This is a genomic window from Veillonella sp. S13054-11, from assembly GCF_002959795.1.
Taxonomy (GTDB): Bacteria; Bacillota; Negativicutes; order Veillonellales; family Veillonellaceae; genus Veillonella; species Veillonella parvula_E.
In genome coordinates this window covers 115,344-227,507 of record NZ_PPCY01000009.1, presented here as the reverse complement: position 1 = coordinate 227,507, position 112,164 = coordinate 115,344, and the positions used below count along the sequence as shown (strand labels likewise).

Genomic DNA, 112,164 nt, shown 5'->3' with positions numbered 1-112,164 from the left:
ATCCGCCTGCGCGCGCTTTACGCCCAATAATTCCGGACAACGCTTGCCACCTACGTATTACCGCGGCTGCTGGCACGTAGTTAGCCGTGGCTTTCTATTCCGGTACCGTCAATCCTTCTCACTATTCGCAAGAAGGCCTTTCGTCCCGATTAACAGAGCTTTACAACCCGAAGGCCGTCATCACTCACGCGGCGTTGCTCCGTCAGACTTTCGTCCATTGCGGAAGATTCCCCACTGCTGCCTCCCGTAGGAGTCTGGGCCGTGTCTCAGTCCCAATGTGGCCGTTCATCCTCTCAGACCGGCTACTGATCATCGCCTTGGTGGGCCGTTACCCCTCCAACTAGCTAATCAGACGCAATCCCCTCCTTCAGTGATAGCTTATACATAGAGGCCACCTTTCATCTTTCCTCGATGCCGAGGTTAGATCGTATGCGGTATTAGCAGTCGTTTCCAACTGTTGTCCCCCTCTGAAGGGCAGGTTGATTACGCGTTACTCACCCGTTCGCCACTAAGATTGATAGAAGCAAGCTTCCATCGCTCTTCGTTCGACTTGCATGTGTTAAGCACGCCGCCAGCGTTCGTCCTGAGCCAGGATCAAACTCTCCAAGATATCTTGAAGCTATTTGAATAGCTCATTATTTGTTGTCGTTACTTTTAAGTAACTTTGAATTATGGTTGGTTTTGACTATGTCAAAACCCGCACTCTGGCATATGTTCAATCATTTCGATTGATTACCTATCATTGTTCAGTTTTCAAAGATCTGTGCCCCTTCATATGGGGTACTTGAATATAATAACATTTCCATATACTGATGTCAACAAAATTTGGGCAAATTTTACTATAAATTTCAGAAAATTTTTGCCATTATTTTTACACACTTTCACAGCCTAATTTTACAAATTTAAAACTTGAGTTATATCACGTTTCCACACATATCATATAAGGAGAATTTAAAATAAAAAGAAGCCGCAACAAGAATACATATTGCATTCTGTTGCGGCTTCTTGCCTATATAACAGTGTATTTATAGAATCCCTTATTTGCGTCTCAACACTGCATATTAAAAACTTTTATATATAAGGTATTGCATCTGCATACTCTATACAACAAAAGTTATACATATAAAGATTTAATTATATATGTATTAGATAATTAGTTATCTGTTTGAATCGCTTCACGAAGGTTGATTTCGTGCATATCGCCAACAGAAGGTTCTTCTGCAGACATATTTTTTACAGTTTGTTTTGTAGCAAACCAAACTGCTTCGTTCATGTAATAACGCAATTCTTCATTAGATACATGTTCTTGATCTTGAGCCATGATATCAAGCATAGCATCTTCCAATGCTTGTGCTTCTTCATCAGTCAAAGGACCGCCAACGGCCTTTTGTTTTTGAAGCAATTCATTCATGCGATCAACCATGCTGCGCAATACATTGTAACCATAGCTATTTGTGTAACCTTGGTCCTTATCATATTTAGGGAATGTGTAATAGCTATACTCGTTTTTATTACGGTTTTCACCATTCCAGTTCAATGCAGTTTCTTGGCCATGTACATAACCTAAAGAATGTTTACGGAAATAATCAGCATAGTTATGCTTATCTTTAGAATGTAACCATTTAGCTTCTTCTTTAGTTAACGCTTGATGATTATTCTTTTTGCTTTCAGCTAAAGCAATGTGTTTTTCCGCATTTTCCCATGCTTTCACAAATTCATGGATACTTTGCACTGCCTGAGGGCTAGCCACAGGAACCAATACAACAGAACCTGTTGTAGGCGCTTTAGCCGGATTTGGTAAAAGCAATGGATCATCAAATGTAGCAGATGCCGCATTAACATGGAATACGCCACTGCCGAATAATACTGCCGCTGTGAAAGCAAGCAAAGTGGATTTTTTCATTATATATTCCTCTTTTCTATCAACGAATTAAATCGGGTGAGAGGACCCCCAAAAGGGAATCCTCAACCCGTAATGTTCAGCATGAACGTATTATAAACCTAGTCTTGCCATCATTGCAGCAATATTAGCTTTCATTTGTTCATTTTCAGCTTTCAAATCAGCTACTTCACCTTTTAATCCTTGATTTTCAGCTTTCATTGCAGCAAGTTCACGTTGCATTGCATATGTAGAACTGATAGGTCCTTTACGATAACGATCTGCAGTTTCTGCTTCACCGTCTCTGTTGCCTACTTTCCAAGTTACACCAGCATTTGCCATCATATGGCTATTGCTACCCGCCCAAGCTACGCCAGCATGTAACATCATGGATTCATTTTTGTAATGAGCCACGCCTAATGCCAATGCGGAGTCACCACGGTAGTTACCATAACCTGCCATGATTTGAGTAGGTTCGTAAGGATCATAAGCCATAGGTTTCAATGCAGACAACGCGGAGGATAAAGCACCAACTTGACGAACTTCTTTTACAACATTATTCATGCTGTTTGCAACACGATTAAGTTGGGAACCATTAACAGCATCAGTAGAAGTGGAGCTAATTTCACCTGGTGCTACGTTAGTAATCTTATTACCACCGTTATTCAAACCAGAGCTTGTTAAGGATACGCTGCCACCACCATTATTTTTGATTGTGATACCATTACCGTTTGTTACAGTTGTATGACCGGAGTTATCCATAGTTGTAATGGAGTTGATACCAGTAATATCTTTTGCCAAACGAACATTCAAGCTGCCGTTGTTATCGGAAATAACACCGATATTGTTTGCAGAGGAAAGTTTGCTTTCATCAGTAACGCCACCTTTAACGGTTACTTTTTCACCTAAGTTACGATGGAATTCACCTTTGTCACCTGCAAAGTCTAAGCCAGCTTTCTTAAGGCCATCGATACCTTTTTTCAAGTCGCCGATGTTAGCACCATTTGTTAAGCTGCTGCTATTATCAGCAATATTGTTGATATCTTCGCCTTCGCCATAACCACTTGCCATGTTAACAACTTTATTGCCACCATTGTTCAAGCCGTCCTTAGTCAATGTTACTGCACCAGTACCATCTTTAGGGGACCCTTGACCTGCTGGAGGAGTAGTAATTGCAACACCGTTGCTGCTAACAGTAGTAGTTACTTTAGTACTACCCATGCCAGATGTAACAACCACACCATCTGCAGTTGTGCTTGTTCTCTTAGTCTTTTTGTCAGTAGTTACAACACCGTCAACAGTCAACTCAGTGGCCTTAGTTGGATTATCTACAAGTACACCTTTAGCTGTTGTTTGAGTTGTATTATTTTGACTATCAGATACTTTCACATTATCTGCAGTAAGAGTAGTCTTATTACCAAATGTATCAGTGCTTGTAACACCTCTACCGTTTGTTAAAGTGGAGTGTTGTTGATCGTCTGTAGTTGTAGTTACACTACGTAAGTTCAAGTCTTTTTTGATATCTACAGTGTATGTTTTGGACTTATCCGCATTTGTTGTAGATGTTACAGTTGTATTGCCGCTATCGCCAGCTTTCACTGTTGTAGTTGCTGCCGCCATGCTGCTCTTCAACTGTTGAACGTTAACTGCATCTGTATCATTTACACCAGCTGCCACGTTAGTAATCTTTTGATTATTTGCGTTTAAGCCTTCGTTAGAAATGTATGTTTTACCGCCTACGGACACGCCTTTATTATCAAGAACAACTTGTTTGCTTGGATCGGAACCAACAGTTACGGAATCAAGACCTTTAAGATTCTTAGCGAGTTTAACGTTCAAGTTGCCGTTTTCATTAACTACGCCAATGTTACCATTTGAAAGTTTAGAAGCATCAGCTTCGCCACCTTTAAGTTCCAATGTTTGACCAAGGTCTTTATGGATAGCTTCACCGGAGTCGCCTTTGAAGTTCAAGCCTTTCTTAGTCAAGTCTTCAGTATTTTTATCAATTTTGTTGTCTACAACTTTCAATTGATCTTCTGTTGCAGCTTGACCATTAGTGATCTTATTAGGATCCCAAGTTCTGTTAGTCAAATCGTTAACAGTACCAGAACCACCATTGATAGTTACCTTACCGGAGTTGATTGTACCGTTTGTACCATTGATATTTACAGCATTAGAACCTTCGCCAGCTCTAATGATACCTGTTGTACCATCGAAATGAACTGATGTATTGCCAGAGCCCAATGTCACTGTGTCTTTCAAGTTTACAGTGTATGTTTTAGCTTTTGTAAGATCGTTGATTTCTTCTTCAACATGAATGTTCTTGCTACCTTTTACCTTAGTATCGGACGCAGCTTTTACTTCATTCAATTGTTTAAGGTTAACAGCATCGCTATCTTCTGTACCAGCTTTAACGTTTTTGATTTGTGTATTGTTTGCATTGAAGCCGTTGTTTGTAACAAATGTATTACCGCCAATTGTCAAACCATTATTGTTAATAGTTGTTTGACCAGTTGTTACGCTATTCAAGCCTGTTAAATCTTTTGCAAGTTTAACATTCAACTTACCGTTTTCGGATACAACACCGATATTGTTGTCAGACAATTTAGCTTTATCAGTAATGCCACCTACAACATCCAATGTTTGACCAAGATCTTTATGGATTACTTCGCCAGAATCAGCTTGGAAGTTCAAGCCCTTCTTAGTCAAGTCTTCAGTGTTCTTATCGATTTTGCTATCTACAACTTTCAATTGATCTTCTGTTGCAGCTTGACCACTTGTGATGTGTGCAGGATCCCAAGAAATGTTAGTCAAGTTGTTTACAGTACCGTTTGCACCGTTAACAAGAACTTTACCAGCATTGATGTTACCTGTTACGCCATCGATTGCTACTTTACCAGCGTTGATTGTGCTGTTTACACCATTGATAGTTACTGCGTTCGCACCGTTACCAGCTTTCACGATACCAGTTGTACCGTCGATGTTAACAGCTGTGTTACCGGAACCCAATGTTACAGTGTCTTTCAATGCAACTGTGTAAGTTTTAGCTTTTGTAGTTGGATCTACAGCTTCATCAACGTCGATGTTTTTGCTACCTTTTACTTTTGTATTAGATGCAGCTTTTACATCGTTCAATTGTTTAACATTTACAGCATCGTTATCTTCTACGCCAGCTGTTACGTTTTTGATTTGCGTATTGTTAGCGTTGAAGCCATTAGCTGTAACGAATTGTTTGTTGTTGATTGTCAAACCATCGTTGTTGATAGTTGTTTGACCAGTTGTTACGCTGTTCAAGCCTGTTAAATCTTTTGCAAGTTTAACATTCAACTTACCGTTTTCGGATACAACACCGATATTGCCGTCAGACAATTTAGCTTTATCAGAAATACCACCTACAACATCCAATGTTTGACCAAGGTCTTTATGAATTAATTCACCAGAGTCAGCTTGGAAGTTCAAGCCTTTCTTACTGTTGTCTGTAACTTTTTGATCTACAGATTGCAATTGATCTTCTGTTGCAGCTTGACCGTTAGTGATGTTATTAGGATCCCAAGTTCTGTTAGTCAAGTTGTTTACAGTACCATTTGCACCGTTAACTAGAACTTTGCCAGCATTGATGTTACCTGTTACACCATCGATCGCTACTTTACCAGCATTGATTGTGCTGTTTACGCCATTGATAGTCACTGCGTTAGCGCCTTCACCAGCTTTTACGATACCTTTTGTACCGTCGATGTTGACTGCATTATTACCGGAACCTAATGTTACAGTATCTTTCAATGCAACTGTGTAAGTTTTAGCTTTTGTTACATTATCTACAGTTTCATCAACATTGATGTTTTTGCTACCTTCTACTTTTGTATTAGATGCAGCTTTTACATCGTTCAATTGTTTAACATTTACAGCATCGTTATCTTCCACGCCAGCAGTTACGTTTTTGATTTGTGTATTGTTAGCATTGAAGCCATTATCTGTAACGAATTGTTTGTTATTGATTGTCAAGCCATCGTTGTTGATAGTTGTTTGACCTGTTGTTACACTGTTCAAGCCTGTTAAGTCTTTTGCAAGTTTAACATTCAACTTACCGTTTTCGGATACCACACCGATGTTGTTGTCAGACAATTTAGATTTTTCAGTAATGCCACCTACAACATCCAATGTTTGACCAAGATCTTTATGAATTAATTCGCCAGAATCAGCTTGGAAGTTCAAGCCTTTCTTAGTCAAGTCAGTGCTGTTGTCAGTGATTTTCTTATCAACAGATTTCAATTGATCTTCTGTTGCAGCTTGACCGCTTGTGAAGTTTTTGCCATCCCAAGTAATGTTTGTCAAGTTGTTTACAGTACCAGCAGTACCGTTAACAGTCACTTTACCAGAGTTGATAGTGCCATTTGTACCATTGATAGTCACAGCATTAGCACCGTCACCAGCTTTCACGATACCTGTAGTACCATTGATGTTGATTGCATTATTGCCAGAACCTAAAGTTACATTGTCTTTCAATGCTACTTTATAAGTTTTAGCGTGTGTATTAGGGTCTACTGTGGAATCAACATTGATGTTTTCGCTACCTTCTACTGTAGTGTTAGACGCATTTTTAACTTCGTTCAATTGATTCAAGTTAACTGCATCATTACCTTCAGTACCAGCTTTTACGTTTTTGATTTGTGTATTGTTAGCATCAAAGCCGTTAGCTGTAACGAATTTCTTACCACCAATTGTTAAACCTTCGTTATTAATTGTTGTAGCACCAGTTGTTACACTTGTTAAACCAGTCAACTCTTTAGCAAGTTTAACATTCAACTTACCGTTTTCAGATACCACGCCGATGTTATTGTCAGACAATTTAGCTTTATCGGAAGTACCACCTACAACATCTAATGTTTCGCCAAGATCTTTATGAATGCTTGTAGCGTCATCGCCTTTGAAGTTCAAGCCCTTCTTAGTCAAGTTACTACCATTGTCAGTAATTTTCTTATCAACAACTTTCAATTGATCTTCTGTTGCAGCTTGACCGCTTGTGATATGGTCAACATCCCAAGTGATATTTGTTAAGTTGTTTACAGTACCTTTAGCACCATTAACAAGAACTTTACCGGAATTGATATTGCCTGTTGCACCGTTAATCGCTACGTTACCAGCATTAATTGTGCTGTTTGTACCGTTGATAGTCACAGCATTGTTGCCTTCGCCAGCTTTCACAATACCTTTTGTGCCGTCGATATTAACAGCAGTATTGCCAGAACCCAATGTTACTGTGTCTTGTAAACCAACTGTGTAAGTTTTAGCTTTAGTAAGTGGATCTTCAGAATCAGTTACATTGATGTTTTTGCCAGCTTTTACAACAGTTTTAGCTGCAGCTGCGTTGTTAGATACTTCTTTCAACTGTTTAAGGTTAACTGCGTGGTTATCCTCTGTACCAGCTTTCACGTTTGTAATTTGAGTATCGTTAGCATTGAAGCCGTTTTCTGTAACGAATTGTTTGTTGTTGATTTTCAAACCATCGTTATTGATAACAGTATTACCAGTTGTTACGCTGTTCAAGCCTGTCAAATCTTTAGCAAGTTTAACATTCAATACCCCGTTGTTATTAACTACGCCGATGTTATTTTCTGAAAGTTTGGATGCGTCAGCTTGACCGCCAGAGATTTTCAATGTTTGACCAAGGTCTTTATGAATTGCAGTACCTGCATCGCCTTGGAAATTCAAGCCTTTTTCTACGATTTCAGTTTTTGTAGTATCAATTTTATTGTCTACTACTTTTAATTGATCTTCTGTCGCAGCTTGACCATTAGTAATAGCATTAGGATTCCAAGTTCTGTTAGTCAATTCATTAACAGTACCTGTAGTACCATTAATAGTCACTTTACCGGAGTTGATAGTACCATTTGTTCCATTGATAGTCACAGCATTATCGCCAGTGCCGGCTTTCACGATACCTGTTGTACCGTTGATATTGATAGCTGTATTACCTGCGCCTAATGTTACTTCATCTTTCAAGCCTACAGTATATGTTTTAGCTTTAGTTACATTGTCGATGCTTTCATCAACTTTAATGTTTTTACCTTCAGCTACCTTTGTATTTGCTGCAGATGCACTGTTGGATACTTCTTTCAATTGTGCCAAGTTTACTGCATCGCTGTCGATTGTACCACGAGCAACGTTAGTAATCTTGTTACCACCATTATCCAAGCCTGTTTTAGTAAGGGATACAGATGCATTGTTTGTAGCGCCGTTGCTGATAGTTACACCGTTGGAAGTAACTTTTGTATCACCTACAGTTACGCTGTTCAAACCTTTAAGGTCTTTAGCCAAACGAACTTTCAAGTCGTTAGAGCCATCGGATACAACACCGATATTGTCTTCAGCAGTCAATTTGGATGCTTCTGTGATGCCACCTTTAACGTTTACTTGTTCACCAAGTTTTTTATTGATTACGTTACCGGAGTCAGCACCGAATTTCATGCCTTTATTGATCAATTCTTCTTTAGTCTTGAACAATTGGCTACCATTAATAGCATCTGTAGATGTAGCTGTTACAGCACCGTCTTTTACATTTGTAATAGTAGTGCCATTAGCGCCTTCCAATGTTACCTTAGTTTTATCAACAACACCGTTATTGATGTCATATTTAACAGCACGATCTGTCAATTTATCTACAGAAGTCTTGGATGCAATGTTATTGATTGTAACTTGCTCTTTAACGCCTGCATGGTTTTTATCCTCTACAGTCAAGGATACTTCACCATTGTCGTTTACCTTGTAGGAACCATCAGCACTGGAGTTTCTTACAAGACGATAGTCAGTTGCACTGCTACCTTGTTGAGTAATTTGCTCGCTAACTTTTTTCAACTGATCTTCAGTCGCTGCACGACCGGATACGATAGATGTGGAATCCCAGTTCTTATTGTCCAAGTTAGTTACATAATTACCAGTTTCGCTTGCATGTTTCGTATTTTGAACAGTTTGAGCGCCCATTACAACGCCACTAGCAGTTACTCTACCTGCTGTACCATCAAGAACTACTTGATTGTTACCGCTACCCAATGTCACTTTGTTGTTCAAACGAAGATCATATTTAGCACCTTCAGTGCTTGTAGCAGGAGTAGTTGTCAATTTGAGGTTATCATCGGAAACAGTAACTTTAGAATGTTTACCTGCTTCGATTTTCACATCATGTAATTGGCTACCGTTTACAGCATCTGTAGAAGTAGAAGATACTTCACCAGCTTTCAAGTTAGTAATTGTTGTACCGCCTTGGCCTTCCAAAGTAACCTTGTTTTTATTAACAGTAGTACCGTTAAGATCATATTTAACAGCGCGTTCTGTCAATTTATCCAATTCAGTTTTGGATGCGATGTTGTTGATTGTTACTGTATTAGCAGGGCTGTTAGGATGAGCTTCATCTTTAACTTTTAAATCAACCTTGTTGTTTTCTACAGAGTAAGAACCGTCTGCAGAGTTTGCATTGTTGATCAAACGGTAATCTGTTTTAGCCGCATTAGTAGTCTTAATTTCATCAGACACTTTTTTCAACTGATCTTCAGTTGCTGCACGACCAGATGTAATGGTAGGGTTTTGAACATTCCATTCTTTATTGTCCAAACCAGTTACATAGTTTTTATTGTCGCTATGTTTACCTACGCGAACAGAACCTGCAGTTACGCTGTTCAAACCTGTTAGGTCTTTTGCCAACTTAACATTTAGATTGCCGTCTTTAGCTACAACACCGATGTTGTTGTCAGACAAAGCACCTGTAGCGCCACCTGTAATACCTAAAGTATCGCCAAGTTGTTTGTTGATTTTAACATTGTTATCGCCTTGGAAGCTTAAGCCTTTAGCAATCTTGTTAGTGTTATTTGTGATATTAGTAGTATTGATATCTTGTTGCTCTTTAGAAGCAAGGTTCGTCAACTTAACTTGTCTAGGGTTGGAACCATCAGCATCAGCAACAGTCAATGTCATGCTACCATCAGCAGCTACTTTATATTCGCCATTGCTACCTGCTGCAGGGTTTGCAATCAAACGGTAGTCAGTTTTGGAAAGACCATTAGAGATTTTAGAGATATCAACATCGAATGTTTGATTGTCATTACGTGTCAATGTCAATCTCTTACCGTCATTGGATACTGTACCAGATGTAACATACGTGTTTTTCAAACCTGTTACTTCAGCAGTCAAGCCATTTGTACCGGTCATGTTAATCTTGCCATTACCGTTTGCTTCATACGTTGCAGAACCACGTTGCAAGTATTTATCGTATTTTGCAGCAATACGAGAAATATCACCGATATTAGCCGCATTTGTTAATGTATCACCGCCAGATTGTACATTGGTAATTTGATAACCACCAGCATTGATACCGGTTTTGCTCATAGATACGCTACCAGTTGTAACGGAGTTGAAGTTTGCATTATCAACTGTTGCAACCGTAACATTGTCTCCAGAGCCTTCTAATTTAATATTTTTACCAGCGTTAAAGTTCACTGTACGGTTTGGAGCTTTTACATCTTTAACCTTTTGGCCATTAACTTGAAGTTCCCAACCAGAATTTGCGGATTTGATAGCTTCATGAATAGTGTTTTTACCTGTATCACCAATATTAGTCATGGTGATAGAGCCGTTTTGGTCAACCTGAGCATTGCCGCCTAAGATATTCTTAGTGCTGTTAGCTACATTACCTACTGCATTAGCAACGCCATATAATTGGCTACCATTAATAGCATCTGTAGATTGTGCACTTACACGACCAGCAGCAACGTTTGTAATTGTACGTTTTGTAGAAGTATTACCTACGCTAACTGTGGAATCAGCAGTACCACCTGCATAGTTGTATTTTAAACCATTAATAGTTTCACTAGCTGTGCTTACAGGGGCAGCTGTTGCAGAATTAGCACCTAATGCAACGCCACGAACATTATTTACTGTTGCTTTGCTACCGAGAGCTAAGCCTTCGTTTTCTTGTACACTTGCTTCGCTACCGATTGCTACTGCATCAGTTACTTCTTTTTGAGCTTTAAGTTTAGTGATTAATTCAGGATTATCTTTGTAAACGCTACGATCACGTACACGTTCTAATGTACCAGCTTGAGCGCTTACGCCCAATGCGATGGAACGGGAGCCAGTTGCTTGTGCATCATCACCGATAGCCACAACATTTTTCTTGTCTCCATCTTGAGTACTCAAAGCACTCGCTTCACGACCCATAGCAATAGAGCCGTAACCTTCAGAATGAGCATTGTTACCGATAGCTGTGGAACGTTCACCTAATGCCCATGCCGCATTACCTGCAGCCACAGAAGATCCGCCCAATGCATATGTATCATTACCAAGAGCAACGCCGGAACCACCATGAGCACGTGCAGAGTTACCTACAGCAACGGAATTATTTACTTTGTATTGAGGATCATTTTGAATGCCGGATTCAGCATTATTACCGATAGCGATGCCGTCTTTGGCACGAGTTTGCGCATTGTTACCAAGAGCAACCGCATTATCACGATAATGTGCTGCACCGTTACCAATAGCTACACCTTGTATTCCCTGAGAAAGAGCATTACTGCCGATAGCTATGCCGTGAGTATAATTCTCGCCTTTATAATTTGTGCCTGCTACTACATTAGCACCTGTACCCATAGCTATGCTATCTACGGTATTTGATTTAGCACCTTGACCGATAGCAATAGAACGAGCTGCATTAGCTTGAGTATTAGTAGTTCCGTCATATGCTGTATACGGTGTACCTTTATCATCCTTCATTGGTGTTGGATTTGCAGAGCCAATAGCAATAGATTGATCACCTGTTGCTAATGCGGAGTGACCCATAGCCAAGCTCGCTTTACCTTGTGCAGATGCTGCCGTACCAATAGCTGCCGCATATTGTTCACCTGCATAGGCTTGACGCATCATCGCCAAAGAGTTAAAGCCTTTTGCCTTCGCAGCAGAGCCAACAGCAATAGCACCGATTTGTTCAGATTGAGCATAGTGGCCTAAACCGATACCCAACGCACGAGATTGGGAATAGTCACCGATAGAAATACCAGACACAGAACCATCATTAGCACGGGCATTCGCATTGTTACCGATTTGGATGCCAAACACCTTATTATTTGTATATAAATATCCTTGTCCTGGATTCCCCGGTGTTTTGTAATCATACATTTGAATATAAGGAGAATTTTGGCTAGGATATAAATATGTAAACCCACCATCATTAGGACCTTCACCAGGAGCCAAAGAAAGGCCTCTGTTAGGCGCTGCATCAACACCCGAAATCAACCCACTACCGCAGGTTAAAACCATAGCCGCCAAGCCAACTTTTACCGAAGCTTTAGCGGAATTACTAACAAAGCTTTTGGAGCCACGAGTATGGCTTTTTGCGATTTCAGATACAACGACATATGCGCCCCGTACCTGACTCCAAATTACCCTATAAATACGATTCATTTAGTAGTACCTACCTTTCACACAGTTTTATAAGGGATTCTAAAACCAACACTAAAACACTAAAAATAATAAAATTTTCATCAAAAATTTAATTACTATACATATAAAATATCAGATTAGTTTATGAATGTAAATATATTTTTTTTCACATTTCGCTCATTTATTTTCAGAACTTTAAATTTCTTTTAAAAATTGATTTTCTTATTCATTTAAATATATTTTCAATCATAAAAACCCTTGCTACAATGGGCCAAACAACACTTATAATCTAAAACTAATGATTTTATAGTAAATTAATCATATTCATAATTTTCGATTAAAATTATATGTTCTGTATTATACACTATTATGAAAGGTTTGTGAAGCCAAATACAAAAAAAGAACGAAAGTCTTTTCACAGTAGACTTTCGTTCTTTCATTTTATATACCATATAGGGTTAAAATCATCTAATCTTCATGGGTATTTTCTGGTACATCAACAAATTTTTATCACATGAATATAAAATGAAATCTATATGATTTACATACCTAAACGACTCATAATAAGAGCTAATTGTCGTTTAGTTTCTTCGTTATCTTTCTGTAGACGAAGGTTGTCTTCTTTCAATGCCGCATAGTCTGCAGTTAATTTTTCATCCTGCGCTTTCATGCGTGCATTTTCAGCTTTCAAAGCAGTCATTTCATCCTGCATTACGTACATAGAGCTGATAGGACCGCCCTTGTAGCGCTCAGGAATAGCCTTCTTCTCATCAGAAGAACCGAATTTACGAGTTACACCGGCATTCACCATATTATGACGACTACCAACAGATACGCCTGCATGGAACATAGTATCTTCCGATGTGTAGTGAGCAACACCTAACGCCGCTGCGGTTTCACCTCTGTAATTGCCGATACCAGCCATCACTTGAGTTGGTTCTAACGGATCATATTGAATCGGTTTCAACGCAGACATAGCTGCCGCATGAGCACCTACACGTTGCGTTTCGCCCGCTACGGAATTAATAGCATTAGCCATTCCCTCCGTAACTCCCTTCAATTGATTTACGTTAACCGCATCCGTGCCGTTTACACCAGGGCCTACATTACTAATTGTTTTACCACCGTTATTCAATCCATCTTTAGTAAGGCTTACGGTGTTACCACTAGCAGGAGTAATGGTTATGCCACTGCCGTTTACAACCGTAGAGTTACCTCCAGCATCCTTAGTAGTTACAGATGTAAGACCTTTCAAATCTTTCGCCATACGAACTTTAAGATTAGTGCCGTCAGATACGACGCCTACATTATCTTCTGTAGTCAACTTGTTAGCATCAGTAATGCCACCGACTACGTTTATCTGTTCGTTAAGCTTTTTGTTAATCACATTACCGGAATCGCCACCGTATTTCATACCATCGTCTTTGGTTGCCACTTGATGTGTCTTGCCCTGTTCATCTTGGTACTTAATACGAGTAATAGCATTGCCTCCGAGATCAGAATCACCCTTATCAGCAGTTATATCCGCATTGCGACCATCTTTGCCAGTTAAACCGATGTGACCAACGCCGTCTTTGCCCGACATAGATACAGCATCTTTACCGTCTTTACCTGTAACAGCTACTTTGCCGTCTGTACCATTCGCAGCGTCTGGACCTGTAATGGAAACGCCATCTTGACCATTTTTGCCGACTTTCACCTTATCAGTATTGACCGTATCAGCAGTAACTGTTTTGGTAGTAATACTGTCGGTCTTAAGATTCTTAGCCATTTTAATAGTAACATTACCATTTTCGGCTACTGTTTTGATATTTTCGCCGGAATAATCGCTATCGGCCCCTTGTCCTTCACCTTTGATGGTAACCTTTTGACCTAAATCACGGTGGAAATCACCTGTATTACCGGCAAAATCCATGCCTTTCTTCGTAATGTCATCACCTAAATTATTAATCTTATTATCCAAGGCTTTATGGGACTTCTGCAATTGATCTTCTGTAGCAGCACGACCACTTGTGATGTTGTTAGGATCCCAATCTTTGTTTTCCAAACCTGTCACATGACCGTCCTTGCCATCAACAGAGACCTTACCTGCTGCAATCTTACCATCTTTACCATCAATAGTTACCTTGTCGCCAGCCTTAATTGTACCGTTTGTACCGTCAATCGCCACATTACCAGCCTTGATTGTGCCCTTATCACCATCGATTTCAACTTTATCACCGGCGTTAATGGTGCCTTTATTGCCGTCGATTGTAACCTTGTCACCGGCTTTGATCGTACCTGTTGTACCATCCATCGCAATTTGTTTCGTAGCATCAGTTCCCATTGTTATTTGGTCTTTGAGGCCTACTTTGTAATTTGTAGAGCCATCACCATTAGTGATCTTATCAACTTTGATATTATTACCTTCTGTTACGATTGCCGTAGCAGCGGCAGCGGCTTTATCCAATTGAGATTTATTAACCGCATCCTTAGGATTTGTACCGTCGGCTACATTCGTAATCTTCTTATTAGACGCATCGATACCATCCTTCGTCATGGATGGACCGTTGGTAATCTTTACGCCGTCTTTTGTAACAGCAGTCAACGGATTGCCATCCTTATCTTGAATGGTCATACCTTCACCATTTACAACGGTTTTACCGTTTGCACCATTAGTACCATTGTTGAAAGTTATGGAATCTAGACCTTTCAGATTTTTTGCCAAACGAACATTAAGGATATTATTTTTACTAATAACACCAATATTATTTTCGGTCAACTCATCTTCATTGGTGACACCGCCCTTAATGTCCAATTGTTCATTAAGTTTCTTCTTGATGGTAGTGCCGGAGTCGCCACCGTATGCCATGCCATCATCTTTGGTTGCCACTTCATGGGTTGCACCATTTTCATCTTTGTATTTAATGCGCGTGATTTCATTTCCATTGAGATTAGCAGCACCTTTTTCAGCAGTAATATCCGCACTTTTACCGTCTTTACCGCTTAATCCGATGTGACCAACACCGTCTTTACCCGACATGGACACTACATCCTTGCCGTTTTTATCTGTAACAGCTACTTTACCGTTGATGCCATTCGCCGCATCCGGACCTGTAAGAGATACGCCGTCCTTACCGTCTTTGCCGACTTTCACAGATTCAGCCTTAAGGTTTTTGTTCATTTTTACATCAATTGTTGTATTACCTGTTGCAGCATCTTGTTTGATGAAAGTCTTAATATTATCACCACTATAGTCGGCATCAGCAGCTTTGCCTTCACCTTGAACAGTGATAGTAGAGCCTAATTTATTAGTTTGTACACCGCCTACATTGGCATTGAATTTAAGACCTGTATCAGTTTGACCTGCCAAGGCTTGTTTCAATTGGTCCTCTGTTGCAGCACGACCAGATACGACATTACCTGCATCCCAAGTCTTATTATCAAGACCTGTTATATAGTTGCCCGTATTAGCAGGATTCGCACCATCGGACTGTTTACCCATTGTCACATCGCCGGCTTTCACAGTTTCCGTAGCCGTAACAGATGTAACATTAAGATCTTTCTTCAACTTAAGACCGATTTTCGTATCTTCACCGGTTTGCGTGATTTCTGTCGTAATATTGTCGTCGCCGTTTACTGTTACCTTAGAGCCTAGCTTGTTCGTTTTTTCATCGTTATTATCAGCATTAAAACGAAGGCCTTTATTGGTAAGTTCAGTCTTAGCGTCATTAATATTATTGTTGAGTTCAGTTTTGGTATCACTAATATTTTTATTCAACTCGGTCTTAGTATCGCTAATATTTTTATTTAATTCAGCCTTGGTATCACCAATATTTTTATTCAACTCGGTCTTAGCATCACTAATGTTTTTATTTAACTCAGATTTAGCGTCATGCAATTGACCGCCGTTAACCGCATCTTTAGAATTAGCAGCAATATTACCATCAGCAACATTGGTAATCTTTTGGTCGTTTGCATTGATGCCATTTGGAGATACATAAGTCTTATTGCCTACTGTTAAACCACCACTATTAATGGTTGTACCACCAGCTGTTACGCTGTCCAAACCAGTCAATGTTTTAGCTAACTTCACATTTAGTGTGCCTGTGCCATCAGATACAACGCCAATATTATTATCCGTTAAATCTGTAGCCGTAGCTCCGCCTTTGATGGCAACAGTACCACCTAACTTCTTGTTAATAGTCGTACCAGAGTCACCGTCAAAGTTCAAGCCTTTATCCACTTCGGATTTAGATGCCACATCTTTAATCGTTACGGTTTTTGTTTGAGCAGCCGGATGGTTCTTATCTTGGACTGTCAATGCTACGTCACCATTAGCATCTACAGTGTAGTCACCATTGGAACCTGCCGTAGGATTTGCAACGAGACTGAAGTCCGTTGCACTAGCACCTTGTTTCTTAACTTCGTCACTAACTGTTTTCAATTGGTCTTCCGTTGCTGCACGGCCGGATGCAATTGTAGGGTTATCAATACTCCAAGCCTTATTATCAAGACCAGTTACATAGTTGCCCGTATTACCAGGGGTTGCACCATCGGACTGTTTACCCATGGTTACAGTGCCGGCTTTCACAGTTTCCGCTGCAGTAACAGAAGTAACATTAAGATCTTTCTTCAATTTGAGGCCGATCTTCGTGTCGTCACCAGTTTGACTAATTTCCGTCGTAATATTGTCGTCGCCATTTACTGTTACCTTGGAGCCTAGCTTATTCGTTTTTTCGTCATTATTATCCGCATTAAAACGAAGGCCTTTATTGGTAAGCTCAGTCTTAGCATCATTAATATTATTATTAAGTTCGGTTTTAGTGTCACCAATTTTTTTGTTGAGCTCAATTTTAGTGTCATGTAATTGACCGCCGTTAACCGCATCTTTGGAATTAGCAGCAATATTACCATCAGCAACATTGGTAATCTTTTGGTCGTTCGCATTGATGCCGTTTGGAGATACATAGGTCTTATTACCTACTGTTAAACCACCAGCATTAATAGTTGTACCACTCGCTGTTACACTGTCCAAACCGGTTAATGTTTTTGCTAACTTCACGTTTAGTGTACCTGTGCCGTCAGATACAACACCAATATTATTATCTGTTAAATCTGCAGCTGCAGCTCCGCCTTTAATGGCAACAGTACCACCTAGCTTCTTGTTGATAGTTGTGCCAGAGTCACCGTCAAAGTTCAAGCCTTTATCCACTTCGGATTTAGATGCCACATCTTTAATCGTTACGGTTTTTGTTTGAGCCGGATGGTTCTTATCTTGGACTGTCAATGATACATCACCGTTGGCATCTACAGTATAGTCACCATTGGATCCCGCCGTAGGATTTGCAACGAGACTGAAGTCCGTTGCACTAGCACCTTGAGTTTTGATAGCTTCAGTAACTGTCTTCAATTGATCTTCTGTTGCAGCACGGCCGGATGCAATTGTAGGGTTATCAATACTCCAAGCCTTATTATCAAGACCAGTTATGTAGTTGCCCATATTAGCAGGGGTTACACCATCGGATTGTTTACCCATAGTTACAGTGCCGGCTTTCACAGTTTCCGTAGCAGCAACAGATGTAACATTAAGATTTTTCTTCAATTTAAGACCAATCTTCGTATCGTCACCGGTTTGACTAATTTCCGTCGTAATATTATCGTCGCCGTTTACGGTTACCTTAGAGCCTAGCTTATTCGTTTTTTCGTCGTCATTATCCGCATTGAAACGAAGGCCTTTGTTGGTAAGTTCAGTTTTAGCGTCACCAATATTTTTATTCAACTCAGTCTTAGCATCGCTAATATTTTTATTTAACTCAGTTTTAGTGTCATGCAATTGACTGCCGTTCACCGCATCTTTGGAGTTAGCCGCCACATCGCCATTAGCAACATTGGTAATCTTTTGATCATTCGCATTGATGCCATTTGAAGATACATAATTCTTACCGCCTACGGTCAAACCACCACTATTGATGATTGTGCCACCAGCTGTTACGCTGTCCAAACCAGTTAATGTTTTAGCTAACTTCACGTTTAACGTACTGCCATCAGATACGACACCAATATTATTGTCCGTCAAGTTAGCAGCCGCTGCACCGCCCTTGATGCTAAGCTTATCACCCAACTGTTTGTTAATTACAGCGCCGCTATCTCCATCAAAATTAAGACCTTTAGCAATAGTCGTATTGATGGCAGAAATAGCATTTCTATTAGTCGTAATATCTTGCGTATTTTGAGCAATATTTTGTTTATTTTGTGCAATATCAGTCTTATTTTTGCCAATATCAGTCGCATTTTGAGCAATGTCAGTTGTGTTTTGAGCTATTTTATCCTTGTTTGTATTAACTTGCGTATTAACAGATTTCAACTGATCTTCCGTTGCAGCACGACCAGTTACGGCTTGTGGATTATCTACATCCCAAGCAGTATTGGTAAGACCAGTTACCGTGCCTGCAGTACCATCCACAGATACAGGATTAGCAGTTCCTAAGGTGATTTTGTCGCCTAGTCCGATTGTAAATTCCTTACCACCGGCTGCATTTGTTCCTTCTTCTACAGTGATATTGCTGTTTTTAGCTTTCACAGTACTTGCCTTAGCGGTTCCACCAATAGCATCCTGCAACTGACTGAAGTTAACCGCATCAGTAGGGTCCGTGCCTTTTGCAAGGCCAGTAATCTTTTGATTATTTGCATTGATACCGCTCGGCGTTACATAGGTCTTGCCACCTACGGTCAAACCACTGCTATTGATTGTTGTTCCGCCAGCTGTTACGCTATCCAAACCGGTTAATGTTTTAGCTAATTTCACATTTAATGTGCTGCCATCAGACACGACACCGATATTATTGTCCGTAAGATCCGCCGTAGCACCACCTTTAATGGTAACAGTGTCGCCCAATTTTTTATTAATCGCAGCACCGCTATCGCCGTTAAAGTTTAACCCTTTATTGATATTGGTTACATTTGTATTGACCTTATCATTAACGGATTTCAACTGATCTTCTGTTGCAGCACGACCACTTACAGCTTGAGGATTATCCGCGTTCCAAGACTTATTATCGAGCCCTGTCACAAAGTTACCGTTCGCACCGCCAGCACCACCAGCTTGTTTGCCCATAGTCACAGTGCCAGCTTTCACAGTATCAGCGGCAGTAATAGTAGTAACATTGAGATCTTTCTTTAATTTAAGACCGATCTTAGTATCGTCACCAGTTTGACTGATTTCTGTTGTGATATTATCATCACCATTTACCGTTACCTTAGAACCTAGTTTATTTGTCTTAGTTCCGCCTGTGTCCGCATCAAACTTGAGTCCTGTATTAATCACATCATTCTTCGCGGTCGATATATTATTGTTTAGCTCTGTTTTAGCATTATCTATATTGCCGTTCAGTTCAGTTTTAGCGTCATTAATATTTTTATTGAGTTCAGTTTTAGCGTCATTAATATTTTTATTGAGTTCAGTTTTGGCATCACCGATATTCTTGTTTAATTCAGTTTTAGCATCATTAATACTGTTATTTAATTCGGTTTTAGCCGCATGAAGTTGACCGCCGTTAACCGCCTCTTTGGAGTTAGCCGCTACGTCACCATCAGCAACATTAGTTATTTTCTTGTCATTCGCATTGATGCCGTTCGGTGTTACATAGGTCTTGCCGCCTACGGTTAAGCCCCCATTATTGATAGTTGTACCACCAGCTGTCACACTGTCCAAACCGGTTAATGTTTTAGCTAGTTTTACATTTAATGTGCTGCCATCAGATACGACACCGATATTATTGTCCGTCAAGTTCGCAGCCGCAGCACCACCTTTGATGCTAAGTTTATCGCCCAATTGTTTGTTAATTACAGCACCACTATCTCCATCAAAGTTAAGGCCTTTAGCGATAGTTGTATTGATGGTAGAGATAGCATTCTTATTAGTTGTAATATCTTGTGTATTTTGAGCGATATTTTGTTTATTTTTTGCAATATCAGTCGTGTTCTTACCAATATCGGTTGTATTTTTAGCTATATCTGTAGTGTTTTTAGCTATATCTTGCTTATTCTTACCAATATCAGTGGTATTTTGAGCAATGTCAGTTGTGTTTTGCTCTATTTTATCCTTATTTGTGTTAACTTGCGTATTAACAGTTTTCAACTGATCTTCCGTTGCAGCACGACCGGTTACGGCTTGTGGATTATTTACATTCCAAGCTGTATTAGTAAGACCTGTTACAGTTCCAGCAGTTCCATCCACATTTACAGGATGTGCTGTACCTACCGAAAGTTTATTACCTAATCCAACAGTGAATTCCTTACCACCATTCGCATTGGTACCTTCTGTTACGGTTACGTTCGCGTCTTTCCCTTTTACCGTAGTGGCCTTAGCAGTACCACCGATAGCATTTTGCAATTGACTGAAATTAACTGCATCATCAGGCGCTGTACCATTAGCTACACCTGTAATCTTTTGATTATTAGCATTGATGCCATTTGGTGTTATATAGGTTCTAGCACCTACACTTAAGCCATTTTTACTAATCGTAGTGTTTCCTGCATTAACGCTATCCAAGCCTGTTAAATATTTTGCCAATTTTACATTCAATCTGCCGGTACCATCGGATACAACACCAATATTATTATCGGATAATGCCCCTGTAGCACCGCCTTTAACGACTAGAGTATCGCCTAATTTTCTCTTAATCGTAGCCCCTGTATCGCCGTTGAAATTGAGTCCTTTTTCAAGAGTATTATTAATAGTATTAATATCATTCTTATTAGTAGTGATATCACCTGTATTTTTTGTGATATCTCGTGCATTATTACCGATACGGCTTGAGTTATCTGAAATGCTCTGCGCATTTCGATTAATAAAATACTGATTAGAATTAACTTTCTCATTAACCCGCTTTAACTGATCTTCCGTAGCAGCACGACCAGATACAGGTGTAGGGTTATTTAAATCCCAATTTTTATTTGTAAGACCGGTTATATGTCCATTAGAACCATCTACTGTTACCGGATGTGATGCATTTCGACCTACAACGATTGTACTATTTAACCCGACGGTATATTCCTTACCGCCATATGCATTAGTACCTTCTAATATTCTTATGTTCGGATCTTGTTCTTTCACCGTAGTCAATTTAGGAATACGATTAGCCACATCTTGTAATTGACTATAGTTAACTGCATCACTGCCGCCATTCCCAGGTGCAACACCGGAAATTTTTTGATTATTAGCATAAATACCGCTTGAGGACACATAGAGTTTATTGCCTACAGACAACCCTCTATTATCAATCGTGGTGTTTCCTGTTGTCACGCTGTCCAAACCAGTTACTTTTTTAGCCAATTTTACATTTAATGTGCCGTTAGCTTCTGCCTGAACACCGATGTTACCGTCAGACATAGCACCTCTAGCACCACCTTTAATAACCGTCGTTTGACCTAACTGTCTATTAAATGCAGTACCGGTATCTCCATCAAATCCCAGACCTTTATCGATATTGTCTTTATTATATCTAATAGCATCATGGATTGTGCTTTTACCTGTAAGACCAATATTGCTCATCGTCAACTTACCGGTATCAGGATCGAGAGCCGCATTACCACCAAGGATATTTTTAGTTGTAGTGGCTAAATTTCCCAAACTATTTGCGACACCAAACAATTGACTACCGTTAATAGCATCTGTAGACGAAGCGTTCATACGCCCTGCTGCCACATTTGTAATCGTACGTTTTACCGTATCATTACCGATACTTACGGTAGAATCCGCCGTTCCCCCCGCTAAATTCTTAAACCACAAACCGTTTACATACTGATTTGGGGTACTTACTGTGTTATCAGTTTTAGAATTTGCACCTAATGCAACTGAGCGTTCATGTCCGGCATTAGCGGACACACCTAAAGCCATAGAATTTGTTTTCTCTGCTTTACTGCTCAAACCTAACGCCACAGAGCCTTCTGCTCCTGTAGACGTGGAAGAATTAACCCCTAAAGCTAAAGAATTCCCACCGGATGCGACTGAGCCTTCACCGGCCGCAATATCGGCATAACCGTTGGCTGTACTAGCCCAGCCAAGTGCCGTGGAGTGAGATCCATTAGTAGTAGAATTTGTACCTAAAGCGGAAGATCCTTGTTTAAATGCTCTAGCACCATTACCGATAGCTACCGCCCAGTCAGCTCGCGATTGTGACCCATTCCCCATCGATATGGCACCGCCACCACCGGCTTTAGCATCATTACCAAAAGCCATGGAGGATCCTCCCCAGGCGCGCGCATTTGTACCAAATGCCTGATCATTATCTTTTCCTACAAGTTGATCAGCATCATTATATCCAGCCCGGGAATTATTACCTAGAGCAAATCCATTTTTTGAAAATGATTTAGTCAAATTCCCTATTGCTACACCATTATCAGCCGAGACTGTCGCTGTTCTACCTATTGCAACGCCTTGCACATAACCACTACTAACAGTGGCCCCTGTACCCACAGCCACACTGTTATCTGCCTTTGCTATACTATTATCACCTATCGCTACAGTACCCTCTTTAGCTTGGGCATTATCACCCCATTTTAGTGTAGATGCCTGCGCTTCAGTTGGTATAATCCCTCCTGCTAACATAACAGTACAGATAGAAATACCAATCATCTTGACAAATACCGATGTCATTGTCGAGCGTTTCGACATATTTTTCGCTGTTTCAGCTACAACGACATAACATCCCTTTGTACGACTCCAGATTACTTTAAAAATTCGGTTCATCTCGTCTTACTCCTTGCATAAAACTATCAAATTATATGAATATAATATAATATTTTATAACTATTTTAAAAAGTAAAAATACAGTTAATATATGGCTATTTACCGATGCATATCATATTAAACATATCATATTCTATACTAAAAGTAAAAAAATTTTCACTCTACACTCACTTCTAAATCATAAATATTTATGAATATACAAAAACCCCGTCATATACCTTATGAATATGCTAAATGTACTAATTTTTTCGCATAAAATTAACTTCATGAAAAAAATGTATTTTACCTTAGTAAACTATTATGATCCAATTATTACTCACCTATTTTAATTACATTACAAGTTAACCATGACATATATATGTTTATAACAGCCATTTAAACTATTTTTTTGTATAAAAAAAGGCGCCAAAAGCATTTCGCTTTTGGCGCCTTTTATAAGCACTGCCGTATCAATATGTTATTTCATATTATTTCAAGCCCGCTTGTTGCATCAATAATGCAATTTGTGCTCTCATTTCTTCATTGTCGCGTTGTACTTTTTCGTACTTAGCTTTCAAAGCAGTCATTTCATCTTGCATTACGTACATGGAGCTGATAGGACCACCTTTATAACGTTCAGGAACTGCTTTCTTCGCATCGGAAGTACCGAATTTACGAGTTACACCAGCATTTACCATGTTATGGTGGCTACCAACAGATACGCCTACATGGAACATTGTATCTTCTGCTGTGTAATGTGCAACGCCAAGAGCCGCCGCAGTTTCACCTCTATAATTACCGATACCAGCCATTACTTGAGTTGGTTCCAATGGATCATATTGAATAGGTTTCAATGCAGACATAGCCGCTGCATGTGCGCCTACACGTTGTGTTTCGCCCGCTACGGAGTTAATAGCATTAGCTAACCCATCTGTAGCACCTTTCAATTGATTTACGTTAACTGCATCAGTGCCGTTTACACCAGGGCCTACATTGGTAATTGTATTACCGCCGTTGTTGAGGCCATCTTTAGTAAGGCTTACAGCATTACCGCTAGCAGGTGTAATTGTTACACCGCCACCATTCATAACTGTAGTATTACCTGCAGCATCCTTAGTGGTTACTGTTTCAAGACCTTTCAAGTCTTTCGCCATACGAACCTTAAGGTTGCCAGTACCATCGGATACGACACCTAAATTGTCTTCTGTAGTCAACTTGTTAGCATCAGTAATGCCACCCACTACATTAACTTGTTCGTTAAGCTTTTTCTTGATTACGGAACCGCTATCGCCACCGTATTTCATACCATCGTCTTTAGTTGCCACTTGGTGGGTCTTACCATTTTCGTCTTGGTACTTAATACGAGTGATGTCGTTACCATCTAAGTCTGGATCACCTTTATCAACGGTAATATCCGCATTACGACCGTCTTTACCAGTTAAACCGATATGACCAACGCCGTCTTTACCGGACATGGATACAGCATCTTTACCGTCTTTGCCTGTGATACCTACTTTGCCGTCTGTACCGTCAGCACCATTAGGGCCAGTAATAGATACGCCATCTTGACCGTTTTTACCAACTTTTACCTTATCAGTAGTTAAGCTGTCAGTCTTAAGGTTTTTCGCCATCTTGATATTAACATTACCATCTTGGTCGGCTACTGTTTTAATATTTTCGCCGGAGTATTTATCGTCAGACTCTGTACCTTCACCTTTGATAGTAACCTTTTGGCCTAAATCACGGTGGAATTCACCTGTATTACCGGCGAAATTCATACCTTTTTTCGTGATTTCATCACCTAGGTTAGTAATCTTATTATCCAAGGCTTTGTGAGATTTTTGCAATTGGTCTTCTGTAGCAGCACGACCGCTTGTGATGTTGTTAGGATCCCAATCTTTGTTTTCCAAACCTGTCACATAACCGTCTTTACCATCAACAGATACCTTGCCTGCCGCAATCTTGCCATCTTTACCGTCGATAGTTACCTTATCGCCAGCCTTGATTGTACCGTTTTCACCGTCAATTGTTACATTGCCAGCTTTAATCGTACCTTTGTTGCCGTCGATTGTAACTTTATCACCAGCTTTGATTGTGCCTGTAGTACCATCCAACGCGATTTGTTTCGTAGCATCAGAGCCTAATGTCACTTGGTCTTTGAGACTTACTTCATAGTTCTTGGAACCATTCGCATTGGTGCTAGGTGTCACAGTAATATTATTACCTGCCGATACCGTTGTGGATGCAGCTGCTGTAGCTTTATCCAATTGAGATTTATTAACTGCATCGTTAGGATCTGTGCCGTCAGCTACATTCGTAATCTTATTACCGCCATTATTTAAGCCGTCTTTTGTAAGACTTACTGCATTGCCGCCAGCACGATTGATTGTCATACCATCACCATTGATAACAGTATTATTGCCGCCGTTTGTGAAAGTAGCAGACGTTAAGCCTTTCAATTCTTTCGCCAAGCGCAATTTCAATGTATCGGAACCGTCGGAAACAACACCGATGTTGTCTTCAGCAGCTAATTTGCTTTCATCGGAGATACCGCCCTTAACATTCACTTGATTGTTAAGTTTCTTTTTAATTACATTACCTGTATCGCCGCCATACATCATACCATCATCAAGGGTTGCAAGCGTATGTGTATTACCGTCTTTATCTTCGGTCACTAAACGATTAATGCTTGTACCATCTACACCGTTTTTAGCGTCGCCACCTTTAAGTGTAACGCCGTCTTGACCGTTTTTACCGGCAATAGCCACACTATTAGCTTTGAGGTTTTTGTTCATCTTCACATCGATAGTTGTGTTGCCATCTTGATCTTGTGTGATGAAAGTTTTAAGATTTTCACCGCTGTAGTTAGCATCAGCATCATTACCTTCACCCTTAACAGTAACCGTAGAGCCAAGTTTATTAGTTTTTACGCCGCCACTGTTAGCGTCGAATTTCAAACCTTTATTAGTTAATGCGTCTTCACTATCTTTGATTTTATCTTTCAAGTAATCCACATTAACCGCTTCGCTACCATCGTTGCCTGTAGCATATGCCAAGTTTGTCACATGAGTGCCACCCGCTTTGTTAGCATAGGCAGGACCTTCGTAACTTACTTTAGTTTTATCAACAGTGCCAGCAGGATCCAAGTCATACTTAACAGCACGATCTGTCAATTTATCAAGGCTAGATTTAGATGCAACATCCTTAATCTTAACAGTTTCTTTTTGACCTGCATGGTTTTTATCCTCTACAGTCAAGTCAACATCGCCATTAGAATCAACAGTATAAGCCTCATCTGCAGCAGCTGTATTTTTCACCAAACGGTAATCTGTAGCAGCAGCACCTTGATTCTTAACAACATCACTAATCTTTTTCAATTGATCTTCTGTAGCAGCACGACCGCTTACAGGATTAGATGTATTCACATCCCAATCTTTATTATCAAGACCAGTTACATAGTTCTTAGTATCAGCGTGTTTACCCATTGTTACACCGCCGGCTTTCACAGTATCTGTAGCTGTCAATGTTTGAACATTAAGGTTTTTGTTCAATTTAACGCCGATTGTAGTATCATCGCCAGTTTGCGTAATTTCAGTAGTAATATTACCATCACCATTTACTGTTACTTTAGAACCAAGTTTATTCGTTTTTTCATCGTTATTATCAGCGTTGAAACGAAGACCTTTATTGATTAGTTCAGTTTTGGCATTACTGATATTAGTATTTAATTCGTTTTTAGCCTCGTGTAATTGACCGCCGTTTACAGCGTCTTTGCTACCTGCACCTACAGTACCATCAGCAACATTGGTAATTTTTTGATCGTTCGCATTGATACCTGTTGGAGATACATAATTCTTACCACCCACAGTCAAGCCACCGTTGTTAATAGTAGTACCACCTGCTGTAACACTGTCCAAGCCAGTCAATGTTTTAGCTAATTTCACATTCAATGTGCCATTGCCGTCGGATTCAACACCGATATTACCGTCGGACAATGTGCCTGTAGCACCGCCTTTAACAGTAACTGTATCACCTAATTGTCGATTACTTACAGCACCAGTATCGCCAGCAAAATTCAAGCCTTTACTAATGGTTGTATTAATAGTGGAGATATCTTGCTTGTTTTTAGCGATATCATTTTTGTTATTTGCAATGTCGCCAGCATTTTTTGTGATATTTTGCTTATTAGTAGTAATATCTCCAGCATTTTTATCGATAGCGGTTTTATTAGTGTTAACTTTATCGTTAACCTTTTTCAACTGATCTTCTGTAGCACCGCGACCAGATACAGCCGCAGGATGATCTACATCCCAATCTGTATTTGTAAGGCCTGTTACATGACCTGTATCACCATCTACAGTTACAGGATGTGCTGTACCTACGGTAATTTTATTGCCTAAGCCAACAGTATATTCCTTACCGCCTGCTGCGTTTGTATCTTCTGTTACAGTTACATTCGCATCCTTCGCTTTTACAGTGGATGCTTTAGCTGTACCACCGATAGCAGCTTGTAATTGGCTATAGTTAACTGCATCATTAGGGTCGCTACCATTAGCAACATTAGTAATCTTTTGATTATTCGCATTGAGACCTGATGGAGATACATAGTTCTTACCACCTACAGTCAAACCGCTGTTATCAATCTTAGTATTACCAGCTGTAACGCTGTCCAAACCTGTCAATGTTTTAGCTAATTTCACATTTAATGTGCCATTGCCGTCGGATACAACACCGATATTACCGTCAGACAATGTGCCTGTAGCACCGCCTTTAACAGTAACTGTATCACCTAATTGTCTGTTACTTACAGTACCTGTATCACCAGCAAAATTCAAGCCTTTACTAATGGTTGTATTAATAGTGGAAATATCTTGCTTGTTTTTAGCGATATCAGTTTTGTTATTCGCAATGTCGCCAGCATTTTTAGTGATATTTTGCTTGTTAGTATTGATATCACCAGCATTTTTATCGATATCAGCCTTATTAGTGTTAACTTTATCGTTTACCTTTTTCAACTGATCTTCTGTCGCAGCACGGCCCGATACAGCTACAGGATTATCTACATTCCAGTCTTTATTTTGAAGACCTGTTACATGGCCTGTAGTACCATCAATAGTTACAGGTTTTGCTGTGCCTACTTTAATGGTATTACCTAATGTCATATTAATAGTTGTATCACCATTAGCTTGTGTAATTGCGGCATTGATATTGCTGCCGTCGCCTTTGATGGTAACTTTAGAACCTAATAGGTTGTTTTTCGCACCACCTGTATTAGCATCGAAGTTAAGGCCTTTATCTATAGTGTCTTTATTGAATTTAATAGCATCATGAATCGTGCCTTTACCAGTGTTGCCGATATTGCTCATCGACAAGTTACCCGTATCAGGGTCAAGCGCTGCATTGCCACCTAAAAGGCCTTTTGTAGTGCTTGCTAAATTACCCAAGGTATTTGCAACAGCATATAATTGACTACCATTGATTGCATCTGTAGATTGTGCATTCACACGACCTGCAGCCACATTTGTGATAGTACGTTTTAGCGTATCACTACCCACGCTAAGTGTAGAGTCAGCAGAGCCGCCGGCATAGTTTTTATACCATAAGCCATTTACCAATTGATTTGGTGTGCTTACTACATTATCAGTCTTGGAGTTAGCACCTAATGCAATCGATCGTTGTTGATTCGCATCAACTGATGCATTTTTACCGATGGCAATGGAATCATCTGCAGCTGCGATTGCAGCTTTACTCATAGCAATAGAATTATTTGCAGTCGCTTTTGCCGTCTCACCGATAGCAATAGAAGCCTCACCGCTAGCCACACTATCCCAACCCATAGCAGCAGCATTAGTAGCATCAGCTGTAGAGTTAGCACCGATTGCGCGAGCACCTTGTGCCAATGCTTTTGCACCATTACCGATGGCTACACCCCAATCACCTCGAGATTGAGAACCATTACCCATAGCAATAGCACCCCCTTTGGATGCCTTCGCATTATTACCGAACGCCATGGAGGACCCACCGTAAGCACGTGCATTGGAACCGAAAGCCTGATCATTATCAAGACCTATCAATTGATTGTTTTCATCAAAACCGGCACGTGCATTGTTCCCCAACGCAAAGCCGTTCGTGGATTGTACACGTGCTTCGTTACCAATAGCTACGCCGTTATTAGCAATTGTGCGCGCATTACGACCAATAGCTACAGCTTGCGCACCTTGACCGATAGTGCTTGTACCAATAGCAATTGTATTGATATCCTTAGTTGTCGCATCATGACCGATGGCAATACCACCGCTCTTATCTGTAATACCTGGTGTTGCCGTAGCAGGGTTAACACTTACTGTAGCACCATGACCGATAGCGATACCATTTTGGCTTTCAGATTCAGATGGATCATTTTTACCAACAGTAGCGTCTGTACCCATAGCCACACTATAGTCACCGCGAGCATTTGTTCTGTCACCAATCGCGATACCACCGTCGTTTTCAGCTGTCGCTCCGACACCATTTTTAATCGGTGCCCCCAAGGCATCCGTAGGCATCATAACGCCTGTCAACATAACGGCAACTGCTGTAGCACCTACCATTTTAGAGAATACAACCGACAAAGAGGAACGTTTCGTCATGTTCTTTGCTGTTTCTGCCACCACAACATAGCAGCCCTTTGTGCGATTCCAAATCACTTTAAATACTCGATTCATTAATCTTTCTCCTATAAAACTTATAAAACTTACTAACTAACTATCTACATATTTAATGAAATAACAATGATGTATCGATGATGTATTGAGAATTCATCGACATTCTTGAATGTGTATATCTAAAATACCACAAATTACGGGAAAAGTAAACTTTTTTTCATTTTATTTTCATAAAACTTTTGTGTTTAAGTTATTAATAATTTCGATAAAATTAAATATACTGAATATTCTGCATAAATGCTGTATTTTTTTACTATTATTCACCTACTTTCATAAATAATACAAAACTTTCCATTATTATGTCCCAATATCACACCATATGTAACCAATTTATTTTCTCTTCATCATTCTGATTTATGATAGACCATATAATAGAATGATATCTTTTCATAAACGGATATCGTACAGTGTTTCTGCCATTTTGACTCAATGTACGTACACAATTACTACATACCTACTTAAGCCAATTAACTATTGCACAATCAATAAAGGTAGCATTTTATTATATAGTAAAAGGAATGACAGGTGAAATTCAAATCGCCGTCATTCCTTTTTTTATTCCAAGTCCCTCTAAAGGCGTACCGGCGGGCTTTATAGGCTTTATAGAAATAGAGCATATGTGTATAAAAACAATTTATACGATTACTCCATGTGTTTTTTAATTTTTATTGTTATACTGAAAGCAGAAAGGAGGAAGAAATCTATGTCAGAACTCAATATCTTACAACAAAATATAGATAAACCGAATACGGTTACCGAAGAAGATATCGTAGTTACACGAGATAATCAAACTTTCACAATCAAAGGTCGCTTTAATGGGGAAGAAGGCGTATTCACATATGATGCGGACGTTCAACCTAACGATCAGTTACAATTTCTGCATCACAACTTTACGGCCATCGTAAAAAAAATTACATATAAGGTGATTCAAGGTCAGCGAATCACATTGATTGCAAAATTATATGCATAAAAAATATCGGGGTTTTGTTAATACAAACAACACCCCGATATTTTTTATCGGTCATACAATTATAAGAAATACAATACAACACAACAACACTTAATTCTTATAATTGAATCATCTAAAATTATTGAATTGTAGGTGCATTAATCGCTTTACGAAGGTCCACTGTGTGAAGTTCATCCATCGCAGGAGCTGCTTTTTCGTCCACAGGTTTCACGCGATTATTACCGTCTTTCATGGCTTCGTTCAAGCTGAAGATTACCATTTCGTTCATATAGAAACGCAATTCATCATCATGTACATTAGCTGTATTGCGATCCAAGATATCGATGATTTGTTGCGCATAGTCCAATTTAGCGTCTTCAGATACAGTCGCATGTTCTGTAAAGAACTGTTTGTAATCGTTGTACAAACGGTCCAATGCTAAACGACCATAGCTATCGTTTTTATAACGATGGCTTACGATGTACCAACTACGACGAACGTTCATGTAGTACAACACATTGTTGCGGTAACGCTCTTGACCAGTCATAACGCGGGAATCGTCCATGATACGCTTGCCCTTTTGGTCCAATTGGAATTGTGTGAAAGCATTCACTACGTCGCGAACTTCTTCGCTAGGTACAGGAACAGCCACTTCTGCTTCAATCACATTTAATGGTTCAGCTGGTTGTTCCGGCATCATCAATCGATCTTGAGCCGCATCCGCTTGACCTACCACACACACACAAGCAAGTGCCAATACAGGCATAAATTTTTTGAATTTCATAAATCCTCCTAATGATGAGCCGCCTCCCAAAGGGCGGCTTTCATATTCCTTACATGATTCTTACATGACTAGAGTATACTAAATAATCCATTTAATCAAGTCAAATTTACTTTGTAAGCCCTGCTTGTTGCATCAACAATGCAATTTGAGCCTTCATTTGTTCATTATCTTCCTTCACAGAGGATAATTCATCAATACGTTGTTGCATACGTGCATTATCAGCCTTCACAGAAGACAATTCGTTAAGGCTTTCTTGCATGCGTGCATTTTCAGCTTTCAATGCTGTTACCTCATCTTGCAACACATAAACAGAGCTAATAGGGCCACCTTTATAACGTTCTGGGATTGCTTTCTTCGCATCGGAGTTACCGAATTTGTGAGTCACACCGGCATTCACCATATTGTGATGACCACCAACAGATACGCCTACATGGAACATTGTGTCTTCTGCAGAGTAATGTGCAACACCTAACGCCGCTGCTGTTTCACCTCTGTAATTACCAACACCAGCCATTACTTGAGTTGGCTCCAATGGATCGTATTGAATTGGTTTCAACGCAGCCATAGCCGCCGCATGAGCGCCTACACGTTGTGTTTCGCCCGCTACAGCATTGATTGCATTCGCCATCTTATCTGTTGCACCTTTTAATTGATTTACGTTAACCGCATCAGTGCCGTTTACACCAGCCGCAACATTGGTAATTGTATTACCACCGTTGTTGAGACCATCTTTAGTAAGGCTTACTGCATTACCGCTAGCAGGTGTAATTGTTACACCACCACCGTTCATAACTGTAGTATTACCTGCAGCATCCTTAGTTGTTACTGTTTCAAGACCTTTCAACTCTTTAGCCATACGAACCTTAAGGTTGCCAGTACCATCGGATACGACACCTAAATTGTCTTCTGTAGTCAACTTGCTAGCATCAGTAATACCACCGATAACGTTTACTTGTTCATTGAGCTTTTTGTTGATTACAGCACCGCTATCGCCACCGTATTTCATACCATCGTCTTTAGTTGCCACTTGGTGGGTTTTACCATTTTCGTCTTGGTATTTAATACGCGTGATTTCGTTGCCTTCGATATCAGGGTCACCTTTTTCAACAGAAATATCAGCACTGCGACCGTCCTTACCATTAAGACCGATGTGACCTACACCGTCTTTACCGGACATGGATACAGCATCTTTACCGTCTTTACCAGCGATACCTACCTTGCCGTCTGTGCCGTTCGCCGCATCTGGGCCTGTGATGGATACGCCATCTTGACCATCTTTACCAACTTTAATAGTCCCTTTATCGCCGTCGATTTCAACCTTGTCGCCAGCTTTGATTGTGCCTGCATTGCCATCGATGGCGATTTGTTTCTTAGGATCGGAGCCCAATGTTACTTGGTCTTTAAGACTTACTTCATAGTTTTTGGAACCATTCGGATTGTCGCTTGGCGTAACCTTAATATTATCGCCTGCTGTTACCGTTGTAGTCGCAGCAGCTGCAGCTTGATCCAATTGAGATTTATTGACTGCATCAGTTGGAGCTGTACCTTTAGCTACATTAGTAATCTTGTTACCACCGTTATCCAAACCATCTTTAGTTAGACTCACAGGGTTACCACTAGCAGGTGTAATCTTCATGCCGCCACCATTTACAACTGTAGTGTTGCCTGCAGCATCTTTAGTTGTTACGGTTTCAAGGCCTTTCAAGTCTTTTGCCATACGAACCTTGAGGTTATTGCTACCATCGGATACTACACCTAAATTATCTTCAGTAGTCAACTTGCTAGCATCAGTAATACCGCCGATTATGTTTACTTGTTCGTTAAGCTTTTTGTTGATTACAGCACCGCTATCGCCACCGTATTTCATACCATCGTCTTTGGTTGCCACTTGGTGTGTTTTACCATTTTCGTCTTGATATTTAATACGCGTGATTTCGTTGCCTTCGATATCAGGGTCACCTTTTTCAACAGAGATATCAGCACTACGACCATCCTTACCATTAAGGCCAATGTGACCAATGCCGTCTTTACCAGACATGGATACAGCATCTTTACCGTCTTTACCTGTGATACCTACTTTGCCGTCTGTACCGTTCGCACCATCTGGACCTGTGATAGATACACCATCCTTATTATCACCTTTGCCAACTTTTACAGATTCAGCTTTAAGATTTTTGCTCATCTTCACGTCAATGGTTGTGTTACCTGTTGCTGCATCTTGTTTGATGAAAGTTTTGATATTTTCACCGCTATAATCGCTATCAGCAGCTTTACCTTCGCCTTGTACGATTACGGTAGAACCTAATTTACTAGTTTGTACACCGCCTACATTGGCATCAAATTTAAGGCCTGTTGCAGTTTGATTTGCCAAAGCTTGTTTCAATTGGTCTTCTGTTGCGGCACGACCAGATACAACATTACCTGGATCCCAAGTCTTATTATCAAGACCAGTAATATAGTTGCCTGTATTACCAGGGTTCGCACCATCAGCTTGTTTACCCATTGTTACGTCCCCTGCTTTCACAGTGTCTGTAGCCGTAACAGATCTAACATTAAGGTCTTTCTTTAATTTAAGAGCAATCTTAGTATCATCACCAGTTTGAGTAATTTCTGTAGTGATGTTATCATCGCCGTTTACAGTCACTTTAGAGCCTAATTTATTCGTTTTTTCATCGTCATTATCAGCATTAAAACGAAGGCCTTTATTGATAAGGTCAGTTTTAGTATTATCAATTTTATTATTTAAATCATTCTTGGCATTTGTAATTTGGTCACCAAGATCTTGCTTAACTTGATGTAATTGACCACCGTTAACTGCATCTTTGGAGTTAGCAACCACGTCGCCGTTAGCGACATTGGTAATCTTTTGGTCATTTGCATTGATACCATTTGGAGATACATAATTCTTACCACCTACGGTCAAACCGCCGTTATTGATGGTAGTATCACCAGCTGTAACACTGTCCAAACCTGTCAATGTTTTAGCCAATTTCACATTCAATGTGCCAGTACCATCGGATACAACACCGATATTGTTATCAGACAATGTGCCTGTAGCACCGCCTTTAACGGCAACAGTATCACCCAATTTCTTATTGATTGTTGCACCGGAGTCACCGTCAAAGTTCAACCCTTTTTCAATAGTTTTATTGATAGTAACGATATCGCCAGCGTTCTTTGCGATATTTTGCGTATTATTAGCAATATTACCGGCATTTGTTGTGATATTTTGTTTATTATCAGCGATAGCTTGTTTATTTTTGTCGATTTGATTCTTATTGGTATTAACTGTATCGTTAACCTTTTTCAACTGATCTTCTGTAGCCGCGCGACCAGGAACAACCACAGGATTGGCTACATTCCAATCTGTATTTTGAAGTCCTGTTACATGACCTGCATTACCATCTACAGTTACAGGATGTGCAGTACCAACATTGATTGTATTGCCTAATCCAACAGTATATTCCTTACCACCTGCTGCATTTGTACCTTCTGTTACAGTTACATTTGCATCTTTTGCTTTCACAGTAGGCACTTTATCGATAGAGTTAATCGCATTTTGTAATTGACTATAGTTAACCGCATCATTAGAGTTAGTACCATCAGCTACATTGGTGATCTTTTGGTTATTTGCATTGATACCGTTTGGAGATACATAGTTTTTACCATCTACGGTCAAACCGCCGTTATTGATAGTAGTGCCGCCAGCTGTAACGCTGTCCAAACCAGTCAATGTTTTAGCCAATTTAATATTTAGCGTATCAGTGCCATTGGAAACGACACCGATATTGTTATCTGTTAACTTAGTTGCATCGGTCACGCCGCCTACAATATTAGTTTGTTCACCTAATTTACGCGTAAATTTATTATCTGTAGCTGCTGCAGCTTTTACATCGCCTGCATAGGATACACCTTTTTCTACTTCTGTTTTAACTGCAAACAATTGGCTACCATTGATAGCATCAGTGGAGGTAGCAGAAATACGACCGGCCGCTACATTAGTAACAGTTCGTTCCATACCTGCTTTGCCTACGCTTACTGTGGAGGCAGGGTTTGTGCCTGTGAAATTATGCGTTACCCCATTGATTGTGGCAGAAGGAGTAGCCACAGCTGCTGCTGTTTCAGAGCCATTACCGATAGCTACGGCATTGTCATTAGCTACTTTCGTATTATTACCAAGAGCTAAACCATTAGCCCCTGTCACAGTAGCACTGTTACCTAAAACCATGCCGTTATCTGCGGAAATAGTGGAGTTACTACCTACTACATAGGAATTATCCGTTGTAATGGTATTCTTATAACCGAACGCACCGGCTGTATTACCTTTAACCGTACCAGCAGTAACCTTTTTAATTTTATCGCCATTAGACTCTGTAGTTTCAGTAACAGTAGCCGACCCTACGGTATTTTCACTACCGATAGCATATGCATTATTACCATATACCTTATTGCCTCTACCAAGAGCGCCTGCAGCAGAACCAGATAGAGTAGCATTTGTCATATCAAAGCCTACTATATTCGCATCGCCGAGGGATGTGGATTTCTCACCATACGCACCGGCTTGGCTACCGATAGCCAGAGAGTTATTCCCCCAGCTACGAGCCATAGCACCAATAGCGGAACTAGCCACACCTTTTGACAAGGAGTTAGCACCGATAGCATTAGAGCCTGTGCCTAAAGACTGTGTCATCATACCAATAGCAAGGCTGGCATTTCCGATAGAAGCAGTATTTACATAGTTCTTACTATCATTAAGACCTGCTGTACCCAATCCACTTGGATGTAATGCAGCCACTTCACGGTTAAAGTTTTTCTGCGTACCTGGCACCGCTAAATCAGGAATAACCTTATATAAATCAGGTTTTGCTTTATCGATATCATCACCGCCGATAGCGATAGAAGAGTGTCCAATAGATCTTACATCACCACCGATAGCGACAGATTGTGTGCCATATACCTTCGCTACACTACCGATAGCTACAGATTGTGAAAACAGCTGTCCGTCACCATCAACAGTAGCATTCTTTCTAATTATATTAGCTTCCGCTGCAGCACCGATGACTACGTCACCACGAGAACCGTAAGAAGCAGCTTCTGCACCCATTACAACTGCACCGGATCCAGGTTGTTGATGATACTTGGAAATCGTGCTCTTCGCTTGACGACCTATTACAATATCACCATTTTCCTTTGCAACTGACCCTTGACCGATAGCAATAGTACCCGCAGGATATGGAACCTTCACTCGTTGTTGACCTTCAGCCTTTGCACCATTACCGATGGCAATACCATTTTCACTTGTTGCTAATGTAGTCGCGTCATTACCTACAGCCACAGACTTAGCACCTGCGGATTTCGCATTATCACCGACTGCAACGCTATTGCTACCAGTAGCAGCAGCGCCAGGGCCTTGTACTACATTTGCTTCTGCAATTCCCGATACTAAACAACCCGTAATAGCAAAAGCGCATAAAGCTGCACGGAATGTAGTGTTATTTCTCGTAGAAGTCACGCCACTTTTACCGCCACCGCTCTTTACTAACTCAGATACTACAACATAGCAATTTTTAGCTTTACTCCAAATTACATTATAAATTCGATTCATGTTATTCCTTTCTCACGAACTACCGATTCTACCGGTTACGCATTCTGTTTATAGCCTCATATAAAAAACAAAATAAAAGAAGAAGTAATAGACATAAAAAATCATCTACACTTCTAACATAAAACAATAGTACTCAATACTATAGTTTAAGTACTATTACGTATATCTTTTTCCTTTAAGATACTCACTCTATTGACTACTATATCAAAAATATTCAATATTGTAAACAACTTTTTCATGTTTCATTCATTTTTATAGTTTATTTAATAGATTTAAAAAATAAGATAGAAATTCTTCATCTTTTCTATATATTTATGGAATTAAATTTACATATTCATATATGAGAGATTTAGTCTATGTATGACAAAAGCCGAGGCAGATTGTGCCTCGGCTTTCACCATTTATATAGTCTAAATTTTATTGAATTGTGGGCGCATTAATCGCCTTGCGAAGGTCTACTGTAGGAAGTTCGTCCATCGCAGGAGCCATTTTTTCGTCCACAGGTTTCACGCGATTATTGCCGTCTTTCATAGCTTCGTTCAAGCTAAAGATCACCATTTCGTTCATGTAGAAACGCAATTCATCATCATGTACATTGGCTGTATTGCGATCCAAGATATCGATGATTTGTTGCGCATAGTCCAATTTAGCGTCTTCAGATACAGTCGCATGTTCTGTAAAGAACTGTTTGTAATCGTTGTACAAACGATCTAACGCCATGCGCGCATAGCTGTCATTTTTATAACGATGGCTCACGATGTACCAGCTGCGGCGAACGTTCATGTAGTACAACACATTGTTGCGGTACCGTTCTTGCCCCTTCATAACGCGAGAGTCGTCCATGATATATTTGCCTTTTTGATCCAATTGGAATTGTGTAAAAGCATTCACTACGTCGTGAACTTCTTCGCTAGGTACAGGAATGGCCACTTCTGCTTCAATCACATTTAATGGTTCAGCTGGTTGTTCCGACATCATCAATCGATCTTGAGCCGCATCCGCTTGGCCTACCGCGCATACACAAGCCAGTGCCAATACAGGTATAAATGTTTTGAATTTCATACTTCCTCCTTATGATGAGCCGCCCTAGAAGGGCGGCTTTCATATTCCTTACATAACAAGACTAAGAATTCTTTTTATTTGGAAAGTCCTACTTGTTGCATCAACAATGCGATTTGAGCTTTCATTTCTTCATTATCGCGTTGTACTTGATCGTATTTAGCAGTTAACTCTAAGTCATGTTGTTTCATGCGTTCATTTTCAGCTTTTAACGCAGTCACTTCATCTTGCAATACATACGCAGAGCTGATAGGGCCTGCTTTATAGCGTGCTGGAATAGCTTTCTTAGCATCGGATGTACCAAATTTGTAGGATACGCCCGCATTAATCATGTTGTCATGACCGCCAAGAGATACGCCCATATGGAACATTGTAGATTCATTAGTATAGTGCGCTACGCCTACAGCAGCAGCTGTGCTGCCTTTGTAGTGGCCTACAGCAGCCAATACTTGAGTTGGTTCCAATGGATCATATTGTAAAGGTTTGAGGCCGGAAATAGCTGCACTAGTAGCACCTACATCAGCGATTTTACCATCCACACTACGCATAGCACTACTCAATTGATTTACATTAACCGCATCAGTGCCATCTACACCAGGGCCTACATTAGTAATTCTATTACCACCGTTATTGAGGCCGTCTTTAGTAAGGCTTACAGCATTACCTTGAGCAGGTGTAATTGTCATGCCGCCACCGTTCATAACAGTCGTATTACCAGCAGCATCTGTAGTAGTTACGGACTCAAGACCTTTCAAGTCTTTCGCCAACTTGATGTTATAACCATCACCAGCAGCGTTTTTCACAACACCGATATTGTTGTCTGCCAAACGGTTCACATCAGCACCACCAGTAAGGTTCATAGTATCTCCCAAACCACGAACCACTTTACCGCTATCGCCAGGTTGGTCACCTTGGAATACACGGCCTGTTCTTGCTTTATTATTGAAGTCGTCATTAACAGCTTTCAATTGGTCTTCTGTTGCGGCACGACCAGGAACTGCTACAGGGTTTTCAGGATTCCAAGTTTTGTTATCCAAACCTGTTACGAAGTTGCCTTCTTTACCGTCAGAAGTTTGCTTGCCTACAACTACATCGCCAGCTTTCACAGTATTTGCCGTTACGGAACCGTCATTGCCGTCAATCTTAACTTGATTACCGCCATTGCCAGCTGTAATTGTACCTGCAGAACCGTCAATGTTAACTTGTTTTGCTGGATCTTGACCAAGAGTAATCTTATCATTTAATGCCATTTTGATAGCGCCGTTGTCCACGGAAGTTTTGATATTGCCGTCACCTTTCAAGTCGATTGTTTCGCCAAGAGGTTTCTTCACGGATCGACCGTCTTCCGCTTTAAGGCCAAAGCCTGTGGATTTGATGTCTTCGATAGCTGTATGCAATTGACCGCCGTTTACAGCGTCCTTGCTACCAGCGCCAATAGTGCCATCAGCCACATTAGTGATCTTCTTATCAGCCGCATCGATACCGTCTTTTGTTACCTTAGGACCGTTTTCGATTGTTAAGCCATCTTTGTTGATAGTAACAGCTTTGTTGCCACCATCATTGATTTGCAAGCCGTCTTTAGTCAACTTAGTCGCTTCATTAGCGCCGTCCTTGATAGTTACGCCGTTTGTATCCATCTTAGTATCGCCTGTTGTTACAGTGTCTACAGTGATGTCTTTTTTCAATTCTACCTTAACAGCACCGCCGTCTACGGATGTTTTGATATTCGTGCCATCACCTTTAACTTTAACAGTTTCACCAAGAGGTTTCTTCACGGATTGACCGTCTTCCGCTTCAAGACCAAAGCCTTTAGTTTTAAGGCTTTCAACAGCGTCATGCAATTGACCACCGTTTACAGCGTCTTTGCTATCTTTGGCAACCGTACCGTTTTGAACATTAGTAACCTTCTTGCCTGCTGCATCGATGCCGTCCTTCGTCATAGATGGACCATCGGTAATCTTCACGCCGTCTTTTGTAACAGCTGTCAACGGATTACCAGCTGCATCATTGATAGTCATGCCTGCGCCGTTTACAACAGTTTTACCATTTGCACCATTAGCTCCATTGTTGAAAGTAATGGAGTTCAAGTCTTTAAGGTCTTTTGCCAAACGAACATTGAGGATATTATTTTTGCTGATAACGCCAATATTGTTTTCAGTCAAATCATCTTCGTTTGTTACGCCACCCTTAATGTCCAATTGTTCATTAAGTTTTTTCTTAATCACATTACCGGAGTCACCACCGTATGCCATACCATCATCCTTGGTTGCCACTTGATGTGTCTTACCATTTTCATCAGTGTATTTAATACGAGTGATTTCGTTACCGTTGAGGTCCGGATCACCTTTTTCAACAGAAATATCAGCGCTACGGCCGTCTTTACCGTTAAGTCCGATGTGACCTACGCCGTCTTTACCAGAAATAGATACAGCTTCTTTTCCGTCCTTACCAGTCACAGCTACCTTGCCGTCTGTACCGTTGTCAGGACCTGTAATGGACACGCCGTCCTTACCGTCTTTGCCAACCTTCACGGATTCAGCCTTAAGGTTTTTATTCATCTTCACGTCGATAGTCGTGTTACCTTTATTGTCTTGGTTGATGAAAGTTTTAATATTTTCACCGCTGTAGTCAGCATCATCAGCTTTACCTTCACCTTGAACAGTGATAGTAGAACCAAGTTTATTAGTTTGTTCGCCGCCTACATTAGCATTGAATTTCAAACCTTTATTAGTCAATGCGTCCGCACTATCCTTGATTTTGTCATTCAAGTAGTCCACATTAACCGCTTCGCTGCCATCGTTGCCTGTAGCATATGCTACATTCGTTACGTGAGTCCCACCTTGTTTGTTATTGTATGTAGGGCCTTCGTAAGTTACCTTGGATTTATCAGGTGTTCCGTTAGGATCCAAATCATATTTAACAGCACGATCATTCAATTTATCAAGTTTGGATTTAGAAGCAACGTCTTTGATTGTAACGGTTTCTGTTTGATCTGGATGATTCTTATCTTGTACAGTCAACGCTACATCACCGTTTGCATCTACAGTGTAGTCTCCATTAGAGCCTGCCGCTTGATTTCTAATCAAACGATAATCAGTGGAGTTAGCACTTTGAGCATCCAATGCTTTTTTCAATTGATCTTCTGTTGCAGCACGACCGGATACAATCTTATTTGCATCCCAATCTTTATTATCAAGGCCTGTTACATAATTGCCTGTTTCGCTATCGCCAGCTGCGTTGTTAACAGTTTGACTACCCATAGTAGCGTCGCCTGCTTTCACAGTCTTAGCGGCTGTTACGGAATCAAGATTTTTAAGGTCTTTCGCCAATTGAAGTTCCAATTTGTCAGTGCCATCAGCTTTTACGTTGATGTTGCCGGATGCGCTCTTGAATGCAGCGGATTCAGCTTCAGTTACGCCTTCACCTTGTACTTTCACCAAGGAGTTCAATTTTTGTTTATTCACGGTACCAATGTTGTTACCAGTGAATTGTAAACCGTCCTCCATAGTCGCAACTTGGTGTTCGCCATTGCCGTCTTTGTAAACGATACGTGTAAGACCATTTGTACCATCAACGCCTTTTTCGCCTTTAACGCCTGTCATAGGATCGTCGTAACCAGGTTTCACGGACAAGTCGATACCATTAGTACCATTCACGCCGTTCGTTCCAGCAGGACCTGTCAAGCCGATGTGGCCTACGCCGTCCTTACCGGAAATAGAAACTGCTTCTTTACCGTTTTTATCAGTCACAGCTACCTTGCCATCTGTACCGTTCGCTGTGTCAGGACCTGTAATAGCTACGCCGTCCTTACCATTTTTGCCAACCTTCACAGATTCAGCTTTAAGGTTTTTGTTCATCTTCACGTCAATCGTCGTGTTACCTGTTGCCGCATCTTGATTGATGAAAGTTTTAAGGTTTTCACCGCTATAATCAGCGTCAGCTGCAGTACCTTCACCTTGAATTGTAACCGTGGAGCCTAATTTGTTAGTTTTTACGCCACCTACATTGGCATCAAATTTAAGACCTGTATTGATAAGTTCATTTTTAGCATCATGTAATTGACCGCCGTTTACAGCATCTTTAGAACCAGCCGCTACATTACCGTCTTTCAAGTTGGTAATCTTTGTGCCGTCCGGGCCTTCCAATGTTACTGTGTCATGGCCTGTGTTACCGTCATATTTTACGGAACGATCTTTTACATTATCTAGTTCAGTTTTAGACGCAATATCCTTAATCGTTACAGTTTTAACGTCACTGGATTTTTCGTCTTTTACTTTCAAGTCTACTTGATTGTTTTCAACCTTATAGGAACCATCTGCCACGTTGTTCGGATTAGCAATTAAGCGGTAATCTGTAGCACTTGCATTAGACGCTTTCAATGCATCGCTAACCTTCTTAAGTTGGTCTTCTGTCGCTGCGCGTCCTTCTACATACGTAGGATCTGAAATGTCCCAAGCTCTATTATCTAAGCCTGTTACAAAATTACCAGTTTGGTTGCCACCTTTTTTATCCGCTACCGTATGATTACCTACAGTGGCAGTGCCTGCTTTCACAGTGTCGGATGCCGTTACGGATTGCAAGCCAGTCAAGTTTTTCGCCAATTGCAATTGTAATTTTGCATTGCCATCAGCGCCAACAGCCGCAGAAGTAACACCGATATTATTGCCTGTCGCAAGATCAGAAGCGCTTGTTACACCACCGTTGATGTCCACTTGTTTGTTAAGCTTAACATTGGATGTAGCACCCATGTCACCTTTGAATTTAAGGCCGTCGTTCAAGGTTGCCACTTCTTCGTTGGAGCCATCAGGTTTTTGGTACGTAATACGTGTTGTAGTCGTGCCAGGAGCGCCGTCTACACCAGGTTGACCGTCACGAGTAACGGAAATGTTAGTTGTTACACCATCTTTACCGTTGATGCCGATTTTACCGTCTTTGCCGTTTGCACCGGTTGCAGTAATTGTCTCTACATTAAGGTTTTTACCAAGTTTCACATCAATTGTGCTGTCGCCGTTAGCGTCTTGAGAGATTTCCGTAATGATATTGGAGTTATCCCCTTTAACTGCTACTTTAGAGCCCAATTTATTTGTTTTTTCACCGCCGTTATTAGCGTCGAATTTCAAACCTTTGTCGATAAGATCTTGTTTAGTTGTATCAATCTTATTGTTTAACTCATTCTTGGTATTCGTAATTTGATCGCCAAGATCCTGCTTAACTTGATGTAATTGACCACCGTTTACAGCATCTTTAGAACCTGCTGCTACATTACCGTCTTTCAAGTTGGTAATCTTTGTACCGTTAGCGCCTTCCAAAGTTACTGTATCTTTGTCAGTTTCACCATCATATTTCACGGAACGATCTTTTACTTTATCAAGTTCTGTTTTGGACGCAATATCCTTAATTGTCACAGTATTAACTGTACCGGATTTATCGTCCTTCACTTGTAAATCAACTTTATTGTTATCAACCTTATAAGAACCATCTGCCGCATTGTTCGGATTAGCAATTAAACGATAATCAGAAGCACTTGCGTTAGCCGCTTTCACAGCATCACTAACAATCTTAAGTTGATCTTCTGTTGCCGCACGGCCAGATACATAGGCAGGATCAGTTAATGTCCAATTTTTATTGTCCAAACCGGATACAAAGTTACCGTTCTGAGTAGCACTTTTGTTATCTGTTACAGATTGGTTACCCATAGTAGCAGTGCCAGCTTTTACAGTCTTAGTAGCTGTCACCGTATTAACATTGATGTCTTTACCTAATGCAACCTTAATTGTTGTATCGTCGCCACTTTGTGTAATTGTAGTGTTGATGTTAGTGCCATCACCAGCTACTGTTACCTTGGAGCCTAATTTATTTGTTTTTTCGCCGCCATTATCAGCATCGAATTTCAAACCTTTATTAATAAGCTCCGTTTTTGTATTATCAAGTTCTGTTTTGGATGCAATATCCTTGATAGTTACAGTTTTCTTATTCGCAGGGTTTTTAGCATCTTGTACAGTTAAGTCAACTTTATTGCCAGATACAGTGTATGCTTTATCAGCAGCACTGCTGTTTTCAGTCAATTGGTAATCTGGAGCGTCTACGTCAACTTTATATGTTTTATATGTACCGTCAGTACCTTCTGTAATCGTTGTATTTTTACCAGCAACAACTTTTACTGCTTTTTGCGCTTCATCACGGATAACGGATTTACCGCCGTCTGTAATATTGGACAAGTCTTTATTTGCCGCATTGTCAATCTTGTTCTTAGTAGCATCAGTCAACGCTACATCGATTGTTTGGTTGTTAACAGATGTTGTAACATAAGAACCATCGCCTTTTACAGTCAATGTTTGGTTGTCCAATAAAACGTCATTGTTACCGCTGTTGCCGGCTACTTTCAAGTTAACATTGCGCAATTGTGCCACGTTAACAGCATCAGTATCCGCAGTACCTGCAGCCACATTTGTGATTTGACGAGTTTTTGTACCGCCGTCACCTACGGACACCGCACCCATAGTGGAAGTCAACGCAGCGCCTGTCAATCCGCTATATCCGTTTGTACGGCTGTCTGCAGTTTTCACATTATAGCCTGCTTTGCCTGCTGCAACGGAAGCAATGGAGTTTGCACCCAATGCAACGCCGTCATCTACACTGGATTTAGCTTTATAACCGATTGCAGTGCTATTCGCATTCGCTGCAGTTGCATCAGCACCGACAGCTGTCGCAAAGTTACCTGCTGCGGAAGTACGTACGCCGGCTGCTGTCGCATTATTGCCTGTAGCACCTGTGTTATCGTAGTTCGCATCGGCAGATGTGCCTTTAGCACTGAAGAAATTCGTTTGCGCCGCTTCAACAGCTTCTTTTACCGTATGATACGTGCTGTTCTTGATATTGAAATCAGGCGCTTTATATGTAGAACCATTCGCTTCATAGCCCGTATAAGTAGGACCTGCGATGGATTTTGCCAAGTTACTGTTTACAAATTTTAATTGTTTTACATTTGTTGCGTCAGTATCGTTTTCACCGCCCGCCACATTGATGATACGGCGTTCAGAACCTACGTTACCTACCGCAACTACACCGTTTGCAATATTGTTATTTTGTTGGTTAGTGAAAGCAGAGAAACCATTAACCAAGGCACCTCTTACTTCCGTACCAGTACCCAATGCCAAGGAATTATTGGATTCTGCAACGGCATTTGTACCGATAGCCATGGAGTTAGTACCTGTAACAGTAGCACCAAGACCGATAGCTGTCGTATTAGTATTGTTTGCTTTCGCTTCTTTACCGATTGCAATGGCACCATCTTTAGAGGCATTCGCCGAACCACCAAGTGCAAGCGCATCAGCACCCAAGGATTTAGCATTACCACCTAATGCGATGGAGTTGGATAATTTTGCTTGGGAAGAACTACCCATAGCAATAGCATCGGCACCAGCAGCATTAGAACTACTACCCATAGCAAAACTGCTTACACCACTTGCATTTGCACTTTTACCCATTGCCACCGCATTTTGTGCGGATGATTGCGCAGTATTACCGATGGCAAAGGCATTCTCTGCACTAGCATTAGCACTATAACCCATAGCTACCGCATTGGCGCCACCAGTGCTGGATGAAGAACCGAATGCCATAGAATCAGCTGCAGCAGTAGATGTTCTCGCCTTTGTACCAAATGCAAGAGAACGAACACCTTCTGTTACGGTATTACCATTGGCATTATATTGTGCACTAGGAGTACCATGTTGTTGACCAGGTAATTTTATAGTTTCTGCTGCACCGATTGCAATGGATTGATCCGCTTTTGCTGTAGCAGAATAACCCATGGCGAAACTACCATTACCCTTTGCCCAAGATGCAGTACCTAATGCTGCTGAGAATTCACCTTCTGCAGCGGATTGACGCATCATAGCCAAGGAGTTAAATCCGCTCGCCTTTGTAGCTGTACCAAGAGCCATAGCAGATGGTGATAAAGCCTGAGCATAATGACCTAAAGCAAAAGAAATACCACCTGTGGCCTGAGCATAGTTACCGATAGCTAAACCGGAATAATAAGTTGGATTACCAGTTTCCTGAATATTTGTATTTTTACCGATAGCAATGCCAGCAAAACTATTTTCTGTATAGTTACCTCTATCTGTACCATTATACAAATGACTATTATCAAATGGTGTCAGGTTCCCAGGATTTTGATAATTATATAAATAACTACCTTCACTATAAACTACATTACCAGTAGCATAACCAGCGCCATTTACATCATTAATCGTCATAGCAGTATATGTAGCAGCATTAACTGTAGTAATATTACCACCCATTAATAATGCAGCCACCGCCATAATCGCACTCATGCGTGCCCAGGTTGTACCGTTTTGTACGGATTTCACCTTACCGCCACCTGTTTTTACAATTTCAGATACTACAACGTAGCATTTTTTAGTCTTACTCCAAATCACATTATAAATTCGATTCATGATTATCCTTTCTTACCGAAACCTCAGTAAAACACATCACTTGTGTTGCATAATATTGCAAAGATAATAAAAAGAAGAAGTATAAAGATTGATTATCATCTACACTTCTTACACCAAATACTAGTATTCTCAATTACGATACGAATACTATAATTATTCATGATTCTTCATCATATACTCACCCACGGCAATACAATATCAAAAAATTTCTATCTTGTAAACGACTTTTTCATCTTTTCTTCATTTTTATCGTTTATTTATTTCATATTTAATACTTTTTAATTTTAAGAAATAGAATCTTCATCTTTCCTATCAAATATTACGATAAATCCACATATCGGAATATAACGATTATTGTAATTACGTAATCAATTTCATATTTTTAGACTTTTCAGTTTAATGCTTTTATAGATAAGATAATTTTATATACAGAAAATTTATCACCTACAGGTACACGAAAAAGCCGAGGCCCTAGAGCCTCGGCTTTCACAATATAAATCATATATATATTCTATTTTTTATTAATCCTTACACGTTCAATAGTTGGTTGTCCTTCATGATTCTTGGCAATAGTATCCACACGGAATAACGCCATTTCAGGACCAAATTCAGATACGAGTCGATCATCGACAACAACACCGTTTTGAATAGCTCGGTACACAATTTGAGCAAATTCATAACGGGTCAACATACGGTCTCCTCCGAATGTACCATCAGGATAGCCTTCCACAAGACCCCGTCGAGATAGATCGCTAACCGCCGCATATGCCCAGTGATTATTCGGCACATCAGGGAATAATGTGCTGCGGTCCGCCTTCATATTCGTTCCAGCCAAGCCATTCAAAAGAGCAGTCAACTTTTGAATCTGCGCATTTTGTACCGCTACAGTTTTCTTAAGTTCCAAAACTTCCTTACCGATAGCTACACGAGAACGAGATACATTACTGTGAGCACCTACTTTCACAGACATACCTGCATTTACAACGGTTTCGCCATTACCAACAGTAGATCCTACGCTAAACTGCAAGTCCTCATTCGGTCTGTAAAAAGCCCCCAATGCAGCGGCGTTGCCGTCATGATAGTGGCCATAACCAGCAGCAAAGTCCCATTTTGCATCAGGATCGAAATCCAACGGATGCAAGGCGGCAAGTGCAGCCGCTCCGGCCACAGATTTGTTAACCTTTTTATCGAGGCGAGCTACATTCCGCCCCATATTCGTTACATCCTGCTTGATATTAGTAATGTCGCCCTGAATATTGGTTACATTCTTTTTAATATTGGTCACATCACCTTGTATATTGTTAATATTTGTCGTGTTATTTGTAATCTGATTCGTTATATCGTCAGATAGGCTTACCTTATAATCCTTAGTCGTTCCGTTCGTCGTAGTTGTCACATTAATATGTTTACCTGCACTGACGGTAGTGGAGCCGTTCGCATTCACTTGATTTTGCAACTTTTTGAGCTGTGCCACATTCACCGCATCCGTATCCTTTGTGCCGGCTGCTACGGATGTAATCTGACGCGTAATATTTTTATCTGCATCACCGACAGATACGGCCGATTTAGTCGCCTTCCACGTAGAATCTGTATTCGTGGACTGTGCCTTTGTACTCGGATCATACCCAACGGATCCAGCCGCCACAGTAGCCTTCGATTCACTGCCCAATGCAACGCCATCCTCTACGGTTACATTCGTATTATGTCCGACAGCGACCGCATTATTAACAGATGTCGTAGTCTTGCTGTCTGTAGAACCGATGAGAACCGCATGATTCGCATCTTTTACCTCACGATTATCCCCCATCACAAGACCGTTCTTAGAATTAGTCACCGTATTTTCAGACCCTATTACGGTCGTATTGGACACCTTATCCGCCGTATTGTGAAAGCCCGTCAACATGGTATTCGTACTCTCATTGCCTTGAGAGCCAGTCAATGTGTTATTTACACCCATAAGTGCGGAGCGAAGTGTATAATCCGCCTTATTACCGCTACCAAATGCCATAGTAGAACCGCCACCGTTAGAATTTTTGACAGCAGAACGTAATTTCTCAGATAATTCCTTAGCGGAATTACCGCCCGAACTTGGCGCTGAAATACTGGTTACAGAATTCGTTATTTCATTCCCAGCACCAAATACGAGAGACCCATTGGAGTTAAAGGTCCGATTGGCAATACCAACGATACTATTCGCAACACCCGAATAATAGCTACCCGTTTTTGACTCAACACTATTCAATGCACCATTAATGGTGGCACCGAAATTCTTTGTAGAATTTGCAGCTCGTCCACCATTATAATCACTGGAGATAATATTATAAACGCCTGTACTTGTAGTGAAAGCCCCATTGCTAAAACTATTAGCACCAATTGTTGTTGTATAAACATTTAATGCATCTTTTCTTGTGGATGCACTATCTACCGTAGTATCTCCAAGGTCCCCTTTATAATTATGAGATCCAATCATGGTACTGCCGGTACGAGCAAATGTATTATCACCGATAGCGACACTACCTACCACCTTTGTAGGATCCGCAGGAATTCTGGCAGGAGAAAGCAGCCACCCGCTATAGGTCGTTTGCCCTAACGCAAAACTAGCCTCTCCACCACCGGCCATATTTTCAACCTTTGCATTTTTACCGATAGCTATACTACCGCCTTGGCTGGCATAGTTATTAATACCTGCTCCATTGCCGATAGCTACATCACCTGTAGCCGCACTAGCACCGTTCGAGTAAGAAATGCTGGCCCCTTTGCCAACGGCTACGTTTTCCGCCTTCGGTGCATTACTGCCCGTGCCGATAGCTACACCGTTACCACTGCCCGGTGCCACATCCACCGCTCCGGCCACATATAGGCTCGATAACAACACACCATTAATCAACACTGATAATATAAGTTTACGCTTGCTCATTTTATCCTCTCCATTCCCCAATGAATTCCACGCGTAACTAATTCTTCATTATATCTTCATGAACATTGTGCCACTCTTTTTCTATTTTGTAAACAAAATAAATTTTTATGAATTAATGTATAAAAAAGGAACTGTCTTTTCATATCAAATGACAATCATCTGATACTATAAAACAGTTCCTTATGTTGCTTTTATCTAAAAAATAAATATAGATTCTTATGCTACTTTTATCAAAATAATAAATATATATATTAATCTATCAATCAACGTGCACCGTATGTTGGCGGCGCACATTTTCCAACATATTCGCACGAACCGATACTTTTGTATCCGATCGATGGTTACCACCAAACCATGCCGTATCGACACCGGCTAGACGGAACATAATTTTTCCGTACGGACTGCCGTGCTTATGCTCCGGCTTGTTATAGCCCATGTCCACGGAAATCCTCGGCGTGAGCTGCAACTCCGTACCGATGCGCAAGCCATGCTTATCCTCACTACGCCGCAACTGCCAACGATAGGCTTCCATGTACACGCGCGCCCAACGAGCATTCTTAAAGCTAGTCCCATATTCCGCAGTATATCCGTTAGACACATTTTCCAAGCGTGACGCACCATCAAAGGAACGCTCGCTGGACACACCGCGATACCAGTTCATGCGAAACGCACCAATCCCCGACACGTACTCCAGCCCAACACTCATGCGACTGTGATTACCTCTGAACCGATGGTCATAAAACAGATTACCACCGTAATAATGGTCATCGTTCGCAGCAATTCGGCGATAGCCGATACCCACATTCGCCGTCGTTCCTGTATCCGCTGCATTCGCCAAACGCTCCTGTGTAAACCACACATGACGAGATGTCTCATCATAATGACCTAGCGGCTGCAAGGTTTCCACACCGTACAAGGGCTTCCAGTTTTTCTGAAAGCGCAATGACACGACGGTCCTCTGCATCCAGGGCTTCGCCTTCAATCCGTGCATTGCGGAATGAACACCCGTCATGACCACTGCCTGCAACGCAGAATTGACCGCATCCGTATCGGAATAACGAGTCGTCTTTTTATCTGTGGAGTCCGGCATCTCCAATCCGCCCTGACCGATGACATGATCTGGAGTATGAGACGAATTAACATGGAATGTATCTAAGTCGTCAGATAATACGACCGTACTTTCACTATGAACTTGTTTTACCGTAGTCCCCTGTATAGGCTGCGCTGTTCTGTCCACCTGTTTTCCCAACACGGGCATAACGGACATACACAGGATCACTACTAACACAACTATATATTTCATTAAACACTCTTACGTACAAACACACTTTTCATTACGCACATAATTATGTACTTAATACGTCATTACACACGATTACACACGCCGATGACTCATGATTTTATCATGAACAAAACATGAAATTATTTCTATTTTATATAAATATATAGAGGCTTGTCAATGCATATAGAATGCAATGTATACATATAAAATGCTAGAATACAATTTATAGAATAAATAAATATTTAAATTTTATAAATATGTGTCAAAGGTTTCTTATTAACTATAAATACCTATAGAATATATTGTATATTTATTAGAATTATGTGAATATTCTATTTACAATATACCTTTTTGGTATTATAGTAGCCATGTAAGTCTTTTTATGAAAGTTTTGTGAAAGTTTGTTTGTACACAAAGGAGTGTATACGATGAGTAAGAAACGTTTTGTATTAGCAAGTGTTGTAATGGTAGCTTTGTCCGCCTCAGTTTATGCGGCGCCGGTCAATATCGTTGATAACAACGGTAACATCGGCAAGGAAGGTCAAACTTTCACCGCAGGAACAAGCGGCAACATCACCCTCGGTGAGAACGCCGGTGCGGCGAACGGAAAAGGTAAGGGGCCCAATGCCCAAGGCAATAATATAGCCTTAGGTGCAGCTGCTGGGGCCGGCTCATCAGGCGGCGGCAATATCAACCTTGGGGCGAAGTCCTTCCGAGGCAGTACTGGCGATTTTAACGTAACCGTCGGTTTCGCCGCAGGTAATGCAAGCCAGTTGACGAACTCCATTGTCATGGGGACTCAATCAGGGGAAAACTCCGCAGGTGATAAAAACGTGTGGATTGGTAATTTTCAAGGTGCTAACAGTAAGGCCAGCAATTCTGTAGCCATCGGCTCGAATTCAACAGTAAACGGTCAGTTCGACCTTGCCGTAGGGCATTATGTGAATGTAAAAGCCGCAAAAGGTTTGGCTGTAGGCTCTTATAATACACTATCAGAGAAAGCGACCGCATCCGGTGTATTCGGCCAGGGCGAATACGGTAAAACAGCTATTGATGCAGCCAATTCTTACAGTATAGGTAATTAAAACCACATTTCTGGAGAAAACACCTTTGTTCTCGGCAATAATGTGACTACCTCTCTAAAAAATGGCGTTGTCCTTGGCAATGATTCCGCTGACGGCGATGTAGTCGGTACAGCAAGTCATACCTTTGAAAATGGTACTACCGTCAACTATGCCGGCACCGCCCCTGTATCAACAGTATCCGTAGGGGCTAAGGGCAAGGAACGGACGATTACCAATCTCGCAGCAGGTCGCGTGAGTGCTACCTCTACAGATGCGGTCAACGGATCCCAACTCTACGGCGTTCATCAAATGATTGATACCCTTGGTAAAAGTACAAGTCAACAGCTTAATAATTCTATTAGCACTATTGAAAAATCTGTACAACATGTATCTCAAGAGGTACAACGTGTTGAATCGGAATCCAATAAAGGTGATGCTCGTGCCGCTGCATTAGCTGCATTACATCCATTACCATATGATCCAGATAATCGCGTTCAATACATGGCGGGCTACGGTCATTATAAAAATGCAAATGCAGTAGCTCTAGGTGTAGGCTATTATCACAAAGATAATCTTTTACTCACCACTGGGTTTACGATGAACAATCACGTTATGGCCAATGTAGGTGTCACCTATAGACCAGGAAAGTCTTTGTCTACTGCTATGTCCCCTGCCTCTTATAACGCACTAGAACAACGCGTACAAGCATTAGAAACACAAAATAAAGATCTACAAGAAACAGTAAAACGCTTGGTAGACAAACTTGAAAAATAATAAGATCCCTTTATGGTAGTCCTTTGACTACTTTCACAAAAACACACTAAAACCAAAATACAAAAAGCTGTACACACATAATCGATTTTTGAACTACCTTTGATGTTACATTCGTTTTGACATCAAAGCCGTTCAGACTAATCTATGTATGTACAGCTTTTATGATTATTTATATGTAGTTATTATAATAATGTATTTCATCTCAATTTGACGATATATATTTTTATCCCTATAATATAGGTAGATAGCCAAGCGAGTGGTTCCGTTAGGCTCATCTCAAAACTATAAATAATTGATGAAATGGCCTTTCAGTTATCCAGTTACTGGTAACGAAGGGCTATTTGTCTTTTCCAAGACAAATAAGAGCCACAAGTGCTCCAAAGGCAATAACTACAGTTATTACCTCTAGAATTAGCATGATTAACTCATAATCACTCATAGACACCCCTCCCTTCATTAACGAAGAGAGGCCCAACCTCGTTGGCTATCCTAATCCTATTATAAGTCGAACTAATGCTCGATACAATAAGAAACGTTTTAAAGAAATATATGAATGAATCAATAGACGACTTTACCTGTCATGCAATTATCGATGTACTAAAATCGCTCCTATCTATTAATAATTCGCTTAAAATTTATGTGTAAATCCTGCATTTACAGACCAACCGGCCTTATAATCACCAGATAGACCTGTACTAATATCAGCAAAGATGCTGTTATTTGCATTAAAACCGTAGCGACCTCCAAAGGCTAAATCTGTCCAAGTGCCTTTAATGTCCTCGGAAGTGTATTTAGTAGTAGCACCACTAGTATATGTAGTTTTTACTGTACCAGAGAATGCATGGTTAACACCAAGACGAGTATATAGATTACCTGCGCCGAAATGTTTACCGATTTCAAGGCCAAGACCGCCTACTGTACTGCTCACACCAGACTGATCTACTTTCATACTGCCAGCATTGAAGCTATCACCACCAAAGTGAGTATAGCTCAATTGTGCTTGTGGCTCGATATATGTACCATTAGAAAGTTTCACGGTTTTACCATAGCGTGCACCAATTGTATACGCATTAGCTTTAGTCTCACCAGAAAATTTTTCACCAATCTCATTACGAACAGTGAAATCGTTAGATGCACGACCTACTTGGGACTCAATATGGATATATTGGTTGTTACCAAGATTTTTCAAACCATACGCACCAACAGCAAAGGCTTTTTCCTTACCAGAGCCGTTGAAAACGTAATCATCGTTACCACGAAGATAAGAAACTTGACCACCTACGGTCCAACCGCTACCAGTTTTAGCATCGTAACCACCTTGGATACGCGTGTATGTTGTATCTGTATCGATTCCGCTTCCATTAAAGTTGTATTTACCTCCACCAACGCGAGCCCAAATACCTGTTGGTTCACCTTGTTGTAATACGCGTGAACGATACATATTATCTGTCAACGTTCTCCAACCATTAATATTACTCATGATGGCGGAACGAGTACCACGCATATGTGGCGTATCAAAGGCACCCATATTGACATTCATCTGAGGATTCTGCTCAAGAGCTGGTACTTGTTTTTCCTCAGTTTTTGGAGTCGGTTGCGGTGTTGGTTTCACTTCCGGCTTAGGTGTTGGAACCGGAGCCGGTTTTACCTCAGGCTTCGGAGTCGGTTGCGGTGCTGGTTTCACTTCCGGCTTAGGTGTTGGAACCGGAGCCGGTTTTACCTCAGGCTTCGGAGTCGGTTGCGGTGTTGGTTTCACTTCCGGCTTAGGCGTTGGAACTGGAGCCGGTTTTACCTCAGGCTTCGGAGTCGGTTGCGGTGCTGGCTTTACCTCAGGCTTAGGCGTTGGTACCGGAGCCGGTTTCACCTCAGGCTTCGGAGTCGGTTGCACCTTACCATACTCATATTTACCCTGACCATTTTTATCGGCCTGCCACGTAACAGCACCTTCCTTAGCATAACCTTCGGTTAATACTTTAAAACGCGCAGATTCAGCACCTTCAGAAGCAATAGCAACCGTGCCTTGAAGATTTCTTTCACCATTTACATAATTATGGTAGTACACCTTATGCGCCAAATTATCCAAAACTTTATTTACATTGTCCTCAGTAGACAAGTCTAAGCCCTTACGACTCGTGTACATATGAGCACCGGAATTAGGTGCCGCACTTGTAATATGAACATCACCACCCCAGAATGATTCTGGAGTCAATCCATTTACAATATTTTCACGCTCTTTATAACTTGGATCCTCTTTATCATCATACTCACCATTTGGATCATACACAAAATTTACATGGCCTTCTAATTTATCAATGTGAATTTCATTATGCTCACTTTGAGTTACTATGGATTCAAAATTACGATTTTTTGAACCGACCAAACGATGTACACGGCTTGGAGTTGTCATTGTGCTATAACTAGTACCATTCAAACCGCCTTGATACATATGGTCCCAATAACCACGATCACCAAGAAATACATTGATATGGTTTGGCTGTTTTGCATTCTTATCTGCTAAGTTGAGAGCAAAGCCAGTCCATAGTACTTCATCACTATCTACACCGATATTAATTTCAGATGGATGTGTATTGCTACCATCGATACGTACATCGCCTTCAATGGACATATCATGGCCAGTAAAATTACCCTTATTACCATCTACGCCGAGATTTACAGTACCGCCTTTAGCAATAACAAGTGGATTACTGTCACGACCAACTTGAAGATCGCCATTTTTAATATTCACAGTACTTCCATTTTGACTAGTAATGATAGTCTTTCGTCCATCCATTAGTCTACCAGATACATAATCTGCATTAATAGTACTCTTATTATCTGCATCAATTCCAAACAGTGTCCCTTGTACCTTTCCCAAGTTTAAAGTTTCACCTTTAACAGCACTAACAACAGGATATTCTGCCATTACATACGGCACTACAGAGCTAGCAATCGTCAGGGCAATCGCTAAGGATAAATTCGCTTTACACATGCGTTTCATAATAACCCTCTCTTATTCACACTATAAATTATAATTAAACATTTTTAATTATAATTTATAAGGCTATTATTGTAAACATAAGAAAACTGTTTCATCATCAAAAAATAATAAATAACAAAAAAAGGCGGCACCTAAGTGCTGCTCATAATTATAAAAAAATCTATTGAAAGCTATATTATCATTTATTCGAATTTGACGATATATATCTTTATCCCTTTAATATAGGTAGATAGCCAGACGAGTAGTTCTGTCGGGCTCATCCCAAAAGAATAAAGAATATGATGGAATGGCCTTTCAGTTCTCCAGTCACTGGTAACGAAGGGCTATTTTCTTTTTCCAAAGCAAAAGAAAAGGCAGAGATTATGTAACATGTCCTCCATTACTAGATGTTCAGTAATGGAGGACATATCAATAATTCCTGCCTTTTTTGTTTATCTACGGGCCACGCGCATGGCTGCCATCATGCCTGGCGACTTCCATACAGATTGGCCATTATCCGATACGAGTTTATTATTATCGTAAAATACGTCTGCATTGTAATAGTTGTCATCACTAGATGTCACTTTGTAGCTAAGACCTGCTGTTGTGTACACCGTAAAGTTGAGTATATCCCCCACCCGTTTTACAGAGTCTTGATCTACATACCAGCTATTACCGAGATATGTCGTAGCATACACATCTTGACGAGCTTCTACATCATTTGTGCTAATGCCAATTAATACAAGCAATACCGCTAACATATACAAGAATTTACGCATTATAATTACCTCCCGTTTTATGGTAAGAATACTTATATATTATACCAAAAAACACCGATAATCGCATTATAATGGCAGTACTTTCTCAACCCTTGACTGAATCCGGTCTAGGCTTGGCGTAATTGCTTTCATCACAGGTTTTTCTATGAAAGCTAACCGCACATAGTCTACGGTCATACCGACGACAAAAATGAGCGCCACTACAAAGATTGCATACAGAGGTAATAGTATTGAATCATAGTACTGATACGTTGCCAATACATTGTCCCACATATGATGAAGGAATAACCTATTGTCATGCAATAGGTATATACCAAAGGTAGTAGATGCTACCACATTAATCCAAGGACGATAAGTGATCTTTGCTTTCAAAAAAATAGTAAATAACCCAATACCTAATAGCAATTGAAAGAAGCCATAATCATTTTGCGTAAAGTAGAAAATCTGTTTCATATACGCTGGATTCGTCATGGCTAGTACATCGACAAAGATGTCCCCTAGAAAGGCCCCTACAAAGCCTATGGCGCTAAATATAATACCTATTTTCTTTGTTATATGTGAGCCGTACAGCTTGATGTACGCCCCCATCGAATAGAATACGACAAAGGAAAAGATATGTTTGAATCCAAAGGTGGTATGCGGTACATTAGGCCACAAATTCAATGCCGTCGGTATTAAGAACCAAATTACCGTGGAAACCACTAGAAGCATAACGTAGTATTTACGCTGTAGCCAACGAAGTACTCGATTAATAATAGGCGTTAATAAATAGAGTACTAAAAAGTTCTGGGCGAACCAACTCATGGCACCAATGGGCAATAGCGCAAGTATCATATTCCTTGACGTCACCGTATCAAGTCCTAAACCCATAGCCACGCCCAACATGGCAATGCTGTAAAACCATATTTGCCCTACTAACTTGACAAACTTGTGCAGCTTAAAACTACTAGAAACCATGAAATAGCCCGTTATCATAACAAAGGCAACTACACCAGCCTTGCCTCCAAGTCCAAATACTTGGAGAAACACCTTATTAAACGTTAAATCTGGCGTAAAGGGGAAACAACCATGCACGCTAAAATGGTGCATAATAATTAGTATCATCGAAATGATACGCAACAATTCAATATTGCTCGCTCTCATTCTCTATACCTCATATTCTTCCTCTCAAACTATATGAATACTACGCCAACTGGTAACTACCATGATGACTTGTATACATCATAAAATACATGAAATATATGAGAATGTTGTGACAAATTTTACACATAAAAAAGGCAGCTGATTATACACCAGCTGCCTTTTTATTAAGCTATACTTATTACGATAATAATTAATGTACAAAAAATCAGCATTTTGTACATCAATCTACTATTTAGAAAAGTGATGTTCAAAAATCCTTACTTTTGAACATTAATTTACTAAGGCTTGTTATTTATCAATACGATAAACATCCTCTTTGAACAAGTGAATCCCTATTTAGATTATAGTCATACCACGTACATATTAGAAAAGTCATCTAATCAACTAATACTTTTTGGCAATCGTATTTTCATTTTCCTACCACTTATAAGCTCCTCTATTATTAATTTCTTGATAACAGCACATTTCTTTATCGTATCAAAAATTGTAGCAAACATAATACCTGTACATATACAATTTATATGTTACTATTCTCATAAAATTTAATATAACAAATCAAAATTCCTACAAGGGTTGGATACGCTAATATAAATTCATTACTCATAAAGCATACAATCTGACCAAAGAATGCTACTAATAAATAAACTAACGTCGGATTTTGTATATGTCGTCTAATTCTATATGTTTTATATAAAATATATAAAATTGGTGTAATAAATAATAGTTCCCCTATAACACCAAACCAAGCCAATATGGCTGCAAATTCGTTGAGTACAGGGTATTCAAATGCTAAAAACCCCTTTCGTAACACATCCTCTGTCCATTGCTTAACCTCTCCACTATCTTTAGCAAAATCCGGGAATCGATCCACCATATAGTTAGAATGCAAACCTCTACCAACACCAAACAAAGGGTAATCTAGACCTACTTTAAACATAGCTACCGTATTACCAAATCTTGCTGAGTTAGACCGTGAGCTCGCATTACTAACAGATTTAACATTACTATCAATATAGTTATCTAGCGCTTTTTCTACCGATACAGCTTTAGAGGTTTCATCAACAGTGTTTATTTCTGAAATACTTGCTCTAATAAAAGGGCTCGCCACGGAGTCTCCCACAATGACAAACGAATAACTTAATACACTAAGACCTACGGTGAATAAACAGATTTTCCACCAAGACGTATACCTAAATACAAGACTAAGCAGTACAAATGTAACCAATTCAAATAGATAGATAACTACACCAGTTCTTGCTTTGGTTAAGAAAATCATAGAAATCAATAGAAATGCTAATACAATATCGAGTTTATTTTTGGCATTCACATAATGAATACCTAATAATGGAGCTAAAAATACCGCAATCATACTAAAATAGGATGGTTCTAACGCAAAGCTTCTAAGTTGGCCTGGCCATAATTCTGGAGGCCACCAACCACTTTGTACAACAGGATCATATAAGCTATTATTAATAGTTACTAGTATACTAGCTAAATAATCCGAACCACTCCATAGCCAAGAAACCTCTATAACAGAGTAAGCTATACATAGAATTGTTAATATTCTTGCAGCATTAACAATGGTATCAAGGCCTTTTTTATAATCATCTTTATAAAGATTAAAAATGATTAAGAATAAACCAATTAATGGGAATATAAAGTTTCTGAATAAATACCAAACTAAGGACACCATCAACTTTACTTGTAGAACAAATTCATTACCTACAAATGAAGGGAATAGAGTATATAATTTTTGGACAACGGATGTATTGATTAAGTACGTATAAATTACAGTATCGTAAAAAGGGAAAGAAAATACCCCCAATATAGTACAAAAAACAATCCAAACAACAGATATTATAAAATACAGTTTAAATGGAACCTCTGTCTTCTTTTTCCATATGCTATACACAATAAATAAAAAAATGGAAAAAAACAAAAATACCATCGACAGATTATTTCCCATCGAAAATAAGGTATACCGATCTGGTATCCGCATTAAGGGTAATGAAATTATCATTGCACAAAGCAAAATCTCTTGAATTTTATAATATGCTAAACTAATCATATTGAAACAAACCTCTCAAATCTCTCAAACTACTTAATACCTCTTAAAAGAGTTGCTTCCTTAATAAACCTCCCATAATACTCATAATTAAAAATTCTGTTAATAGCATTGTTATTGCTACTCCTTTAGCCCCCCACAAATAACACAATGGAAATATAGATATCAAACTAAAGAAAGCTCCCAATACTAGAGTCCGACTATAAGCACTATTCATATTAAGGGGTAACATCGTTTCTTCACCAAATACAGTACTAATAGCAACAGCTAATGGAACAAAAGACAAGATTCGTAATACATCAACAGTTAAATCATAATCAGCTCCGAACAATAGCCTAACTATAGTATCTGAAAAGAAAAATAAAGATGTACAACCAACAAGGCCTACAATCAAATACAGGAATAATTGCTTTTTAATGAACTGTAATCCCTTGGGAATATCATCTCTCATCATCTTACTTATAAATGGATATATTGCATCACTTACAGCATATATACCTCTTCGAACACAGGTAATTAATTTATCAGCAGCACTATAGTAACCAACGATAACATTATTCGTAAGCATACCTAATACTACTACATTAGTTGCAGTGTACAAGTTAACTGCCAACGAAGATACGAATATAGACCAGCCTTCTTTATAAGAATTAATAATCTCACCCATAGGTGGCAATTTGAATAATCCTGTATAGTGTTTTCTTAACCAAACTATTGAAAAAATACCTGCAATTAATGGAGTACAAGATTGTAAGAATGCAGCAAGTATATAATCATCTGGAAATTTTACAAGTAAAAATATACCTAGCATTGTACAGATACGACCACTCATATTTAAGATGGTAATATACCGCATCTTCTGTATGCCCTGGAAAAACCATACAGGAAATAAAACATTGCCTATAATTCCACAGTACATGACCTGAAATAATAATATATCAATCGTATTTCCTAATAATATGCGTTGTAGATTATAAATAGCAAAAAATACCGCGGTAATAAATATCAATATACATACTTTTCCATAAAAATATTTGGCAAATAGAGAGCTTATGTTCTGTTCTTCAGCCTGTGCTATTGCCTTTGGCGCTGTTAAGGAATAACCAAAATCTACAAAAATACGGAAATATTCCATAATCCCCTGCATAAAGGCAATCATCCCAAAATGCAATGGTCCTAATACGCGAATCAAATATGGTACTAAAATAAACGCTAATATATATTCTAAAGCGCGCAAGGTCAGTAAAGAAAATATATTCTCTATTAATACGGAGTAACTCTTTCTCACATTACCCATCCTCTAACATTAATATCTATTAAATATTACTAACTATACTTTCATAATTAGAGAAAACCCCATAGTATTATCAATAAAAATATAAAGATAATCTCTATGGGCTTTAATTATATGTAATATATAATCGTACAAATATGACTATGATTCATATTTAATAATACAATTTAACCAATAGCCTTTTTATATATTGTTTACACTTCCACATTGGATTATGGCTAGTATCAGCCGTATGATCTAATACATAGTGTTTATATTGAATTAGTAAATCATTGTACTCTTTCTTACATTTATTGGCACAGACTCTACGAGATAATTCCACATAGGAATTTAAAAGATATAATTGCAGCTCATTCTTTACACTACTGCAGTGATTCATAAGATAATCACTCATATATATGTGGGACTCTATTGTATCTATCATAAAACGTCTAGTGAAAGTAGCCATTATACTACCTGCGCGTTGTACATAATAATAAAGTGGTTCATTTACTGTTACTATACTATTAGCATTCAAAAATAACATGAAAATAGTAAAATTATCTTCTTGAACTCGTCCCTTTGGAAAACGAACTGGCACCACTCCATTGAATAAATCCAATTTAAAAATTTTATTCCATACTACATTTAAATCAAATGGTTCCGTTTTTAGTAGATAATACCGTAACATATCCATGCCTGTAAAAGTTCGTTTATCATATTGAACAGACATAGTATGTATACTGATATCATCATCACCTCTATAGATATAATAATTACAAGATACTATATCAGCATTGTTATTATTCGCTACAGTAATCAGTCTTTCACACATTATATTTACAATAAAATCATCACTATCAATGAATAAAATATAGTCCCCTGTAACATGATCTAAACCATAGTTACGAGCATCGGAAAGCCCCCCATTCTCTTTGTGAAAGACCTTAATTCGTTTATCCTTCGCCGCATAAGAATCTGCAATAACACCACTACAATCCGTTGCACCATCATCAACTAGAATAATTTCTAAATTCTGATAGGTTTGATTTAGTATAGATTGAATGCATCTGTCCACATATTGTTCAACATTATAAATGGGAACAATAATAGAAAGTAAAGGTTGCATAATTTAATCCTTTCGATCTATCTTATACGCAATAATATTGTGTCCACAGCGTTGGTTTTCAGGAGGCATCTTCATATAATCATCATACATATTGTCTAGATATTCTCTCCAACAAGACATAACAGAGAATAATTGGTCTTCGAACTCAATAGTAGTCATTTTCTCAAAATCTTGTTTAAGTAATCGCTCCTTTACACCTTCACCCCAAGCAATTACACCAACATGCTCTGATGTAGTGTAATCATAGGATTTAGCTAACTGATCCATGATATCAATACAATGCTGTTTACCAAATAAACGACATAATGGCACAACAACTAATTTGCCTAAAGCATGGATGAGAGATTGACCCTTAAACAGCTTAGCACTAGCTAATGTAAGTATTCTTTGATAAAAAATCGATTTATCATAAATCTCTTTCATGATGGACATATCTTCACTAAATCCATCAACAGGGAAAATATCTATCCACAAATACTTACTACGCAATGTATTAGAATATGTGTTTTCACAAGGAATGTTTTTATTAATTATAGCTGCATAGGTTGCATCCAAGCTATAATTAATAGGATTGGCGATTAACTCTAATCCATCATGATCATAATGCTCTTTTAACGTTAATAACCGTTCATAATCAGGTCTAGGCATGCAAACATCAATATCATCATCCCAAGGTATAAATCCTTTATGTCGAGCTGCACCTATTAATGTGCCATAACACAGACTATATTTTAAATTATATTTTTTACAAAATTGGTCAAAATCTTTGAGTAGATTCAACTCTTCTAATTGGACTTCACGTAAAGATAATTGTTGCATACTCATCCAACCCTATACTAAATAACAGTAACATCTGTATTAGATACAAATTTATCGAGAACACGCACCTCTTCAATCATATCTTGATGGCTCATTAAGAAACTTTCAGAATTCTTTCTAATACATGTTAAGAATTCAACAATCTCATAGCGTAAACCTTCCCCTTCAAATTTATAGAAGTATTTTCGATTCAAGTTCACATCTTCAAAACGCAATTCAAAAAATTCTGTTTTCCACCAAGGCGCTGGTACGTAAATATACCCTTTTGAACCAGATATAACTAAATCACCTTCTGCTTTGGCATTAATAGCTACTGTAGCAGAAGCCATAGCATCATCATAGACAAAATTAATCTTTGATAAAATATCGACATCATCGACTTTATGGCTTATAAAATCAACATGATTATAATCAAAACCCAATAATTTAAAGATTGCTAATAAAGGATATGCAGCGAGAGATAAAATACTGCCCCCTGCTATCCTAACTTGATTCTCTAAATCATCGCCTAATACCTGTGTAAAATTGGCTTCCACATTAAATATCTTACCGATTTGCCCACTACGTGCCATGGCTATTAATTTACTAAAAGCAGGACTATACGCTGTCTTCAGTCCTTCCATTAATACTAAGTTGGAAGTTTTCGCCAAGTTCATTAAACGTAATGTTTCATCAAGGTCACTGCTAAATGGGAATTCTGTTAATACATGTTTTTTGGCTTGTAGTGCTTTTTCGATATAAGTTACACGTTTAGATAATGGCATATTAATGTATACCGCATCTACCTCATCTAGCAATATTTTAGATGAACTAAATTGCTCTAAATCATTAAACTGATGTGATTTATAGATAGTATCAACCGCATCTGTTTCTGTGTAACCACCTATAATATCAATACCACTTACAAATTTAGCTTCATCTAAAAATCTATCTAAAATAACTTCATTACCGATAATACCCAATCTAACATTCTTGGAATTTCTGATTTGAGTACTAGAAATGCCTTGTGTTCTTGGTAAGTAAACTACCTTACAATACTCATTTAAATAATCAAAATATCCTTCCCAATCAGATCCCACAGTAAATATATCTATATTAAATCGTTTGATATCATCTATTTTTTGTCCAAAATATTCTTCTACTACGATTTCATCTGCAAAACCTGTAGCGCGCACATTATCAATACGCGTCATCAAAGAATCACGAACATTAAATTTGCCTCTAGATTTATCAAAATAGTCAGACGTAACCCCAACAATAAGGTAATCACCTAATGCTTTTGCATTTTTTAATAAATTATAATGTCCCTCATGAAACAAATCATATGTTCCATATGTTATCACTTTTACCATATTATTTACCTGTAATCTCTTTAATGACTAATTTCATTGTTTCTACAAGCATTATATTATCCTCAATAGTCGTATCACCAATATGAGCAACGCGTAGGACATAGTCTTCATTAACCCCACCTGTAGGATTTACAAAAATATCATATTTGTCCTTCAAGATTGTAAATACATCTTTAGCAATTGGTTGTTCAAAACGGATAGGCGTAACCGCATTACTAATAGTGAAAGTAGGAAGAGATACTGGTAATTCTTTAATTCTATTTCTAAAATCCTTCGCCACACTATCAATACGAGCTAAATAGTTTTCAAAACCTTCCTCTTCAATAAGATGTAATGCCTTATTCATTTCTAAACATACCCCAACAGCAGGTGTGAATGGTGTTTGACCTCTTGTAAAATTCTTTACATATTGGTTGAAATCAAAGTAAAGATTCTTAATATGATTATTTTTTACACGTTCTTCATATAATCTGTCACTAATTACAATAGGAGATATACCTGGTGCAATACAAAGTCCTTTTTGAGAACTTAAAATAGTAACATCAATATTATTACCAGCCATATCATAATGATCAATTAAGAATGAACTAATTGCATCAATCACCAAGTACGCTTGCTTCTTTTTAGCAAAGCTACTTAATAAATTAATATCATATAACTGTGCTGTAGAAGTTTCATCAATATTAGCAATAACAAAAGTAAAGTCTTGTTCTTCTACTGCAGTAAAGTGTTTAGCAGTCAACTCCTCACCATCGTCTAGTTTAATCACAATATGAGGGATCTCATGGAGTTCACATAAATCAACAAAACGTTGACCAAAAGTACCACCATTAATAACTAGTACATGGTCAGTTTCATTCATACAATTCATAATAGTAGCTTCTAATGCGCCTGTACCAGAAGCTGTTAAGTAGATGGATTTATAGCTTTCTGGTGCATTCATAAACTTTTTAAGCAGTCTATCTGAATCTAACATAACTTCAGAAAATTCCGTTGTTCTAAAATAAGGAACTTGTTGATGTCTTACATCAAGAATTTCCTTTCTCATTTGTGTTGGTCCTACTGTAAATAGTTTCATAGTCTAATCCCCCTCTTATTGTTTCCAATACACTCTATAGTTATGATGTGGTACCTGACGATCTTCAGGTGGTGCTTCCATATAATTATTGTACAAATGACTTAAATAGAAATCGCTATCTGTAAGTCCCCAAAACTCAGTATCCTCAAAAGGATATAAACTTCTATTATCAAACAAGCTCTTTTCATATACCTCTCGTTTATTACCACTTGCACAATCAACAAGAACACTTATGTATTTCGCATTGGAAAATGGATACTGTTGTGCATCTTGGTTGATTTTTTTGATTAAACTTATAGTTGGCAAAAAATGCATTAAGCCGATAGCACCAAATTTTAAAACTGTCCGAACATAACCTTTTAACTTAGCAAAGCTACCTTTAGAATCTACATAGCGATTACTGAATGTAAACTTCATAGAAGAGCCATGGAATAACAAGTTTAAAAGTTGTTGGTGTCTAAAAAGTTTTTGTTGAGCCTGTGTATCATCTGGTAACCCATCAATAGGAAAGATATCTATAAATACACCGGCTTTATCAAAATTACGCCACAATGTATTATCAACCATAACTGTTTCTTGATCAAATACCTTTGCCATTGTATAGGTGTATTTATCATCATTTTCAATAGAATATACTTGATATCTTGGATTATGGTCATTATATAACTTAATAAAGCGATTATAATCATCCCGTGGCATCATGATGTCAATATCATCATCCCATGGAATAAAACCTTTATGTCTAACGGCACCCAACATCGTTCCATAAGCTAATACATATCGAATATCATGTGTATCACAAAATTGTGCCAAATCTTTTAAAATATCTAAAGCGACACCCTTAATCTCCGAAAATCCAATTTCTCGCATCAAAAAAATTCCTCCATAATACAAATAGGTCTATTATTTAAAGAATTTTCTTTTTAAGAATAATCCACCTTTTTTCAACCAGTTTTGTGGCTCCATAAATGATACGTTTTGTTCTTTATAGCTAATATTATTAGCTTCAATCCATACATCAAGCAAGATTTCACTAACAAAGCCATAGATACGTGCTTCATACGTATCATAATCAGAAATATCAACACGTTTTTCAATTTCTTCTAAGATGGAAAACATCCATTCACAGTATTGATCAAATAAATCTCTACGCATAACAAACATGTTGAACATATGAGCCCAAGTGCGATTGCATACCTTTGTGAAAGCAGCGCTATATTCGGGATATTGTTCAGCGATGATTTGCTCTGCCGCATCTAATCCTGAGCTATGGTGGGCATTATTATAGTGAGAACGATTAGACTCAATATAATATTTACGCTTATCTGCTACTACTACAGGATATTGTGAAAGTAGTTTCTCCCATTCTGCACCCGTCAAGATTTGATTCTTTTTATCTTCTACGGAGCGCACCTCTTTGCGCGTAAAATAACGTCTGTAATGAACAAGACCAATATAGTCCGCGTCAAGGTTTTTCCATGCCCAATAGAGACCCGTCAATTCACAGTAATTAGCATTCTTTGAAGATATATTATCTCCAGTATTATCTCCAGTATAACCAATATCGGCCTTGCCTTCTCGTCCTACATGGATCGGCATATATACAGAATCTTCAGGCATCCAATATTGTTTATGTGTAGCAACTAAAATCTTTATATTCACTAGTACTCTCCTACATGAGTTGTATATTATTAACACTCTTCTAGTACAATATGATAAATTATCTATGCTAACTCTTTTTCTACCAAAGTTAAAGCACTAGCAATGACCTTATCCATATCGTAATATTTATATTCCCCTAAACGACCACCAAATATTACATTAGAAATCGCTTCAGCCTTTTCAACATATTTAGCATAAAGATCCAAATTCTTTACGTCATTTACCGGATAATATGCTTCTTCACCGATTTTCCAGTCCTTTGGATATTCTTTTGTTACATACGTAACGGGCTGTGTACCAAATTCAAAATGCTTATGTTCAATGGTACGAGTATACGGAATTTCACCTTCCGTATAGTTCACCACCGCAACGCCTTGATGATTTTCCTCTTCGAGACGCTCAGTTTCAAAGTGAAGACCACGATACTCTAATATCCCTTCAGAATAACCAAAGTATTCATCTATAGGGCCTGTGTAGATAATCTTATCTGCTAAAGTTTCGTATTCATCGCGATGCTTGAGGAAGTCTATGCCAAGACGCACTTCAATACCTTCTAACATGCGTTCAATCATCTTAGTATAACCGCCAATAGGGATTCCTTGGAAACGGTCATTAAAGTAATTGTTATCGTATGTATAACGCACTGGCAAGCGTTTAATGATAAAAGCTGGTAACTCTGTACATTTACGGCCCCATTGTTTTTCCGTATACCCTTTGATAAGCTTTTCGTAAATATCAGTACCTACGAGGCTGATGGCTTGCTCCTCCAAATTCTTAGGTTTCCCTGAGATGGCAGCTCGTTGTTTAGTAATAATATCTTGTGCCTCTTTTGGAGTTCGAATATTCCACATTTTAGAAAACGTGTTCATATTAAACGGTAAATTGTACATCTCTCCCTTATAATTTGCTACAGGGCTATTTACATAGTGATTAAATTCTGCAAATTGATTGACATAATCCCACACATGTTTCAAGGATGTATGGAAGATATGAGCACCATAGACGTGGATACTGATATCATCTTTGCTTTCACAATATAGATTACCTGCTATGTGATTGCGTCGGTCGATGACAAGTACAGATTTACCACGCTTGTGCGCTTCATGGGCAAATACTGCACCAAATGGGCCCGCCCCTACTACTAAATAGTCAAATTTTTTATTCATATATATCCTTATTTTTTCATTCCAAGACATAGTAATCGTGAATAATGATTTTTTCCTAAGATATAACCTATCAAAATAGATAGAGTTGTAGATGCTAAGAAGCAAACAATAAAGGCTTCATAATACAATCCTAGCTTAGACCAAAGTATAATTCTAAATGGGATTTTAACAATATCACTAAAGATATATATATCCATTGAAACGGTACCTAAAAAGACTAAAAGTCTTTTATATAGACCAACTTTAGATTGAATTTGATCAGCAATATAATGTGTAATATTAATCCCCGAAACTGCTGTTATAAGAGTAACTATTTTAAAAGCATTCATATCATGAAGTAATGCATAATTACCTACAATAAAAATCACCATAGATGTAAGTGCTATTACTGTAGATTTCATATGATCCAATAGCATATATTTCTTTATATATAAGCCTAGGATATAGAAAAACTGAAAATACAATATCTTTGATACCATAGATACAGAGAAGATATTTAATACATCAGAAAAGATTCCAACAATGAAAGATATTAGTAATAAACCAAAATTTACACGCTTAACAAAAAAGGCAATGAGGATTGAAATAAAGAATAGACAATATAAAAACCAAAGTTCTCCATCCGGATTAATACCAATAAATATTTTCCATATATCCTGCGCATTTATTTGTTGATTTGCAAATTTTGATAAAGCTAATTTGAAAGGAAAATATAGTATTCCAATTGTAAAATATGGAACCATCAAACGTATGCTTTTATCTTTTATAAAAATCTGAAAGCCTTCTTTCAAAGGTATATGCATAAAATAACCAGCCACAAAGAAAAAAACTGGCATATGGAAACTGTAAATTATCGTTCGCATCAAATATAAAGGATAACTAGCAATTCCACTAGCACTTGCTTGATCCGGTACAGAATGGCCCAAAACAACAAGTAAAATTGCAATTCCCTTCATAATATCAAAACTAGTATCCCTCATAATAACGGTTAATAGGCCCCTTTCGATTTAGCAACAGCCAATACAGTTTTCAACAGATATACAATATCGATCCACACGGACCAGTTGTGAACATACCAAGAGTCCATTAACACCCGTTCTTCATAGGTGGTATCACTGCGACCACTTACTTGCCAAACACCGGTAATCCCTGGTGGTACAAGGTAAAAGTCATTAATATAATCGCCGTATTTTACAATTTCATCTCGAACAATAGGTCTTGGACCTACGAGGCTCATATCCCCAACGAGAACATTCCATAACTGTGGCAATTCATCAAGACTTGTCTTTCGAAGGAATTTCCCGATTTTTGTAACACGAGGATCATCCTTTAATTTAAAATCCCGTTCCCATTCTTCACGGGCAGCTGGGTTATCTTTTAGATATTGCTCCAAAGCCTCTTGCGCATTTGGTACCATAGATCGAAATTTGTAACAAGAAAATGATTTCCCACCCTGTCCAACGCGTTTATGACCAAATACGATAGGTCCTGGAGAATCTAAGTAAATCAATATAGCAATGATAGCGAGAATTGGTAAGATCAAAATACCACCACATACAGTAGCTACTATATCAAAAATACGTTTGAAAATACGGTTAGACTTGCGTGCTAGGTTATTTTGTACACGCAATATGACGGCTTGCTCTTCCATCATGCCACGTGCTGTAATATTACTGGCTGGTAAACCGAATAATTCAGGAACAAATGCTACTCGTTTTACTAATACTTGTAATCGATTAATCAGGGATACTAATTTTTTAGACTCAAGTCCGGGAGCACAAATCAGTACAGTTTGAACGCCTGTATCTTTAATAACGCTTTCTACATCTCTAAAGGCTCCAAGGCATGGATATTCTTTAGCGATAGATGATGATTTAGGATTATCATCTACATAACCAATAATCTTATAGGTAGTAATCGGCATGCGATCTAAAGACCTCTTTACAAGTTCTGCAGTCTTCCCCGCTCCAACAAGAAGAATCGGAATTGTTAAATATCCTGTTTTTGAAAGTATTTTTCCTACGATAAAACGCTCGCTAAAGATAAATACGAGCATACATATATAAGCAAAGGCAACAAATAAACGAGACACATCATTAATGACATGTCCTGTGTACATGAGGACAATAGATACAACAACACCGATCGTAATGCTACGGAATAAATTTTTCATCGTATCCCAATAAGGTGTTACCACAGAATAGGCATTATTAAGCAACAATATAGTTAAAAATACGATAGGTACAACACCATATACGTAAATTTCTTCTACCTTAAAATTTGAACTTACCGGTAAAATTGATAAGTTTAAACGCAAATAATAGGCTGCTAATGTTCCCAAAACAATAGCTATATAATCTGCTATAAGCACTATGAGCTTACTAATAAATAACTTTTTATTATTGTTATTACAGATGGAACTATTCATACTAATACCCCAAATTATAAGAAAAGGTTGTTTTCTCAATCTCAAAATATTAAGAAAACAACCTCTCTATCATACGAATACAATGTACCAATATTTACATATATTGTATCATATTTAAATATGTAAAACTATAAAAAAACATAGATTTCACCTATCTTTTATGTAGTTCTTTGTTTTTTATGCCTATTTAAATTATACTCTATTGTCTATTAAATAGTAATTAATTACTTTCTAAAAAACTATATCATTCTCAATTATCTCGCAATTGAAGCATTATCCCCATAACAATCCAAAACATTCGAATACCAGATGAGTTACCCCAAGTATAATCAACAGATCCAAATAAAAATAAATAACTAATAAAACCAACAATGATTGATAAATCATAAGGATTTGCAGACATAATATAATTTTTTACTGATTTATAGATTGTAAAAATTGAGAATCCTAAGAAACCAATAAGCCCTAATATGCCAGATTCAGAAGCAATTTGTAGAATATTATTATGGGAATGACCTAAATTTTGAGTTTCTTTTTCCAATTTGTATTCTTCTTTATATTTCTTTCCCCACAAGCCAGGGCCCACCCCTATCACAGGATGATCCATAATCATTTGCTTATCTGCTTCCCATACATAGATACGGCCTAAATTTGAACCATCAGTAGTTATATTAAAAGTACTTTCTAAACGCTCCATATAAGATTGATTACTAGTAAATGCATATCCTATGCCTACAACAGTCACAAATAACACTAATATATAGCGAATATTAACAAAGCAATAGCGCAATGTTATGAGCACGCCATTAATTCCATTAAATAACCAGGAACCTCGGCTTTGGTTTCCCCACATTCCTAATAATATTCCGAGAGAAGAAAAAATAGCTGATAACCTCACATACTTAGGAAATGATTTATCAAACATAGCAATTAAAGCTAGGGGAAACGAAAATGATAACAACATGGCTAGCCCCATAACAGATCCATTAATGACCCCACCAGCGCGGTCACCAAAATCTAAGTTATAATGTGCCAAATATTGTCCAAAGGCAGATAAAGCATCAATGCCCATATATACAAAAAATACTGATAATATGGTGTATAATTTGCGAGAACTTTTAATACATAACAGGATTGGTACGATGATTAATACCTTCCAAACCCAAATATTAAAGAAATATTTGGTCGTCACTAGTATATCATCGCTTATAAATGCTGATGGCAATACACACAGCAACATCACTAAATAAGCCCATCCATATTGGCGTATCGATTGTGGTACAGAGATTTCATGTCGTCTATACCAACAAGTTATTAAGGTCATCAAAATAATGAGACCATACATCAAATTCCCAAAAGCCATAGATGACCGTGTCATACATATCATAATCGAAATGAGTATCGTTAGTACCATTTCCGCATTGTTAAGTATCCAAGATTTCATACTAACTCCCTTATCCCTTATTCATATTATTTAATAATCAAGCATTGTTACTGTTTACATATACTTATTTTATTAAATGTTTCATATGGTCTTGAATTTCTTGCTCATATTGATCGAGTAAATCATAGCGTTTACGATATTGACTACGTTTTTGTGACTTAATTTCCTCGATTGGTTTTCGGTATTCCTCCAATGGAATTTTGAAAAACCGTTCATCGCTGCATACTACACCACCAGATTCCTCCCATAATCGATCTAGCTCTGCAACTTTAGCACGATGACCGCGAACTAAGTGTGTATTAGCATAGAAACCTTCATCAGATACAGCATAGATAGATTCTACCTTACAAATGGCTGCTATATGACGCAATAGGAACATAATAAAGTTTTTTGGTCGATAACCAAACATATTCTTAGTAACTGTTTTAGCATTATCAAGACCATCTTTATAGCCTTGAACAGTGCCTATCCACATGGCAGGCTCCCCATTAAAGCCTTTCCCAAAACGGAAGTTAGCATGGTATACACCTTGTTTGCCCAATGTTAGTAACAATGTCAAAAAACCTTCTTTTCGTTGACCTGGCCCATAGTATAAGCGAGCTACCATATCAAGGTCTTCCGATTCCCATACTATGTAGCCACGATTCATACGGCTTACGTCATCATAAAAATTATCTGGATCTACAGAGTACATTTCACGAATAGCATCATCGGTAAATACAGCTTTTAAATAATCAAAATGATTAATAATAGCCTCTAATCGTTCCTGTGGTGTCGAATTTTTAAACAAAAAATATCTTGTCATTAACTCATATAAACCAACTTGACGGTCTAATAGTACTGAATCAGGTGTGTAGCTTGCAAAATAATTCTCTAAGTCCTCTATTTCTCGTTTATTGCGGATAGAGCGCATTGTATGAAGGAAAGTACGTCGTGTCTCCCTCCAACTACGTTTGCCATATATTTTTCGGCCTTTCCTCCATTGATTTTGTATATACTGTAACACCTTATCACCTCAAATTACAAACTATCTTATCTATGGAATCCACCATCTTGTCGATGGTAAAAGTAGACTTCACACGTGTATATCCATGTTCAATTATAGATTTTCGAACTCCATCATTCTCCATTAAGCCTTGAATAGCCTCTATAATAGATTCACTATTAACCGTATCTATGAGAATACCAGATTTTCCATTCTCAATAATCTCTGCTTGCGCCCCTGATGTACTTGTTATAACGGGCACCTTGCAATACATAGCTTCACATAATACGAGACCAAAAGCTTCCTGCACCTTAGAGGGTGCTACTAAACAATGAATAGATCGATACCATCGATTCATATCCTTTTGAAAGCCCATGTACTGCACATATTCTTCCATCTGATGCTGCTTGATATACTGATTCATTTGTTCGATATCAGCAGACTTACCGTCTCCACATATAACTAAACGAACCTCATCAATTTTATTATGAATCACTCTAACCGCATCTAAAAGATCAAAGATTCCTTTATTTTCAATGATTCGACCTGCATAACCAACGATAAATGGCTTATTTGGAATATTATCATCAGAAACATCAGAAAAACGACGTGTATTAACGCCATTGTAAACAAGATGGTATTTATCAATTATGTTTGGAATGACTTGTGCATCGTAAACCTTTTTAGACACACATATAAAAGCATCTACCTGTGATTGAATCCACTGATGGTACATATCTGTTTTAGCTTTTATTACATTATGCTTATAAAAAATGAGTTTAGCACCCGTTAAACGCTTTAAAGCCAAGCATAATAAAATATATTTTCCTGAGTGACATTGAATAACTGTGATTCCCTTCTCTTTTATATGTTTTACAATAGATAAAAGAGAAGTAAATCCTTTATAGGAATAAAGATTAGCTGTTAAAACCGCTGCTACTTGCTCAAATCTTTCTTGCAATTCATGATTTGAAACATCAATCAAAACAAAAGAAGGTATCTGCCGTCTATGTAGTTCATCGCACATATCATATACGTATTGCTCTCCGCCGCCCCAAACTTTGGCGCCTACTACGTTCAGTATCGACATAGATACCCTCCTTCAAATATATACTGTAGTTAACTATATATAGTTAATCATATATGAAATTATTTTTCATCTATTTTTTAGAAAACAATATCTTTTCATGATTAATGAACCACATAGTCAATAATGTCCAATCACGAGCATCATTCCCATGATTATTAATAGGGCGAATTGGCTCAACCGGTTTATAGGATGGTATATTGCTTTCACCATAATCCATACGAACATCGCCCATCATATGAGGCGTAATCCATTGATACGGTGTAACTAATGTATCTGGCTGTTCATCAAACAAGGACGGTACGATGGAGTAATATTCAAAACCCTTTGGTGCAATAGCTTCAATAATGGTAGGCATGAGGCTCATATGCGTGCCAATTGGCGCTGTAATCGTGTCTTTAGTGAAAGCAGGATGTTGCAACAATCCTACGGTACAGAATGTGTCGCGCAAGGTATAGTCTCGTTGAATTAAGGATGTATTATTCAAAGAGCCAAATAGATTAGAGTGGTCACCAGTGACAACGAATAAACTATCTGGAAAGGCCTTTTTCATAGCATTAATAAAGTTAAAAATAGCCTTATCACTATAGCGATAAGTAGCCAATTCCTTATTGCGTTTCTTATTGGATTTTAAATCATCTCCAAGGTTTGGCATGACCTGTTTAGGATCATAATCTAATAAGGAATCCTCCATTTTATAAGGACCATGATTGGATGTAGTATAAATAAAATGGAATGTAGGATGTTCTAAGGATTTGATTTCCTCTTCGATATGTTCTAAAAATACATGGTCATAAACGCCTACCCAAGTCTTAGGTACATCGGGGCCGCAAAAAACAGAAGCGCTTTCCACTTGATCAAAGCCTTGCGCCTTACCAAAGTGATTAAAGTTGCCGTACGATGCATTGCCACCATACCAGTAAATCGTATCATAGCCTAAATTCTTCATTTGAGATGCCAAAGAAGTCGGCAATGGTTCATGCCAGAAGGCTTCCCGTTCATTGATTTCCATACCCGCATCATAAACACCGGATAACAGACTCACAATGGATGGGCGAGACACATTACCAGCAGGCAAGAAATTAGGTACTTGCGCCGTATGAGGATTATCTTTAAAATCCCATAAGCCAGGGCATATATTGAGATCCTTGTAAGGTTCATCAAGAGACCACTGAGGGATACTTTCACCAACAATAAAGAAAATATGCTGTGGTTTATCAATACGAGGACCTGATGCAACGCGCTTGAATGCATGAAGTGGTGTATTCAAATCCTGCCAAGAATCTTTATATTCCTTAGGAACAATACGGTGAATCGCGTCATCAATGTCCTCAGCAGATACCGTATATTCATCACGAAGTGGATGTTTTAGCACTGTTTCTATGGCACATAGATCTGGCACCGTTGCACGAGCAAAGAATATATCCTCTTTTATCACTGTAGGAATCGTATCCCACTCAGGTTTATCATCATGAGATAATGTTCCACCATAGCGGAACCAATAAAATCCCAAAACAGAGATAGCCACAAGCCCTATATTCCAAACTATAGTAGGCCAAGTTCCTTCAATAGTTGGATATGGTATAGATGGCAATGATAAAAAGAAATTTCCTATGTACCAGGATATAAATGTAATAGGAATTAATCCTAAGATGACAAGCATTCCTCGATCTTGATTAAAGAATACATCAATTAAATTATGTTTTTCTGCATGATTTCCATAATGAACCATATAGTTGTACGTATCATGGAAATGCTTGTAGAAAATCATTTTTCCTGCAAAGGCTGCATATAATACGCAGGAATAAATGGTTAATCCTACCAATCGTACAGCATCTTCTATTTGATGATACCTATCAAATAATAATGCAGGGAGCGTCACCAATACTAAGGGTAGTAAGAATACATAAGCATCAAAATCCATGCCCCACCAGAAGCCGTAACGCAATGAACCCAATACAGATTTCCAGCGTCCCTTCCATGTGGGGTAAGGATTATACACAATCATGAATATGATTCGAAAGATGGTACTCAATATAGGGGCCCAAAGCATTAGTTTTATATTTTGTTGTAGGGATAGAAAAAATTGTTCACTCATTTATGCTTCCATATCTACATCAAGAACAATACTTCCCCATAGCAATTTACTATACTAAATCACTTATTATAATTGCCCATTAGATTTATTTAAATAATATAATTTCACATATTTCGTCATGGTGTACATCATATGGTAAATAGATAATAGAAAGCCTATTTTTCCATCTAATATGCCACCTTGCAAAATATATATCTTAAAAAATGCCCATGTTGGACGCAATAAAATATCCCCTAAAAAACTACAAGACTTCCCTTGTGCCTTGTATTTGTTAGCTGCTGCTGTCGTATACTTATTAAACTTCTCAAAGAATTGATGCCAGTTATCATACGTATAGTGATATAATTTTCCCTCTAATGTAGCTTGTGGATAGGGACTGATAAAAGCTTCATGAACAGCACCTTCTACAGTTGCTCCCTCTCGAGGCATCAATCGTAACACCTTATCAGGTCTTACCACACCATGAGTTGCCTGATTATGATGGAATAGATTATATCTATGTAACCAATAAGCCTTCGGTTCACCTTGGATAGCTCGTTGAATAGACTTTGCTAACTCTTGTGATACGCGCTCATCAGAGTCGACAAATAGAATCCATTCACTCTGGGCTTGTGAAATACCAAAGCGTCGTTGTTGTGACCAATCTCCATTTAAAGGATGCGGTATAACCTTTGCACCCAGTTCAGTAGCAAGTAATACGGTTTGATCTGTACTACCATCATCGATAACTAAAATTTCATCAGCAAATTGAATACTCTTAATACAATCTACAATATGTTGTTCTTCATTGCGGGCTAAGATAATAGCCGTAATTGTTGACATAAGTTGCCTCAATATTCATATAATTTCAATCCGGATATAAAATTAATTACTTATTCAATTATAAAGATTTCTTGATTCGTTCTAATCCAAACATCATATGACCATACAGTTTTGAGATAAATGGAGCATGGAGTGCACCGTATAATAACACTTGATATTTGGCACCAATGGAAGGTATATCAGAAGACCGTTCCTCTTGTTTTAAATACTCTAGCATATGCTCTATCTGTTTTTCTTGTAATTCTGGTTTTGCTAAGTTAAAACCAATTCCCCCAACAGCACTGCGAATGGCTCTATGACGACAGTATCGCACAAAGTCTGTCATACCTAGTTCCTCAGCTAATGGTTGACGATATAAATATGAACAAAATAACCCATATTTGCTCTTTGCACTCCAATTACTTGTAATCGAATTTTCATTATCACAATTATAAAAGTAAAGGGATTTTTGTAAATAGTATACAGATGAAAGATTTTTAAAGACCAACGGCATAATCATAAGGTCCTCAAAATCTGTATTTTCTTTTAATCGAATTTCTTTCCACGCATTTGCTTTAAAAAATTTATTACATAAATAATTTGGAATTTTATCCTCAATCAATGCTGTGTATGCACTTTTAATATCTATGAAATAACGTTCATCCATATGTCGTGGACTTATCTTGCCATTTTCTACAACAGCGATATCAAAAACAACTACATCTACTTGTTTCTCATTAATTGTTGATAAGCAATCTTCTATCATAGTCGGTGCTACGTAATCATCACCATCTACAAAGGCAATGTATTCCCCTTTTACGATAGCAAGTCCATCATTTCGCGTCTTACTAACACCCATATTACGCTCATGATGAATAACAGTAATTCTATCATCTTTTGCTGCATAGTCATCACAAATTTGTCCACTATTATCTGGTGAACTATCTTCAATCAATATGATTTGTAAATTACTATATGTTTGATTTTGTAAACTTTCGATACACTTACCAATATATTCTTCTGCTTTGTACACAGGAATAACTATAGATACTAAAGGTCTATATTGATTTTCCATAATTAACTCCCTCTTATTTATAAGCTTTTCCCGCTTTATATCCCTTTTTATATTTTGATTTTACTTGTAAATAATCTAATTTATCTTGTAATTGATTACACTTCAAAGCAAACCAATCTTTAAAGGTACCTTTACGAATAGTGCCTTCACAAAATACAGAACCATCAATAGACTCTAGCCGCAATTGTAATGGCTTAGTTATTAACTCCCGTTCAATCAAAATCTGTAATACAGATTCATCGATATATTTATCATTGATAAGCCATCTATATGTATTTTTTTGTTCTGATTCTCTATATGTAAGCATATCTTTTCTAATGCCTTCAATATAAGACGTAATCATAGGGATTTTTTCGCCTGGATACACCACCCAATTATACATAAAATGATTATCTGCTAATATATGACAATAATCATACTTATCATTAGTAGCACTATACAATTCTATTTCAGATAACCCCAAACATTGTTTATCAATATATATATCAATCCACTCTAAGAATAATGGTTTATCAAAAATATAAGATATACCCTGCCCTATATGAATAATTTCATCTAGTTGCACATGTTTACCAGCACTAGTTTCAATACGAATAGAGCATAATTCATGAGACTTATGTACACTACCAAATAACTGAATTACCTGTATCTGAGTAATTTTTGTAAAAGAAATATGAACCTTACGTTCTGTATCATCTACTGATGGCATCCACATATAGTTATTTGCATCATATACATTAGATTTGACATCTACAGTGTTAAAACGTAAAAAGTCATTGAGATAGTTAGCATTCCCAGATGAAACTGTTATATCTGCATGTAAAGCTATATTATCGGTTCTTCTTTTCCAAAATACTTGATCACCATTAATAAGTCGAGAACCACGTTTATACCCTTCTTGACTCACATGAGACGCCATAGCCTTAAAAATAGGATTTTGTATTAATTTCTTTTCTCGACATGCTTGAGGAACCGAAATTCTTAGACGATGTATCCAAGATAAAGTTGGATTCCCTGTACTAAATTCATCAGTTGGTAATGCTTTTTTATTTATTACAGTAGATAATAGGTGATTATTATAGTAATCATCTATCGTTTCATAGCCTGTAGCATAAGCAAAGCCTTTTAAAAGTTGAGGTCTAAACTCAGTATGTTTTATAATCCATTCCATTGCAGTTTCAACTGTAAATGTACATAATCTATGGTCTACATGAGTATCATAATCCGTTGCTATAATTGTATCTGGTTTAAAATGTAAAATTACATCAATCACAGATTCTACAATACCATTCCAAGAATATGGTTTGGGCTTAGACATTACTAAACTAGCAAAATCAGCTCCATATGTTTGATTATGATTAGCATGACTCGTAATAATTGCCGATTTATTATAAATGATTTCATGACCAATAAAATCGCCAAATCCTAAGAAAATAATATTCTCTTGAGGTAATCCAATTTCTTTAGCCATTTGATATGTCTCATTACATCGCACATCAAAAGTATATTCATAATCACCATTTGTAAGAAAAACTACATATACCTCTAGCCCTTCTTGTATCGCCCCATATATAGTGGCACCAGCCATATTAATCTCATCATCTTCGTGAGGAACAATAAACATAACTGAATGACCATGAAAGAATTTTTCATAAGAAAAACTAGATGTATTCATAAATAGAAAAACTCCCAATTACTAATTCTATATATTATTTATAATTACTGTATAACATCCCCATGTTTAATGCGCCATGCCGCAAGTTCACGCATATTTTTAATCATATCCCCATAGGATTGAGGCATGCTCGCACTTTGTTCTAACACTTTGCCACTTTTATCGAGATATAGTCTATGATTAAATACAAATTCCTCTTGTGTAAACAAGCTTGGTACCATTGCTTCATAGGTTTGACCAGGTCGGCCTACCAATTCCGCTAAGGTTGGAATGATTTGAATGCTCATGCCGAACGCATTAGGCGCAAGCCAATCTTTATGAATGCCGTGGCCGTAAAAAATAATCGGAATAGTAGATGCCACATTAGGACCTACTTCACGAGCAAAGTTAAAGCGTTCACTATGATCACCAGTGATGACGAAGAGCGCAGACGGATCTGCTTTTTCTTCATTAGCAATAAAGTTCCCCATCACGTGGTCTGCGTACCAAATATGACCCATTTCATTCAATTGCTTTTCATCATCGGAAATAGAATCAGGTACATGACCTTTCACCTTGCTCGCATCAAAGCCTTCCTTGGCCACATTGATGCTATACGGCGGATGATTAGAGGTTGTCATAATCACATTGAGGATTTTTTCCCCTCTATGCTGATCCATGTAGGCAGAAATAGCTTTAAACAAGTCTTTATCGCCTACGCCCCAAGCATTGCCGTCTTCGCTTGGCATTTCAGAGGCATCGTGGAATTCATCGAAACCTTGAGATAAAACAAAGTTTTTAACATTTTGCCATGTGCTAAAGCCACCATACCAGAATACAGTCTTGTAGCCTAGCTTTTTCATAACAGAACCAATGCCTAAACCATAGGGCTCTTTGAAACTTTCACCTTCATAGTTAGGATATAGCCCTGTATCGGGCATCCCTGTCAACAAACCATTGATGGCTGGCATCGTGCCCGTGCCTTGCGCAAGGGCTAGCTGCGTGCTCATCGCTTGAGGGCTAGCAGCATATTTACGACCTTGCTCAACGAGGTACGCCCCAGGCTCGTTATATTCAGCGAGGAACGGCCACAAGCCATAGGATTCTCCAAGAACGAGGTTTATAGACTGCGGTTGATCCGCTAATCGTTGTGTCGTAATGGTTCTCGTGAAAGAACCGTCAAAATTTGTACCGTTAAACTTACCACCAACGGCAGTGATTTTTTCATTTAACTCTTGAGGCGTTAAGTTAATAACCTCAAGCTCAGCCGTCCGTTTTACAATGCTTTTAACACGATAAAGAGCCTGTACGTCGTCTAGAATATTTTCGTTCAACAAATTGGAACTAAGTCGGGCCGCACTTTCCCAGTTGATGGAATTTGTATAGCTGAAAGCGCCGCCGAATCTAAAGAATAGGCCGAGTACACCGATAGCGACAGTTAATCCAATGCCCGTCATCCATTGCGTTTTCTTCGATTTAGGATACCAAGTAGTACAAAGTCGTTGATGATCTGCAGAATCACTATTTCTTAGAGTATCTGCATCATCACCATTCCTTAGGTCAACAGCGTAGTCACTATATTTCTTCGTGTTCCACGCTAAAAAACGAACTAGGAACCAACAAAGAGCTGCACTCAATACAACAGCTCCAACGATGTACATCAATGCATTATATTCATTGATGGCTGTATTGATAATGGCACCGATATCATCGTTTTTACCATTGATGAGCATCGCATTATAGGAAGAATTGAAGATTTTATAGAATGGAATACGTCCCAGGAATAAGAAAGTTAACAACACCGTTGCAATAGAGTAGACAACCTGTTTGATCCGTAAGGACGGCCATTTAGGTACAAAGGTATGCACCAAAGTGCCCCCTAAAAAGCCCAATAAACACAAAGAACCGACGGTCTTGAGACTCAATCTAAAGCCTAGCCATAAGGACGTGAGGATATTCTCCATCGTCACAGAAGCTAGTTGTGATTGAAATACTGCAAGAAACACGATTCTAAATGCAGTCAACAAAGCAGAGAAAAAGATAAATACCTTAATCTCTGTTCGTATGCCTTCAAATAATCGCTGCCATCGGTTCATCATTAACCCCTAACTGTTGAATCTTATAACCAAATTGTTAATTCACTAATCCAACTATATTGTTACAAATATAACAAAACTACATAACTATCAATTATTTCGGATATTTCTTACATTTAGGACCTTTACATCGTTTGCATTTACCGCATCCACGGTCGATAGTCTCAGCACCTGCTGATTTCTTTGCACTAGCACTCTCCTTGACCATCTTTTCAGAGGCCTTACTATTCCATACGGAAACTATCGATTCTGCTTTTTTGCGGATTCATCCTTTTTGGATTTTTTATCCTTTTTCTTGTCTTTCTTCTTATCTTTTTTCTTGAAAGTATCAGCTAAGAAGACTGTTTTTAACTTATCATTTAAGACTTTAAGCTTCTTTTCAGCTTTGTCTTTCTTTTTCTTTAACTTTTCTTCGTCTTTAGAACGTTTTTGTTCCTTAGACTTCTTATGTTTTTTCTCTTTTTTATCTTCTTTAGACTTTTTATCTTTCTTAGATTTTTTCTCGCCTTTAGACTTTTTGTCTTCTTTGGATTTCTTATCCTCTTTAGATGTTTTATCTTCCTTGGATTTTTTATCGTCCTTAGATTTCTTATCTTCAGAACCGTTGATACGCGCCCATTCATCGTCAACGCGTTTCAATTTCTTTTTAAGAAGCTTCTCCATCTTCTTATTTATTTTATCGGACTCTAAACCAGCTTTACCAAATAACAAAGCATTCACCGCCGTGTATGGATCGATAGACGACATATCCTCATCGTCCACGTTAGCTTCCTCTGATTTCTTATCTTTTGAAAGTTCATCAAGACCATCTACATCTAACGCTTCATCCTCATCTAAATGATGAATTGCTAAGCTTTCAACGCCTTCTAATGGTTTTACATCAAGGTGCTCAATCGCAGTATCTTCAAAATCCGCCATTTCCTTACCGGAGCTTTCACCAAAACCAGTAAAGAGACCACCTATAGATTTTAATTCATTCAATTTAATATGATTCATGCCCACCGTAGAATCATGATGCACAGGAACATCAGATAATTGTACCTGTTCCATAGCATATGCATCATCATTATAACTAGCGCCCTTGCCAAGTTCAGATGTATTAGAAATGACGATATCTTCCTTATCGTCGCCTAACACATCACCAAATAGATTTTCTTCTAAAGATTCGTAAGAATGCAATAAGGCCATACGTTTTTGAACATCTTCAATTTGATTCCACAAATCAACGAGAGAAGATGTATAGTACACCCGTTCTTTTACCTCTAAATACGCTTGGTAAACGATAGATAATTCGGTCTCATTAAGGCCTTCCTCTGCACCAATTTCTTCAATCATTTGTTGAATCTGTTGATCTCGGTCATATCGTTTAATTAACGCTTTACGAATGCGTTCAATCAACATTGTATCGATGAGTTCCATATGCACCTCCTATATTCAATACACTCAGTCCTACCCGCTACATTAGCGTATACGAATCAATGTATAGAATCATAAAAATGAATTGATTTTATAATCTCTAATATATTATTATAGCAGAATTTATCTGCTTTTTCCTTAATAATATGTGTAAAAGTTCCTTAAAAATAGAATAAAACCTCAATTTAAATACGTCCCTAATAGTATGCATTTCATACTACTAAAACACTATTCAAATCGAGATTATTTAATCAAATTTATATACATCATATTCATATATAAACTTACTATATTAAAGTCTGATATTTATTTGTTACATCAATATAATATGTATTGCATCAGTCTAATATGTATTGCATCCATCGGATTTTTAACTGTTACATCAAAACATATCTAATTGTTACATAAAGGTCTTTAAAAGTCTTAAATTATTTCATTATAAAAGTCTTAAATTACTGCACTAAACTGCACTAAAACAAGTTAACTGAATAGACGAGAATTCGCTCCTTTGCATCGCTAGCCTCAAAGAGGTCACTACAATCAATAGTTTCCTCTTGTTCCAAACGCACATGGTTATTTAAAAAGTTCTCCACCTCTTCATTGACATAGTAGAAAAATAACTTAATCTCCCGAGGATTATGATATAGCGAATCAAAGATATTTCCTAGTACCCGCTTAATCGTATGGAGTGCAAAGGGATTAAAGAAAAAGCATCGATCAGCCTGATCTGGCAATTCATACAGCGCCGCATCACCTAGTACAAAGCTTACACGATTGCGAGCAGCAGGGCTTTCACCATTGATCAAAGCCTTTTCATAGAGCCGTTCATCGTATTCGATGCCTATAGAATGGCAGCCCGTTTGGTAAGCCATGAAAATACTAACTCTACCCTTGCCACTGCCATAATCGATGAGTATATTTTTCTTGCGAATATGACCGCTATTCGCCAAGCGCTCCAGCACGCAATAATCCGTCGGCTCGTACGGATGATGCTCCGTATCGGAATGACTATCATCGCGACCAGAGGTTTTAATTTGTAATACACTTTCCCACTCTTGCTCTGTTGCCATCTATATAATCCTATTATGAGGCCAAAATATATGACCTAATATTTAATACTAATCTTAATTTCTATACATACTATACCCTTATTAGGGTACTATTTACTAGTCCAGTAACACCTATAGTATATAACAAAAGCATCCACATCGGGTGCTTTTGTTATATGAAACACTTATTAATGCCGATATGGTATACTAGGAGTAATATTTCTATTATTCTCATGTGCAGAATTATATGTCATTAAAAAGGAGTATCTACTTACATGGACAGTGATCTGACCTTAGATTTTATTATTATCATTGTATTAATCATCGCAAATGGTTTATTCTCCATGACAGAGTTAGCCATTGTAAATGCGAAAAAACGTAAACTTGAAGAATTAGCAGAATCAGGCAATGAACGCGCGAAAACAGCCTTTGAATTATCGGAGAACCCAAATGAAATGTTCTCTACCATTCAAATCGGCATCACCCTCGTAGGCATTTTAACTGGTTTGTATTCTGGTGCCACCTTCTCTAGTCCATTAGAAGAAATTTTAGTATCAAATATTCCAAGCATCGAACCATACGCAGCCTCTGTGAGCTCCTTCATTATCGTCGCCATCATCACCTATTTATCCCTCGTTATCGGCGAACTCGTGCCTAAACGCTTGGCCTTAAATAGCCCTGAAAGCATTGCCGTTGTAGTAGCAAAACCAATTTACTGGCTATCTGTGGCGTTAAAACCAATCGTTAGCTTCCTCGGCGTTTCCACAGAATTTCTCTTAAAAATGCTAGGCGTTACTGTAAAAGAAGAAGCGCCTGTTACAGAATCTGAAATTAATAAAATGCTTACCGAAGGCGTTGCTATGGGTGCTTACGAAGAAGAAGAACCTATCCTCGTAGAAAATATCTTCCATCTCGCAGATATGAACGCAGGTGACATCATGACGCCTCGTACACAGCTCAAATGGATTGATCTTAACGGCACGGAAGACGAAATCATGGAGGTCCTCAAGAATGCCAACCATTACCGCATTCCTGTAGGTACCGATTCCTTGGATGAATTAAAGGGTCTCGTTACCGTATCCGATGTATTAGTTCAAATTATGCAACGTCCTAGTGAAAGTTCCATTCACGATATCATCAAAGCTTGTTTGAAAGAACCAGTTCTCGTTCCTGAATCCATTTCACTCATGAAATTATTGAACGTTCTACGTACAGAAGGCGTTCACGAAGCTATTATCCTCGACGAATATGGTGGTTTTACTGGCCTTGTCACCTTGCATGACATCATGGAAGAAATCGTAGGTCTTATGCCTTCTGGTGAGGAAGAAATCAAGGAAGAAGAAAACAAGATCATCGAACGCGATGGTGCATGGCTCGTAGATGGCCTTCTCAACGTAGATGAATTTAAAGAATTCTTTCACATCGATCAAGAATTGCCAGGCGAAGAAGACGACTTGTACAAAACTATGGGCGGTCTCTTAAACGTCCTCTTCGGTCGTATCCCAAAGGAACTCGACAAGGCAAAATGGAACGGCTATACCTTTGAAGTCATCGATATGGATCATACTCGTATCGATAAAATCCTTGTAACCTATGAAGAACCTATTGTAGAACAAGAAGAAGAAAAATAAAGTTCAAATTATATAGACAAAAGCTAAAAAAGTGAGTTCTCTTACTATGAACTGTACACCAAAAAATTGGACATATTTTTGGATACAGCTTAATTAATAGAGGACTCACTTTTTTGCTACATTTTTGTATTCATAAAATAAGTAATACAAATACTAGCAAAATATAGATTACTTTTAAAAATTATCATTAAAATATATCATCAATTATATAAATTAAGTATATAATTCTTTAATTTTCTGCATAAAGGCTAGAACTTTCAATATAAATATAGTATTATTAAATTGTATAAAATATATAATTAGTTTTTTCTATAAAATATATAATTAGAAATTAGAGTTTTCTAATATACATATAGAGTCCTATGATTACTACCTATTTGTAGTTCTGTGTCATAGGGCTTATATGCGGTAGTCAAAGGAGAGATTCTATGAATCAACGAATCATAGCAACCATAGGAGCCCTATTAATAGGGACCGCGATTATTAGTGGTTGTGGATCAGAAAAGCCACCTGAAGATACAAGTCTCAAGGTGCGTACCATCACTATAGGTGAAGAGTCTGGAACTACTGATGCTGGCTATGCAGGCACCATTCATAATAAAACAGAAACAAACTTAGCCTTTCAAATTGGAGGGCGTGTCATCAACAAATTTGTAAATGTTGGCGATGTAGTGCAAGCAGGCCAAGTGATTGCTCAAATCAATGGTTCAGATACATCAGCTCAGGTGCAAAATGCTGAAGGTGCTGTAAAAGCTGCTCAATCGGCCTACGAATTGGCAGAAACCAATGCTAAACGATACCGCGAGCTCTATGCACAACAAGCGATTAGTAAATTGCAATTAGACCAAGCTGAAAATCAATTGAATGCCACATCTGCTCAATTACAACAAGCACAAGCAAGCCTTAATTTGAGTAGCAATCAAAATAGCTATACTAATTTGACGGCTCCTGATACAGGTATTATTACAGCTTTCAATATTGAAGCAGGACAAGTCGTAGCAGTCGGTCAAAGCGTTGGTACCTTAGCGGCTGGTCACGACCCAGAAGCAGTCATTGCCCTTCCTGAACAAGAGTTGAGTAAAATTCATGTAGGTAGCCCTGCTACTATTACCTTCTGGGCCTTACCAGATGTAACAGTACAAGGCGTAGTGCGTGAAATTTCACCAGTTCCTGACCCTGTAGCGAGAACGTATACCGTAAAAATTACCTTACAAAATGCGCCTAAAGAGGTACAGCTAGGTATGACGGTCAATGCTAATCTATCTACTACAGATAATACCAATATTTCTATTCCGTTGACGGCTCTTGTAAAAGACTCTAACGGCAATAATGCGGTCTATATCATCCGCGATAAGAAGGCTCATCTCGTGCCTATCAAGACTGGTGAGTTCGGTAAGAACTCCGTCATCGTTACATCTGGTTTAGCTAAAGGTGACATTGTCATCACCGCAGGTACCCAACAATTACAAGAAGGGACGGCGGTTAGTCAATGAAACAATTTAACTTAGCCGAATGGGCTCTTAAACACAAGTCCATTATCTACTACTTCATGGCTGTGCTCCTCACCTTTGGTATCTTCTCATTCACCCATATGGGACGCATGGAAGATCCTGATTTTACGATGCGCACCATGGTGGTCGGTGTTGCTTGGCCGGGGGCTTCTCCACAAGAAATGTCGGATCAGGTAACGGACAAACTCGAAGAAAAACTACGCGACCTTCCTGGTGTAGATTATACAAAATCTTTTACAGATGGCAGCAAATCCGTTATTTATATCAATTTAAGAGAGGATTTGCCATCCGATAAGATTCGCCCCGCTTGGGAAGAAGCGCGGAATATGATCAACGACGAATGGAAATCATTGCCTGCAGGCGTTCAAGGACCGACCATTAACGACAGGTTCGACGATGTATATGGCATTATCTATGCCATCAGTGGTGATGAGTATTCGTACGAAGAAAAACGACAACAAGCAGAAGACTTAAAACGTCAGCTTTTATCTGTTCCTAATGTTAAGAAAATCAGCCTCATTGGGGTTCAACAACAAACCCTCAATGTAACCATAAACAAGGATAAACTCGCATCCTATAAAGTCAGTACACAACAGCTGTTAACAGCGCTTAAACAGCAAAGTATGATGGTTCCAGCTGGTGTGATTACAACGGATACAAACAATGTATATCTCCGCGTCAACGGCCTATTCGATAGTCCTCAAGCGGTGCGAGATATGCCGATCCGCATCAATAACCAAACCTTGCGCCTCGGTGACATGGCCAATGTAACCATGACCTACCAAGACCCTAGCGACCCACAGTTCTATTACAAAGGCAAGCCAGCCATTGGCATCGCTATCTCCATGGATGCAGGGGCTAATAATATCGAATTCGGCGAAGCCATCGACAAGAAGCTCGGAGAATTACAGAAAACGATTCCTGCCGGCCTCGAACTCAATCAAGTATCAAATCAACCGCATATCGTTAAGGAATCCATCGGCGATTTCTCTCAATCCTTATTTGAAGCCATCGCCATCGTATTGCTCGTAAGCTTTGCATCCCTTGGTTTACGAACAGGTATTGTGGTAGCCCTTACCATTCCAGTCGTTGTGTCTACGACGTTCATCTTGATGTATGAAAGCGGCATTTATCTACATAAGGTGAGCTTAGGTGCCTTAATTCTAGCTTTAGGCCTCCTCGTAGACGATGCCATCATCGTTGTAGAAATGATGAGTGTTAAACTCGAAGAAGGGTGGGGCCACTTTAAATCGGCTACCTTTGCTTATCAATCTACAGCATTTCCTATGCTATCTGGTACGCTCATTACCTGTGCAGGCTTCTTGCCATTAGCATTGGCACAAGGTATGGTAGCAGAGTTTACAAAATCTTTATCCATTGTTGTATTTATGGCACTCATCCTATCTTGGTTCGCCTCTGTTCTCGTCAGCCCTGTATTGGGTTATAAAATCATTGAAAACAAGGCTCCAAAGCCGGAATCGGAATGGACTAAACGAGACCGTATCATGCACAAGCTCAATGTGACCTTCTATGATAAGTTTGAAAAACTATTACATTGGGCACTAGGACATCACAAGGTAGTCTTATTAGCTACTCTAGGTGCCTTCGCTTTATCCTTGCTTTCACTACCGTTGATTAAACAGGAATTTTTCCCATCATCAACGCGTAATGAAATTATTGTATCCATGCAATTCCCTCAAAGTTCGTCCATCGAGTATACTGCTAACCAAGCAAAAATTATTGATGAACATTTGCAAGGTGACGAACGTATTTCAACCTTTACCTCGTACATTGGACAAGGTTCTCCGCGTTTCGTTCTCACCTTAGAGCCAGAATTGCAACGAAATAATTTCTTACAATATGTGATCGTCACAAAATCCTTAGAGGATCGGGATAAACTGTATAATGAATTAACGTCTTATTTAAATGAAAAATTTCCTTCAGCCCTCGTAAATGCTCAATTTATACAAATTGGGCCTCCATCTAAGTACCCTGTTATGCTCCGCGTAGCAGGTCCTGATCAAAAAGTGGTAAAAGAAATTGCCAACCAAGTAAAAGCAAAAATGCAAGACGATAAAGACTTACAAAATATCGCCTTTGACTGGCCAGATACAGAACCTGTAGCCAATATTCACATCGATCCAAACAAGGCACGTTTACTCGGCATCGATAGCTACGCTGTATCCTTGCACTTACAAAGTCTATTGTCTGGTACTAAGTCTGGTGAATACTACGAAGGGAACCAAACCATTCCTGTTACCTTCCGTTTAGGTGACAACGAGCAACATAACTTAAGTGCTCTTTCATCCTTGCCAATTCAAACAGGCAATGGTTCCTACGTACCTCTTAACCAAATTGCAACTATTACCATGGCTCAAGAGGATGGTATTATCTGGCATCGCAACATGATGCCAACTATTAGTGTTCATGCGAATGTAAAAGCCGGTGTCTTAGGCAATGCGAAAACAAAAGAGGTCTATAAATCATTACAAGACATTCGAGATTCCTTGCCTACAGGCTATTCTATTGACCTAGACGGCGCCGCTGAAAAAAGCGAAACAGCCGTTCAAAAGCTATTAACACCAATCCCAATTATGCTCTTTGTAATCATGACAATCCTCATGTTCCAATTAAAGCGTATCGCCCTCATGTTAATGGCTCTACTCACTGCTCCATTGGGGCTAATCGGTGTTGTATTAGCACTTAATATTACGAGAACACCGTTAGGCTTTATGGCTATTCTAGGAATCATCGCCCTCTCGGGTATGATCATCCGTAACTCCATTATCTTGTTAGACCAAATCGAAATCCACAAGGCAGAAGGCCAAGAACCTCGTGAAGCAATTATCAACTCCGCTACACTTCGTTTCCGCCCTATCATGCTCACCGCTATCGCAGCGATTTTAGGCATGATTCCTCTCATGGGATCTGTATTCTGGAGCCCATTGGCTATCGCCTTTAGCGGAGGCCTACTAGTGGCAACTATTCTAACACTCATCGTATTACCAGTCATGTACGCAAGCTGGTATAAGGTAAAATAGGATACCATAAGGCAAGATAAGATAAAACACAATACAAAAACCCCCTATAAAAGTTTCTAATACTTTTTATAGGGGGTTTTTTGTATTAAACTACTACAGCTGTACCATTGCATGTAATCATAAGCATGCCATTTTGTGCGCCTACTGTGCTATATTGGAAGGATACGCCAATAATAGCATTAGCACCCAATTTAGAAGCTCGTTGAGACATTTCGTCGAGAGCTGCTTTGCGCGCATTCATCAAAGAATCTTCATAGCTACCGCTACGACCACCAACAATGTCTCGAATACCAGACATGAAATCTTTCACAAAATTACGGCCTTCTACGACTTCACCAAATACAATACCTTTGTACTCTTGTACAGGTCTGTTTTCTACATGCATAGTTGTTGTAATAATCATAGTTCTCACCTCAAACTTAATTACATATATAATAAGCTATTACAATATAAATATATTAACATAAACAATAATAGCATCACAGAGTAATATTCTTAATATTTGTATCAACAAAATTTTCTATTTTATATTTTTCAATAACTAATAAATAATAGTATTTATTCTTTATAACTAATAGTTAACATATTGTCTTAGTTCCGTAGTAAATCCACTAAATGGATCAGAAATATGTGTATCATCCATTTCATAGAATTTAGGAATTTTGACTAATTCTTCAATTAATTTTTTAGAAGTATATTTTGTATCATCTATTGTTACTGTTTTAGATGATACTTTTTTGTATTGTACAGAATTTAATATGATATTATTACTATCTTTTACTTTTAAAGTATGTGTTTCTAAGTCAAATGATTCTAGGGTTTTAGCATCTATATAAAAATCATTATTTACATAATAGTACTTATCTAAATCTGGATTATATCGTTGAATTGTATATCTCATTTCTATAGCAGGTTTGTTTTGGTAAGTAGTCTCTTTTTGTAGAACAATAAGATAATAATGTTTATTATCTTGTTTAATTTCTTGTCCATCTTTAATTTTTACATATTCACCAGCTATATCCTCTGCTGTTTGTGTTCCACATCCAGTAAATAGTATTGAAATAGATACTATCGATATAGCCGCTAATATAAAAGTAATAAACTTTTTCATAGTTACCTCTCTTTTACTACTCTTTTTCTTTGATTTAATTATATCTATTCTATTTATCATTAATAATAGACATATTTTCTTAATTCAGTTGTGAATCCACTAAATTGATCAGAGATATGTGTATCATCCATTTCATAAAATTTTGGTATTTTTACTAAATCTTTTATTAAATTATCAGCTGTATAATTGGTATCATCCATTTTTATAGTATTAGATGATACTTTTTTATATATAACACCATGTAGTGTTATATTTTTATCATCATTTACAGTAAATGTATATTTCTCTGAATCAAATGATTTTAAAGTCTTTGGATCCATATAGAAATCACGATTTACATAATAATACTTATCTAAGTCTGGATTATAACGTTGAATTGTAAATCTCATTTTTACAGCAGATTTATTTTCATTAATTACATCTTTTTGTAAAACCATAAGATAATAATGTTTATTATCTTGTTTTATTTCTTTTCCATCTTTGACTATAATATATTCACCTGTTAAATCATCTGCTGTTTGTTCTCCACATCCTGTGAATAATACTGAAATAGATAATATAGATATAGCCACTAATATAAAAGTAATAATTTTTTTCATAGTATTCTCTCCTATACTAATTTTCTTTATTTCTGTTATTTTGATTCTAAAATTTTTTTAGAAATCATTATATATATCATACAGTATAACTAATATAAATACAAAAAAATCCCACTTAACCATACTTTTACAAGAAAGATTAGATTAAGTAGGATTTTATTTTATGTTATCTATCGAAGTCACGATCAAGGTTAACTTCTTTTAACGGCACAACTTTAGTTTTGTTGATGTATTTGTAACCAAGGTACACTGCGAAGAAGATTGGCAAGCCAATATAGGCAACGGATACGCCGTACCAGTCGATGGTATCACCTGTGAAAGCGGAGTAGTTTTGACCACAGATAATGATGACGCAAAGAATAAACGCCAAGATTGGGCCAACTGGGAATAACCACGCTTTGTATGGCAATTTACTAAGATCTCTGCCTTGTGCAATGAAAGCACGACGGAAACGATAATGAGATACTGCGATACCAACCCATGCGATGAAACCGCATAAACCAGAGATATTAACAATCCATGTATAGGCTGTACCTTCGCCAATAAAGCTTGTAAGGAATGCAAATAAACCGATTGCTGTCGTTAAGATTAACGCAGGCACTGGAACGCCGCGTTTATTTAACTTAGCAAAAATTTGAGGTGCTTGACCTTCCTTAGCGAGTGCATACAGCATACGCGTAGAAGAGTACAAACCAGAGTTACCAGCACTCAATACAGCCGTTAAGATGATAGCATTGATAAAGCTAGCAGCAAAGGCAAAACCAAAGCGGTCAAATACGAGTGTAAATGGAGAAATAGATACGTTCTCTACACTAGAGTTCAACAAATTTGGATCTGTGTACGGAATCAAGAAACCGATAACCGTGAAAGCACCGATATAGAACAATAGAATACGCCAAAAGATTGTATTAATCGCTTTTGGCACGTTCTTTTCAGGGTCTTCCGCTTCACCAGCGGCTACGCCGATAAGTTCAGTACCTTGGAAAGAGAATCCTGCCACCATAAAAATAGCGAGAATAGATTCCCAACCACCTACAAATGGAGCTTCTCCTACGGTCCAGTTCGCAAATCCTGGAGATGTGCCACCTATGCCAAAGATAAGCATAAAGCCACAGAATAGGAATACGAATACGGTAATCACCTTGATGCTAGAGAACACATATTCACTTTCACCAAAGGAACGAGTAGATAAATAGTTCAAACCGAATAAAATGAGCAAAAACAGAGCAGACCATACGATGGCAGGCACATCAGGGAACCAATATTTCATGATGAGCGCCCCTGCTAATACTTCAGCAGCCAAGGTAATAGCCCAGTTAAACCAGTAGTTCCAACCTAAGGCAAACCCAAAGGCAGGATCTACATAACGTTTTGCATAAGTCCCGAAGGAACCTGGAATTGGTAAATATGTGGCCATTTCCCCAAGAGATGTCATAAGGAAATAAACCATGATACCAATGAGGCCGTAAGCTACAAGAGCACCACCAGGGCCAGCTGTACTTACGACTTCACCACCAGCAACGAATAAACCTGTACCGATAGCACCACCCAAAGCGATCATATTCATATGACGCGCCTTTAGGGAACGTTTTAGGTGTTGATCTTTGTTAGACGTAAACTCTACGTTATTATTATGATTATCAGACATGGGTCACCTCTTACAAATCTAGATTACGCACGTATTTTGCGTTATCTTCAATAAATTTACGACGAGGCTCTACCTTATCACCCATGAGGACCGTAAAGATTTTGTCGGCTTCGATAGAATCTTCTAAGCTAACTTGTAGAATCGTACGATTTTCAGGGTTCATCGTAGTTTCCCATAATTGTTCAGGATTCATTTCACCTAAACCTTTGTAACGTTGGATTGTAGTACCATCGCGGCCTACTTCATCAAGTTTAGCAGTCAACTCTGCATCAGAGTATACATACCAATGAGATTTACCCTTCTTGATTTGATACAAAGGTGGTTGAGCAATATAGATATGACCTTCCTCTACCAATGGTTTCATATAGCGGTAGAAGAATGTTAACAACAATGTACGGATGTGAGCGCCGTCAACGTCCGCATCTGTCATGATGATAATCTTGTTATAACGGGATTTTGTAATATCGAATTCATCGCCAATACCTGTACCAAAAGCGGTAATCATGGAGCGAATTTCGTTATTAGCCAAAATCTTATCGAGGCGTGCTTTTTCTACGTTAAGGATTTTACCACGCAATGGTAAAATTGCTTGGTAACGACGATCGCGACCTTGTTTTGCAGAACCGCCTGCAGAATCACCTTCCACAAGATAAATTTCAGTCATAGATGTATCTTTTTCGGAGCAGTCCGCCAATTTACCAGGAAGGCTAGATACTTCCAACGCATTTTTACGGCGTGTTAAGTCACGGGCTTTACGAGCGGCCTCTCGAGCACGGCTTGCCATCGTTGCTTTTTCGATGATTTTCTTCGCATCTTGAGGATGTTCTTCAAAGAATGTTTTAAGACCTTCTGTAACGATAACATCTGTAATACCTTTAACTTCGCTATTGCCAAGTTTAGTTTTTGTTTGACCCTCAAATTGAGGTTCCAACACTTTTACAGATACAACAGCTGTCAAACCTTCACGCACGTCTTCACCGGAAAGATTGGACTCATTTTCCTTGATCAAACCAGATTTACGGCCATAATCATTGAGGGTGCGAGTCAAAGCAGCACGAAAACCAGATAGATGTGTACCACCATCAATAGTATTGATGTTATTTACAAAGGACAACAAGTTTTCGCTATAGCTATCGTTATATTGCAATGCCACATCTACCACAACGTCATCTTTTGTATTTTCAATGTTGATAACAGTTGGATTAATTGCTTCTTTATTTTCATTCAAGAAGGTAATGAAAGAAACCAAACCACCTTCATAGTGGAAACTTTCAACACGAGGTTCCTCTAGGCGCAAATCGCTCAATGTAATACGAAGGCCTTTGTTAAGAAATGCCAATTCTTGTAAACGCATTTTCAATGTATCAAAGCTGAATACGGTAGTTTCAAAGATTTCTGCATCTGGCTTGAAAATAACTGTAGTACCAGTTCCTGAAGCTTTGCCGATTTCGTGCAACTCGGAAGTTTTATGACCACGAGCAAAGGAAATCTCTTGAACAATGCCATTTTGAGATACTTGAACCTTAGTCCATTCACTCAACGCATTAACTACGGAAATACCTACGCCATGAAGACCACCAGATACCTTGTAGCCGCCACCACCGAATTTACCACCGGCATGCAATTTCGTTAATACTAGCTCTACCGCAGACATACCAGATTCATGCATTCCTGTTGGAATACCACGACCATCATCGACAACGGTAACACTGTTATCTGGATTGATGGATACTTCGATATGTGTAGCGTAACCAGCAAGCGCTTCGTCTACAGAGTTATCTACAACTTCGTATACGAGGTGATGCAAACCACGAGCAGACGTACTACCAATATACATCCCTGGGCGTTTACGCACCGCGTCTAGACCCTCAAGAACCTGAATATTCTGAGCGCCATAATTTTGTTCAGGCATGAAACAAACTCCTCCTAACAATCTATCATACTGTACTTGATTGAAATAAAGTGACAAAACATGTACAGGATTAAACTTTATCTCTTTATTATACTATAAAACTCATCAATCCGTCTCATTAAAGTCTTAATACTGATACCAGATCCATACACACAAGCATCAGTGACCACATATGTCTTGATTTGCTCCTCTGGCACCATGGCGATATATTCTAGCGTTTCATAGTGATGAATAGGACTTTTATGGGACTTTCCGCCCTTGGCATGCACTATCGTGATGATGGATTCAATAGGTACGGAAATGGTATCTCCAATATGAACGTACATAAGAATGCCCCCTCTACTTTTCTAATGTCCCATTAAGAGCATCAATTTTGCGCTGTTCCTCTTCAGCGAGGAACTTTGATCTATATTTATTACACAAATTGATAACATGCTGATCCGTTAGCTCATCAGGCTTCTTATGGGTGATGAGCATGGCCACCATAAACATATGACGGCGATTGATGGATCCTTTATAAATCTTATCCAGGTAAAAGTATATGGATTCCCGCATCGCTTCTGCAAAGTCTGGGAAAGTACACTGTATAAATTGCTGACAGTCGCTGTATTTAAAGTACGGATACTTTCTAATAACAGACTTAATGTCCTTAATATGTTTTCGATGCAATTCATATTCACAAGTCGGACAGATTTCTTTTTTAGATTTCATGTGCATGCCACATCGCTTACAACGATGATACCCATGCTGCTCTAAATATATTTCACGCTTTCGAGCCGTAATTTGTACTTTTCTGAAAGCAGCTCGTAATTCTTCGTTATCCGTTTGTTCTAAGGATTTATCGATGGCATCTACATCTTCTTTTGAAAGCACGATATTAGCAAAATTAATACGTTTTGTAATAATCTGTTCATCAGGAATCGTGAGAGACGTATTAATTTCTACTTTCACATAGCTCTGACGTTTCATGATGAATCGAATATCGGTGATTACTTCTTGGCGGTAATACTTGTTGATAGCCTCGATGATACGTCGTTTTTGCATCTGTAATTCCTGCATCCACATGGAATTATCTGCACTGATAACCATGTCTGGAGGCTTGATGGACACAATTTTTGTATGATCGGCGATGACATCACCTACTACATTACGCCACTTGTGAACGAGGGTATTTAATTTATATTGTTCCAGTAAATTCAGTTCTGCTAAGGCCTTTGGTAAACAAAGATCAAGGCTGTCCATACTGAACCTGTCCCCCTTCACAAGAAATAAATTGAACGGATTTCAAATCTTTAAAATCGTGAATATCTGTAGTGGTAATAAATGTTTGAATTCGTTTATGAATAAACTGCAATAAATTCGCTCGTCTCGACTCATCAAGTTCGCTCAATACATCATCCAAGAGAAGTACTGGATATTCTCCTACCTCTGACTTGATAAACTCAAGCTCACTCAACTTTAAGGACAATACAGCGGTTCGTTGCTGCCCTTGCGATCCAAATTTCTTTAAATCCATCGCATCGGAAAAGAATCGTAAATCATCACGATGAGGACCTACACTAGTGCTCAAACGATGACGATCTTGCAGCAACGCTGCTTTGATGCGTTCGTAAAAGCCTTCCTTTGTATATTCCAATGAACCATTGTCCATATACGGCTGTTCATAACCAATGGTTAAATTCTCAAGGCCACCTGTCAATTTACGATTCATCAAATCGATGAGCAAATTGATTTTCTTTAGGCTTTCTAATCGTTTCTTTACGATAAAGCTCGCCATATCTGCTAGCTGCAAATCCCATTCTTCAATAGGAATAATATTCTTTCCTCTATATTCTTTTAGGACTGCATTTCGTTGCTGTAACAGCCGATTATACTGCATCAATTGATGATAGTAAGTAGCACTAGTCTGAGATATTTCCATATCGAGGAATCGCCTACGACCAGACGGAGTTCCCTTGATGAGCTGTAAGTCTTCAGGACAAAAGATAACTGTATTCAATGTACCAATCAGTTCTTTTTGAGATATTTTTGTGTCATTTAAACGAATATCCTTAGCCCCTTGGCGGAATAATTTAATATTTACCTTTTGAGGCGTATCTTTTTTCTCGAATTTTACAACTATGCCTGCTTCTTCGGCATTAAACATGAGCATATCCGAAGTATCGTTAGTACGATGGCTTTTACCAATCGTACCAACATAAATCGATTCGAGGATATTCGTCTTACCAGCTCCATTGGTGCCGTGCAGAACGATAATCTCAGGGTTAAACTGTATCTGTACATCCTTATAATTACGAAACTGGAATAATTGCAGTGAGTCAATTCTCACCGATTATGCCTCCTCTTGTGTAATTATGAGATCTACATCGAGACCTTCACAAGAAATCACATCACCAACGCGGCATTTCTTGCGTTTTTCCGTTACGACCTGACCATTCAAGGTAAGGATGCCTTCATCGATGAAAGATTTAATTTGACCACCTGTTTCAATAATGCCTTCTAACTTCAACAACTGATCAATTTGAATGTACTCCGTATGAATGGGTACCTGCTGTTGCTCTTTCATAACGTCCTCCTATTTGGACAATTTGCATAATAATATATATCATACTGAGTCCAGGTCGCTCTCTGAGCATTTTTCTTCGAAAAATTGCACGCTCCGACCAAAGTTATATTTGGTTGGAGCCCAAAGCACAGTTCTTCACTTTGGATTTTCTTAGATAACTTTGTTATCTAGAAAATCTTACGTTCAGAACAAAGCGATGCAGTGTCTCTGTCGTCGCAAGCTCCTCCATTGACTACTGCCCTGCTTTTACTTTTATGCATTCGTGCGAACTGGTGTTACTACGTATGTATAGTTCGAATTATTGTCTTGGCGAATGACAACAGGACCATTTTGTTTTAAGAACAAGTGGATATTGTCGCCTGTGCTGTGACGCAAAATATCAGAGATGTAACGACCATTGAAGGAGATTGTAAAAGGTGTACCTTTAAATTCAACAGCTACGTCTTCTTTAGCCATACCGATTTCAGTATTTTGAGTAGACAATGTGACATTGCTTTCAGACCAATCATAACGAATTACGTTATAGCTGATGTCTTTAGCCAATAAGGATACGCGATCAACAGCACCAGCGAATTCGCGGCGGTCGATTACAGCGCTAGAATCGAATTGGGAAGGAATTACCTTTTCATATTCAGGATACGTGCCTTCGATTAAGCGAGAAATAATATAAATAGATTCAAAATTAAATACGATTTGTGTGCGATTCCAAATGATATTGATCATGGCTGGATTATCTGTTGGTAATAAACGAGATACTTCAGCTAACGTTTTTGTAGGAATGATAGCGCGCATTGGAGTAGTTGCTGGCTCATCGATAGTGATTTTTTTAACAGCCATACGGTGTGTATCGGTAGCAACCATAGTGACTTCGTTTTCATTGATTTCAAGAAGAGCACCGGTAAAAACAGGACGATCTTCATCAGTAGCTGCTGCGTAGTTTGTTAAATCGATGAGTTCTTTCATAGCAAAGCTATCGATGTTTACATGATCTTGGTCGTGAATTTGTTCAACCAAGGAGAAATCATCTGGGTGTAATGTAACAAGATTAAATTCGGAAGATCCAGATGTGATTGTCAAAGAATTTCCGTCTTCTGGTTTGTAAAGTTCGATAGTATCGCCAGGTAATTTACGAATTAATTCTTGGAAATAACGGGAACCTACTACTAATGTGCCAGGTTCTTTGATGTCGCCGTCAATTGTTAAACGGATACCAAGTTCAAAGTCGTTACCTTGCAATTCTACCTGACCATTTTTTGTAGTTATGTAAATAGCACCTGGTAAGTTGGAACTTGTTTTATTTTGAGATACCTTTTGCAATACGTTGATTGCTTTTTGGAGATTTGCTTTTGGGAATGTAATATGCATATGTTACTCCTTTTTGAAAGTTTTATATTAATTTATATAATTGGATTTTATTATTAACTACTATATTATTTCTAATATATATGTTGTTTGTGATTACAATTTATATATATTGTAGAAGCACTAATAATTACTTGTTTTATTTGTAATATTCTATGTTTGCTATTGTAGATGCTCTATATATATTCTACGATAGATCTGTTTCTACTGTTTTTCTGATTGTTTTTTAGTTTTAGTAGTAGTAATAGTAGGGGTCTGTTTATATGTGTAAAAGTAAATCGGCGCCAATAATTGTGTGAATTATGAGCTGTGCATAACTATGTTAATAGTTTGTACCTACTTATCCACATATTCACACCAAAGTACAAGTTTTGTGATATCCACAAAGTTATTCACTATATATCCACAGAGTTATCCACAGGTTGTTAATTTCTGTTTAATTTCTGCAACCATTCGTTTAGTTTCTTCGTTTTTTTCAATTTCCTTCGTTATTTTATCGTACGCATGGAGAATTGTCGTATGATCACGAGAGAAAGCTGCTGCGATTTGTGGATAGCTTTCATTGATCATATCGCGGCATAGATACATGGCGATTTGCCGTGGAAATGCGAATTGGGCTTTTCGTTTCTTGCCAAGTAGGTCTTGCTTTTTAATATTGAAATAGGAACTTACAAAATTCTGGATGCTTTCAATATTAACTATATTTACCTCTTCTGTGTGAACGAGGCCCGCCAAGGCGTGTTTTGTGTATTCTAGGTCAATAGATTCTAGACGTTGATCGATAGATGCTGTACCGATGAGCTTGGTGAAAGCACCTTGCAATACGCGGACGTTTTCGCTAAATTGCAATGCTACGTAGTTGATAGAGTCATTATCTATGCGAATAATGCGGTTCTTTTTATATTCTCGTTCGAGCAGCGATCTGAAGATGGCGATGCGCGTTTCTAAATCTGGATTTTCCATTGTTGCAATGTAGCCAGCTTGGAAACGAGAGCGAAGACGATCTTCGAACTGCTCCATATCGTTTGGCATCGTATCAGAGGTAAGTACGATTTGCTTGTTGTTATTTAGCAATTCATTGAACGTATTAAATAGCTCAGTTTTCGTACTTTCACGGCTTTCAAGGAATTGAATATCGTCAATCATGAGAACATCGATATTGCGGAACGTATTGCGGAATAGTTTACCTTGGTTGCGCTGCAATGTTTCGACAAAAATATTCATAAAGTTTTCGCTTGTAATGGACATAACCTTCATATGTGGATGATGCTCTTTGATAGCATTGCCGATGGCATGCATCAAATGCGTTTTACCCAGGCCTGAAGGACCATAAATAAAGAGCGGATTATAGTCTCCACCAGGGAACTCAGCTACATTTTGAGCAGCCCCAAACGGAATGCGGTTCGCATTGCCCGTTACGTAGTTATCAAAACGGTAAGCTGGATTGAGATTGGATAATGATAAATCCACAGGTACATTGTCAGACTGCAATGTTGGCAATGTTTCTGCTGTTTTCTTCGGTGCCGCTACCATTGGCTCATCTGGAATATCCACAGGCGCTGGCGCACGGTCGATGTAGATAGGCTCTTGATAGACCGGTGTGTAAAACTCCTCTTGATGAGCCTTTTCCTCTACTACAGGTGGTAAAGGCATTGGCGGTGCTACAACTGGTGTATCGATGAGACTTTCATCAACAAAGGTAGTATCTATACTCTCTTGATTAAAATCGAATAAAACCATATCTCGAGGAGAGCCGATGACTGTGGTAATTGCATCTTGTAAAGCTTTACTAATCTGCGGTTGCTGGTCGATTAAGTTTTTTACAAATGTTTGCATGACCCCAATATGGATCGAATGACTATCGAGAGACATGGGAATCAACGATGACGTGACGCGCAAATACAATGCATCAGGTAAATGTTGCATATTCTTTTTCGCCTCTTGCAATATATGCTCCCATATATTATTTAAATCAAATGATTGCATGACGTGCCTCTTGTGAATAACTATTGCTATAAATGTGTATAACTTTAGGAATAATGTGTATAACCATTATAAAAGCTGTGGAAAAACCTATTATTCCTGTGAATAACTTGTGTATAACCTGTGAATAAGTAAAAATAAAAGTCTATTTTATATAGATAATTACTGACTTTTTAGTTATTATAAACTAAAAGAGAAAAAATGTGGATAACCTCGAAAGTTATCCATCAAAAACCTATAAAAATATACAATTTTTCCTAATTTCAGTTATGATTGTACCAAAAAATAAGTAATTTGTCATTCAATCTGTGGATAACTTTTATAAACTGTTTATAATGTATATTTTAATTTTCTCTTGGTATATCTATTACTTTTGGGATAGGACGTGAAACTACTTTTATCGCTCCATTCTGACACAAGTCGCTCAAAAAGTAGTTTCACTTCCCCTCCTCCAACAATATAATTTTATGATTTTTATACATACAACCGAAAAAGTAATAGATATACCTTTTATCAATCTACATTAGATCTGTTTATAAAACGTTATCAACACAACTTAAATGAAAATCGGGGAGAGAAGTCAGAGGAAATTAATAGCATCAATTGTCCCCCTTTCCTATTAAGAGGTTAAAAGGTAAGATTTGTTAAATTTTAGATCTGTATTCTGAAAGACTTTTAGATTTCCTATAAAAACTGATACTACTTTTTATACTGGTGGTAGGTGTATGAGTAGTCATTAGAGTGTGTTAGGAGCAGGAATAGATGTGGATTTTTGACCGACTTACGATGAGTATGGAGGAAAAAAACCACATCTATTCCTCCCCCTATAAAAGTAGTATCAGTTTTAAGTTCTATCGGATTTAAGTAAAATCCACATGAAAGTCTTTCAGAATAGCCCTAAATGATTGACAAATTTACGTTTTACCTCTATAATTACCCTGTTATGGTATAAGTAAAACAATACAGAATGACGAGGAGGTGTTTTACTAATGAAACGTACTTACCAACCAAATACTCTTTGGAGAAAACGTACCCATGGTTTCCGTGAACGCATGAAAACTATTGGTGGCCGTCTCGTTTTGAAAAGAAGACGTGCAAAAGGCAGAAAACGCTTATCTGCATAATATAATAGCTGTTAGGCAGGAGAAAAAACTTGGCGCTGCTGCCAAGTTTTTCTATTCTTAGGACTTAAGGACAATGCATATGGATTATTGCCTTGATAAAGCAAGACGACTGACGCACAATAATGAATATCGCCTTGTGTATAAGCACGGAAAATACGAAGTAGGCCGTATGTGTGTACTGTATCGTATGCCCGTGGCAAAGCAACCTACGCGCATTGGTTTTGTAACAGGTAAAAAGGTTGGTTGTGCAGTGGAGCGCAATCGAGCTAGACGCCTGATGAAAGAGGTATATCGCCTCAATCAGCACGCCATTCGCGAAGGGTATCATATCGTAATTGTTGGACGTGGCCCTCTGAAAAACGCTACCTACGAAAAAGCGGAAAAGGAGATTTTGTATCTCTTGCGAAAAAGCAAATTATTGATACAAAATGATAAATAGGACCACAAGTTAGAAGGCTTTGGTCCTTTTTGTGTATATGGAGGTTTCCATGAAACGCTGTATAACTATGCTTTTACGACTTTTAATTAGGTTTTATCAGCTCGCCATATCTCCCTTAAAACCTGGATGTTGCCGTTATTATCCGACATGTTCCACATATACTCTGCAGGCCATTGAAAAATATGGTCCTTTGAAAGGTAGCTGGATGGGTTTAAAACGCATTCTTCGCTGTCATCCTTTCCATAAGGGTGGCTACGATCCAGTTCCCTAACCCACGTGGGATTAGGCTGGATGCGTTCTATGAAAGTTACTTTCACAAAAACTATCGAGCACAGTTTTGGAAATACCTGAGCATCTGTATGGATGAAATTTAGACCATACCATAACGATATATAGATGCGCAAAGGACGATTTCGGACTGTATGAAAAAGGAGAAACAATGGACTTTTTAAGTGGTATTTTCCAACCTATCGTTGATTTAATGAGCACATTGGTAACCTATGCGTTCCAATTGACTCAAATGATAGGTTATCCAAGCTACGGTGTGGCTATTATCTTTTTAACAATCGTTATCAAAGCGATTTTGGCACCACTTACTGTTAAGCAAATCAAATCCATGAAGGCTATGCAAGAATTGCAGCCTCGCATGAAACAATTGCAAGATAAATACAAAAACGATCCTGCAAAACTGCAAGCGGAAATGGGTGCATTGTACAAAGAAATGGGCGTTAACCCATTGGCTGGTTGCTTGCCATTGTTGGTACAAATGCCATTCTTGATCGCGATTTATTGGGCTTTGAAAGATTACCCATACGATCCAAACTTTGTACAATTCTTGTGGTTGCCTAGCCTTGGCGATCCAGATCCAATGTACATCTTACCTATTTTGAGTGCATTATCCACATGGGTTATGTCTCGTCAAACTAGTAATGGTGCAACTGGTGCAGCTGCGCAACAACAAAAGATTATGACAATCTTTATGCCTTTATTCATTGGTTACATTTCTTTGAGCTTCCCATCTGGTCTCGTTATCTACTGGGTAGTTTCTAACGTATTCCAATTGATTCAACAGCATTTCATTTACAAAAATTTGAACGCTAAGTAGGAGGCAATTATGGAATTTATCGATGTATCTGCTAAAACCATTGAAGATGCCATTGCTAAAGGTGTAGCTCAATTAGCCGCTGAAGGCCAAGAATTGGTAGAAACTAAAGTCTTAGAACAACCTTCTAGTGGATTTTTAGGCATTGGTCGTAAACCAGCAGTTGTTCGCTTATTCTTCACTGCTTTGGCTCAATCTGCTACTGCAAAAGAAGTAGCTAATGCAGAAGAACAATCTGTAGCTATTGCTTCCGAACCAGTGGCAACAAGCGAAACAGAAGTACAAGATACAGCAATTGAAACTTCTGAAAGTACTGTAACGGAAAAACCTTCTAAAAAAGAACTTTCAAAAGAAGATCAACAAGAAATTGCTGAAAAAGGTAAACAATTCCTCGATGATATGTTTACACAAATGGGCCTCACTGTGGTTATCGAAAAGATGATGACCAAAGACAAGATTACATTCCAAGTACACGGTGAAGATTTAGGTATTTTGATCGGCAAACATGGTCAAACATTGGATGCTATTCAATACTTAACAAATCTCGTGGCTCACAAGGATGTATCTGGCCACTGCCATATCGTGGTAGATGTGGAAAACTATCGTTCTCGCCGAGAAGAAACATTGGTAAATCTCGCGAAACGTTTGGCTTCTAAGGTGAAACGCAACCGTCAAAAGGTTTCCTTAGAACCGATGAATGCTTTTGAACGTAAAATCATTCACACTGCCCTTCAAGGCGACAAAAACGTTGTTACCAACAGTGAGGGGGACGAGCCGTTCCGTCACGTTGTGATTTCGTACAAAAAATAAAATATAGTGGTGCAGTTTTCAAGTAACTGATATCCTCGGTTGCTTGAGGGCTGTTCCCTTTATTCTTTAGGTTATGGTGAAAGCTAACCTAAGTTAATCTTCGCATGCAAAGATTAGTTTAGTTTAACTTTCACAGGCGAAGAACATATACAAAAACAAATACTAGATAATCGAAATACGGAGATATGTATGTATATAGATGATACAATAGCGGCCATTGCGACACCGCCCGGCATCGGTGGGGTTGGTATTATTCGGGTCAGCGGCAAGGATAGTTTTCCTATTGTAAATAGCCTGTTCAAGAGCACTGGCACCGTTCCTTTGATGGACCGCCAAAATAGAACGATTCAATATGGGACCATTGTGGATCCGATGACGAACAAGACCATCGATGAGGTTCTTGTACTATTAATGAAAGGGCCTCATTCCTACACGGCGGAAGATGTGGTAGAAATTCAGTGTCACGGTGGCATTGTACCGGTTCGACAAATTCTGAAACTCCTCGTCAATCACGATGTGCGCATGGCTGAGGCCGGTGAATTTACGAAACGCGCCTTTATGAACGGACGTATCGACCTCACCCAAGCGGAGGCGATTATTGATATTATTGAAGCAAAAACAGAGGACTCCCTCTCCCTTGCTGTATCTCAGCTAGACGGGACCGTTTCGTCCTTTGTGAAAGATGTGCGAGAACAGCTCATCGCTATGATTGCTCATTTAGAGGTAACCATCGACTATCCTGAGGAGGATATCGAGGACGTAACGAGCCAAGAGGTTCGTGATCAATTACAGCCTATTTTGCAAGCCATGGATGATCTCTTGTCCACAGCGAATACAGGTCGCCTCATTCGGGACGGTATTACGACGGTTATTGTAGGTCGTCCAAATGCAGGTAAATCGAGCCTTATGAACGCTCTTTTGCGCGAAAACCGCGCTATCGTAACGGATATTCCAGGGACGACGCGGGATAGTATTGAAGAATATATGACTGTAGAAGGTATTTCCTTGCGCCTCATCGATACAGCAGGTATTCGGGACACACAAGATACGGTAGAAGCCCTTGGTGTGGAGCGTGCTCGTGATTATATCAATAAAGCAGACATCGTGCTCTGCGTTATTGACGGATCTACTCCGTTAAACCCTGAAGAAATCGAAATTTTGACCTCTGTGAGCGGTTTAAATACCATCGTACTCCTCAATAAGTCCGACGTGGCACAAGTCGTTACAGATGAAAATATTAAAGAACACGGCACCTTTACGGCCATCGAACGCATTAGTGCTAAAGAAGGGGAAGGCTCTGCAGTTCTTTCTAAATGGGTACAAGAACTCGTCTATGGCGGTCGCGTAAAACAAGATAACAGCGCCATGATTAGTAACGTGCGCCACATTAGCCTTATGGAACAAGCAAAGGCACAAGTAGAACAAGCCCTCTCCTCCATCGACATGGGCATGCCTGTAGACTTTGTAGCTACCGACCTGCGTAGCGCTTGGGAACTACTAGGCGACATCACAGGCGACACCATCCGAGAATCCATGATAGATGAATTGTTTAGTCGTTTTTGCCTTGGTAAATGATTTAAACTTTCACAATAAGATAAGTAACAAATATAAGGAATTTAATTGATATGTACACAGTAGATAATTATGATGTCATCGTCATCGGCGGCGGTCATGCTGGTTGTGAGGCAGCTCTCGCCACTGCTCGCATGGGTCATCGCACGTTGATGGCGACCATCAGTTTAGATAATATTGCGCTTATGCCGTGCAACCCTGCCGTGGGTGGTCCTGGTAAAAGCCATCTTGTTTACGAAGTTGACGCATTAGGCGGTCAAATGGGTATTAATGCGGATGCTACGGCTATCCAAATGCGTATGCTCAATATGGGTAAGGGACCTGCCGTTCATTCTTTGCGCTGTCAATCCGACAAGATTAAATATCAACATTTGATGAAACAAACATTGGAGAATACAGATAATCTCAATGTTAAGCAAATCATGGTGACTGAGCTTAAGGTTGAGGATGGCAAGGTAACAGGCATCGTTACAGAGCTTGGTGAATTTTATGGCGCTAAGGCGATAATTCTTTGTACGGGTACCTATTTGAAAGGTAAAATCCTCATCGGCGATATCGATTATGTGGGCGGTCCAAATGGCCAACGCGTAGCGGAACATTTCTCTCAATCCTTGCTCGATAATGGTGTTGAATTGATGCGCTTTAAGACGGGTACACCAGCACGTGTAGATAAACGTACTTTAAACCTCGATAATATGGTAGTTCAAGAAGGCGATGCACATCATCACGCATTTTCTTTTATGGATGAATGGATTAACCGTAATGAAGATGTATGCTGGTTGACGTATACTAACAAGGAAACGCACGAAATCATTCATAGCAATATTCACCGCGCTCCTATGTATAGTGGCAAAATCGAAGGCGTAGGCCCTCGTTACTGCCCTTCCATCGAAGATAAAGTAGTGCGCTTTGCTGATAAAGAACGCCATCAATTATTCGTAGAACCAGAAGGTACGGGTACAAATGAAATGTATGTACAAGGTATGAGTACATCTCTTCCAATGGATGTACAATATGCGTTCTTGCGTACCATCCCAGGCCTTGAGAATGTTGAAATTATGCGCCCTGCCTATGCTATTGAATACGATTGCTTGAATCCAACACAATTAACACCAGCCCTTCAAGTGAAACATATTGAAGGTCTCTACTCTGCGGGTCAAGCCAATGGTACATCTGGCTATGAAGAAGCGGCTGCACAAGGTCTTATGGCTGGTATTAACGCAGCATTGTGGCTTGAAGGTAAAGAACCGTTCATCCTTGCTCGCTCTGAAGCGTACATCGGTGTTCTCATCGATGATCTTGTAACAAAAGGTACAAATGAACCGTACCGCATGATGACAAGCCGCAGTGAATATCGCTTATTGCTTCGTCAAGATAATGCAGACATGCGTCTTACGGAAAAAGGCCGTGAAATCAGTCTTGTAAAAGATGATCGTTGGGCTAAATTTACAGCTAAAAAAGCTGCTATCGAGGAAGCAATGGACATGTTACGAAATACACCTGTCAATCCATCCAAGGAAACACAAGCTTTGCTTGAAAGTCTAGGTACAGCACCTATTAAAACAGGTATTCATGCTTATGATTTAGTAAAACGTAATGAACTCTCTTACGCCATCGTAGCCGATGCATTTGGTTTGAAACGCTATACACCTGATGTAGAGGAAGCTGTCGACATTTCTATTACTTACGAAGGGTACATTAAGAAGCAAATGGAGCAAGTCGATAAGGTTCGTAAACTAGAAGAAAAAATTCTTCCAAAAGAATGGGACTATACACAAATCAAGGGCATTTCCCTTGAAGCTCAACAAAAGCTCAACAAAATTCGTCCTCACTCCATCGGCCAAGCAAGCCGTATCTCTGGCGTATCACCTGCGGACGTATCTGTTCTGTTGATTCAACTCGAACAATACAACAGAAGTAAATAACATGTAAAAACATGCATTTTATATGAACTTTTTAGAAGATATTTCTTACAGATTTTAAAAGATATTTCCTACAGATCTTATTGTCCTATACATATTAGACAATTCATTAGGAGTACTTATGAAAGAAAAATACGATGTGCCTATAGCACCTCAGTCTGAATTTGTTTCGTACATGATGGAGCAAATGAGCCATTTTGGCTTGCCTTGTACGGAAGAGCAAGCCAAAGACTTTTACATGTATTATGCGCATATGATTGAAACAAATAAATATCTCAATCTAACGGGTATTACGGATATGAAAGAGGTCGTGGTTAAGCACATGATTGACTCTCTCTCCTGTTATGATCCTGAAATCATCAAATCTGGCATGTTGATTATCGATGTTGGTACTGGTGCAGGTTTCCCTGGTATTCCATTGGCTATCTATGACCGTAGCCTCAAGGTTACCCTATTTGATTCTTTGAAAAAGCGGCTTACCTTTTTGGAATCGATTATAGATAAACTAAAACTGACGAACTGTACTACCTTACATGGACGTGCGGAGGATTTGAGTCGCCAAGATTATCGTGAAAGCTTCGATATTGCTACGAGCCGTGCCGTGGCACGCTTGCCGATTCTTTTAGAATGGACTGTGCCATATGTAAAAGAAGGTGGCTACGTCGTTGCTTTAAAAGGCGCTATCTACAAAGAAGAAGTGAAAGAATCTAATAAAGCCCTTAGCACACTAAAAGCTACTATCGAAGAAGTAAGAACCGTTACTTTGCCAACCTTAGACGATAAACGTGCCATTCTGTACATCAAGAAAACAGGTAAAACACCGAAACAATATCCACGAAAACCAAAAGAAATCAAAGACAAACCGTTAGTATAGCAGCTAATGATTTAGGCGTAGAAACTAATATAAATAAACTCTATGCTATATTGCTACATAAAGAAAAAGAGGATGCAAATCTTAGATCAGCATCCTCTTTTTTTTTCTTAGTAACGAATTAGTTTGGATTCCCTCCCCTACCCTATATCTATTAAATGATATCGTTTACAACAAAATTATATATTTTGTTCACTATATGAGGCGGAGATAAAGATACATATAACACCTTTCCCTAAGAACGACTTAGTTCACTATGGAGGTCGTGGGAAAGGTGTTATATGTTAATCTTAGAATGACTTTATACGTGGTCAATAATATATAATGTTGTATCGATATCATTTAAAGGCATAATATGTACGCCTGCTGCTATTTTCTTGATTTGTTCAAGTGTTTCGATTGCAATTTCTGTACCCGCCTCTTTACCACCTTTTTCCATGCGGTCCAAGATTTCTTGAGTAAGGTTAATTCCAGGCACTTTTTCATGGAGGTATGTAGCCATTTTAAAGCTTTTAAGTGGAATCAAACCGAGCATGATAGGTACATCGAATTCAGACATCTTGTCAATGTAGCGTTTTGCCTGTTCTAAATCGTAAATTGGTTGTGTTTGTACAAAGTGAGCGCCATTTTGAATTTTAGCAGCTAATTTTTGGCGTTCAATCTCTAAATCTGGAGCACCAGGATTACCAGTGGCACCGATGTAGAAGTTTGTAGGTGCGTCTAGGTCATTACCTGCAAGGTCTTTGCCTGCATTTAATGTCTTAGCGATGTTGAGTAGTCCCATACAGTCGACTTCAAATACGGATTGTGCAAATGGATGGTCCCCATTATCTGGTTTATCACCAGTGAGTGTTAAAATATTATGCACGCCCAAAGCTGCTGCACCGAGTAATTCAGATTGCAATCCGATAATATTACGGTCGCGGCATGTAAGGTGGAAAATAGTTTCAATTTCTTTGTTATGTTGTAATAAATAAGAAAGAGAAATTGGGCTCATACGCATTTTGGACATAGGGCTATCAGCGATGTTGATAGCATCCACCTTCCCTTTCAAACGGGCTGCTTGTTCGAAGGTCTTTTCTGCAGAACTGCTTTTAGGAGGATCCAATTCAACAGTAATGGTGAACTGCCCTTGTTGATGTTTTTCTCTTAATGTCATCATGTACCTCGTTACTATACATTATTTTTCTAGTGTTTCAAAGAAATCGTTAGCATGGTTAACAGCAGCGATGCCGTCCTTAGCGTAGATATCCGCGCCTGCTTGGTCTGCGTAGTCTTGAGATACTACGGCGCCACCAACCATGACCTTAGTTTTAAGGCCTGCTGCACGGATAGCAGCGATAGTATTGTCGATTTGTGGCATGGTAGTCGTCATCAAGGAACAGATGCCAACGAGGGCAGCTTTGTTATCTTTAATAGCTTGTACGATAACTTCTGGGTCAACGTCCTTACCAAGGTCGACGATTTTGTAACCATTGTTTTCGAGCAATGCTGCTACGATATTTTTACCTAAATCATGAATGTCGCCTTTAACTGTAGCTACGACAACGGTGCCTTTATCTAAGCTTTCACTAGCAGGAATAATTTCTTTAATGGTGTTGAAAGCAGCCTGCATTGTTTCAGCAGCAAGCATTACTTGTGGTAAGAATAACTTACCAGAACCAAACTTATCCCCCACTACGTTCATCGCTTCAGATAAGCCTTTTTTCGTAAGATCTAATGGATCGATACCATCTGCTAAGGCTTTTTTTACAAGATCAATGATAGCTTCTTTTTCGCCTTGTTCTACACATGCGCGAATATTGGCTAAAGGATCATTACTATCGAAGGATTTTTTATCTGGCCCTTTAGGAGCATTGTTACCAGGAGCAGTCGTTTCGTCTTCATAGCCGTATTCTTTAATAAATTCAGCAGAACCTGGGTCCCAGCCTAGTAAGGTAGTACTAGATACAAATGCTTTTTTTGCTGGATAATTGAGTGGATTCATAATCGGTGTTGTTAAGCCACATGCGAGAGCCATTGTTAAGAATTGGCCGTTCAAATAAGGACGTTGAGGCATGCCGAAGGAGATATTGGACAAGCCCATTACTGTTGGGAAGCCAAATTTCTCTTTATATAACTGTAGCGTACGCAATGTTTGGCGTGCACTATCTTCACCGCTGGCAAGTGTTAATACCAATGGATCGAGTAATAAGTCATGTGGGTGAAGACCATAACCGTAAGCGCGATTTACGATGCTTTCAGCTAAAGCAACGCGGTCCTCTGCTTTTTCAGGTAAGTCACCACTACAGATTGGCAAGCAAAGCAATGCTGCACCATACCGTTTAGCCAAAGGCATTACGTGAGTAATAGACTCCTCCTCCCCATTTACGGAGTTAATGAGGGCACGGCCTGGATAGTTTTTAAGAGCTATTTCCATAGCTGCTGGGTCTAATGTATCAATGGATAATGGTGTTTCTACGAGCATGGATAACTCGAAAATGGCACGTTCCATTAATGGGGTTTGATCCATGCCGGCTACACCCATGTTTACATCGAGGATATCTGCACCTGCCTCTACTTGGTCTAAGGCATCCCGTTTTACACGAATGAAAGAACCATCGCGCAATTCTTGAGCAAGGACTTTACGGCCAGTTGGATTAATACGTTCGCCAATGATGAGTGGTTTTGTATGATGGCCTAACTCTAAAAGTTTAGTACGGCTTGTAATAATTGTTTTAGGTGCAATGTGGGCGCGTTCTTTTGGCGTATGAGCTTTCACAGCATTGGAAA

At 38.7% G+C, this 112,164-nt stretch carries 59 protein-coding genes, 1 rRNA gene and 1 pseudogene (1 of these 61 cut by a window edge); 12 read left to right on the top strand and 49 right to left on the bottom strand.

Going from position 1 to position 112,164, the window contains the following annotated elements; genetic code table 11:
- From VPHSUH08_RS09505 to VPHSUH08_RS09450, 12 genes are all read right to left on the bottom strand, one after another.
- A 16S ribosomal RNA gene (locus tag VPHSUH08_RS09505) occupies window positions 1–610 on the bottom strand; the annotation flags it as partial.
- 543 nt (window positions 611–1,153) lie between these two features.
- Window positions 1,154–1,903, bottom strand: a complete 750-nt coding sequence (locus VPHSUH08_RS09500; RefSeq protein WP_058948381.1) for a hypothetical protein — start codon at window positions 1,901–1,903, stop codon at window positions 1,154–1,156.
- Window positions 1,904–1,993: 90 nt separating this feature from the next.
- On the bottom strand, window positions 1,994–12,325 hold the full coding sequence (locus VPHSUH08_RS09495) for an ESPR-type extended signal peptide-containing protein (RefSeq protein WP_105087345.1): 10,332 nt from the start codon (window positions 12,323–12,325) through the stop codon (window positions 1,994–1,996).
- A 520-nt stretch (window positions 12,326–12,845) separates the two neighbouring features.
- Window positions 12,846–23,036 (bottom strand): ESPR-type extended signal peptide-containing protein, encoded by a 10,191-nt coding sequence (locus tag VPHSUH08_RS09490; RefSeq protein ID WP_105087344.1) that lies wholly within the window; start codon window positions 23,034–23,036, stop codon window positions 12,846–12,848.
- A gap of 467 nt (window positions 23,037–23,503) precedes the next feature.
- Window positions 23,504–29,719 carry an ESPR-type extended signal peptide-containing protein gene (locus VPHSUH08_RS09485; RefSeq protein ID WP_105087343.1) on the bottom strand — a complete coding sequence of 2,072 codons (6,216 nt, stop codon included), beginning with the start codon at window positions 29,717–29,719 and terminating at the stop codon, window positions 23,504–23,506.
- Between the two features lie 868 nt (window positions 29,720–30,587).
- Window positions 30,588–30,650: a hypothetical protein gene (locus tag VPHSUH08_RS09665; RefSeq protein WP_353734512.1), complete on the bottom strand. Its 63-nt coding sequence runs from the start codon at window positions 30,648–30,650 to the stop codon at window positions 30,588–30,590.
- A gap of 157 nt (window positions 30,651–30,807) precedes the next feature.
- Entirely contained in the window at window positions 30,808–31,452 is a 645-nt protein-coding gene (locus tag VPHSUH08_RS09475; RefSeq protein WP_105087342.1) for a hypothetical protein, read from the bottom strand.
- A gap of 106 nt (window positions 31,453–31,558) precedes the next feature.
- Window positions 31,559–37,057 carry an ESPR-type extended signal peptide-containing protein gene (locus VPHSUH08_RS09470; protein ID WP_105087341.1) on the bottom strand — a complete coding sequence of 1,833 codons (5,499 nt, stop codon included), beginning with the start codon at window positions 37,055–37,057 and terminating at the stop codon, window positions 31,559–31,561.
- A 417-nt stretch (window positions 37,058–37,474) separates the two neighbouring features.
- Complete coding sequence (locus tag VPHSUH08_RS09465; protein WP_105087340.1) at window positions 37,475–38,119, bottom strand: hypothetical protein; 645 nt, start codon at window positions 38,117–38,119, stop codon at window positions 37,475–37,477.
- Between the two features lie 74 nt (window positions 38,120–38,193).
- Window positions 38,194–46,575, bottom strand: coding sequence for a YadA-like family protein (locus VPHSUH08_RS09460; protein ID WP_105087339.1), 8,382 nt, complete (start codon window positions 46,573–46,575; stop codon window positions 38,194–38,196).
- A 511-nt stretch (window positions 46,576–47,086) separates the two neighbouring features.
- The gene (locus tag VPHSUH08_RS09455; RefSeq protein ID WP_105087338.1) at window positions 47,087–49,492 is read right to left on the bottom strand and encodes an S-layer homology domain-containing protein; all 2,406 of its coding nucleotides are present in this window, start codon (window positions 49,490–49,492) and stop codon (window positions 47,087–47,089) included.
- 259 nt (window positions 49,493–49,751) lie between these two features.
- Window positions 49,752–50,795 (bottom strand): inverse autotransporter beta domain-containing protein, encoded by a 1,044-nt coding sequence (locus VPHSUH08_RS09450; RefSeq protein ID WP_105087337.1) that lies wholly within the window; start codon window positions 50,793–50,795, stop codon window positions 49,752–49,754.
- A gap of 407 nt (window positions 50,796–51,202) precedes the next feature.
- Here VPHSUH08_RS09450 and VPHSUH08_RS09660 point away from each other — a divergent pair.
- Window positions 51,203–52,612, top strand: a pseudogene (locus tag VPHSUH08_RS09660) (YadA-like family protein).
- Window positions 52,613–53,240: 628 nt separating this feature from the next.
- Here the strand turns inward: VPHSUH08_RS09660 and VPHSUH08_RS09440 are convergent.
- The 24 genes from VPHSUH08_RS09440 to VPHSUH08_RS09325 form a co-directional block, all read right to left on the bottom strand.
- Entirely contained in the window at window positions 53,241–55,610 is a 2,370-nt protein-coding gene (locus tag VPHSUH08_RS09440) for an autotransporter outer membrane beta-barrel domain-containing protein (protein ID WP_105087336.1), read from the bottom strand.
- A gap of 431 nt (window positions 55,611–56,041) precedes the next feature.
- Window positions 56,042–56,368, bottom strand: coding sequence for a Tat pathway signal protein (locus VPHSUH08_RS09435; RefSeq protein ID WP_105087335.1), 327 nt, complete (start codon window positions 56,366–56,368; stop codon window positions 56,042–56,044).
- 66 nt (window positions 56,369–56,434) lie between these two features.
- Window positions 56,435–57,511, bottom strand: a complete 1,077-nt coding sequence (locus VPHSUH08_RS09430) for an acyltransferase (protein ID WP_105087334.1) — start codon at window positions 57,509–57,511, stop codon at window positions 56,435–56,437.
- A gap of 517 nt (window positions 57,512–58,028) precedes the next feature.
- A complete protein-coding gene (locus VPHSUH08_RS09425; RefSeq protein ID WP_158251063.1) occupies window positions 58,029–59,204 on the bottom strand; it encodes an O-antigen ligase family protein in 1,176 nt (391 codons plus the stop codon).
- Window positions 59,205–59,622: 418 nt separating this feature from the next.
- Window positions 59,623–60,864, bottom strand: coding sequence for a flippase (locus tag VPHSUH08_RS09420; protein ID WP_158251062.1), 1,242 nt, complete (start codon window positions 60,862–60,864; stop codon window positions 59,623–59,625).
- A 160-nt stretch (window positions 60,865–61,024) separates the two neighbouring features.
- Window positions 61,025–61,978, bottom strand: a complete 954-nt coding sequence (locus VPHSUH08_RS09415) for a glycosyltransferase (RefSeq protein WP_105087331.1) — start codon at window positions 61,976–61,978, stop codon at window positions 61,025–61,027.
- Window positions 61,979–61,981: 3 nt separating this feature from the next.
- The gene (locus VPHSUH08_RS09410) at window positions 61,982–62,797 is read right to left on the bottom strand and encodes a phosphorylcholine transferase LicD (RefSeq protein WP_233189900.1); all 816 of its coding nucleotides are present in this window, start codon (window positions 62,795–62,797) and stop codon (window positions 61,982–61,984) included.
- 17 nt (window positions 62,798–62,814) lie between these two features.
- Window positions 62,815–64,149 carry an adenylyltransferase/cytidyltransferase family protein gene (locus VPHSUH08_RS09405; RefSeq protein ID WP_058948367.1) on the bottom strand — a complete coding sequence of 445 codons (1,335 nt, stop codon included), beginning with the start codon at window positions 64,147–64,149 and terminating at the stop codon, window positions 62,815–62,817.
- Window position 64,150: 1 nt separating this feature from the next.
- Window positions 64,151–65,227, bottom strand: a complete 1,077-nt coding sequence (locus VPHSUH08_RS09400) for an alanine--glyoxylate aminotransferase family protein (protein ID WP_058948366.1) — start codon at window positions 65,225–65,227, stop codon at window positions 64,151–64,153.
- Window positions 65,228–65,242: 15 nt separating this feature from the next.
- Window positions 65,243–66,097 (bottom strand): phosphorylcholine transferase LicD, encoded by an 855-nt coding sequence (locus VPHSUH08_RS09395; RefSeq protein ID WP_105087329.1) that lies wholly within the window; start codon window positions 66,095–66,097, stop codon window positions 65,243–65,245.
- A gap of 33 nt (window positions 66,098–66,130) precedes the next feature.
- The gene (locus VPHSUH08_RS09390) at window positions 66,131–66,889 is read right to left on the bottom strand and encodes a DUF4422 domain-containing protein (protein WP_105087328.1); all 759 of its coding nucleotides are present in this window, start codon (window positions 66,887–66,889) and stop codon (window positions 66,131–66,133) included.
- Between the two features lie 62 nt (window positions 66,890–66,951).
- Window positions 66,952–68,055 (bottom strand): UDP-galactopyranose mutase, encoded by a 1,104-nt coding sequence (gene glf / locus VPHSUH08_RS09385; RefSeq protein WP_105087327.1) that lies wholly within the window; start codon window positions 68,053–68,055, stop codon window positions 66,952–66,954.
- 8 nt (window positions 68,056–68,063) lie between these two features.
- The gene (locus VPHSUH08_RS09380) at window positions 68,064–69,011 is read right to left on the bottom strand and encodes an acyltransferase family protein (RefSeq protein WP_233189899.1); all 948 of its coding nucleotides are present in this window, start codon (window positions 69,009–69,011) and stop codon (window positions 68,064–68,066) included.
- Window positions 69,012–69,043: 32 nt separating this feature from the next.
- A complete protein-coding gene (gene wbaP, locus VPHSUH08_RS09375) occupies window positions 69,044–70,483 on the bottom strand; it encodes an undecaprenyl-phosphate galactose phosphotransferase WbaP (protein WP_105087325.1) in 1,440 nt (479 codons plus the stop codon).
- Between the two features lie 250 nt (window positions 70,484–70,733).
- Window positions 70,734–71,927, bottom strand: a complete 1,194-nt coding sequence (locus tag VPHSUH08_RS09370) for an O-antigen ligase (RefSeq protein ID WP_004692924.1) — start codon at window positions 71,925–71,927, stop codon at window positions 70,734–70,736.
- Between the two features lie 64 nt (window positions 71,928–71,991).
- On the bottom strand, window positions 71,992–72,933 hold the full coding sequence (locus VPHSUH08_RS09365; RefSeq protein WP_038149562.1) for a DUF535 family protein: 942 nt from the start codon (window positions 72,931–72,933) through the stop codon (window positions 71,992–71,994).
- A gap of 4 nt (window positions 72,934–72,937) precedes the next feature.
- The gene (locus tag VPHSUH08_RS09360; RefSeq protein ID WP_105087324.1) at window positions 72,938–74,002 is read right to left on the bottom strand and encodes a glycosyltransferase family 4 protein; all 1,065 of its coding nucleotides are present in this window, start codon (window positions 74,000–74,002) and stop codon (window positions 72,938–72,940) included.
- Window positions 74,003–74,072: 70 nt separating this feature from the next.
- On the bottom strand, window positions 74,073–76,097 hold the full coding sequence (locus tag VPHSUH08_RS09355; protein ID WP_105087323.1) for an LTA synthase family protein: 2,025 nt from the start codon (window positions 76,095–76,097) through the stop codon (window positions 74,073–74,075).
- A gap of 66 nt (window positions 76,098–76,163) precedes the next feature.
- Window positions 76,164–76,919, bottom strand: a complete 756-nt coding sequence (locus VPHSUH08_RS09350) for a glycosyltransferase family 2 protein (RefSeq protein ID WP_004692928.1) — start codon at window positions 76,917–76,919, stop codon at window positions 76,164–76,166.
- A gap of 58 nt (window positions 76,920–76,977) precedes the next feature.
- Window positions 76,978–77,973, bottom strand: coding sequence for a glycosyltransferase family 2 protein (locus VPHSUH08_RS09345; RefSeq protein WP_004692929.1), 996 nt, complete (start codon window positions 77,971–77,973; stop codon window positions 76,978–76,980).
- A 13-nt stretch (window positions 77,974–77,986) separates the two neighbouring features.
- A complete protein-coding gene (locus tag VPHSUH08_RS09340) occupies window positions 77,987–79,648 on the bottom strand; it encodes a PIG-L family deacetylase (RefSeq protein ID WP_105087322.1) in 1,662 nt (553 codons plus the stop codon).
- Between the two features lie 44 nt (window positions 79,649–79,692).
- Window positions 79,693–81,726, bottom strand: a complete 2,034-nt coding sequence (locus VPHSUH08_RS09335; protein ID WP_105087321.1) for an LTA synthase family protein — start codon at window positions 81,724–81,726, stop codon at window positions 79,693–79,695.
- Between the two features lie 237 nt (window positions 81,727–81,963).
- Window positions 81,964–83,142 carry a transcriptional regulator gene (locus tag VPHSUH08_RS09330; protein WP_105087320.1) on the bottom strand — a complete coding sequence of 393 codons (1,179 nt, stop codon included), beginning with the start codon at window positions 83,140–83,142 and terminating at the stop codon, window positions 81,964–81,966.
- Between the two features lie 467 nt (window positions 83,143–83,609).
- Window positions 83,610–84,209, bottom strand: coding sequence for a class I SAM-dependent methyltransferase (locus VPHSUH08_RS09325; protein ID WP_105087319.1), 600 nt, complete (start codon window positions 84,207–84,209; stop codon window positions 83,610–83,612).
- A 254-nt stretch (window positions 84,210–84,463) separates the two neighbouring features.
- On the opposite strand from VPHSUH08_RS09325, the gene VPHSUH08_RS09320 reads away from it, so the two are divergent.
- The 3 genes from VPHSUH08_RS09320 to VPHSUH08_RS09310 all read left to right on the top strand — a co-directional run bounded on the left by VPHSUH08_RS09320 (window position 84,464) and on the right by VPHSUH08_RS09310 (window position 90,371).
- Window positions 84,464–85,819, top strand: a complete 1,356-nt coding sequence (locus VPHSUH08_RS09320) for a hemolysin family protein (RefSeq protein WP_004692934.1) — start codon at window positions 84,464–84,466, stop codon at window positions 85,817–85,819.
- A gap of 428 nt (window positions 85,820–86,247) precedes the next feature.
- Window positions 86,248–87,312, top strand: coding sequence for an efflux RND transporter periplasmic adaptor subunit (locus tag VPHSUH08_RS09315; RefSeq protein ID WP_105087318.1), 1,065 nt, complete (start codon window positions 86,248–86,250; stop codon window positions 87,310–87,312).
- A complete protein-coding gene (locus tag VPHSUH08_RS09310; RefSeq protein WP_105087317.1) occupies window positions 87,309–90,371 on the top strand; it encodes an efflux RND transporter permease subunit in 3,063 nt (1,020 codons plus the stop codon). Before VPHSUH08_RS09315 ends, VPHSUH08_RS09310 begins: the two co-directional genes overlap by 4 nt.
- A gap of 85 nt (window positions 90,372–90,456) precedes the next feature.
- Here VPHSUH08_RS09310 and VPHSUH08_RS09305 read toward each other — a convergent pair whose 3' ends face one another.
- The 11 genes from VPHSUH08_RS09305 to dnaA form a co-directional block, all read right to left on the bottom strand.
- Window positions 90,457–90,774 carry a YbjQ family protein gene (locus VPHSUH08_RS09305; protein ID WP_105087316.1) on the bottom strand — a complete coding sequence of 106 codons (318 nt, stop codon included), beginning with the start codon at window positions 90,772–90,774 and terminating at the stop codon, window positions 90,457–90,459.
- 168 nt (window positions 90,775–90,942) lie between these two features.
- The gene (locus VPHSUH08_RS09300; protein ID WP_105087315.1) at window positions 90,943–91,482 is read right to left on the bottom strand and encodes a hypothetical protein; all 540 of its coding nucleotides are present in this window, start codon (window positions 91,480–91,482) and stop codon (window positions 90,943–90,945) included.
- Window positions 91,483–91,541: 59 nt separating this feature from the next.
- Window positions 91,542–92,081 carry a hypothetical protein gene (locus tag VPHSUH08_RS09295; protein ID WP_105087314.1) on the bottom strand — a complete coding sequence of 180 codons (540 nt, stop codon included), beginning with the start codon at window positions 92,079–92,081 and terminating at the stop codon, window positions 91,542–91,544.
- Between the two features lie 166 nt (window positions 92,082–92,247).
- Window positions 92,248–93,729, bottom strand: coding sequence for an amino acid permease (locus VPHSUH08_RS09290; RefSeq protein ID WP_105087313.1), 1,482 nt, complete (start codon window positions 93,727–93,729; stop codon window positions 92,248–92,250).
- A 10-nt stretch (window positions 93,730–93,739) separates the two neighbouring features.
- Window positions 93,740–95,641, bottom strand: coding sequence for a DNA topoisomerase (ATP-hydrolyzing) subunit B (gene gyrB, locus VPHSUH08_RS09285; protein WP_105087312.1), 1,902 nt, complete (start codon window positions 95,639–95,641; stop codon window positions 93,740–93,742).
- A 77-nt stretch (window positions 95,642–95,718) separates the two neighbouring features.
- A complete protein-coding gene (locus VPHSUH08_RS09280) occupies window positions 95,719–95,967 on the bottom strand; it encodes a DUF370 domain-containing protein (protein ID WP_105087311.1) in 249 nt (82 codons plus the stop codon).
- 13 nt (window positions 95,968–95,980) lie between these two features.
- Window positions 95,981–96,883: a DUF721 domain-containing protein gene (locus tag VPHSUH08_RS09275; protein WP_105087310.1), complete on the bottom strand. Its 903-nt coding sequence runs from the start codon at window positions 96,881–96,883 to the stop codon at window positions 95,981–95,983.
- Window positions 96,870–97,970, bottom strand: a complete 1,101-nt coding sequence (gene recF / locus VPHSUH08_RS09270; RefSeq protein ID WP_105087309.1) for a DNA replication/repair protein RecF — start codon at window positions 97,968–97,970, stop codon at window positions 96,870–96,872. Before recF ends, VPHSUH08_RS09275 begins: the two co-directional genes overlap by 14 nt.
- 3 nt (window positions 97,971–97,973) lie before the next feature.
- Entirely contained in the window at window positions 97,974–98,207 is a 234-nt protein-coding gene (locus VPHSUH08_RS09265; protein WP_105087308.1) for an RNA-binding S4 domain-containing protein, read from the bottom strand.
- 252 nt (window positions 98,208–98,459) lie between these two features.
- Window positions 98,460–99,572 (bottom strand): DNA polymerase III subunit beta, encoded by a 1,113-nt coding sequence (gene dnaN, locus VPHSUH08_RS09260; RefSeq protein ID WP_105087307.1) that lies wholly within the window; start codon window positions 99,570–99,572, stop codon window positions 98,460–98,462.
- 408 nt (window positions 99,573–99,980) lie between these two features.
- Window positions 99,981–101,555 carry a chromosomal replication initiator protein DnaA gene (gene dnaA, locus VPHSUH08_RS09255; protein WP_105087306.1) on the bottom strand — a complete coding sequence of 525 codons (1,575 nt, stop codon included), beginning with the start codon at window positions 101,553–101,555 and terminating at the stop codon, window positions 99,981–99,983.
- Between the two features lie 986 nt (window positions 101,556–102,541).
- Here dnaA and rpmH point away from each other — a divergent pair.
- From rpmH to rsmG, 8 genes are all read left to right on the top strand, one after another.
- Window positions 102,542–102,676 carry a 50S ribosomal protein L34 gene (gene rpmH, locus VPHSUH08_RS09250; RefSeq protein ID WP_004692946.1) on the top strand — a complete coding sequence of 45 codons (135 nt, stop codon included), beginning with the start codon at window positions 102,542–102,544 and terminating at the stop codon, window positions 102,674–102,676.
- Window positions 102,677–102,755: 79 nt separating this feature from the next.
- Window positions 102,756–103,115 carry a ribonuclease P protein component gene (gene rnpA / locus VPHSUH08_RS09245; RefSeq protein WP_004692947.1) on the top strand — a complete coding sequence of 120 codons (360 nt, stop codon included), beginning with the start codon at window positions 102,756–102,758 and terminating at the stop codon, window positions 103,113–103,115.
- Window positions 103,116–103,164: 49 nt separating this feature from the next.
- Window positions 103,165–103,386, top strand: a complete 222-nt coding sequence (gene yidD / locus VPHSUH08_RS09240; protein ID WP_012865047.1) for a membrane protein insertion efficiency factor YidD — start codon at window positions 103,165–103,167, stop codon at window positions 103,384–103,386.
- A gap of 168 nt (window positions 103,387–103,554) precedes the next feature.
- Window positions 103,555–104,220, top strand: a complete 666-nt coding sequence (locus VPHSUH08_RS09235; protein ID WP_105087305.1) for a YidC/Oxa1 family membrane protein insertase — start codon at window positions 103,555–103,557, stop codon at window positions 104,218–104,220.
- Window positions 104,221–104,229: 9 nt separating this feature from the next.
- The gene (jag, locus tag VPHSUH08_RS09230; protein ID WP_008714545.1) at window positions 104,230–105,027 is read left to right on the top strand and encodes an RNA-binding cell elongation regulator Jag/EloR; all 798 of its coding nucleotides are present in this window, start codon (window positions 104,230–104,232) and stop codon (window positions 105,025–105,027) included.
- 189 nt (window positions 105,028–105,216) lie between these two features.
- A complete protein-coding gene (mnmE, locus tag VPHSUH08_RS09225; RefSeq protein ID WP_105087304.1) occupies window positions 105,217–106,602 on the top strand; it encodes a tRNA uridine-5-carboxymethylaminomethyl(34) synthesis GTPase MnmE in 1,386 nt (461 codons plus the stop codon).
- A gap of 50 nt (window positions 106,603–106,652) precedes the next feature.
- The gene (gene mnmG, locus VPHSUH08_RS09220) at window positions 106,653–108,524 is read left to right on the top strand and encodes a tRNA uridine-5-carboxymethylaminomethyl(34) synthesis enzyme MnmG (protein WP_105087303.1); all 1,872 of its coding nucleotides are present in this window, start codon (window positions 106,653–106,655) and stop codon (window positions 108,522–108,524) included.
- 118 nt (window positions 108,525–108,642) lie between these two features.
- Window positions 108,643–109,395 (top strand): 16S rRNA (guanine(527)-N(7))-methyltransferase RsmG, encoded by a 753-nt coding sequence (rsmG, locus tag VPHSUH08_RS09215; protein WP_105087302.1) that lies wholly within the window; start codon window positions 108,643–108,645, stop codon window positions 109,393–109,395.
- Between the two features lie 298 nt (window positions 109,396–109,693).
- On the opposite strand, the gene VPHSUH08_RS09210 is transcribed toward rsmG, so the two are convergent.
- Window positions 109,694–110,551, bottom strand: a complete 858-nt coding sequence (locus VPHSUH08_RS09210) for a methylenetetrahydrofolate reductase (RefSeq protein ID WP_105087301.1) — start codon at window positions 110,549–110,551, stop codon at window positions 109,694–109,696.
- A gap of 21 nt (window positions 110,552–110,572) precedes the next feature.
- Window positions 110,573–112,164, bottom strand: partial view of a homocysteine S-methyltransferase family protein gene (locus VPHSUH08_RS09205; RefSeq protein WP_105087300.1) — the 3' portion only. It continues 844 nt past the right edge of the window; 1,592 of the gene's 2,436 nt are visible here — the last part of the coding sequence; its start codon lies beyond the right edge, outside the window; it ends in the stop codon at window positions 110,573–110,575.

Bases quoted from the DNA above. Each gene is read 5' to 3' on its own strand.
- VPHSUH08_RS09500 (WP_058948381.1), bottom strand. From the start codon at position 1,903: ATGAAAAAATCCACTTTGCTTGCTTTCACAGCGGCAGTATTATTCGGC.
- VPHSUH08_RS09495 (WP_105087345.1), bottom strand. From the start codon at position 12,325: ATGAATCGTATTTATAGGGTAATTTGGAGTCAGGTACGGGGCGCATAT.
- VPHSUH08_RS09490 (WP_105087344.1), bottom strand. From the start codon at position 23,036: ATGAACCGAATTTTTAAAGTAATCTGGAGTCGTACAAAGGGATGTTAT.
- VPHSUH08_RS09485 (WP_105087343.1), bottom strand. From the start codon at position 29,719: ATGAATCGAGTATTTAAAGTGATTTGGAATCGCACAAAGGGCTGCTAT.
- VPHSUH08_RS09475 (WP_105087342.1), bottom strand. From the start codon at position 31,452: ATGAAATTCAAAAAATTTATGCCTGTATTGGCACTTGCTTGTGTGTGT.
- VPHSUH08_RS09470 (WP_105087341.1), bottom strand. From the start codon at position 37,057: ATGAATCGAATTTATAATGTAATTTGGAGTAAAGCTAAAAATTGCTAT.
- VPHSUH08_RS09465 (WP_105087340.1), bottom strand. From the start codon at position 38,119: ATGAAATTCAAAACATTTATACCTGTATTGGCACTGGCTTGTGTATGC.
- VPHSUH08_RS09460 (WP_105087339.1), bottom strand. From the start codon at position 46,575: ATGAATCGAATTTATAATGTGATTTGGAGTAAGACTAAAAAATGCTAC.
- VPHSUH08_RS09455 (WP_105087338.1), bottom strand. From the start codon at position 49,492: ATGAGCAAGCGTAAACTTATATTATCAGTGTTGATTAATGGTGTGTTG.
- VPHSUH08_RS09450 (WP_105087337.1), bottom strand. From the start codon at position 50,795: ATGAAATATATAGTTGTGTTAGTAGTGATCCTGTGTATGTCCGTTATG.
- VPHSUH08_RS09440 (WP_105087336.1), bottom strand. From the start codon at position 55,610: ATGAAACGCATGTGTAAAGCGAATTTATCCTTAGCGATTGCCCTGACG.
- VPHSUH08_RS09435 (WP_105087335.1), bottom strand. From the start codon at position 56,368: ATGCGTAAATTCTTGTATATGTTAGCGGTATTGCTTGTATTAATTGGC.
- VPHSUH08_RS09430 (WP_105087334.1), bottom strand. From the start codon at position 57,511: ATGAGAGCGAGCAATATTGAATTGTTGCGTATCATTTCGATGATACTA.
- VPHSUH08_RS09425 (WP_158251063.1), bottom strand. From the start codon at position 59,204: ATGGTGTCCTTAGTTTGGTATTTATTCAGAAACTTTATATTCCCATTA.
- VPHSUH08_RS09415 (WP_105087331.1), bottom strand. From the start codon at position 61,978: ATGCAACCTTTACTTTCTATTATTGTTCCCATTTATAATGTTGAACAA.
- VPHSUH08_RS09410 (WP_233189900.1), bottom strand. From the start codon at position 62,797: ATGCAACAATTATCTTTACGTGAAGTCCAATTAGAAGAGTTGAATCTA.
- VPHSUH08_RS09405 (WP_058948367.1), bottom strand. From the start codon at position 64,149: ATGGTAAAAGTGATAACATATGGAACATATGATTTGTTTCATGAGGGA.
- VPHSUH08_RS09400 (WP_058948366.1), bottom strand. From the start codon at position 65,227: ATGAAACTATTTACAGTAGGACCAACACAAATGAGAAAGGAAATTCTT.
- VPHSUH08_RS09395 (WP_105087329.1), bottom strand. From the start codon at position 66,097: ATGCGAGAAATTGGATTTTCGGAGATTAAGGGTGTCGCTTTAGATATT.
- glf (WP_105087327.1), bottom strand. From the start codon at position 68,055: ATGAATAAAAAATTTGACTATTTAGTAGTAGGGGCGGGCCCATTTGGT.
- VPHSUH08_RS09380 (WP_233189899.1), bottom strand. From the start codon at position 69,011: ATGAAGGGAATTGCAATTTTACTTGTTGTTTTGGGCCATTCTGTACCG.
- wbaP (WP_105087325.1), bottom strand. From the start codon at position 70,483: ATGAATAGTTCCATCTGTAATAACAATAATAAAAAGTTATTTATTAGT.
- VPHSUH08_RS09370 (WP_004692924.1), bottom strand. From the start codon at position 71,927: ATGAAATCTTGGATACTTAACAATGCGGAAATGGTACTAACGATACTC.
- VPHSUH08_RS09360 (WP_105087324.1), bottom strand. From the start codon at position 74,002: ATGTCGATACTGAACGTAGTAGGCGCCAAAGTTTGGGGCGGCGGAGAG.
- VPHSUH08_RS09355 (WP_105087323.1), bottom strand. From the start codon at position 76,097: ATGAGTGAACAATTTTTTCTATCCCTACAACAAAATATAAAACTAATG.
- VPHSUH08_RS09350 (WP_004692928.1), bottom strand. From the start codon at position 76,919: ATGTCAACAATTACGGCTATTATCTTAGCCCGCAATGAAGAACAACAT.
- VPHSUH08_RS09345 (WP_004692929.1), bottom strand. From the start codon at position 77,973: ATGGAAAATCAATATAGACCTTTAGTATCTATAGTTATTCCTGTGTAC.
- VPHSUH08_RS09340 (WP_105087322.1), bottom strand. From the start codon at position 79,648: ATGAATACATCTAGTTTTTCTTATGAAAAATTCTTTCATGGTCATTCA.
- VPHSUH08_RS09335 (WP_105087321.1), bottom strand. From the start codon at position 81,726: ATGATGAACCGATGGCAGCGATTATTTGAAGGCATACGAACAGAGATT.
- VPHSUH08_RS09330 (WP_105087320.1), bottom strand. From the start codon at position 83,142: ATGGAACTCATCGATACAATGTTGATTGAACGCATTCGTAAAGCGTTA.
- VPHSUH08_RS09325 (WP_105087319.1), bottom strand. From the start codon at position 84,209: ATGGCAACAGAGCAAGAGTGGGAAAGTGTATTACAAATTAAAACCTCT.
- VPHSUH08_RS09320 (WP_004692934.1), top strand. From the start codon at position 84,464: ATGGACAGTGATCTGACCTTAGATTTTATTATTATCATTGTATTAATC.
- VPHSUH08_RS09315 (WP_105087318.1), top strand. From the start codon at position 86,248: ATGAATCAACGAATCATAGCAACCATAGGAGCCCTATTAATAGGGACC.
- VPHSUH08_RS09310 (WP_105087317.1), top strand. From the start codon at position 87,309: ATGAAACAATTTAACTTAGCCGAATGGGCTCTTAAACACAAGTCCATT.
- VPHSUH08_RS09305 (WP_105087316.1), bottom strand. From the start codon at position 90,774: ATGATTATTACAACAACTATGCATGTAGAAAACAGACCTGTACAAGAG.
- VPHSUH08_RS09300 (WP_105087315.1), bottom strand. From the start codon at position 91,482: ATGAAAAAGTTTATTACTTTTATATTAGCGGCTATATCGATAGTATCT.
- VPHSUH08_RS09295 (WP_105087314.1), bottom strand. From the start codon at position 92,081: ATGAAAAAAATTATTACTTTTATATTAGTGGCTATATCTATATTATCT.
- VPHSUH08_RS09290 (WP_105087313.1), bottom strand. From the start codon at position 93,729: ATGTCTGATAATCATAATAATAACGTAGAGTTTACGTCTAACAAAGAT.
- gyrB (WP_105087312.1), bottom strand. From the start codon at position 95,641: ATGCCTGAACAAAATTATGGCGCTCAGAATATTCAGGTTCTTGAGGGT.
- VPHSUH08_RS09280 (WP_105087311.1), bottom strand. From the start codon at position 95,967: ATGTACGTTCATATTGGAGATACCATTTCCGTACCTATTGAATCCATC.
- VPHSUH08_RS09275 (WP_105087310.1), bottom strand. From the start codon at position 96,883: ATGGACAGCCTTGATCTTTGTTTACCAAAGGCCTTAGCAGAACTGAAT.
- VPHSUH08_RS09265 (WP_105087308.1), bottom strand. From the start codon at position 98,207: ATGAAAGAGCAACAGCAGGTACCCATTCATACGGAGTACATTCAAATT.
- dnaN (WP_105087307.1), bottom strand. From the start codon at position 99,572: ATGCATATTACATTCCCAAAAGCAAATCTCCAAAAAGCAATCAACGTA.
- dnaA (WP_105087306.1), bottom strand. From the start codon at position 101,555: ATGCAATCATTTGATTTAAATAATATATGGGAGCATATATTGCAAGAG.
- rpmH (WP_004692946.1), top strand. From the start codon at position 102,542: ATGAAACGTACTTACCAACCAAATACTCTTTGGAGAAAACGTACCCAT.
- rnpA (WP_004692947.1), top strand. From the start codon at position 102,756: ATGGATTATTGCCTTGATAAAGCAAGACGACTGACGCACAATAATGAA.
- yidD (WP_012865047.1), top strand. From the start codon at position 103,165: ATGAAACGCTGTATAACTATGCTTTTACGACTTTTAATTAGGTTTTAT.
- VPHSUH08_RS09235 (WP_105087305.1), top strand. From the start codon at position 103,555: ATGGACTTTTTAAGTGGTATTTTCCAACCTATCGTTGATTTAATGAGC.
- jag (WP_008714545.1), top strand. From the start codon at position 104,230: ATGGAATTTATCGATGTATCTGCTAAAACCATTGAAGATGCCATTGCT.
- mnmE (WP_105087304.1), top strand. From the start codon at position 105,217: ATGTATATAGATGATACAATAGCGGCCATTGCGACACCGCCCGGCATC.
- mnmG (WP_105087303.1), top strand. From the start codon at position 106,653: ATGTACACAGTAGATAATTATGATGTCATCGTCATCGGCGGCGGTCAT.
- rsmG (WP_105087302.1), top strand. From the start codon at position 108,643: ATGAAAGAAAAATACGATGTGCCTATAGCACCTCAGTCTGAATTTGTT.
- VPHSUH08_RS09210 (WP_105087301.1), bottom strand. From the start codon at position 110,551: ATGACATTAAGAGAAAAACATCAACAAGGGCAGTTCACCATTACTGTT.